Origin of the sequence: Mycobacterium sp. DL440, assembly GCF_011745145.1 — a bacterium.
GTDB lineage: Bacteria > Actinomycetota > Actinomycetes > Mycobacteriales > Mycobacteriaceae > Mycobacterium.
Genome location: NZ_CP050191.1, coordinates 5,701,232 through 5,814,268 on the forward strand (window position 1 = coordinate 5,701,232; position 113,037 = coordinate 5,814,268).

General features: G+C 64.5%; 108 protein-coding genes and 3 pseudogenes (2 of these 111 only partly in view). 55 read left to right on the top strand and 56 right to left on the bottom strand.

Annotated features, from left to right (window positions below):
• Nucleotides 1–107 carry the 5' portion of a mycofactocin-coupled SDR family oxidoreductase gene (locus tag HBE63_RS27740; protein ID WP_166908051.1) on the bottom strand. 724 nt of this gene lie to the left of the window's left edge, so 107 of the gene's 831 nt are visible here — the first part of the coding sequence; its start codon is at nucleotides 105–107; its stop codon lies off the left edge, out of view.
• A gap of 170 nt (nucleotides 108–277) precedes the next feature.
• Between HBE63_RS27740 and HBE63_RS27745 the strand changes: the two genes are divergently transcribed.
• On the top strand, nucleotides 278–1,105 hold the full coding sequence (locus HBE63_RS27745; RefSeq protein ID WP_166908053.1) for an enoyl-CoA hydratase/isomerase family protein: 828 nt from the start codon (nucleotides 278–280) through the stop codon (nucleotides 1,103–1,105).
• A gap of 54 nt (nucleotides 1,106–1,159) precedes the next feature.
• On the opposite strand, the gene HBE63_RS27750 is transcribed toward HBE63_RS27745, so the two are convergent.
• The 4 genes from HBE63_RS27750 to HBE63_RS27765 form a co-directional block, all read right to left on the bottom strand.
• Nucleotides 1,160–1,939: an SDR family oxidoreductase gene (locus HBE63_RS27750; RefSeq protein WP_166908055.1), complete on the bottom strand. Its 780-nt coding sequence runs from the start codon at nucleotides 1,937–1,939 to the stop codon at nucleotides 1,160–1,162.
• Between the two features lie 88 nt (nucleotides 1,940–2,027).
• On the bottom strand, nucleotides 2,028–3,101 hold the full coding sequence (locus HBE63_RS27755; protein ID WP_166908057.1) for an acyl-CoA dehydrogenase: 1,074 nt from the start codon (nucleotides 3,099–3,101) through the stop codon (nucleotides 2,028–2,030).
• Nucleotides 3,098–4,231, bottom strand: coding sequence for an acyl-CoA dehydrogenase family protein (locus HBE63_RS27760; protein ID WP_166908059.1), 1,134 nt, complete (start codon nucleotides 4,229–4,231; stop codon nucleotides 3,098–3,100). The genes HBE63_RS27755 and HBE63_RS27760 overlap by 4 nt, the downstream gene beginning before the upstream one ends.
• Nucleotides 4,228–5,079 (bottom strand): SDR family oxidoreductase, encoded by an 852-nt coding sequence (locus HBE63_RS27765; protein WP_243858340.1) that lies wholly within the window; start codon nucleotides 5,077–5,079, stop codon nucleotides 4,228–4,230. The genes HBE63_RS27760 and HBE63_RS27765 overlap by 4 nt, the downstream gene beginning before the upstream one ends.
• A gap of 105 nt (nucleotides 5,080–5,184) precedes the next feature.
• Here HBE63_RS27765 and HBE63_RS27770 point away from each other — a divergent pair, with 105 nt between their 5' ends.
• Genes HBE63_RS27770 through HBE63_RS27780 form a run of 3 tightly spaced genes read left to right on the top strand, consistent with a single transcriptional unit; the run spans nucleotide 5,185 to nucleotide 8,380 of the window.
• The gene (locus HBE63_RS27770; RefSeq protein ID WP_166908061.1) at nucleotides 5,185–6,402 is read left to right on the top strand and encodes an OB-fold domain-containing protein; all 1,218 of its coding nucleotides are present in this window, start codon (nucleotides 5,185–5,187) and stop codon (nucleotides 6,400–6,402) included.
• Nucleotides 6,399–7,559, top strand: a complete 1,161-nt coding sequence (locus HBE63_RS27775; RefSeq protein WP_166908063.1) for a beta-ketoacyl synthase N-terminal-like domain-containing protein — start codon at nucleotides 6,399–6,401, stop codon at nucleotides 7,557–7,559. The genes HBE63_RS27770 and HBE63_RS27775 overlap by 4 nt, the downstream gene beginning before the upstream one ends.
• A gap of 11 nt (nucleotides 7,560–7,570) precedes the next feature.
• Nucleotides 7,571–8,380: an enoyl-CoA hydratase/isomerase family protein gene (locus HBE63_RS27780; protein WP_166908065.1), complete on the top strand. Its 810-nt coding sequence runs from the start codon at nucleotides 7,571–7,573 to the stop codon at nucleotides 8,378–8,380.
• Nucleotides 8,381–8,389: 9 nt separating this feature from the next.
• Here HBE63_RS27780 and HBE63_RS27785 read toward each other — a convergent pair whose 3' ends face one another.
• The 5 genes from HBE63_RS27785 to HBE63_RS27805 all read right to left on the bottom strand — a co-directional run bounded on the left by HBE63_RS27785 (nucleotide 8,390) and on the right by HBE63_RS27805 (nucleotide 13,425).
• A complete protein-coding gene (locus HBE63_RS27785) occupies nucleotides 8,390–9,214 on the bottom strand; it encodes a PaaI family thioesterase (protein WP_166908067.1) in 825 nt (274 codons plus the stop codon).
• On the bottom strand, nucleotides 9,211–9,951 hold the full coding sequence (locus HBE63_RS27790) for a FadR/GntR family transcriptional regulator (protein ID WP_166908069.1): 741 nt from the start codon (nucleotides 9,949–9,951) through the stop codon (nucleotides 9,211–9,213). The genes HBE63_RS27785 and HBE63_RS27790 overlap by 4 nt, the downstream gene beginning before the upstream one ends.
• A gap of 119 nt (nucleotides 9,952–10,070) precedes the next feature.
• Nucleotides 10,071–11,213: an acyl-CoA dehydrogenase family protein gene (locus HBE63_RS27795; protein WP_166908071.1), complete on the bottom strand. Its 1,143-nt coding sequence runs from the start codon at nucleotides 11,211–11,213 to the stop codon at nucleotides 10,071–10,073.
• A 23-nt stretch (nucleotides 11,214–11,236) separates the two neighbouring features.
• Nucleotides 11,237–12,217 (bottom strand): acyl-CoA dehydrogenase family protein, encoded by a 981-nt coding sequence (locus tag HBE63_RS27800; protein WP_036446823.1) that lies wholly within the window; start codon nucleotides 12,215–12,217, stop codon nucleotides 11,237–11,239.
• Nucleotides 12,214–13,425: an acyl-CoA dehydrogenase family protein gene (locus HBE63_RS27805; RefSeq protein ID WP_166908073.1), complete on the bottom strand. Its 1,212-nt coding sequence runs from the start codon at nucleotides 13,423–13,425 to the stop codon at nucleotides 12,214–12,216. The genes HBE63_RS27800 and HBE63_RS27805 overlap by 4 nt, the downstream gene beginning before the upstream one ends.
• 113 nt (nucleotides 13,426–13,538) lie before the next feature.
• On the opposite strand from HBE63_RS27805, the gene HBE63_RS27810 reads away from it, so the two are divergent.
• The 7 genes and pseudogenes from HBE63_RS27810 to HBE63_RS27840 all read left to right on the top strand — a co-directional run bounded on the left by HBE63_RS27810 (nucleotide 13,539) and on the right by HBE63_RS27840 (nucleotide 20,793).
• On the top strand, nucleotides 13,539–15,035 hold the full coding sequence (locus tag HBE63_RS27810) for an aldehyde dehydrogenase family protein (protein WP_166908075.1): 1,497 nt from the start codon (nucleotides 13,539–13,541) through the stop codon (nucleotides 15,033–15,035).
• Nucleotides 15,036–15,234: 199 nt separating this feature from the next.
• A complete protein-coding gene (locus HBE63_RS27815; RefSeq protein WP_243858796.1) occupies nucleotides 15,235–15,969 on the top strand; it encodes an SDR family NAD(P)-dependent oxidoreductase in 735 nt (244 codons plus the stop codon).
• A gap of 2 nt (nucleotides 15,970–15,971) precedes the next feature.
• The gene (locus HBE63_RS27820; protein ID WP_166908079.1) at nucleotides 15,972–16,553 is read left to right on the top strand and encodes a nuclear transport factor 2 family protein; all 582 of its coding nucleotides are present in this window, start codon (nucleotides 15,972–15,974) and stop codon (nucleotides 16,551–16,553) included.
• 31 nt (nucleotides 16,554–16,584) lie between these two features.
• The gene (locus tag HBE63_RS27825; protein WP_166908081.1) at nucleotides 16,585–17,796 is read left to right on the top strand and encodes a CaiB/BaiF CoA-transferase family protein; all 1,212 of its coding nucleotides are present in this window, start codon (nucleotides 16,585–16,587) and stop codon (nucleotides 17,794–17,796) included.
• Nucleotides 17,796–18,740, top strand: a complete 945-nt coding sequence (locus HBE63_RS27830) for a VOC family protein (protein WP_166908083.1) — start codon at nucleotides 17,796–17,798, stop codon at nucleotides 18,738–18,740. Before HBE63_RS27825 ends, HBE63_RS27830 begins: the two co-directional genes overlap by 1 nt.
• Before the next feature lie 36 nt (nucleotides 18,741–18,776).
• Nucleotides 18,777–19,599: pseudogene (locus tag HBE63_RS27835) on the top strand (mycofactocin-coupled SDR family oxidoreductase).
• Between the two features lie 177 nt (nucleotides 19,600–19,776).
• Nucleotides 19,777–20,793 (top strand): NAD-dependent epimerase/dehydratase family protein, encoded by a 1,017-nt coding sequence (locus HBE63_RS27840; protein WP_166908085.1) that lies wholly within the window; start codon nucleotides 19,777–19,779, stop codon nucleotides 20,791–20,793.
• 14 nt (nucleotides 20,794–20,807) lie between these two features.
• Here the strand turns inward: HBE63_RS27840 and HBE63_RS27845 are convergent, their stop codons facing one another.
• Nucleotides 20,808–21,248, bottom strand: a complete 441-nt coding sequence (locus HBE63_RS27845) for a MarR family winged helix-turn-helix transcriptional regulator (protein ID WP_243858342.1) — start codon at nucleotides 21,246–21,248, stop codon at nucleotides 20,808–20,810.
• Between the two features lie 114 nt (nucleotides 21,249–21,362).
• Between HBE63_RS27845 and HBE63_RS27850 the strand changes: the two genes are divergently transcribed.
• Together HBE63_RS27850 and HBE63_RS27855 are read left to right on the top strand one after the other, a co-directional pair.
• Nucleotides 21,363–22,283 (top strand): spirocyclase AveC family protein, encoded by a 921-nt coding sequence (locus HBE63_RS27850; RefSeq protein WP_166908087.1) that lies wholly within the window; start codon nucleotides 21,363–21,365, stop codon nucleotides 22,281–22,283.
• Nucleotides 22,284–22,327: 44 nt separating this feature from the next.
• Nucleotides 22,328–22,480, top strand: a complete 153-nt coding sequence (locus tag HBE63_RS27855; RefSeq protein ID WP_166908088.1) for a hypothetical protein — start codon at nucleotides 22,328–22,330, stop codon at nucleotides 22,478–22,480.
• 9 nt (nucleotides 22,481–22,489) lie between these two features.
• On the opposite strand, the gene HBE63_RS27860 is transcribed toward HBE63_RS27855, so the two are convergent.
• The 10 genes from HBE63_RS27860 to HBE63_RS27905 form a co-directional block, all read right to left on the bottom strand.
• Entirely contained in the window at nucleotides 22,490–23,407 is a 918-nt protein-coding gene (locus HBE63_RS27860) for an SDR family NAD(P)-dependent oxidoreductase (RefSeq protein ID WP_208301230.1), read from the bottom strand.
• Nucleotides 23,408–23,413: 6 nt separating this feature from the next.
• Nucleotides 23,414–24,616 carry an acetyl-CoA hydrolase/transferase C-terminal domain-containing protein gene (locus HBE63_RS27865; RefSeq protein WP_371814830.1) on the bottom strand — a complete coding sequence of 401 codons (1,203 nt, stop codon included), beginning with the start codon at nucleotides 24,614–24,616 and terminating at the stop codon, nucleotides 23,414–23,416.
• Between the two features lie 28 nt (nucleotides 24,617–24,644).
• Complete coding sequence (locus HBE63_RS27870; RefSeq protein ID WP_166908091.1) at nucleotides 24,645–25,802, bottom strand: acyl-CoA dehydrogenase family protein; 1,158 nt, start codon at nucleotides 25,800–25,802, stop codon at nucleotides 24,645–24,647.
• 30 nt (nucleotides 25,803–25,832) lie between these two features.
• Nucleotides 25,833–26,075 carry a hypothetical protein gene (locus tag HBE63_RS27875; RefSeq protein ID WP_166908093.1) on the bottom strand — a complete coding sequence of 81 codons (243 nt, stop codon included), beginning with the start codon at nucleotides 26,073–26,075 and terminating at the stop codon, nucleotides 25,833–25,835.
• Nucleotides 26,072–27,223 (bottom strand): amidohydrolase family protein, encoded by a 1,152-nt coding sequence (locus HBE63_RS27880; RefSeq protein WP_208301231.1) that lies wholly within the window; start codon nucleotides 27,221–27,223, stop codon nucleotides 26,072–26,074. Before HBE63_RS27880 ends, HBE63_RS27875 begins: the two co-directional genes overlap by 4 nt.
• Before the next feature lie 125 nt (nucleotides 27,224–27,348).
• On the bottom strand, nucleotides 27,349–28,503 hold the full coding sequence (locus tag HBE63_RS27885) for an acyl-CoA dehydrogenase family protein (RefSeq protein WP_166908095.1): 1,155 nt from the start codon (nucleotides 28,501–28,503) through the stop codon (nucleotides 27,349–27,351).
• Complete coding sequence (locus HBE63_RS27890; protein ID WP_208301232.1) at nucleotides 28,500–30,014, bottom strand: class I adenylate-forming enzyme family protein; 1,515 nt, start codon at nucleotides 30,012–30,014, stop codon at nucleotides 28,500–28,502. The genes HBE63_RS27885 and HBE63_RS27890 overlap by 4 nt, the downstream gene beginning before the upstream one ends.
• 4 nt (nucleotides 30,015–30,018) lie before the next feature.
• Nucleotides 30,019–30,852, bottom strand: coding sequence for an alpha/beta fold hydrolase (locus tag HBE63_RS27895; protein WP_166908097.1), 834 nt, complete (start codon nucleotides 30,850–30,852; stop codon nucleotides 30,019–30,021).
• Between the two features lie 14 nt (nucleotides 30,853–30,866).
• The gene (locus tag HBE63_RS27900) at nucleotides 30,867–32,087 is read right to left on the bottom strand and encodes a cytochrome P450 (protein WP_166908099.1); all 1,221 of its coding nucleotides are present in this window, start codon (nucleotides 32,085–32,087) and stop codon (nucleotides 30,867–30,869) included.
• Nucleotides 32,088–32,111: 24 nt separating this feature from the next.
• A complete protein-coding gene (locus HBE63_RS27905) occupies nucleotides 32,112–33,266 on the bottom strand; it encodes a thiolase family protein (protein WP_166908100.1) in 1,155 nt (384 codons plus the stop codon).
• Between the two features lie 140 nt (nucleotides 33,267–33,406).
• On the opposite strand from HBE63_RS27905, the gene HBE63_RS27910 reads away from it, so the two are divergent.
• Entirely contained in the window at nucleotides 33,407–34,897 is a 1,491-nt protein-coding gene (locus tag HBE63_RS27910) for a class I adenylate-forming enzyme family protein (protein WP_166908102.1), read from the top strand.
• 34 nt (nucleotides 34,898–34,931) lie between these two features.
• On the top strand, nucleotides 34,932–35,234 hold the full coding sequence (locus HBE63_RS27915) for a hypothetical protein (protein ID WP_036446840.1): 303 nt from the start codon (nucleotides 34,932–34,934) through the stop codon (nucleotides 35,232–35,234).
• Between the two features lie 48 nt (nucleotides 35,235–35,282).
• Here HBE63_RS27915 and HBE63_RS27920 read toward each other — a convergent pair whose 3' ends face one another.
• A complete protein-coding gene (locus HBE63_RS27920) occupies nucleotides 35,283–36,524 on the bottom strand; it encodes an amidohydrolase family protein (RefSeq protein ID WP_166908104.1) in 1,242 nt (413 codons plus the stop codon).
• Between the two features lie 146 nt (nucleotides 36,525–36,670).
• On the opposite strand from HBE63_RS27920, the gene HBE63_RS27925 reads away from it, so the two are divergent.
• Nucleotides 36,671–37,270 carry a TetR/AcrR family transcriptional regulator gene (locus tag HBE63_RS27925; protein WP_166908106.1) on the top strand — a complete coding sequence of 200 codons (600 nt, stop codon included), beginning with the start codon at nucleotides 36,671–36,673 and terminating at the stop codon, nucleotides 37,268–37,270.
• Nucleotides 37,271–37,279: 9 nt separating this feature from the next.
• A complete protein-coding gene (locus HBE63_RS27930; RefSeq protein ID WP_166910306.1) occupies nucleotides 37,280–38,284 on the top strand; it encodes a Rieske 2Fe-2S domain-containing protein in 1,005 nt (334 codons plus the stop codon).
• Here the strand turns inward: HBE63_RS27930 and HBE63_RS27935 are convergent.
• Genes HBE63_RS27935 through HBE63_RS27945 form a run of 3 tightly spaced genes read right to left on the bottom strand, consistent with a single transcriptional unit; the run spans nucleotide 38,278 to nucleotide 40,929 of the window.
• Entirely contained in the window at nucleotides 38,278–39,291 is a 1,014-nt protein-coding gene (locus tag HBE63_RS27935; protein ID WP_208301233.1) for a DUF2889 domain-containing protein, read from the bottom strand. The genes HBE63_RS27930 and HBE63_RS27935 overlap by 7 nt on opposite strands.
• Nucleotides 39,292–39,302: 11 nt before the next feature.
• Entirely contained in the window at nucleotides 39,303–39,737 is a 435-nt protein-coding gene (locus HBE63_RS27940) for a Zn-ribbon domain-containing OB-fold protein (protein ID WP_166908108.1), read from the bottom strand.
• 1 nt (nucleotide 39,738) lies between these two features.
• Nucleotides 39,739–40,929 (bottom strand): thiolase family protein, encoded by a 1,191-nt coding sequence (locus tag HBE63_RS27945; RefSeq protein ID WP_166908110.1) that lies wholly within the window; start codon nucleotides 40,927–40,929, stop codon nucleotides 39,739–39,741.
• Nucleotides 40,930–41,036: 107 nt separating this feature from the next.
• Here HBE63_RS27945 and HBE63_RS27950 point away from each other — a divergent pair, with 107 nt between their 5' ends.
• The 3 genes from HBE63_RS27950 (at nucleotide 41,037) to HBE63_RS27960 (ending at nucleotide 44,315) form a co-directional block, all read left to right on the top strand.
• Nucleotides 41,037–41,495: a MaoC family dehydratase gene (locus tag HBE63_RS27950; protein WP_166908112.1), complete on the top strand. Its 459-nt coding sequence runs from the start codon at nucleotides 41,037–41,039 to the stop codon at nucleotides 41,493–41,495.
• 65 nt (nucleotides 41,496–41,560) lie between these two features.
• Complete coding sequence (locus HBE63_RS27955; protein WP_166908114.1) at nucleotides 41,561–42,751, top strand: thiolase family protein; 1,191 nt, start codon at nucleotides 41,561–41,563, stop codon at nucleotides 42,749–42,751.
• Between the two features lie 10 nt (nucleotides 42,752–42,761).
• Nucleotides 42,762–44,315: a class I adenylate-forming enzyme family protein gene (locus HBE63_RS27960; RefSeq protein ID WP_166908116.1), complete on the top strand. Its 1,554-nt coding sequence runs from the start codon at nucleotides 42,762–42,764 to the stop codon at nucleotides 44,313–44,315.
• Nucleotide 44,316: 1 nt separating this feature from the next.
• Here HBE63_RS27960 and HBE63_RS27965 read toward each other — a convergent pair whose 3' ends face one another.
• Entirely contained in the window at nucleotides 44,317–44,814 is a 498-nt protein-coding gene (locus tag HBE63_RS27965; RefSeq protein ID WP_371814832.1) for a CAP domain-containing protein, read from the bottom strand.
• 51 nt (nucleotides 44,815–44,865) lie between these two features.
• Here HBE63_RS27965 and HBE63_RS27970 point away from each other — a divergent pair, with 51 nt between their 5' ends.
• Nucleotides 44,866–45,216 (top strand): DUF732 domain-containing protein, encoded by a 351-nt coding sequence (locus HBE63_RS27970; RefSeq protein ID WP_166908118.1) that lies wholly within the window; start codon nucleotides 44,866–44,868, stop codon nucleotides 45,214–45,216.
• On the opposite strand, the gene HBE63_RS27975 is transcribed toward HBE63_RS27970, so the two are convergent.
• Together HBE63_RS27975 and HBE63_RS27980 are read right to left on the bottom strand one after the other, a co-directional pair.
• A complete protein-coding gene (locus HBE63_RS27975; RefSeq protein WP_166908120.1) occupies nucleotides 45,195–46,511 on the bottom strand; it encodes a TetR/AcrR family transcriptional regulator in 1,317 nt (438 codons plus the stop codon). The genes HBE63_RS27970 and HBE63_RS27975 overlap by 22 nt on opposite strands.
• A 53-nt stretch (nucleotides 46,512–46,564) precedes the next feature.
• Entirely contained in the window at nucleotides 46,565–46,873 is a 309-nt protein-coding gene (locus tag HBE63_RS27980) for an acyl-CoA synthetase (RefSeq protein WP_166908122.1), read from the bottom strand.
• 104 nt (nucleotides 46,874–46,977) lie between these two features.
• On the opposite strand from HBE63_RS27980, the gene HBE63_RS27985 reads away from it, so the two are divergent.
• Nucleotides 46,978–48,177: an amidohydrolase family protein gene (locus HBE63_RS27985; protein ID WP_166908124.1), complete on the top strand. Its 1,200-nt coding sequence runs from the start codon at nucleotides 46,978–46,980 to the stop codon at nucleotides 48,175–48,177.
• A gap of 6 nt (nucleotides 48,178–48,183) precedes the next feature.
• Here the strand turns inward: HBE63_RS27985 and HBE63_RS27990 are convergent, their stop codons facing one another.
• Both HBE63_RS27990 and HBE63_RS27995 read right to left on the bottom strand, forming a co-directional pair.
• On the bottom strand, nucleotides 48,184–49,788 hold the full coding sequence (locus HBE63_RS27990; RefSeq protein ID WP_166908126.1) for an FAD-dependent oxidoreductase: 1,605 nt from the start codon (nucleotides 49,786–49,788) through the stop codon (nucleotides 48,184–48,186).
• A 28-nt stretch (nucleotides 49,789–49,816) separates the two neighbouring features.
• Entirely contained in the window at nucleotides 49,817–50,971 is a 1,155-nt protein-coding gene (locus HBE63_RS27995) for an acyl-CoA dehydrogenase family protein (RefSeq protein ID WP_166908128.1), read from the bottom strand.
• Between the two features lie 324 nt (nucleotides 50,972–51,295).
• Between HBE63_RS27995 and HBE63_RS28000 the strand changes: the two genes are divergently transcribed.
• From HBE63_RS28000 to HBE63_RS28010, 3 genes are all read left to right on the top strand, one after another.
• Entirely contained in the window at nucleotides 51,296–51,490 is a 195-nt protein-coding gene (locus tag HBE63_RS28000; RefSeq protein WP_166908130.1) for a ferredoxin, read from the top strand.
• A gap of 76 nt (nucleotides 51,491–51,566) precedes the next feature.
• Nucleotides 51,567–53,870, top strand: a complete 2,304-nt coding sequence (locus tag HBE63_RS28005; RefSeq protein ID WP_166908132.1) for an acyl-CoA dehydrogenase family protein — start codon at nucleotides 51,567–51,569, stop codon at nucleotides 53,868–53,870.
• A gap of 37 nt (nucleotides 53,871–53,907) precedes the next feature.
• On the top strand, nucleotides 53,908–55,095 hold the full coding sequence (locus HBE63_RS28010) for an acyl-CoA dehydrogenase family protein (RefSeq protein WP_166908134.1): 1,188 nt from the start codon (nucleotides 53,908–53,910) through the stop codon (nucleotides 55,093–55,095).
• 4 nt (nucleotides 55,096–55,099) lie between these two features.
• Here the strand turns inward: HBE63_RS28010 and HBE63_RS28015 are convergent, their stop codons facing one another.
• Complete coding sequence (locus tag HBE63_RS28015) at nucleotides 55,100–56,092, bottom strand: acyl-CoA dehydrogenase family protein (RefSeq protein WP_055111268.1); 993 nt, start codon at nucleotides 56,090–56,092, stop codon at nucleotides 55,100–55,102.
• 94 nt (nucleotides 56,093–56,186) lie between these two features.
• Between HBE63_RS28015 and HBE63_RS28020 the strand changes: the two genes are divergently transcribed.
• The 9 genes and pseudogenes from HBE63_RS28020 (at nucleotide 56,187) to HBE63_RS28060 (ending at nucleotide 71,776) form a co-directional block, all read left to right on the top strand.
• Nucleotides 56,187–57,737, top strand: coding sequence for a class I adenylate-forming enzyme family protein (locus HBE63_RS28020; protein WP_166908136.1), 1,551 nt, complete (start codon nucleotides 56,187–56,189; stop codon nucleotides 57,735–57,737).
• Nucleotides 57,734–58,519 (top strand): crotonase/enoyl-CoA hydratase family protein, encoded by a 786-nt coding sequence (locus HBE63_RS28025; protein ID WP_055111263.1) that lies wholly within the window; start codon nucleotides 57,734–57,736, stop codon nucleotides 58,517–58,519. Before HBE63_RS28020 ends, HBE63_RS28025 begins: the two co-directional genes overlap by 4 nt.
• A gap of 1 nt (nucleotide 58,520) precedes the next feature.
• Nucleotides 58,521–59,030 (top strand): annotated as a pseudogene (locus tag HBE63_RS28030) (SDR family NAD(P)-dependent oxidoreductase); the annotation flags it as partial.
• A 76-nt stretch (nucleotides 59,031–59,106) separates the two neighbouring features.
• On the top strand, nucleotides 59,107–60,318 hold the full coding sequence (locus HBE63_RS28035) for an acetyl-CoA C-acetyltransferase (protein ID WP_166908138.1): 1,212 nt from the start codon (nucleotides 59,107–59,109) through the stop codon (nucleotides 60,316–60,318).
• Between the two features lie 15 nt (nucleotides 60,319–60,333).
• On the top strand, nucleotides 60,334–62,469 hold the full coding sequence (locus HBE63_RS28040; RefSeq protein ID WP_166908140.1) for a 3-hydroxyacyl-CoA dehydrogenase NAD-binding domain-containing protein: 2,136 nt from the start codon (nucleotides 60,334–60,336) through the stop codon (nucleotides 62,467–62,469).
• A gap of 2,492 nt (nucleotides 62,470–64,961) precedes the next feature.
• Complete coding sequence (locus HBE63_RS28045) at nucleotides 64,962–66,440, top strand: DUF3375 family protein (RefSeq protein WP_371815062.1); 1,479 nt, start codon at nucleotides 64,962–64,964, stop codon at nucleotides 66,438–66,440.
• Nucleotides 66,437–67,174, top strand: a complete 738-nt coding sequence (locus tag HBE63_RS28050) for a DUF4194 domain-containing protein (protein WP_166908142.1) — start codon at nucleotides 66,437–66,439, stop codon at nucleotides 67,172–67,174. Before HBE63_RS28045 ends, HBE63_RS28050 begins: the two co-directional genes overlap by 4 nt.
• Entirely contained in the window at nucleotides 67,161–70,529 is a 3,369-nt protein-coding gene (locus HBE63_RS28055) for an ATP-binding protein (RefSeq protein WP_166908144.1), read from the top strand. The genes HBE63_RS28050 and HBE63_RS28055 overlap by 14 nt, the downstream gene beginning before the upstream one ends.
• A gap of 5 nt (nucleotides 70,530–70,534) precedes the next feature.
• Entirely contained in the window at nucleotides 70,535–71,776 is a 1,242-nt protein-coding gene (locus HBE63_RS28060; RefSeq protein WP_166908146.1) for a Wadjet anti-phage system protein JetD domain-containing protein, read from the top strand.
• A gap of 18 nt (nucleotides 71,777–71,794) precedes the next feature.
• Here HBE63_RS28060 and HBE63_RS28065 read toward each other — a convergent pair whose 3' ends face one another.
• From HBE63_RS28065 to HBE63_RS28075, 3 genes are read right to left on the bottom strand one after another with little or no spacing between them, the layout of a single operon-like run.
• The gene (locus HBE63_RS28065) at nucleotides 71,795–72,412 is read right to left on the bottom strand and encodes a hypothetical protein (protein ID WP_166908148.1); all 618 of its coding nucleotides are present in this window, start codon (nucleotides 72,410–72,412) and stop codon (nucleotides 71,795–71,797) included.
• A complete protein-coding gene (locus HBE63_RS28070; protein ID WP_166908150.1) occupies nucleotides 72,399–73,508 on the bottom strand; it encodes a macro domain-containing protein in 1,110 nt (369 codons plus the stop codon). Before HBE63_RS28070 ends, HBE63_RS28065 begins: the two co-directional genes overlap by 14 nt.
• A gap of 19 nt (nucleotides 73,509–73,527) precedes the next feature.
• Nucleotides 73,528–74,118, bottom strand: a complete 591-nt coding sequence (locus HBE63_RS28075) for a DUF4433 domain-containing protein (protein ID WP_166908152.1) — start codon at nucleotides 74,116–74,118, stop codon at nucleotides 73,528–73,530.
• A 234-nt stretch (nucleotides 74,119–74,352) separates the two neighbouring features.
• Between HBE63_RS28075 and HBE63_RS28080 the strand changes: the two genes are divergently transcribed.
• Together HBE63_RS28080 and HBE63_RS28085 are read left to right on the top strand one after the other, a co-directional pair.
• Entirely contained in the window at nucleotides 74,353–75,003 is a 651-nt protein-coding gene (locus tag HBE63_RS28080; RefSeq protein ID WP_166908154.1) for a hypothetical protein, read from the top strand.
• 42 nt (nucleotides 75,004–75,045) lie between these two features.
• Nucleotides 75,046–75,327, top strand: coding sequence for a hypothetical protein (locus tag HBE63_RS28085; RefSeq protein WP_166908156.1), 282 nt, complete (start codon nucleotides 75,046–75,048; stop codon nucleotides 75,325–75,327).
• 150 nt (nucleotides 75,328–75,477) lie between these two features.
• Here HBE63_RS28085 and HBE63_RS28090 read toward each other — a convergent pair whose 3' ends face one another.
• Nucleotides 75,478–76,008, bottom strand: coding sequence for an orotate phosphoribosyltransferase (locus HBE63_RS28090; RefSeq protein WP_243858343.1), 531 nt, complete (start codon nucleotides 76,006–76,008; stop codon nucleotides 75,478–75,480).
• Between the two features lie 51 nt (nucleotides 76,009–76,059).
• Entirely contained in the window at nucleotides 76,060–77,595 is a 1,536-nt protein-coding gene (locus HBE63_RS28095) for an amidase (RefSeq protein ID WP_166908157.1), read from the bottom strand.
• A gap of 172 nt (nucleotides 77,596–77,767) precedes the next feature.
• Here HBE63_RS28095 and HBE63_RS28100 point away from each other — a divergent pair, with 172 nt between their 5' ends.
• Nucleotides 77,768–78,397 carry an HAD family hydrolase gene (locus HBE63_RS28100; RefSeq protein ID WP_243858344.1) on the top strand — a complete coding sequence of 210 codons (630 nt, stop codon included), beginning with the start codon at nucleotides 77,768–77,770 and terminating at the stop codon, nucleotides 78,395–78,397.
• 270 nt (nucleotides 78,398–78,667) lie between these two features.
• Here the strand turns inward: HBE63_RS28100 and HBE63_RS28105 are convergent, their stop codons facing one another.
• The 3 genes from HBE63_RS28105 to HBE63_RS28115 form a co-directional block, all read right to left on the bottom strand.
• Nucleotides 78,668–79,024 (bottom strand): DoxX family protein, encoded by a 357-nt coding sequence (locus HBE63_RS28105; protein ID WP_166908159.1) that lies wholly within the window; start codon nucleotides 79,022–79,024, stop codon nucleotides 78,668–78,670.
• The gene (locus tag HBE63_RS28110) at nucleotides 79,021–79,620 is read right to left on the bottom strand and encodes a TetR/AcrR family transcriptional regulator (protein ID WP_166908161.1); all 600 of its coding nucleotides are present in this window, start codon (nucleotides 79,618–79,620) and stop codon (nucleotides 79,021–79,023) included. The genes HBE63_RS28105 and HBE63_RS28110 overlap by 4 nt, the downstream gene beginning before the upstream one ends.
• A gap of 95 nt (nucleotides 79,621–79,715) precedes the next feature.
• Nucleotides 79,716–80,327 (bottom strand): TetR/AcrR family transcriptional regulator, encoded by a 612-nt coding sequence (locus HBE63_RS28115; protein WP_166908163.1) that lies wholly within the window; start codon nucleotides 80,325–80,327, stop codon nucleotides 79,716–79,718.
• Nucleotides 80,328–80,483: 156 nt separating this feature from the next.
• Here HBE63_RS28115 and HBE63_RS28120 point away from each other — a divergent pair, with 156 nt between their 5' ends.
• From HBE63_RS28120 to HBE63_RS28135, 4 genes are all read left to right on the top strand, one after another.
• On the top strand, nucleotides 80,484–81,821 hold the full coding sequence (locus HBE63_RS28120; protein ID WP_166908165.1) for a cytochrome P450: 1,338 nt from the start codon (nucleotides 80,484–80,486) through the stop codon (nucleotides 81,819–81,821).
• Nucleotides 81,818–82,006, top strand: coding sequence for a ferredoxin (locus HBE63_RS28125; RefSeq protein ID WP_166908166.1), 189 nt, complete (start codon nucleotides 81,818–81,820; stop codon nucleotides 82,004–82,006). The genes HBE63_RS28120 and HBE63_RS28125 overlap by 4 nt, the downstream gene beginning before the upstream one ends.
• Before the next feature lie 14 nt (nucleotides 82,007–82,020).
• Complete coding sequence (locus HBE63_RS28130; RefSeq protein ID WP_166908168.1) at nucleotides 82,021–82,875, top strand: SDR family NAD(P)-dependent oxidoreductase; 855 nt, start codon at nucleotides 82,021–82,023, stop codon at nucleotides 82,873–82,875.
• Nucleotides 82,876–82,961: 86 nt separating this feature from the next.
• On the top strand, nucleotides 82,962–85,616 hold the full coding sequence (locus HBE63_RS28135; protein ID WP_208301234.1) for an excinuclease ABC subunit UvrA: 2,655 nt from the start codon (nucleotides 82,962–82,964) through the stop codon (nucleotides 85,614–85,616).
• Between the two features lie 66 nt (nucleotides 85,617–85,682).
• Here HBE63_RS28135 and HBE63_RS28140 read toward each other — a convergent pair whose 3' ends face one another.
• From HBE63_RS28140 to HBE63_RS28150, 3 genes are all read right to left on the bottom strand, one after another.
• On the bottom strand, nucleotides 85,683–87,725 hold the full coding sequence (locus tag HBE63_RS28140) for an MFS transporter (protein WP_243858345.1): 2,043 nt from the start codon (nucleotides 87,723–87,725) through the stop codon (nucleotides 85,683–85,685).
• Nucleotides 87,726–87,910: 185 nt separating this feature from the next.
• Entirely contained in the window at nucleotides 87,911–89,011 is a 1,101-nt protein-coding gene (locus HBE63_RS28145) for a HAMP domain-containing sensor histidine kinase (protein ID WP_166908169.1), read from the bottom strand.
• The gene (locus HBE63_RS28150; RefSeq protein WP_166908171.1) at nucleotides 89,004–89,699 is read right to left on the bottom strand and encodes a response regulator transcription factor; all 696 of its coding nucleotides are present in this window, start codon (nucleotides 89,697–89,699) and stop codon (nucleotides 89,004–89,006) included. Before HBE63_RS28150 ends, HBE63_RS28145 begins: the two co-directional genes overlap by 8 nt.
• A 139-nt stretch (nucleotides 89,700–89,838) precedes the next feature.
• On the opposite strand from HBE63_RS28150, the gene HBE63_RS28155 reads away from it, so the two are divergent.
• Nucleotides 89,839–90,315, top strand: coding sequence for a hypothetical protein (locus tag HBE63_RS28155; RefSeq protein WP_166908173.1), 477 nt, complete (start codon nucleotides 89,839–89,841; stop codon nucleotides 90,313–90,315).
• 221 nt (nucleotides 90,316–90,536) lie between these two features.
• Here the strand turns inward: HBE63_RS28155 and HBE63_RS28165 are convergent, their stop codons facing one another.
• Nucleotides 90,537–91,112 carry a TetR/AcrR family transcriptional regulator gene (locus HBE63_RS28165; protein ID WP_243858346.1) on the bottom strand — a complete coding sequence of 192 codons (576 nt, stop codon included), beginning with the start codon at nucleotides 91,110–91,112 and terminating at the stop codon, nucleotides 90,537–90,539.
• A 69-nt stretch (nucleotides 91,113–91,181) separates the two neighbouring features.
• Here HBE63_RS28165 and HBE63_RS28170 point away from each other — a divergent pair, with 69 nt between their 5' ends.
• The 3 genes from HBE63_RS28170 (at nucleotide 91,182) to HBE63_RS28180 (ending at nucleotide 95,690) form a co-directional block, all read left to right on the top strand.
• Nucleotides 91,182–94,463, top strand: coding sequence for an arabinosyltransferase domain-containing protein (locus HBE63_RS28170; RefSeq protein WP_166908175.1), 3,282 nt, complete (start codon nucleotides 91,182–91,184; stop codon nucleotides 94,461–94,463).
• 180 nt (nucleotides 94,464–94,643) lie between these two features.
• Nucleotides 94,644–95,378 (top strand): GntR family transcriptional regulator, encoded by a 735-nt coding sequence (locus HBE63_RS28175; RefSeq protein ID WP_166908177.1) that lies wholly within the window; start codon nucleotides 94,644–94,646, stop codon nucleotides 95,376–95,378.
• 117 nt (nucleotides 95,379–95,495) lie between these two features.
• Entirely contained in the window at nucleotides 95,496–95,690 is a 195-nt protein-coding gene (locus HBE63_RS28180) for a sigma factor-like helix-turn-helix DNA-binding protein (RefSeq protein WP_166908179.1), read from the top strand.
• Nucleotides 95,691–95,758: 68 nt separating this feature from the next.
• Here the strand turns inward: HBE63_RS28180 and HBE63_RS28185 are convergent, their stop codons facing one another.
• From HBE63_RS28185 to HBE63_RS28215, 7 genes are all read right to left on the bottom strand, one after another.
• On the bottom strand, nucleotides 95,759–96,568 hold the full coding sequence (locus HBE63_RS28185) for a DUF1906 domain-containing protein (RefSeq protein ID WP_166908180.1): 810 nt from the start codon (nucleotides 96,566–96,568) through the stop codon (nucleotides 95,759–95,761).
• 96 nt (nucleotides 96,569–96,664) lie between these two features.
• Nucleotides 96,665–98,044 carry a glyceraldehyde-3-phosphate dehydrogenase gene (locus HBE63_RS28190; RefSeq protein WP_371815063.1) on the bottom strand — a complete coding sequence of 460 codons (1,380 nt, stop codon included), beginning with the start codon at nucleotides 98,042–98,044 and terminating at the stop codon, nucleotides 96,665–96,667.
• Between the two features lie 217 nt (nucleotides 98,045–98,261).
• The gene (locus HBE63_RS28195; protein WP_166908184.1) at nucleotides 98,262–98,534 is read right to left on the bottom strand and encodes an Ada metal-binding domain-containing protein; all 273 of its coding nucleotides are present in this window, start codon (nucleotides 98,532–98,534) and stop codon (nucleotides 98,262–98,264) included.
• Nucleotides 98,531–99,253 carry a 2OG-Fe(II) oxygenase gene (locus HBE63_RS28200; RefSeq protein WP_166908185.1) on the bottom strand — a complete coding sequence of 241 codons (723 nt, stop codon included), beginning with the start codon at nucleotides 99,251–99,253 and terminating at the stop codon, nucleotides 98,531–98,533. Before HBE63_RS28200 ends, HBE63_RS28195 begins: the two co-directional genes overlap by 4 nt.
• Nucleotides 99,250–99,822 carry a methylated-DNA--[protein]-cysteine S-methyltransferase gene (locus tag HBE63_RS28205; protein ID WP_371815064.1) on the bottom strand — a complete coding sequence of 191 codons (573 nt, stop codon included), beginning with the start codon at nucleotides 99,820–99,822 and terminating at the stop codon, nucleotides 99,250–99,252. The genes HBE63_RS28200 and HBE63_RS28205 overlap by 4 nt, the downstream gene beginning before the upstream one ends.
• A gap of 35 nt (nucleotides 99,823–99,857) precedes the next feature.
• Entirely contained in the window at nucleotides 99,858–100,367 is a 510-nt protein-coding gene (locus tag HBE63_RS28210) for an RNA polymerase sigma factor (RefSeq protein ID WP_166908189.1), read from the bottom strand.
• 70 nt (nucleotides 100,368–100,437) lie between these two features.
• A complete protein-coding gene (locus HBE63_RS28215; protein ID WP_243858348.1) occupies nucleotides 100,438–101,037 on the bottom strand; it encodes a TetR/AcrR family transcriptional regulator in 600 nt (199 codons plus the stop codon).
• Nucleotides 101,038–101,130: 93 nt separating this feature from the next.
• Between HBE63_RS28215 and HBE63_RS28220 the strand changes: the two genes are divergently transcribed.
• Nucleotides 101,131–102,735 carry an FAD-binding protein gene (locus HBE63_RS28220; protein WP_166908191.1) on the top strand — a complete coding sequence of 535 codons (1,605 nt, stop codon included), beginning with the start codon at nucleotides 101,131–101,133 and terminating at the stop codon, nucleotides 102,733–102,735.
• Here HBE63_RS28220 and HBE63_RS28225 read toward each other — a convergent pair.
• A pseudogene (locus HBE63_RS28225) lies at nucleotides 102,727–103,557 on the bottom strand (L,D-transpeptidase); the annotation flags it as partial. The gene HBE63_RS28220 and the pseudogene HBE63_RS28225 sit on opposite strands and share 9 nt — an antisense overlap.
• A gap of 190 nt (nucleotides 103,558–103,747) precedes the next feature.
• On the opposite strand from HBE63_RS28225, the gene HBE63_RS28230 reads away from it, so the two are divergent.
• The 4 genes from HBE63_RS28230 (at nucleotide 103,748) to HBE63_RS28245 (ending at nucleotide 106,731) form a co-directional block, all read left to right on the top strand.
• Nucleotides 103,748–104,488 carry a thioredoxin domain-containing protein gene (locus HBE63_RS28230; protein WP_166908195.1) on the top strand — a complete coding sequence of 247 codons (741 nt, stop codon included), beginning with the start codon at nucleotides 103,748–103,750 and terminating at the stop codon, nucleotides 104,486–104,488.
• Nucleotides 104,485–105,336: a cytochrome c biogenesis CcdA family protein gene (locus HBE63_RS28235; RefSeq protein ID WP_166908197.1), complete on the top strand. Its 852-nt coding sequence runs from the start codon at nucleotides 104,485–104,487 to the stop codon at nucleotides 105,334–105,336. Before HBE63_RS28230 ends, HBE63_RS28235 begins: the two co-directional genes overlap by 4 nt.
• Before the next feature lie 85 nt (nucleotides 105,337–105,421).
• Nucleotides 105,422–105,796, top strand: coding sequence for a BlaI/MecI/CopY family transcriptional regulator (locus HBE63_RS28240; RefSeq protein ID WP_064883381.1), 375 nt, complete (start codon nucleotides 105,422–105,424; stop codon nucleotides 105,794–105,796).
• Nucleotides 105,793–106,731 (top strand): M56 family metallopeptidase, encoded by a 939-nt coding sequence (locus tag HBE63_RS28245; RefSeq protein ID WP_166908199.1) that lies wholly within the window; start codon nucleotides 105,793–105,795, stop codon nucleotides 106,729–106,731. The genes HBE63_RS28240 and HBE63_RS28245 overlap by 4 nt, the downstream gene beginning before the upstream one ends.
• Before the next feature lie 7 nt (nucleotides 106,732–106,738).
• Here the strand turns inward: HBE63_RS28245 and HBE63_RS28250 are convergent, their stop codons facing one another.
• Entirely contained in the window at nucleotides 106,739–107,158 is a 420-nt protein-coding gene (locus HBE63_RS28250; RefSeq protein WP_166908201.1) for a DUF5313 domain-containing protein, read from the bottom strand.
• A gap of 67 nt (nucleotides 107,159–107,225) precedes the next feature.
• Here HBE63_RS28250 and HBE63_RS28255 point away from each other — a divergent pair, with 67 nt between their 5' ends.
• Complete coding sequence (locus HBE63_RS28255) at nucleotides 107,226–107,603, top strand: metalloregulator ArsR/SmtB family transcription factor (protein WP_166908203.1); 378 nt, start codon at nucleotides 107,226–107,228, stop codon at nucleotides 107,601–107,603.
• Between the two features lie 8 nt (nucleotides 107,604–107,611).
• On the opposite strand, the gene HBE63_RS28260 is transcribed toward HBE63_RS28255, so the two are convergent.
• The 3 genes from HBE63_RS28260 to HBE63_RS28270 are packed head-to-tail and all read right to left on the bottom strand — an operon-like array spanning nucleotide 107,612 to nucleotide 108,866.
• Complete coding sequence (locus HBE63_RS28260) at nucleotides 107,612–107,995, bottom strand: type II toxin-antitoxin system VapC family toxin (protein WP_166908204.1); 384 nt, start codon at nucleotides 107,993–107,995, stop codon at nucleotides 107,612–107,614.
• On the bottom strand, nucleotides 107,992–108,222 hold the full coding sequence (locus tag HBE63_RS28265) for a type II toxin-antitoxin system Phd/YefM family antitoxin (protein ID WP_166908206.1): 231 nt from the start codon (nucleotides 108,220–108,222) through the stop codon (nucleotides 107,992–107,994). The genes HBE63_RS28260 and HBE63_RS28265 overlap by 4 nt, the downstream gene beginning before the upstream one ends.
• Nucleotides 108,223–108,269: 47 nt before the next feature.
• Nucleotides 108,270–108,866 (bottom strand): thioredoxin domain-containing protein, encoded by a 597-nt coding sequence (locus HBE63_RS28270; protein WP_243858799.1) that lies wholly within the window; start codon nucleotides 108,864–108,866, stop codon nucleotides 108,270–108,272.
• Nucleotides 108,867–109,135: 269 nt separating this feature from the next.
• Between HBE63_RS28270 and HBE63_RS28275 the strand changes: the two genes are divergently transcribed.
• Together HBE63_RS28275 and HBE63_RS28280 are read left to right on the top strand one after the other, a co-directional pair.
• On the top strand, nucleotides 109,136–110,395 hold the full coding sequence (locus tag HBE63_RS28275; protein ID WP_243858800.1) for a lipase family protein: 1,260 nt from the start codon (nucleotides 109,136–109,138) through the stop codon (nucleotides 110,393–110,395).
• Between the two features lie 119 nt (nucleotides 110,396–110,514).
• Entirely contained in the window at nucleotides 110,515–111,078 is a 564-nt protein-coding gene (locus HBE63_RS28280) for a TetR/AcrR family transcriptional regulator (protein WP_166910324.1), read from the top strand.
• Here the strand turns inward: HBE63_RS28280 and HBE63_RS28285 are convergent.
• Nucleotides 111,018–111,680, bottom strand: coding sequence for a TetR/AcrR family transcriptional regulator (locus HBE63_RS28285; protein WP_166908212.1), 663 nt, complete (start codon nucleotides 111,678–111,680; stop codon nucleotides 111,018–111,020). The two genes, HBE63_RS28280 and HBE63_RS28285, sit on opposite strands and share 61 nt — an antisense overlap.
• 66 nt (nucleotides 111,681–111,746) lie before the next feature.
• On the opposite strand from HBE63_RS28285, the gene HBE63_RS28290 reads away from it, so the two are divergent.
• Nucleotides 111,747–112,856 carry a hypothetical protein gene (locus HBE63_RS28290; protein ID WP_243858349.1) on the top strand — a complete coding sequence of 370 codons (1,110 nt, stop codon included), beginning with the start codon at nucleotides 111,747–111,749 and terminating at the stop codon, nucleotides 112,854–112,856.
• Nucleotides 112,853–113,037, top strand: the 5' portion of a protein-coding gene (locus HBE63_RS28295; RefSeq protein ID WP_166908215.1) for a sulfotransferase. The gene runs 1,078 nt beyond the window's last position; the window shows 185 of its 1,263 coding nt (coding positions 1–185); it begins with the start codon at nucleotides 112,853–112,855; its stop codon lies off the right edge, out of view. Before HBE63_RS28290 ends, HBE63_RS28295 begins: the two co-directional genes overlap by 4 nt.

Consider the following 113,037-nt stretch of genomic DNA (forward strand, 5'->3'; position numbering starts at 1 on the left):
ACACCGACGATGTCGGCACCTTGCTCGGCACACATCACTGCGTGCGAACGCCCCTGTCCGCGAGCGGCGCCGGTGATGAAGACGACCCGTCCGTCCAGTGAACCCATTCTCATTTCCTCCGGTGTTAGATCGAGGGCCGCGCTCGGGTGGGCGGCGTCCTGACGTGACACATGTGAAGTGCGCCACGTCGTGAATGCTACGCGGAGAGTTTGGAATCATACAACTATTTGTCTAATTTGATGGATACTGGTCATCGATGCTCTAGAAGGGATCTCACATGTCCGACACTGCCAACGGCGGTCCGCGTCCACCCGACGGTGATTGGCTGGGGACGCCATTCCTCACCTTCAAGCGTGACGGCGCCTTCGCGATCTGCACGCTGGACCGGCCGCAGGCGCGTAATGCGATGACACCCGCGATGTACTTCGGGATCAGATACGCGATCAGTCGGGTCAACGCCGATCCTGATCTTGCGGGCCTGCTGATCACCGGCACCGGAGACGTCTTCGCGCCGGGCGGTGATCTTGGGCAGGCTGCCGAGGACAATTGGATGGACTTCGCGTCCACCATGGGAATGGACGTGACACCATTCGACATTCTGCGCCAGTCACCCAAACCGGTGGTCTCGGCGGTCAATGGGCTCTGCCAGGGCGGGGGTCTGCAGATCGCGATGTGCAGTGACCTGGCCGTGGTCAGTGATCGGGCCACCTTCCGGGTGCCCGAATTGTTCCGCGGGATCGCCGATACGTATTACAGCCAGGTGCTGGCCCGTCTGATCGGCCCGGTCCGGACCAAGGATCTGATGTTCACTGGCCGCACGCTGACCGCCGAGGAGGCGGTCGAGTGGGGCATGGTGGCCAGGGTGGTGCCCCACGATGAACTGCTCGATACCGCGAAAGAGCTTCTCGGGCAATGCTGCCGGACCGCACCCGGCGCGCGGGGTGTGATCAAGTCCAGCCTGGACAGCTACCTGGGCCTCTTCGACCGGATCGGCATGCAGACAAGTCTGTTCGGCCCTGAGGCACGGGAAGGTTTCCGCGCATTCAAGCAGAAGAACTCGCCGACCTGGGTGCACCCGCAGCTTCAGGTGGACGGACGGTTGTAATGCACGGTGCACGGTCTGGCTGGTGGGCCAGACCGTGCACCACTGCGCTCTGCGCTACTTCGGGGTGAAGCGCTGCGCTCCGTCGAGCCGCATCACTTCGCCGTTGACGTAGCCGTTGCTCAGCAGGAATGCCGCAGCGTCGGCGTACTCGTCCGGTGTGCCCAGCCGCTTCGGGAATGGAATGTTGGCGGCGAACTTGGCGATGGCCTCCTCGCCGACCGACTCCATGATCGGTGTCTTCATGGTTCCCGGTGCGATGGTGTTGACCCGAATGCCAACCGAACTCAGATCGCGGGCGGCCGCGATGGTCAACCCGATGACACCCGCTTTTGCTGCAGCATAAGCGGTCTGGCCGATCTGACCCTCATACCCTGCTACCGAGGCGGTCATCACGATGGCGCCCCGTTCGCCGTCGTCCCGCGGTTCTGCGGTGGCAGCTGATGCCGCCACCAGGCGGGTCAGGTTGTAGGTGCCCGTCAGGTAGAGGTCCAGGGTTTTGGTGAAGCCACCCAGATCGGCCGGGCTGCCGTCGCGCTGCACGATGCGTTGAGCGACACCGAATCCGCCGTGCGCGACCACCGCGTAGCGGAGCTGCCCCAGCTGGTTGGCCTGTTCGATGGCGCCGAGGATGCTGTCGTCGCTCGTCACGTCGGTGCTGACGAACAGTGCTCGGCTGCCCAACTCATCGGCCAGTGCCTTGCCCTTGTCGGCGGCGAGATCAGCTATCACCACCCCGAGGCCGTCGGCATGGAGCCGGCGTACCGTGGCTTCTCCCAGCCCACCTGCGCCACCGCTGACAATCGCGGATGCACCTTCGAACTTCTTTACCGTCATGAGTTCTCCTTTTCTACTGTTGATTTAGCGATTTGTGGAGTTTGAGCCGCGGCGACCGCGGCTCAAACTCCACAAGTCACGGTTGGCGTCATGTCGCCGTGACGAGGTCCCACGGATCTTCGGCGGCCAGTGCCATCCGACCCAGGCGCCGCGCGAAGTGTGCGGTGGTGCCGTAGTCCTGCGCCCAGCTCTGAGCGCGCAAGGTAAACAACCACAGCGGGTGTTCACGGGTGACGCCGATCGCGCCGTGCAACTGGTGCGCGACGGTGGTTACCGGGCCGACGGCCCGCCCGACTGTCACCTTGGCCACGGTGACGGCATAGTCGGTTTCGGGACAGTCGAAGCCATTCCCGGATGCTGTTGTCACAGCGAGTTCGGCAGCGACGCGTGCCCTTTCGATCTCACCCGCCATCCCAGCCAGAGACTGCTGTACGGACTGGAAGGCGCTCAGCGGGCGGCCGAACTGGACGCGCTCACGGGTGTATCTCACCGACAGATCGGCAGCGGCATCCAGCGCTCCGACAATCTGTACACAGCGCGACCAAGCGCCGCGTCGTGCAAGTTCGACGCCTAGCGCCGGGTCTACTGCTCGCAACTGATCGGCGGGCACATCGAATAGGAGCGAATCACGGGGTTCACCCGCCAGGTTGTGATCCCCGTGCAAGTTGCCGGTGTCAACCAGGCCGACCCGGAGACCATCGTCCACACGCACCGCCAAGAGCGTCGCCGCAGATGCCGCGGCCCATGGCACCGAGTGTGCCGTGCCGGTGATCCGGTCACCGCCTGTGTCGGCATCGGCGATGGCCACTGTCAGTGGACCATCCGGCAATTCGACGCCGGCCTGTCGGCCGAGCCAGCCTGCCAACGCGTCGGTTTCGGCCAATGGGACCGCGCCGGCGTGGCGTGCCAGGCCGTAGAGAGCGATCGCCAGTTCGTGAGGTCCCGCTCCGGCGTCAGGGGTGCAGGTCAGCCGCGCCAGCCCGGTGTCTTCGAGGTTGCGCCAAAGCTCGGCATCGAGCAGCTCGGGGACGCCGCGCCTACCGAGACCGGCATCGTAGGATCGCCGTCCCAGTTCATCGACGAGCCGGCGCAATTCAGCATCGTCGTCCTGGCGGTTCTCGGCGGCGAACACTCCGCCCGAGAGTGCGCTCGTCTGGCTCATCGCAACCCCATTCCACGTGCGATCACGCCACGCAACACCTCGTTGGTACCGCCGCGCAACGTGAACATGGGCTTGTGCAGCCAGGCCGTGCTCAGCATGGTCTTCAGCTCCGGATTCGCGGGTAACGTCTCGATCAGGTCGTCGATGAGTTCGACAGATTCGGCCTCGAAGCGGGTGCCGAGATCTTTCACCAGTGCGGCCTGGTTCGCCGCATCGTCGCCCGCGCTGAGCGTGCGGGCAACCGTCAACGACAGCTGCCGCAACGAGATCAACTGGGCCAGCAGGTCACCGACAGCGGCGGCAGTGCGGTCATCGGGTGCCGGTCCGGACCCAAGTGCGCGGATCGCGGCCAACAGCAACGGCCCGGTGGACAAGATGCGCTCGGGTCCGCTGCGTTCGAACGACAACTCCGAAGTGACCTGGTGCCAACCATTTCCGATCTCGCCGAGGACGTCGGCATCCGGGACGAAGACATCGTCGAGGATGACCTCGTTGAAGTGGTGTGCGCCCGACATCAGGATGATCGGTTCGATACGGACGCCCGCGGTTGCGCACTGCACCAGGAACTGGCTGAATCCGGCGTGGCGGTGCTTGGAGTCTGAGGGGCTGGTGCGGGCCAGCACCACGACCTGATGCGCATGGTGGGCTCCGCTGGTCCACACCTTGGTGCCGGACAATATCCAGCCCCCGTCAGTACGGGTCGCCTTGGTCGTCACCGCGGCAAGGTCCGACCCGGCGCCATGTTCGCTCATGCCGATCGACGAATACAGCTTTCCTGCAACTATCTTCGGTAGAAGCCGCTCGCGCTGTTGCTCGGTGCCGTAGGTCAACAGGCTCGGTGCGACCTGCCGATCGGCGCTCCAGTGCGCCGCGACCGGTGCGCCCGCGGCGACGAGTTCCTCAGTCACGACGTATCGGTGAAGGTGGCCGAGTTCGTGGCCGCCGTAGCGGCGCGGGATGGTCAGGCCGACGAACCCCGCGGCACCCAATCGTGCCGAGAATGCCTCGTCCCAGCCGGCCAGCCAGGCGTCGACGGCGGGCTGCCAGCCGAATTCGGCGCGGTCGGCTCGTAGGAAGTCGCGTACGGCGAAACGCAACTTGGCCAGTTCGGGGTCGTCGACCGCGTTCACCGGGTGGCCGCCAGATAGAAGTTGGGGGTCAGGTCCTGCTCATGCGTGGCCAGTCGATAATCCGACAGGTCGTCGTGACCTTCTTCGCGCAAGATGTCCTCGTCGGTGTAGAAGCGCCCGCTGCAGGTTGCAGCGGGGCGGATAACCAACGCGTGCACCGCATCAGCCATGATCTGCGGGCTCCGTGCCTGGGCGCGCGCCTCCGCCTGGCCCATCGCGACCATCATTCCGGTGCTGGCGATCGTGGTGGCCGGCCACACCGAGTTCACGGCGATCGGCACCGAGGCGAACTCGTTGGCCCAGCCGAGGGTGAGCAGGCTTTCGGCATACTTGCCGACGGTGTGCCCTACATGGGCGCCCACCCACCCTGGTTCCAGATTCAGCGGCGGAGAAACGTTGACGATGTGCGCATTATCCGATCGGCGCAGGTGGGGTAGGGCTGCCTGCACCACCGCGAAGGGGCCCTCGACGTTGATCTCCAGCAGCCTACGCAAGTTCTTCAGGGGCAGGGTCTGGGTGGGTCGCAGATCCAGCGCGCCCGCATTGTTTATCACGACATCGATCCCGCCGAACGCGTCGGCGACCGCGGCGACGGCCGATGCCACCGCGGCGGCATCACGGACATCACACGCCACCGGAAGTGCCTGTCCGCCGGCACGTTGCACGGACTCTGCGGTCTCGGCCAGTGTGCCCGCGATCTTCGGGTTGGGCGTCTGGGTCTTGGCCAGCAGTGCCACCGCCGCACCGTCCTGGGCCGCGCGCGCCGCAATGGCAGCGCCGATGCCGCGGCTGGCGCCGGTCACCACGACGACACGGTTCTTCAGAGTGCCAGGAGCGGGAATGCTCACAGTCCAGTTGTCCTTCCGCTGTCAGTTGACCGTAGACTTGAATGCTATAACTATATAGCGCATTAGTTGGCTGCTTGGCGCGGCCACCGACCAAAGTGAGGCGTTATGACTCAGGTCGCCGCGATCGGCACCTACCTGCCGCCATGGACCGTCCGCGAACGCAGGGTTAAAGGGCCCGACGAGGACGCGCTGACCATGGCGGTCGCCGCCGGTCGTGCCGCCGACCCGAATGCCATCGCCCGTCGCGTGGTGCTGGTGTCCCGCGATTTTCCGCTGCTGGAAGGGGGGAACGGCGGTGTCCTGCTGGCAGGGCTGTCGCTGGCCGCCGATGTGGCGGTCAGCGAAGTGCTCGGTGGTGCACCAGCAGTGCTCGATCAGATCCTCGGAGCGGCCGAGGGTACCCTGGTCATCGCCGCAGACGACGCATCGGTCGCCGGGGCGGCGGCAGTCCTGACCGGCGCCGAAGGCGCCACGCTCGCACCGGTCGCGCGGCAGATCCGCAGTCTGCCGACCACCACGCGGGGTGAGGACGGCACGCGTCACCAGTACGGCGACCCCCGGTTGCAGCGTGAGGTCGGGGTCAGGTCGACCGTCGCGCGATTGGGGCTCGACAACTCCCGGACGGTTGCGGCCGTTGTCGGAGTAAAGGCCAGAGAGCTCGGCGTCACGGTCGGCGTCACGGGGGCGATCGAATACCCGATCTCGTCGGCGTCCGGAGCTATCCGCGCACTGGCCGATCTCATCGAGAAGGGGCAGACGAGCGGTCTGCTGGTGGCGATCGAGCAGGCCAGCGTGACGGCGGCCGAAGTCAGCACGTCAGCCAAAGCCCCGACCATCGCCCGAGACGAGGCCCCGGCTCGGGCGATGCCCACGCTCCGCACGGCAGACGGCAACGGCATCCCGATCTCGTTGCCCGCCTACGCCCGCGCGTTCGAACCCAAGCTGCGCTGGGAGGCGGCAGTGTTCGAGGAGCGACCCGGCATCGGCACCACTCCGCAGTTCCCGCCTCGTGCGCGCGTCGACGACGACGGTGGCTTGGTCACCGACTACCGGCTGGAACCGTTGCCGCGCACCGGAACCATCTACACCCAGACCACTATCCGGATTCCCGTACCGGATTTGCCCGGCCCGTATTCGATCGCCGTGGTCCAGCTCGAAGGCAGTACCGTGCGGGTGCTGATGAAGATCACCGGCGTGCCCGCGGGCGACGCTGCCATCGGTCAGTCGGGCTCGGTGGTCCTGCGCAAGCTCGCCGACCGTGCCGGCGTGCCCGACTACGGCTACGCGTTCTGGCCCTCGACTGCGGAAGGAACCCACGCATGAGGAACGTCGCAATCGTCGGCGCCGGGATGACGCCGTTCGCCGAGCATTTCGATCTCGGCATCAAAGACCTGGTCCCGATGGCCTACTCCGAGGCGGTGGCCAACGTCGACAAGGGCATCAAAAAATCGGAGATCGAGGCCGCCTGGTTCGGCGAACTGTCCACCACCGACGGGTTCCCGTCCGGCATCCTGGCCGACACCCTCGATCTGACCGACATCCCGGTCACCCGTGTCGAAAATGCTTGCGCTACCGGCAATGACGCGATCCGCAACGGTACCTTGGCCATCGCATCGGGTCTCTACGATGTGGTGCTTGTGGTCGGTGCGGACAAAGTCCGGGAAACTTCGTCCACGACGACGTTCTGGGACTGGGCGGCCATGACCCGCGACAACGCCTGGGACTATCCGTTGGGACTGGTCGCGCCGGCGAACTTCGCGCTACACGTCGTCCGCTACCTGCACGAGTCGCCTGCGACCAAGGAACACATGGCGATGGTTGCGGTGAAGAACCACTTCCACGCCCTGAAGAACCCGAAAGCCCAACTGCGGTACGAGATCACCGTTGAGCAGGCATTGGCTGCTCCCATGGTGGTAGAGCCCTTCGGACTGTATGACTGCACGCCGCAGAGCGACGGTGCGGCAGCCGTCATCCTGGCCGCAGAGGAGGTCGTCGACCGCTACACCGATCGACCGGTCTGGGTACGCGGCGTAGGGCTGGGCATGGACCGGGTGATGCACCAGCACAAGGGCGATATGACGACATTCCCGCCGACGGTCAAGGCGGCGAAGGCTGCGATGTCCATGGCCGGTGTGACGCCGCGCGACATCGACGTCGCAGAGGTCCACGACTGCTTCACCGGCGTCGAGCTGATCAGCTACGAGGATCTCGGGTTCGCCGAGCGGTTCGAAGCCTACAAACTGGTCGAGGGCCGCGAACATTACGTGGGCGGTTCGATCCCGATCAACCCGAGCGGGGGATTGAAGGCCAAGGGGCATCCGCCGGGCGCGACCGGTGTCGCGCAATGCTACGAACTGTTCAACCAATTGCGTGGCGAGGCAGAGAATCAAGTCGACGGCGCGCGCGTCGCGCTGGCCCATAACATCGGCGGCCCTACCGCGGTCTCCGCGGTCACCATCCTTTCCGACGAGAAGAACTGACAGGACATCACATGACGACTTCCCAGGTCTCGACTTTGGCCGGCTACGAGCAGTTCGCACCGTGGTTACTGGTGGAGAAGCACGGCAACGTGCACGTGGTGAGCATCAACCGCCCCGAGGCGTTCAACGCCGTCACCGAGGAGGTACACCACGCGTTCGCCACCATCTGGAAGGTGCTCGACGCCGATGACGATGTCAACGCGGTCGTCACCACCGGGGTGGGTAAGGCCTTCTCGGCCGGCGGCGACATGGTGATGTTCGGTCGCCTGATCGAGGATGAGGTGGCGCGCTCGTACCAGATCCACGAAGCCCGAACGGTTTTCCTCGAGGTGATCAACTTCCCCAAGCCGCTGGTGTCCGCGGTCAACGGCCCCGCGGTGGGGCTCGGGTGCTCCATCGCCCTGCTCTCTGATCTGCTGGTGATGGGGGAGAACAGCTACCTGGCCGACCCGCACGTCGCGGTCGGGCTGACTGCCGGTGACGGTGGTGCGGCGATGCTGCCCCTGCTGATCGGCATGATGAAGGCCAAAGAGTATGTGCTGCTGGGAGATCGGATCACCGCGCCGATCGCCGAGAAGCTCAACCTGGTTACCAAGGTGGTCAGTGACGACTCGGTGCTCGACGAGGCGCTGGCACTCGGTGAACGCCTGGCCGCCCTGCCGCCGCAGGCCCTTCGCTCGTCGAAGGTGGCGCTGAACATGCACCTGTCCCGCGCCGCGCACGGTGTGCTGGAGTATGCGCTCGCCGAGGAGCTGACATCATTCTCGACACCGGAGTTCAAAGAACGGGTCGTGGCCTTCAGGTCGCGCTCCAAGAAGTAAAGCCTCAGGTCAACGGTAGGCGGTCACCCGCGCGGTGATCGCCACCTTGGCGTCGTCACCGATGGCCTGTGCGTCGCCGACGCCGGTGTTGCGGCCCACCCGCAGGGGGGTGCCCACATAGCGGGAATTGGCACCTGCGAAGAACGGCCGCAGGAAGTTCACCCGCAGCGAACCGGTCCGCAACCCGCCGTCGGTGTTGTTGATCGCTGCGGAGGCGACGAGTTCGAGGCCGGCTGCCGCCACGCCGCCGTGCACGATTCCGATGTCATTGTTCAGGTTGGGATCCTCAAGTTGGCCCAGTAGTGCCTGGCCGTCCGCGTCCGGGCGGACCTCCAGCGCCATCAGGTCGGACAGGGTGGTCGCGGCCGACCGCTGCAACGTTTCCGGTGGCCGCTTGATGAGGACACCCTCTGCCGGAATGAAAAACGACCGCACCGTGCCGCCGCCGATGACGGTTCCGCGATAGGTGAGGGTGCAGATCGACAGAGAGGTCGCTCCCGTCGGGCCCAGAGTGCGGGCACTGGCAATGACCGGTCCGTCGAGATCTCTGGTGTCATCGGGGTTGACCTCCACCGACAACTCCGAGGAGACGGTCCACTGACCATTGTGGCGTCGGTAGTGGTTGACCATCCCGCCCGCAGCGTCGATCAGGACGGCCAAGGGGCCGATTGTCGGCTCGCCGGTGACAGGGTTGCGGAATCGGTCCATCGGCATCGAGAACACGACCGTGGCTTCGTTCTCGTTGCTCGCCAGATACTCGATGCCGAACCGGACCTGGATCGAGTCCGGCGTCTCAAGGTCGTACCCGGTGATCCGATCGTCTACGCCTGTCATTCGAGAAGATCGACGACAGTGGACAATTCGGATCCGGATAGGACGAACTCCTCTGCCTTCTGCAGGTGCTTGCGCCACAACTCGCCGGCCTTCTCCGCATCGCCGGCCTTGATCATGTCGAGCACCATCCGGTGTGTCTTGGCTGACCGACGGACCGCTTGTTCGGCGCGGGCGCCCTTGGTGGGCTGCAACGAGCGGTTGGCCTTCTCGATGATGTGGTGCAGCATGTCGCTGACGATCTGCAGCGTGGCGTTGCCTGACAAGCGCGAAACCGCGGCATGGAAGTCGGTGAGCTGATCGACGGCGTCGCTGCCCGGTTCCAACTGCGATTCGCGTTCGACGATCTGCTCGAGCTCCGCGATCACCTTGGGGTTGCGGTCCTTGGCCAACTGCTCGACCATCGGCACTTCGAGGGTGACCCGCGCATCGTAGACATCTTTGACGGTGACGCCCTCGTATTCGAGGATCAGGCCCGCGTAACGGGCCAACGTCTCCCGCCGCGGCCGGGTTACCCTGGCACCGCCCCGTACCCCGCGCTGGACCTGGATGAGCGATTCGGATTCGAGCACCCGGAACGCTTCCCGCAGGGTGGGACGCGACACCCCGAAGCGCTCCATCAGTTCGGATTCCGGAGGCAGCATGGTGCCCTCGGTGATCTCGCCGCGGATGAACATCCGGCGCAGCACCGTGGCCACCCGATCGGCCATCTTCGGCTCCCGAAGACTGGTGACCTCCATTGCAACCTCCACCGCTCGTGCAAAGCTTCAATCCGTTAACTATTTGGCAGGTTAACCGAATCCTCGAACCGATCTGGGGATACGCGGCCGGCCAGTGACCAAGATCATCACCGCTATCGTCAATATCCCATGGCCCTGCCCATCAGATCCTTCATAATCTCGGTGGTGCCCGCGTAGAGACGCTGGACCCGGGAATCACGCCACAGCCTGGCCACCTCGTACTCGTTGATGTAGCCATATCCGCCGTACAGCTGGAGGCAGCGGTCGATGATCTCCCACTGGACCTCGGAGGTCCACCACTTCAGACCCGCGGCGTCCTGGTCGCTCAGGGTGCCGTCGTTGACCGAGAGCACGCACTGATCTAGGTAGGTCTGAGCGGCGTCCAGCTTGGTCTGCATCTCGGCCAGGAAATGCCGGTTGACCTGAAACTTGCCGATCGGCTGACCGAACGCGGTGCGCTCCAGGGCGTAGGCCTTGGTCAGGTCGAGGGCACGACGAGCGGCGGGCAGCGCATAACAGGCCACGCCGACCCGTTCGCTGGGCAGGTTGGAGACCAGATGGTAGAAACCGCGGTTCAGTTCGCCGACCAGATTCTCCTTGGGCACCTTGACGTCCTCGAAGAAGAGTTCGGCGGTATCGGCGGAGTACTGGCCAATCTTGTCGAGTTTGCGGCCGCGGGAGAACCCGTCCATGCCGTCTTCGATCATCAGCAGGCTGATGCCCTTGTGCCCCGCTGAGGGGTCGGTCTTGACGGCGGTCAGCACGAGCTTGGACAGCAGGCCGTTGCTGATGAACGTCTTCTGGCCGTTGACCACCCAGTGGTCACCCTCGTCGCGGGCCGTGGTTTTGATGCCGGCAAGATCCGATCCGGCTGCGGGTTCGGACATCGCGATGGAACCGATGTATTCGCCGGCGATGAACTTGGGCAACCACCGTTCTTTTTGTTCTTCGGTGGTGAGTTTCTGCAGGTACGGCATCAGAATGTCGTTCTGCACGCCCAGGCCGATCCCGACCGAACCGGTACCGAACATCTCTTCGGAGATGATCTGGTTGAACCGGAAGTCCTTGACTCCAAGGCCCCCATAGCACTCGTCGAACTCCCAGCCGATCAAACCGTGCTCGCCCGCGGCCAACCAGGCTTCCCGGCTGACCTTGCCGTCGCGTTCCCATTTCTCGACATTCGGTACGCATTCGCGCTCGAAGAACTCCCGCGCGGTTGCCCGGAAGTCATCGTGAACCTCTTCGAATATGTTGCGGCGCATGTAATTTCTCTCTGCTCGGCCGATCAGTTGGCCCAGGTGACGACCGCGGGTAGCGCGCGACCGGGGGCATAGGTCTCGAACAGCCGGTCACCGAGGAGTGACTCAAGCTGATCGTGCGAACCGCACAACGCGTCCGCCTGGAATCCGCGTGCGACGTAGCGGTGCAAATCGTGCTCAGCGGTCAGCCCGATCGCGCCGCATACCTGTAGGGCCACATCGCTGACCGTGCGATGTGCTCGCCCGGCGGCGGCCTTAGCGGTCACTGCCGAGAGTTGGCCGCCGTAGCGCCACGACTCACCGAGCAGTGCCCGAGCTCCGGCGAGCACCGCCGAGGCGTCGGCCAATGCGTGCCGGGGAGACTGGAACGATCCGATGGGACCGCCGAACTGTACGCGCACGCTGACGTGATCGACCGCGATGCTCAGCGCCTGCTCGGCAAGGGCCACCAGCTCGGTGGCCAGCGCCCGCTGTGCTGCCGCGAGCGCCTGGTTCCATTGCGCGGTGGCCTCGACCAGCGTGGTGGCGATCGGGCCGCTGACCCGCGTCCAGAACGTCGACGCATCAAAGGTGTCCAGCCGCTCACCGCGTAGCTTGGCGGCATCGAGCACACCGATCGACACCGAACCCGTCGGCCCCGGGACAGGGACCACCAGCCGGCCCTGCAACGGGCCCAGCACGATGCCCGAGACATGACTCTCGTCGGAGCCGGGGAGATATCCGGGCGTCAGACCGGGCAGCAGGACGTGGTCGACAGGTCCATCGAGCAGTCCCACCAGTTCGGCCACCATGACGCGGTCAAGACAGTCGGTGAGGGCCAGCGAGCGGCCCTGGGCGCGGAACAGTAGCTCGCAGGCCTCCACCGGATACTCGGCCTCGATATCCGACCAGCCCAGGTCGGCGAGCCGCGGGCCGATCGCCACGTGCTCGGGGGTGCGCTTGCCCGCCAGCTCGTCGAAGAGCCGGAATACCGCCTCCTCGATCATGGGCCAGGATTCGTCGGTCATTTGCCTCTCTCTTTCGGGAGACCCAACAAGTGATCGGCGATGATGCCGCGCTGCACCTCGGCGGTCCCGCCCATCACCGTGGCGGCCCGCGAATACCACCACTCGGCACGCGCGGTGTTCAGCGGGGCCCCGCCGCCGCCCCCGAACCCGCCTATCAGGTGATCCCTGGTCATCTCGAGGATGAGATCGTTGACCTCTTTTTCTGCGCGGCCGAACAACAACTTGTCGATACTGCTGTCTGCGCCGACCGCCTCACCCGCGGCGAGTCGACGCACGGTGGTGGCGGTGCGGGCTTGGGCGGCCGCCACGTCGACGTAAACCCGGGCGAAGCGCTGACGTTGCGCGGTGGTCGCGCCTGCGGTGACCATGTCCTCCCGCAGCCGGCTCAGTTCGGTGAGCACCTTGTTCAGCACGGCGTAGCCGTACATACCGCGTTCGTACTGCATGAGGTGCATCGCCACGGCCCAGCCGCCGTTGACTTCGCCCACCACCCGGTCACGGTCGACACGGACGTCGTCGAAGAACACCTCAGCCAGTTCGCGACGGCCGCTGGCGAGCGCGATCGGACGAATCGTGACTCCCGGAGCGTCAGCGTCGACCATGATCATGGTCAGTCCGCGGTGGCGGCTCTCGGGTGCGCCGGTGCGGACAAGCACCAACAACCGGGTTGCCGTCGGCCCCTGACTGGTCCAGATCTTCTGGCCGCTGATGACGAACCCGCCCGCGCCGTCGTCGACCGCACGGGTACGCAGGGTGGCGAGGTCGCTACCGGATTCCGGCTCCGAGAAACTCTGGCCCCACCATTCGGCACCACTGAGGTAACCGGGCAGGTATTGCGCGCCCAGGTGCGGCGCGAACTTCAGCAGGGCCGGGCCGAGAGTCTCCAGCGTCCAGTGCTGGGCCGGGATCGGCAGCATCGCGTAGCCGAGTTCCTCGTAGTACACGGCCCGGTGGATTTCGTTGCCACCAAGCCCTCCTGCGGTTTCCGGCCATCCGTACCGGTTCCAGCCGTCGGCGTACAACCGGCCCATCACTGTGGCATCGTGGGCCAGACTGTCCTCGGCGCTGGTGAACGCGGCCGAGCGCCATTGATCGGCCACGTCCAGCTCACGCAGGTAACGCCGGAATTCCTGGCGGTACACCGCGACTTGGGCGACATACTCGTCGTGACGGCTGCCGGTAAAGGCGCTGTCGGCAGGGGCGGTCAACCGGTACCCCCTTCATGGGCTTGGAGATCCAACCTTGAAGTTGAATCCGCTAAACAATTATCTATAAAGGGCTACACTAGCGCACGCCAACACTTCCTGGAGAGGGACTGCCAATGACGGCTTCACCGATCGCCGCCGCCACCGTCAACTTCAACCCCGAGACCCGGCTGTTCATCGACGGCCAATTGTGCGACGCGACTGCCGGTCGTACCGCCGAGAACATCAACCCCGCGACCGAGGAGGTACTCGGTCGCACCCCCGACGCGGGTTCCGTCGACATGGAGCAGGCGATCGCGGCGGCCCGGCGGGCGTTCGACACCACCGACTGGTCGACCAACCATGAGTTCCGCCAACGTTGTCTGATGCAGTTGCACGACGCGCTGCAGGAGGATAAAGAGGACATGCGCGCCGAGTTGGTCGCCGAGGCAGGCGCGCCGCTGGGAATGACCCACATTGCGCAGCTGGAGTGGCCGCTGGCCGACGCGATCCGGTGGCCGGCGCAGCACATCTCGGACTTTGCCTGGGAACGCCAGCTCGACGAGGCAGCCCTGATGGGCGCGCCGTACAACCGCGTTGTGGTCAAGGAGGCGATGGGCGTAGTCGCCGCCATCACGCCCTGGAACTTCCCGTTCGAGATCATCAGCAACAAAATCGGCCAGATCCTGGCCACCGGCAACACCATGGTGCTCAAACCGGCGATCGAAACCCCCTGGAACGCCCTGCGCTGGGGCCGCATCATCGCCGAGAAGACCGATATTCCAGCCGGAGTCGTCAACATCGTGCCTACCTCCGATAACGACGTTGCCCGCCCCCTGTTGACCGACCCTCGGGTGGACATGGTCTCGTTTACCGGTTCGACTGCGGTCGGGGAGCTGATTGCGCGGCTGAGTGCCGCGACCATGAAACGCAACTTGATGGAGCTCGGCGGCAAGTCGGCGTACCTGCTGCTCGATGACGCAGATCTGGCCTCGACCGTGCCCGGCTGCATCGGGGCGCTCATGCACTCAGGCCAAGGTTGCGCCCTGACCACCCGGATGTTGGTGCCGCGCAAGCACTACGAGGCCGCTGTGGAGATGGCTACCGCGACGTTCGCCTCGGTAACCGTCGGCGACCCCAGCGACCCGGCCAACTTCTGCGGCCCGCTGGTATCGGCCAAGCAGCGCGACCGGGTGCTGGGCTACATCCAGGTGGCCCAAGACCAGGGCGCTCGGGTGACCGTCGGTGGCGGCAAGCCCCAAGGCTTGGACCGCGGATACTTCATCGCACCAACGATTCTCGCCGATGTCAGCCCGGAGCACCGGGTGTTCCAGGAGGAGATCTTCGGCCCGGTCATCACCATCACGCCGTACGACGGTGGCGATGATGGTGCGGTCGAGATGGCCAACAACTCGATGTATGGACTGGCCGGGGCCGTGCTGGGCTCCAACGAGCGCGCAATGGCCGTGGCCCGCCGGATCCGCAGCGGATCGGTGAACGTCAACGGTGCCATCTTCTACGGCGCCGATGCGCCGTTCGGCGGCTACAAGATGAGCGGCGTCGGACGGCAGAACGGCGTCGAGGGGTTCGAACAGCATCTGCAGACGAAGGTCATCGCGTACACGCCTGCGTAGGCGGTCGCGGCTCGTGATGTCTGGCATTTGTGTCATGTACACATGAGGCAAAATCAACGCTTTATCTGGTGACTACTCTTCTCTTCCGGCATCGACTGAGCTACGCTTCTGACAGTTATGTTCACTAATTGAAAGGCGATCGCCGGTGGATCTGAATGTCCGCGACAAGGCATATGCCCTCGTCGGAGGTACGGCCGGGATGGGCTTGGCCGGTGCCAAGGTGTTGGCCGCAGACGGGGCCGCCGTGGCAGTGATCGGCCGCGACGAGACGAGGGCCAAAGCGGCCGTCGACGTTCTCATCGAAGCGGGCGCGTCGGCGGCGTACGCCGTCACCGCCGACGTGAGCAAGCCGGGTGCGGCCGTCGATGCGGTTACCGACGCGGTGAAACTGCTGGGACGTCTAGATGGCATCGCCATCACCATGGGTACCGCCGGAATGATGCCGATCGACTCCGGCGACGACGCGTGGGACGCGGCGTTCCGTGACGTGCTGCTCGCGACGACACGAAGTGTCCAGGCCGCAATCCCACATCTGGTCAAGACGAAGGGGGCGGTCGTCACCACGTCCGCCTACTCGTCGAGAGCACCGCATGAACCCCGCCTGCCGTATGCCAGCCTGAAGGCCGCAGTGGCGACATTCACCCGCGGTATTGCCCGCACGTACGGCAAGGACGGGATCCGGGCCAACTCCATTGCGCCCGGTGCGGTGGAAACCGATGCGCTGCACGCTATTCGCGGCTACATCGCGGAGAACAAGGGGTATCCCTACGAAGAGGCGTTGGAGCGGGCCCTTGTCGAGGACTTCGGATTCGACGCGGCACTGGCCCGGCCCGGCCAGCCTGATGAGATCGGGGCACTCATCGCGGTCCTGCTGTCGGATCGGTGCGGATTCGTGACAGGCCAGACCATCTATGCCGATGGAGGGGCGCCGTAGCCATGACAGACCGTGCAGAGGTCGAACACGAATTCCGGCATTACTACCTGACCGGTCCCGTAATGGAGGACTGGGTAGGTTGGGCGAACCTGTTCACCGACGACGCACCGTACTTCGATCACTTCTACGGAACGTTCGTCGGCCCCAAGGAGATTGCGCCGTACCTCGAAGGGACCATGGGGGCGTCCCCCATGGTGTACACAGTCCTGAAGTGGTACGTCATCGACGGTGACAGGGTGGTGTACGAGTGCCTCAACCGAGCCGATAACCCCGAGCCGGGAGCTCCGCCGATCGATTTCCCGTCTTATCAGATCGTCGACTACGCCGGTGACGGGAAGTGGAGTCGCGAAGAGGACATCTGGATTGTGGGCGAGATGAAGGATTTCGCCCGCCGCTACACCGACGCGGAGCGCGACTTCCCGCAGACCCTCGAGGACAAACTGAGTCGGGCCGACTGGGGGCCCTGGGTCGACTGGGCGCGTCCTCAGCCCGGCCACCAGGCCCGCCCGTCGTGGTACGGCAAGCCCGATTTCGTGCCGTTCCGGAGTATCCGTGACATCCAATTCGGCATCCGTTCCCACTGACCACCCGCCCCTGATCTGAAGCGAGGAATCAATGACCGACATTCTCAATGGGATCCGAGTTGTCGAGCTGGCGGCTTGGACGTTCGTACCGGCCGCAGGCGCCGTCCTCGCCGACTGGGGAGCCGATGTCATCAAGATCGAACACCCCGAGACCGGAGATCCGCAGCGGGGGCTGATCAGCTCTGGAATCGTCACCGGCGCAGGGGGAGTGAATCACTTCATCGAGCAGCCCAACCGCGGGAAGCGCAGCATCGGATTGGATACGTCCACACCTGAGGGCCTGGAACTGCTGATGAAGCTGATCGAGACTGCTGACGTGTTTGTCACGAACCTGCTGCCGGATTCGCGGCAGCGCATGGGAATTGACGTAGACCAGGTCCGGGCCCGGAACCCCAAGATCATCTACGCCCGGGGCCATGGCTACGGAACCAAGGGGGACCAGGCTTCACAGGGCGGGTTTGATCTCGCGGCCTACTGGGCACGCGGCGGCATCGGCGACGCGTACTCCGACGGCGCCGGTTCCTATCCGCCGATACAACGGCCGGCCTTTGGCGACTCATACGGCGGCCTGGCGATTGCCGGTGGTATCGCCGCGGCATTGGTCAAGCGGGAGCGCACCGGTGAACCTTCGGTCGTTGATGTGTCGCTGCTGAATGCCGCGATCTGGCAGCTCGGTCCGGACATCGTCGGTTCAGGTGTCACCGGCCAGGACATTCCGAAGTTCAACCTGGACGAGATGCCCAACCCGATCGCCAGCATCTACAAGACCCGTGACAATCGGTTCATCGCGTTCGTACTGCTGCAGGCGGATCGATTCTGGTCGGACTTCTGCGCCCGGCTCGGTCGGCCTGACCTGATCGACGATGACCGGTTCTCCAGTGCTGCAGTGAGATTCGGCAACCGCGTCGAATGCATCGCCGAGTTGCGGCGAAGCTTCGAATCCGAGGATCTGCCGCATTGGGAGAAGGCTTTTGCGGGATTCGATGGTGTGTGGGATGTGATGCGTACCGCTCGCGAGGTGCACGAGGACCCGCAGGTGATCGCGAACGGCTACCTACCCCGCGCAACGGACGTGAACGGCAACGAGTTCGCGTTGGCGGCCAGCCCGGTGCAGTTCGACGAGGCGGCATTGAACCTGACCTGTGCGCCAGGGCATGGCGAGCACACCGACGCTCTGCTCTCCGAGCTCGGTTTCAGCGAGGACGAGATCATCGACTTCAAGATCAACTCGGTGGTCCTTTAGTGGCAGCCGATGTTCTGGCCCGGCGTTTTCTGCACGTCAACCTGAACTGTGCTTCGTTGGACGCGACCGAGCGGATCTATTCCGAGGTCCTCGGCCTGAAGGCGCGGATGCGGACCGATCCGGCGGTACCCACGGACGGGACGATCCTCGGTCTGGACGGTGAAACCGTTTGTGCCACTTCGTTCCTCTATGATGCCCGCGGCGGCCGTGGGGGATGCGCATTGGAGGCCATCGAGTACTTCTCGCCGGCGTTGGGTCGGGATACAGGCACCGATCCGTTCCGGCCTGGGATTCGAGCCGCACAGTTAGGCGTGGCGAACGTCGACAATGTGGCCTCGCAGCTTCGTGATGCCGGGTTATCGGTGGGCGAGCGGGTCGACCGTCTGCTCGGTGGCGGCAAAACGGTGCTCGCGATCGATCTGGACGGAGTGGTGATCGAGTTGACCGAACTACCTGCCGGCGCCGATGCGTCGACCGGTGGGTTGTTCAACGGCGTCAGGATCGCGGCGATCGACGCGGCGGCCACCGGCGAGTTCCTCACCGCCATCGGGTTTGACGAAGTCGACGCGCCAAAGACAATACCGGTGACCGGTGCTCAACTGACTCCGGGGGGAACCGGTGAAACAGACTGTGTGGTCGCCCGTTACACGCTCGCCGAGGACGGGCATCAGTTCGCCCTCGTTGTGGTCCAGCATCCGGCGACCAGTCCGGCACCGGTACCGTGGGGCGGCAATCGTCAGGGGCTGTACCGCTGCGCGTTGCGGGTGGAGAACGTCCATGACGCGCTGGCCGCCGTGCCCGATTCGGTTGAGCGCATGGGTGATCCGGTGTGGTGTCCGCTGCCCGGAACGAAGATCGAGGGATTGCACATCGCGTTCCTGCGCTCACCAGACGGTGTGGTCTTCGAGTTCGTCGAGCGCCCGCTCGCCTACTTCAGCCGCTAGCCACGCCGTTGAAAGCGGTGTGAGGACGGGATCGATATGGAACAACTGGCAGGTAAGGTTGCGTTGGTTACCGGCGCGGCACGGGGGCCAAGGACGCAGCCACGCCGTGGCGCTGGCCGAAGAAGGCGCCGACATCATCGCGGTCGATATCGCGGCAGACGTCGACTCGATTCCGTACCCGCTCGGAACCAAAGAGGATCTCGACGAGACCGTCCGGCTCGTTCAGAATGCGGGCCGACGCGTCGCAACCTACGTCTGCGATGTTCGCCACCTCGCCGATCTACAGAACAGCGTGCAGTCGGGGATTGCCGAGCTTGGCGACATCGACATCGTGGTGGCCAATGCCGGTGTGGTCGCGACCGGACGAACCGACCCGTTCGACGAGCAGGTCTATCGGGATATCGTCGAAACCAACCTCTTTGGCGCCTGGAATACCATCGTCGCGACTGTGCCTTCGATCATCCGTAAGGGCCAAGGTGGTTCGATCATCTTGACGAGTTCGACGCAAGGCTTGGTCGGTCGCGGGGGCGACGGGTCGGCGGCCGCGTTCGGCTACGCCTCATCCAAACATGGTGTCGTGGGTCTGATGCGGTCGGCCGCACATGCATACGCCGAGCACAACATTCGGGTCAACACAATCCATCCCACCGGGGTGGCTACTCCCATGGTGCTCAACGAACACATGGGCCAGGTGTTCCAGGAGAATCCGTCGGTGCCAAAGCTCGCGACCAACCTGCTGCCGGTTCCGTTCATCGAGGCCCAGGATGTCACCAACGTCGTGGTGTGGCTGGCCAGCGACAAGGCTCGGTACATCACGGGAGCCACTCTTGCGGTGGACGCCGGCTTCACCGCCCTGTAGAGCGGTGAACGCACCGCGTGTTGCCGAACCCCTGCACCGCCATCGCCGGGCCTTTCTCGCCTGCCGAGGGGGACCTCCTGACACCGCCGCGTGATCGAACGGCCTGCTGTCCCCATTTTTGAGATGACGCAGACGTTTAAACCAACTATGACAGCGAACTGACAAAGGAGTGTAGCGGTGGCGGGTCGCATCAAGCTGGTCATCGGGGCCAGTGGGTTCCTGGGCTCGCACGTCGTACGCCAATTGGTCGAGAACGGAGAATCCGTACGGGTTCTACTTCGCCGCACCAGTTCCACCAGGGCAATCGACGATCTCGAGGTGGACCGCACGTACGGCGACATCTTCGACGACACTGCGGTGCGCGAGGCGATGGACGGCTGCGACGACGTCTATTACTGCGTCGTGGACGCCAGGGCCTGGCTTCGCGACCCAACCCCACTGTTCCACACCAACATTGATGGATTGCGCCGGGTACTCGATGTCGCGGCCGCCGCCGACTTACGTCGGTTCGTGTTCACCAGCACAATCGGCACCATCGCGCTATCCGAGAATGGCGGAGCTGCCACCGAGGACGAGCCGTTCAACTGGCTGGACAGGGGCGGGGCCTATATCCGCTCGCGCGTCGAAGCCGAGAACCTGGTGCTCGACTATGTGCGCGACCGCGGGCTGCCGGCGGTCGCACTGTGTGTGTCCAACACCTACGGTCCGGGCGACTGGCAACCGACCCCGCACGGGTCGCTGGTCGCCGCGGCGGCCGCGGGAAAAATGCCTGTCTACGTCAAAGAGATGGCGATGGAAGTGGTCGGTATCGAAGACGCCGCCCGGGCGTTGATTCTCGCCGCCGACAAAGGCCGCGTGGGGGAGCGTTACATCATTTCTGAACGGTTCATCACCGCTCGGGAACTGTATGAAACCGCGGCAGACGCCGCCGGAGCCAAGCGGCCGAGATTCGGGATCCCGCTCAAGGCGATGTACGCCTTGGGGTTTGGCGGAGATGTGGCCGCCGCCGTGCTTCGGCGCGACATGTTGCTCTCGACGTTGAGCGTGCGGCTGATGCACATCATGTCGCCGATGGATCACGGTAAAGCTGAACGGGAGCTGGGATGGCATCCCGAACCGATCCACCATTCAATTCGCAAAGCCGTGGAGTTCTATCGTGATCGAGCGGCCGCTGACCGTACCGCGACAGGGTGAAGGAGAGCGGCCGATTAGGCGGGTCCGAGCTTGAGGTTCTGGCAGAGGTCGGCCAGGGTTGACCGCAACTGCCCCAGGCGCCGTGGCCCGATGATGTCAGCGATCTCAGTATCGAGCCGCTCGCCGACCGCCGCGGCATCTGCCATCATGTCGACACCTTGCTGGGTGTATCGCACGATCTTCGCGCGTCGATCATCGGGATCCGCGACTCGCTCGACATAGCCGAGCGCCACCAATTCGTCGACGAGTTGCCCGATGGCGTTCTTCGAGACATCCTGGGCGCGGGCGATATCGGAGATGCGACTGCCCTCCCACCCGAGGAAAACCATCAACCGGGCATGCGCGGGCCGCAGGCTGGTGTGGCCGAGCGAGTGTGAGCGTTCCAGGCTGGCGCGCATCATCCACTCACCGAATTCGATGGCGTGCCGCTGCAGAGAACTCGTCTGAAATTGCACGAGCTCGCGGTCTGTTCGCGCTGGGGCGCGAATCGGTTCGCCATTCACGTGGTTGACATTACAGCCAAAAATGGTGAAGCTACCTTCACTAATAGTCGAACCGGGAGTGGCACCGTGTTTTTCGCTTCGGAAGAGTTGGTACCGCCGGCCACGCTGGATCCCAGCGGAGTGTGGGTCTTCAACTGGGTGATACCCATTGTGGGCAGCATCTTCATCGTGCTGGCCATCGCCGATGTCGCCCGCAGGCGACGGCTGACCTGGGGTTTTCTGTTCCTCTTCAACAGCATCGCCGTGTACTGGATGGAAACCATCGGGGACTGGGGGCAGCAGCTGTTCTACAGCCCGGCGTTCACCGAGCATCACCTTCTCGAGTGGTTGCCCCTCAAGACGCCCAATGACCCGCTGTTCATGCCGTTCGCGTATGCGGTCTATTGGGGTGTACACGCGCTGTTGGTGCTGTGGCTGAGTCAGTGGGTGGCCTCGAAGTTCGGCTGGAGCATGCTGAAATCCATGCTGGTGCTGGCGATTCCGGTCAACTACGTCTGGGATTTCGTGGTGGAGGGGACTGCCACGGCGATGGGATGGTGGACGTATGACCCCGGTATCGGCCCAGTCCTGGAGTGGGGCAACGGTGGCCGGATCACGCTGCTATGGACCATTGGCATCATGTGCACGTGGCCCAACCTGATCGCCTACTGGGCGGGTAAGCCCCCGATCCGGGGTCTCAACCACCTTGAGCGGTTCTGCCGATTGGATCGATTCACCAGACCCAAATCGGTGCCTGGTGCGCCGGCGACCGGCGGCACCACCTCTCAGGGTGATGTCGCAGTGGCGACGGTGCCGACCCGGCTGACCAAAGAACAGGAGTTCGACAACTTCCTGAACTACGAGGTCACGATCCCACGGTGGCGGTTCGAACTTATGCGCCTGGGAGCGTGGTTCGTCGGCTTCCAGGTGACCTTCTTCATGTTCCTGGTTCTGCCGTTGGTGATCATGCGGTGGGCAACCGGCTCCGTCAGCCCCTACATTCCGTGACTCGAGAGGATGACATGAACTCCCAACAGCGCAAACGTACGAGCATGAAGGACATGCCGGCCGAGTTCTTCCTCCCGCCGCAGAGCAACGCCGAATTGTGGGACGAGACCGTGAAGCTCGTCGCCGGCTGCGTAGCTTTTCTGGTGATCCTCGGTGTCATCGTGGCCCCTACCCAGGGCATCGTCATATCGGTGTGAGGTCGTCTGTCACCGATGCGTGGGCAACGGGCCCGCCAAGCCTCGCGGAGAGGCACCGTAGAGCCAGCTGGCCGCCTGGCCGATCTCGGAGAAGTCTAGCGAGACACCATCTTTGGAGTCATAGTGGCCGGGAGCTTCGGTAAACCCCTCGATCCGGCTGAGCTGGTGCCCGTTCACCCGCAGGATCTGGCCGGTCAGCCAGGATGATTCGGACGACTGCAGCCACGCCACGACCGCCGAACTGCGGGCCGGGTCGAGCGCGGGGTCGGCGGCCTGCTCACTGCCGAAGAAGTCTGCGCTGATCCGAGTGACCGCTAGCGGCGAAATTGCGTTCACCGCAACACCATAACGACGCGCTTCCATGGCGGTGACCACCGTGAGGTTGGCGATCGCCGCTTTGGCGGCGCCGTACGCGCTTTGGCCGACATTGCCCCATAATCCCGCACCCGAGACGGTGTTGACGATGTGCGCATCGAGCGGATTGCCGGCTTTCGACTGGGCGCGCCAGTATTCGCAGGCATGCCGGGTAACCGCGAACGTACCTTTCAGATGTACCGCGATCACCGCGTCCCAGTCCGACTCCGACACGGTCGCGACCATGCCATCGCGCACGATGCCCGCGTTGTTGACGACCCCGGTCAAGGTGCCGAAAGCGTTGACGGCCGTCGAGATCATGTCGGCGACATCATCCCAGCACGACACAGAACCGGTGTGCGCCACGGCCTTGCCGCCGGCCGCCTCGATCTCGGCGACGACGTCCGCCGCGGGCCCGTCCCCGTCGCCGCCAGAACCGTCGCGGCCCACGCCCGGGTCGTTGACGACGACCGCAGCGCCTTGCTTGGCGAGTTCGAGGCAGTGGCCGCGGCCGATGCCTCGTCCGCCACCGGTTACCAGGACGACTTTTCCGGTCAACGGACTTGTCGGCATCGTTCGTTATCTCCTTTTCTCTGAGAATAATTCGGTGATCAGACGTCGACGTTGCGACCAGTCCGCACCGCGTAGATCGGCGTATGCGGATTCGGTCACAATCATGTCCACATCGTGAGCAGGGGTGGATGCCGGCCGGCTCAGCTGTTCCACCAAGGGGGAACGCCCTCTCGTCGAGGAGGGGACGGCGATGATCGACAGTCCGCCGCAACTCATTCTGGCGGCGGCGCAGTAGTCAGGGTGGCCGCCGATCCCTCCGAACACCTTCTCGCCCACACCTTCGACGTTGACCTGCCCATATGGATCGATTTCGACGGCAGTGTTCACTGCGATCAGCGGTGCGCCGCGCGACAATCGGGTGAAGTCGTGGGTGTAGGCCAGTCCGCGCAAGATGGCGCGACCGTCGGCCCAGTCGTACAACTCCTCACCGCCGAACAGGTACGTCGCTGATGGCGTCCCTGCCAGAAGCCCCCGCCGGTCGAGATCCACGACGCCATCGGTGAGCATGCCAGTATCGATCTGCAACGGCACTTTGGCCCGACGAAGCAGGGCGACACCGAGCTGTCCCGGGCCGTACTGCAGGCGGGCGCCATCAGGCGTCAAGGCCAGTACCGCGTCGGCCAGTGCCTCGTGAACAGGCTCGGGGGCACGCTGCGGCGTGTGGAGGGGTCCGTTGCTGACGGTGCCGAGCACCTCGACCATTGACGGGTCCAGCGGCGGTTCAGCCGAAGCCGCTGGTGCGGTGGTGTCGACGACTGCCAAAGTCCTCGTCCCGCCCTCGATCACCGTGCGTTGCCAGGAAACCTCGGTGCCGAACTGTAGCTGTCCGTCGCGACGAACCAGACTGGTGAGCAACAGCTGCGGCTGCAGCAGGTCGGTGAGAAGCGCGGGGATGGCGGCGAGTCGGGTCGGCAGGAATCGTGCCTTCGGGTCGCCCAACAGATCACGCACACCCCAGCCGGGCATCAGCGCAATCGCTTCGGTGAACGCGTCTACGTCCAGGCCGTCCAACGGCTCGGGCAGCCAACCCAGTACCAGCCGCACGGATCCCACAGCACGTGCTGCGGTGCTGAGCACCGCCCCGATCGAGCTCCCATCGTCGAGGCGCTGCAGCTGACCCACGCCGTCGCCGAGGGCCACTGTCATGCCGGGCTGTAGCTCATCACGCAACGCCCTTGTCAGGACTGCTGCGGTCAAAGATTCTGTCACCGTATCGGTCTGCTCTTCGCGCAAGCGCTCATCGTGGCTCTTTGGGGAGCCCCAGCACACGCTCACCCAGGATATTGCGCTGAATTTCGCTGGTACCGCCCAAAATCGTCTGCGCTCGCCCGACGAGCATGTGATGCACCAGGTCCGCGGCATCACCGGAGCTCGTCGGATCGGTGCAGGCATCGGTGCCCAACACCTCGGTAGCCATGTCGCCCAGGTCGCGGTCGGTCTCCGAGGTCATCAGCTTGAGCACCGAGAATGCCGGCGATGTCAGGTCGCCCGAGTCGATAGCGCGCTGCCAGGTGAAACGCAGCAGCCACATCCGGGCCCACAGCCGCGTCATCGACCGCGACAGCACTGGGTCCAGCAGCCCGCGGTCACGGGCCGCGTCGACCATCTGCTCGTGCAGCTTGAACATGCCCACCGCCTGGGTACCCAGCGTCAGTCGTTCGCGTCCCAGCGTGACCATCGCCACCGCCCAGCCCTGCCCGACCTCACCGATCAGCGCCTCGTCGCCCAACTCGACGTTGTCGAGGAAGACCTCATTGAACTTGCTTTCGCCGTCCATCTGGGTCAGCGGGCGCACCGTGACTCCCGGAATATCCATCGGCACAATGAACATCGACAGTCCGTGGTGCTTGTCGGCGCCGGTGCGGGCGAGCAGCAGACCATAGTCCGCCGATGCTGCCGCCGAACTCCACACCTTCTGCCCGTCGACCTGCCAGCCGGTCTCGGTCCGCGCAGCCCGTGTACGCACGCCGGCCAGGTCCGATCCCGCGCCGGGTTCGGAGAACAGCTGGGTCCAGACGTCGTTGCCCAACCGGATGCCGTCCAGGTAGCGATCTTTCTGGTCCTGGCTACCGAACTTGATCAGCACCGGGCCGACGAGATCGGCGCCGGTGATATTCAGTTGGCGCGGCACGCCGGCGCGGGCACATTCCTCGGCGAACACCGCCTGGTACGCCACAGATGCTGCAGCGCCGCCGAATTCGAGCGGCCAGTGCAGGCACGTGTAGCCATGGTCGGCGAGATAGCGGTGCCACTGCCGGCCCGGCTCGACGTCGTCCGCAGTGGGGGTGGGCCCGTAGTTCCGTAGACCCGCCGGTTTGTCCGCGTTGTCAAGAAACTGACGGATGTGGGCGCGCACCGCGTCGATATCCTCGACGACGTCAGCGGAAGCCGACACTTCTACTCCTTGGCCTCGGCCGGGTCGCAGTCACTTCCCGTCCAGATAGTCGTTGTATTCGTTGTGGATCGATTCCATCGCGTGGAGCCGACGATCGAGCAGAGCGATCTCGGCTGGATCACCGGTACCCGTGGTGATTTCGTCGAGTCGGGCCCGAGTGCGAGCGATCTCCTCGACGAGGCGCTCGCGCGCTTCGTCCTTGGTGAGGAGATCCTGATCTGTCCAGTCCGACTGAGGAAGTTGGTCGATCCGTTCCACATCGTCTCCGGTCATGCCACTCGCGGGAAGTTGTAGAACTGGCGCGCATTCAGTTCGACGATGCGATGAACCTCGTCGTCGGGCACCTTCTGTAATGCCTGCGCTGCGCGTTCACGGCTTTGTGGCCAGAAGGAGTCTGAATGCGGGTAATCGCATTCCCAGGTGATCTGGTCGATGCCCACTGCATGGCGCATCTCCACGCCGAAGTCATCCTCGATGAAGCAACCGTGGAAGTGCTTCTTCCACAGGTATGTCGGCGGATGGTCCTGGTTGATGTTGTTGTAGAAGCGATGCTTGCGCCACACGCTGTCGGCGCGCTCCAGGATGTAGGGAATCCAGCCGATTCCGCCTTCGGACAGCCCGATCTTGAGGTCGGGGTGTCGGTAGAGGGTGTGGGAGAACAGCCAGTCGGTCAACGCGGTCATCGACATGGTGCCCATCAGGGTGATGAACACGGCGAACGGTGCGTCGGGAGCGATCGGTGGCGGGAACCCGCCCGACCCGAAGTGCTGGGCCAGCACCAGACCGGTTTCTTCCAGCGCTGACAGCAGCGGATCCCAGTGGTCGGAGTGCACCGACGGCAGTCCCAACTTGTCGGGCAGGTCGGGGAAAGTCACGCACTTGGCGCCTTTGGCCGCAACACGATGGATTTCCTTCACGCTGGCCTCGACATCCCAGAACGGCAGCATCGCAACAGGGATGAAGCGGTCCGGCGCAGTGGCTGCCCACTCGTCGAGGTGGAAGTCGTTCCACGCGGCCGAGCAGAGTTTGGCCAGTTCTTTGTCGTCACCCTCGGCGAAGACCGCGCCGGCGAAGCGAGGGAAGGACGGGAAGCAGGTCATCGCCTGCACCCCGTCGATGTCCATGTCGGCCACCCGCGCCTTCGGGTCATAGCAGCCCGGGATCATGTCGTCGTAGCGCACCGGCTCGATGCCGTACTCCTCGGGCTTCTTGCCCGCGACCGCGTTGAGCCCGATGTAGGGGTAGATCCGGCCCTCGTACTCCCAGACCTGGCATATCTGGCCGGTGTCCGGACGTTCCCACTCGATGATCTTCGGCCCGGCCTCCAGATATTTGGTGGGCAGTCGATCACTCCACACCTTCGGGTGTTCGATCAGGTGATCGTCGACGGAGATCATTTCCATCCAGGGCTGCAACGGCACAGGTGCCTCCTCGTGGCGACGCGGTCAAATGGGCTGCAAAAGAGAAAAACATTTAGTTATTTAACTGTGAGTCTAGTCACCCTGGCGGAGGCGGGCAAGCGAATCCAGCCGGGGATACTGCGAGGTCAGGCCAACTTGATCAGCGTGGCCAAGCGATCCCAGTGTTGGGCCGGCGAGCCGAACAACACCTCGTCGGTCCGCGCTCGCCGTAGGTAAAGATGTGCGGAGTCCTCCCAGGTGAAGCCGATACCACCGTGAATCTGGACGTTGGCATGCACGGCGTTACGCAGAGCCTCCGAGCACACCGCCTTGGCCATGCCGGCCCGCCAATCCGCTTCATCAGCCGCGCCGTCCGTGCCGTCGAGAGCCTGCAGGGCCGCCTGTGATGCCGACCGTGCCCACTCCAGATCGACCAGGATGTCCGCACACTTGTGTTTGACTGCCTGGAAGCTGCCGATGGGGCGGCCGAATTGTTCGCGGGTTCTCGCATAGTCGGTGGCGATTTCGAGTACCCGCTCGCACGCGCCGACCTGTTCGGCCGAGAGCACTGCAAGTGTCACGTTGACATGACGCTGGATGAGGTCGTCAATCGGTCCAGCGCCGGACAGCAGCACTGCGCGAGCCCCGCTGAGGGTGAGGGTGGCCATCGGTCGGGTGCCGTCGAGCACGCGTTCGGCCTCTTTGGCGACACCTTCGTCGGCAGAGTCGACGAGGAACACCGCGGGTTCGCCGTTCTCGGTGTTGGCGACCACAACGAGATCGTCGGCGACGCTGCCGCCCAGCACATGACGCGCTGTTCCGTCGACCCGCCATTGCTCGGTGCTTCGAGTAGCGGTCAACGTCACCGCATTTCGGTGCCACAGTCCGCCATCACCGGTTAGCGTCGTCGCCGCGATCCGACGGCCTTCGGCGAGTCCGACGAGCCGCTTGTCGGAGTCGGGATCGTGCTCGGCCAGCTCGAGCAACAGGCCGGTCGCCAACACGGCGGAACTGACGAACGGCACCGGCGCCACGGTGCGCCCCAATTCGTGGGCGACCACGCCCAGCGCCGACGCGCCGTATCCCGCACCTCCCAGGTGTTCGGGTAGTGCAATGGCGGCCACCCCGACCTGGTTGCACAATGCGTCCCAGAGGACCGTGTCAAAACCGGAACCGCCGTCGTCGTCGCTCACTTCGCCGTAGGCGACGCCACGCACCCGCTCCTCGGAGGCCATCCGCTCACAAGCAGCACGTACCGACTGCGCGAATTCCTGGCGCTCGTCATCGGCTAGCGCGGTCATCGGTCTCCTCCTGTGATCTGCTGGGCCAGTTCGGATTTGGCGACCTTTCCCAGCCCGTTCAGCGGGAACTCGTCTACGATGACGAGCCGTTCCGGCCACTTCTGCTTCATCAGCCCGCGCTCGTCGAGGAACGTGCACAGTTCATGGAGGGTGACGTCGCGGTGCTGGGGCGAGCGCCGCACCACCGCGCACACCAGCTCACCGCGCAGCTCGTCAGGCTGACCCAGCACTGCGATCTCGTCGACGAGCGGATGAGCCAGCAGCTCGTTCTCTATCTCGTCGGGCGCGATGTTCTCGCCCTTGCGGATGATCAGATCTTTGGTTCGACCGGTGACCACGATGCGACCGTCAGGACGCAGATACCCTCGGTCCCCGGTGTGGAACCAGCGGTCAGCCGTCAACGCCCGGTTCCACTGTTCGTCCTCCACGTAGCCCGGTGTCAGGTTGTCGCCGCGCAGCTCGATCTCGCCGGTCGGCCCGATCCGGACCCGCGCTCCGGGGATGGGCCGCCCCGCGCTGTTGGCCAGTTGTTCGTCGGTGTCGGTGCACTCGCTGACACATACCATCGGCGCTTCGGTCATGCCGTACGCGTGCACCACCGGAATGCGCAGATGCCGGCGTACCTGCCGATGCACTTCCGGTGGACACGCGGCGCCGCCGCCGATCAGCATGCGCAGTGACGGCATGAGAAGATCGGCTGTCGGAGAAGCGATTTGGGACGCAACGAGCATCTGGTAAAACGCGGTGCTGGCGCCGGTCACGGTAACGCGGTGCTCTGCAAGCAAGCCGGGCAGGGTATCGGCAGTGACCTTCGGGACCAACAGCACCGGAAAGTCGCCGAGCAATGCTGCCGCGAGATAGACCATTCCGCCCACGTGTGCGATGGGGAAGGCGATGGTGCCGACTTCCTGCGGATGACTACCGAGCCCGAGATAAGCCACATATCCGCGCGACGCGCTGAGCAGCGTGGCGTCCGTGTGCGCCACACCCTTGGGGCGACCGGTGGTACCCGACGTGAAATACACCCAGTGTGGGTCTGCCGCTGAGCGCGGTCCGTTGAGTTCGGGGCATGGTTCCTGGATGGCAGACAGGCGTGTCAGCAGGTCATCAGGCATGACGACCGTAGGGATATCGCACGGGGCATTGTCAGCTGTCGTGTTGTCCACCAACAGGATATCGGCGTTCGCGACGTCGAGGGCGGTGCTCACCTCGCGTTGGCGGTAGAGGTGTAGAACCGGGGCCTGGGTGACGGGCATGCGGGACAGGGCCAGCATCAGCACTACCGCCGGGACATGCGAGGGCAGTTGCCAGGCAACCGTCATGCCGGGCCCCACACCGGCGTCCCACAGCCACTGCGTGGCCGCCGCCGACATCGAGGCGACCTGGGACACCGTCAGTGTCTCGCCTGCGGTGTCACGCAACAATGGCCGGTTCGGCCGGGCGGCCGCGCACTCGTCGAGGAGACCGGCAACGCTACCTGCGATGACCTGCTGCCGCTCTTGGGTATTCATTGGCTCAGCTGTCCAGGAACTGGCGGATCGCCGAGGCAGCCTGTTCAGGGCGGTCCAGCATCACATACGTGGAAGCGCCGGCGATCGGCTGAAGTGCGGCGTTCGGGAAGGCGTCGGCGAGGCGCCGGGCGTGGGACAGCGGAAACATGTCGTCGGCGTCGCCCCAGGCAAGGAGGACCGGATTGGTCCATTCCTCGATCGCTCTGCTGGCGGCCAGGGTATGGCGGGGGTGCAGATCGGCCGTAAAGCGCACTGCCTGGCCACGGACGGCCGCGGATGACAGGAAGCCGCCGAAAATCGCGGGCCGCCGCTCGGGGTCGATCCCCTGCCGGGTCACCGCACCGATAAACACCCTCAGCCCAGGCGGTGTGGTCAGCAACCGCATCAGCACGGCGCCGACGAAGCGGTTGAGTCGGCACAAGCGCACTATCGGGGCAAAGCTGCCGGGCGGAAAGTGTTCGTAGCTATCGCAGTTCGTGAACACCAGTCGCGACACACGGCCCCAGTCGAGCCCTGGGTCACCCAGCGCTGCCAGGACGATGCCACCGCCGGTGTCGTTGGCCACCAGCGTTACGTCGGACAGGTCCAATGTGTCGAGTAGCCCCAGGATGCGTCGCCCGGAAGCGGCCACCGAGAGGTCCACCGGCTCGTCAAGGGGCTTGCGTTGTGCGCCGAGCGGCCAGGTGGGGACGATGCAGCGATGCGTATCGGAGAGTAAGTGGGCAACTTCGTCCCACACCGCGCCAGTGACATACGCGCCGTGAACGAACACCACCGGCGACCCAGCGCCGGTCTCGGTGTACTCGATCGCCGCTCCGACCACCTGCACGGTGGACATCGTCTCTTCCAACGTCAGCTCAACCTTCGGCCGGGCGTGAACGTGACCGGCAGCTCGCGCACCGCGTACACCTCGCCGGCGTCTTCGAACAGTGTTGCCTCACCGGATAATTGGAAGTCCGGTAGGCGTGACAGGATCTGGGTGAGCATCACATCGAACATCATCTTGGCGTAGTGCGAACCCAGGCACCGGTGCATGCCGATGCCGAATGCCATGTGCTTCTTGGCGTTCGGCCGGTCAAGATCGAGGGAGTCGGGGTCCTCGAACATGGCAGGGTCGCGGTTGGCGGCAGCCCACATCAGGATCGCCCGGTCGCCCTGGCACAGTGGTTGGCCGTGAAATTCGGCGTCGTGTGAGACGGTGCGGGCCAGTCCCAGGGTGGGAGAGTACAGCCGTAGCAGTTCGTCGGTGGAGTTCTTGATCAAGCTGGGATCGGCGATGAACTTCTCCCGCAGCTCGGTGTCCCGGCACAGGCGAAGCAGCACGTTGCCGGTAAATCCGCTGGTGGTGTCCATGCCGCCCAGCATCATCAACACCGTGTACATGGTGATCTGGCCGTCGTCGAGCGGTTGACCGTTCAGCGTGCCGCGCAGGATGTCGCTGAACAGGTCGTCGCCGAGACCCTCCGTGCGGCGTTCTGTCATGTGCTTGACGATCTCGCCGAACATCTCCATGCCAGCTGCCCCCGCCTTTTCTGGGTCGTGGGCGCGATCGTGCACCGTGGTGTGTACCCAGTGCACCCAATCCATGGCACGTGATTCGTCGAATTTCAGCAGACGCAGGATCAATCGGGCCGGCAGCGGCGTGGTCAGCTCGCCGACGAGATCACATTCGCCACGCTCGATGAAGGCGTCGATCGCCTCGTTGGTCATCTCGATCGCGCCTTCGCGAAACCGTTCGGCGGAGCCTGGCGAGAACCGCTTGAGGGTGACCTCGCGCAGCTCTTGGGTTTCCGGCGGATCGGACTCGATCGGCAGGATCGGCAATGGAAAGTCGCTGGCCGGCACACCCACCGACGGATAGGAGTTGAACAGGGCGTCGTCGCGGGCGGCTTCGAACACCGATGCGTAATCCGTCAGCGCCCAGAAGCCTTCGTAGTGATCGGAGTGTGCAACCGGACAACCGGATTCACGCATCTCTCGGAATCGTTGGTGGGGATCCTCGCGGAATTCTGGCGAGTGGTGATCGAGATCCACCTCGGCGCGCCGGCGCGGTGTTGTTTGGGTGTCGGTCATCCGCAGGACTCCTTTGTCGTTGGGCTACTTGGAGAGGATCGCGACCGCGGCTGTTCCCGGCGCGCCGTACAGCTGCGCCAGCCCCACCCGCGGGTCATTGGGCACCTGACGTTCGCCTGCAGTGCCGCGCAGTTGCTGTACCAGTTCGTAGATCTGGCGCAGGCCGGACGCACCGACCGGTTCGCCGTTGGCCAGCAGGCCACCGTCGGTGTTGATGGGCAGCCGGCCGCCGATCATGGTGGCGCCGTCGGCGAGCAGTGCCTCCTGCTCGCCGTCTTTGCACAGACCGGTCTCGGCCATATGGATGATCTCCGAGCCCGAGTCGGTGTCCTGCAGCTGGGCGACGTCGACGTCCTCGGGACCGATACCAGCCAATTCGTATGCAGCCGTGGCCGCTTCGGCTGTCGTGCCGGGCACGATGGGCAGTTCGATCGATGTCCGCAGCAGTTCGTAGGCGCCTTCGCGGCGGCTGCGCAAGGCGGTTGATCGCAGGTAGATGGGAGTGTCGGTGTACTGCTTGGCTTTGTCGGCACGGCACACCACCACGGCTGCCGCACCCTCGTTGGGGTTGCAGTACATGTACTGGCGCAGTGGGGCATTCACGACAGGGGAGCTCAGGATCGCCTCGATACTCATCGACTTGCGTCGCCAGGCGTGCGGTGCAAGCGCGCCGTTGTCGAAGTTCTTGGCCGCGACCCTGGCCAGGGTCTCTTCGCTGATGCCGTGATCGTGCATGTAACGCATGATCTTGGTGCCGAAGTAGTGGGTGGTGAGGAACATGCCCTGATCGCCGTACCACTGCGGTAATCCGGATACCGACGGATCGGCGCCGAACGCGCCGCGGGGATGTTTGTCCAGGCCGACGCCGACGGCGATGTCGGCCTCTCCGAGTTGGACGTCGCGGGCGGCGAGTGTCAGCAGGGAGTTTCCGGTGGCGCAGCCGCTCAGGGTTGCTCGTGCCGGCAGTCCGGTCATTCCCGCCAGACCGGTGACCGCCTCGGGATTGGCCACTTCGAGGCTGCCTGCGTAGAGACTGCCCACGTCCGGCCACTGCACCCCGGCATCACGCAGCGCCCTGCTGATGGCTACGGCGCCCATCTCCAGTGCAGACCGATCCTCGTACCGTCCGAATGGGTGAAGTCCGACGCCGATGATGGCGATGTCGGCCCTGCTGCTCATTGTGCTCCCGCGGGTGTGCTTTGACTCGAGTACGCTAACTCTATAACTATATAGCTGATTCTGGGCTGCCGGTCTAGAATCGCGTCACCGCCAGATGGCGGCGGACTGATTTGGCAAGCTGTGTGTGAAAGCTGAGGGCGTTGAGTATCTCGTTGCTTCTTGAGATGGCTGTTTCGGGCGATCCGGACCGGGTTGTCCTTGTGGATGGCGATATTCGGCTGACCACCGAGGGGCTCAGTCAACTCGCCGACGGGGGCGCAGGGGTGGTGTCCGCCTCCGGGGCGTCGCACGTCGTCTACGTCGGCACCGGGGGAGCGATGCTGCCGTTGCTGATGTTCTCCGCGGCACGCGCCAACGTTGCGTTCACCCCGCTGAATTACCGGCTGAGTGCCGAGGGCCTGGGGCAGCTCATCGACCGGTTGGCTGATCCGTTGATCGTGGTCGATGACGACTACCGCGACATGGTGTCCGGGGCGCGCGTAGTGAGCTCCGCCGAATTCATCGCCTCCGCACAATCGGCCGAGCCTGCGGCAGAGTTTGCCGATCCCGATGACGTCGCGGTCGTGTTGTTCACCTCCGGCACCACGTCGCGACCCAAAGCCGTTGAGCTGACGCACAACAATCTGACCAGCTACATCACCGGAACCGTGGAGTTCGGCTCCGCCGAACCCGCGGACGTCGCCCTGGTATGTGTGCCGCCCTATCACATCGCCGGGGTCATGGCCGCGTTGTCGAACCTCTATGCCGGTCGGACAGTCGTGTACTTACGGCGATTCGATCCACATGAATGGGTGCGTCTGGTAGCCGACGAGCACGTCACCACCGCGACCGTGGTGCCGACGATGTTGGACCGCATCGTGTCCGTGCTCGAGCAGGAGGCCACCGAGCTGCCGACGCTGCGCAGCCTGGCCTACGGCGGATCGAAGGTGGCACTGCCGCTGGTCCGCAAGGCACTCGACCTGTTCCCGCAGGTTGGTTTCGTGAACGCCTACGGACTGACCGAGACCAGCTCGACCATTGCAGTGCTGACCCCGGACGACCATCGCCAGGCGCACGCCGCTGACGACCATGCGGTGGCCCGGCGGTTGAGCTCGGTCGGTCGTCCGGTCCCCGATATCGAGGTGCAGATCCGCGGGGAGGACGGCACCGTGCTCGGCCCGGGCCACACCGGCGAGCTGTTCGTGCGTGGCCCGCAAGTCTCCGGCCGGTATGCCGAGATCGGGTCGGTGCTTGACGCCGAAGGGTGGTTCCCCACCAAGGACATCGCGACGCTCGATGACGAGGGCTACCTGTTCATCGGCGGTCGGTCCGACGACACCATCATCCGCGGTGGCGAGAACATCGCTCCCTCGGAGATCGAGGACGTGCTGGTCGAGCACCCCGACGTCCGCGAGGTCGCCGTCGTCGGTTTAGAGGACGCCGAATGGGGTCAGATCATCGTCGCGGTCATCGTGCGTGAGGTCGGCCGGGATCCAGAACCCGAGCAACTGCGGGAATTCGCCCGCACGAAACTGCGTGGTTCGCGGACGCCGGACCGTATCGAGTTCCGCGACGAGCTGCCGACCACGCCCACCGGCAAGGTGCTGCGCCGGGAGATCCTCGACGACCTCAAGCTCGCCTCCGCGGAGTGATCACCAGTAATACCGAAAGAACAAGGAGCACAGCATGATCAAGAATGGCACCCGGTTACAGAGCCAGGTGTGTGACACCCAGGTCATCGTCGTCAAGACGGCGGACAGTCTCGACGATCTGCGCTGCGGGGGGCAGTCAATGGTTCCCGTGGGTTCGGAACGATCGGCCGGCGTCTCGCCTGATCCCGCCTTCGCAGACGGCAACGCGATGGGCAAGCGCTACGTCGACGCGGGCGACGCTGAGGTCCTGGTCACCAAGGCCGGAGCCGGAACTCTGACCGTCGGCACGACCGCACTGGCGCTCAAGGAAGCAAAGCCGCTGCCCGCGAGCGACTAGACAACTCAAAAGGGCGCCAGGGCACAGGCCCCGGCGCCCTTTTTGGGATCAGGCGTTGGCCAACACGGGCGGCTTGACGGCCTCCGGGTCGGGGTTGGCGATCGGCAGGCCCATGAAGCGCCGGGCGTTGTCGCCCATGAAGTCGTAGGTCCGCCGCTTGTCCATGCCCTCGGCGTACTTGAAGTAGCCCTTCGGTGTTTCCAGGCCTTCGGGATGCGGCCAGTCGGAGCCGAACAACACCTTGTCCCACCCGACGGTTTTGACGACGTCGGCCACCGACCCTTCCCAGAATGGACTGACCCAGATGTTGCGGCGGAAAACCTCGTGCGGGTGTTCGGGGAAGTTCTGCGGCATTTTGCCGTAGGTCGACGCCAGATCGTCGAAAAGTGGCTTGATCCAGGAACTTCCGTTCTCGACGCTGGCGATCCGCAGCTTCGGGAATCGGGTCAGGGTGCCGTGGCAGATCATGCTGGTCAGCATGTCGGCGATCTCGCGGTGTCCCAATGCGGTCCATTTGAATGCCGACATCTCGAACGCGTTGCTGGTGTCAGCCGGTTCCCACTTCTCGATGTATTCCTGCAGCGGAGGTTGGCTGGCGTGGAACACGATCGGCAGTCCGGCATCCTCGACGTCGCGCCAGAACGGGTCGAACTCGGGCAGCGCGGGCGAGCGCCAGCCCTTGTAGCCCTTGACTGGCGCGGGCTTGATCAGAGCGACCTTGGCGCCGTTGTTGAGGATGTACTCGAGTTCGCGTCGTCCCTCGTCGACGAGGCCCAGGTTGATCACCGGCGTCGAGAATATGCGGTTGTCGTGGCTGAAACCCCAGTGCTCAAGCATCCATTGATTCAGAGCGTGGACGATCGCCGCGGTCAGCTCAGGGTCCTCGGCTGAAGAATGCTCGACCAGGTTGGCCAGCGTGGGGTAGTTCAGGCACGCCTCGACTCCTTGGCCGTTGAGTTCGGCGATCCGGTCCTCGGGATTGCGGGCACCCGGCGGGGTGTCGATGCCGCGCCCGGACATCTCGCGCATGGTCAAACCCTCGGGGTTCTGGCCCGAATAGAACTTCTCGTGTGCGCCAGGGGCGGCAACCCGGTCGAACGTCGGGTTCGGCATGTAGTCGGTGATCTTGTTGAGGATCGCGATCCGGGTGTGACGTCCGATCTGGACGAACTGCACTTTCGACTTGTACTTGTCCGGCAGGAACTTCAGCAGCGCGTCGGGTGTCTCGTACATGTGCTGGTCGGCGTCGAAGATCGGCGCATCCGTGAACTGGTCGGCGGGCGGTGTCATCGGTCTCTCCCTAGAAGTCGAACGGGACTTGGCTCGAGCATCACGCATACTTGACACTACTGTCAAGTAGTGGTGGACAATCCGTCAAAAATAAGGTTTACCAGTGGCTATTGAATGTGACACATGCGTCATATACGGTCGTCTGCATGACGGTGACCTCAGATGCTGCGGCCGGTGCGCAACTGGATGGCGGCCGGGGTGAACGCACCCGGTCGGCAATCCTGGAGGCCAGTCGCAGACTATTTCTGGAGCGCGGCTATGCCGGCACCCCGATCAACGCGATCACCGAGGCGTGCGGGATTTCGAGGGCCGGGTTCTACACATACTTCAAGGACAAGCGCGAGATCTTCAACGTCCTCGGCGAAAATGCCTACCACGCGGTCCTCGCCGTCATCGAGGAATGGGTCCAAGCCGATGAGCCTTTCGACGCCAACGACATTCGGACCTGGGTCGGCCATTACTTCGATTACATGGACCGCCATGGCGCGTTCGTGTTGGCCTCGGCGCAGTCAGCACCTGATGACGATGCGTTCCGAAACTCCCGTAACCGCATGGTGTCTCGTGCCTCATGGAAGCTGGGCCAGGCCATTGCCGGGGACGGTGCGCACTCACCCGACGCCATCGGTGTCGCGGTGATGGGCCTGCTGGACCGGGCCTGGCATACCGTGCACCGGCAGACCGTCGCTGTCGACCGCGACGAGATGATCGCGGTCGTCGCCGAGATGATCGTCCCGATGGGGAGGTAACGCTTGACCATGAAGGGCCTACCCAGCATGCTGCCGACCGGATGGTTCCAAGTCGGCTGGAGCGCCGATATCGGCGCGGGCGATGTCATCGGATTGCGGTATTTCGGTGTCGAACTCGTTGCCTTCCGCGATCTGGAGGGTGCGGTACACGTGCTCAACGCCCATTGCCAGCACCTCGGCGCCAACCTGTCCAAGGGCGGCTGCGTCGTCGAGGACGGTATTCAGTGCCCGTTCCACGGCTGGGTATGGAACGGGCAGGGCCGCAATGTGCGGATCCCATACGAGAGTCGTCCCAATCGCGGCCGCAAGGTGCGGTCCTGGCCGGTAGCCGAACTCAATGGGTCCATCTACATCTGGCACGACGTGGCCGGGCGTGCCCCGCTGTGGGAGGTGCCCGACGCGCTTGCGGTGCTAGGCGATCACATCCGCCATCGGGAGTATTACCCGGTTGGCCCGGAGGCTCGAATCAGATTCTCCGACATCCACGTTCACCCGCAGGTCATAGCCGAGAACGCCGTCGACCCGCACCATTTCCGCTTCGTCCACAAGACCCCGACAAGCCCGACCGTGTTGCGTGAGGGCTCCGATGACGTCACCTGGTCGGCGAAGGTCGGCTTCGGCCGACGCTGGAGTGCCGGCGTCGACGTTCCGGGGGAGACCACAAACACCCTGGAGATCTACTGGTCCGGACTTGGTATCGCGTTCAACGGCGAGCACACCCGCGAGGGCTACCGGGTCATCGCGATCTGTGCCACACCGGTCGATGACAAAACTTCAGATATCTTCTCCACCTACTGGATCGACGAAGCCAATGGCAGCTACGATCAGCGACTGGCAGCGGCCCAGGCGGCGCTGCCCGACGATATCGCCATCTGGGACAGCCAGGTCTACATGGACCCGCCGGGTCTGACCGCCTCCGAAGCCGCTGGATTCAAGCAGTTGCGTCGTTGGGCTCGCAACTTCTATCCCGAAACCGGCACGGCAATCGATCCCGTTATGTCGATGGTTCAGTAAGGTCCGCGGACCTGCTCGATCAGAGCCCCGGCGTCGGCGACACTGCGCAGCAGATCGTTGAGATGGGTGCAGGTACTTGTTCCATTCAACTGACGGACGCGGAAATGCAGTTCGGGCAAGGTCATTCCGGTGATGCGCGCGGCGCTGGCAACCGCACCCGGGCATTCCTGCCACGGCAGCACCCGCGGCGTGGCCTGCGAGTCGACGATCACGTCGGTGGCGTCCACGGTCGCCGTGAGCGTGTATTCGTGGATGATCGTTTCAACATCGTCACCGCGCACGTAGGTGTCGCGGAACATCGCGTCGATCCCGATCAGCTCGGATGCTTCTTCGAAGACGTCGATGCGGCGCCGGCGGCGCATCCCAAAGCGCGGCAACTGTGACACCTGATGCCAGGCATGGGGATCGTCAGTGTGATCGAGATCGGGAGCCTCCGGACCGGTGACGACTACCGGATCGCCCGCCTCGAACGAGGTCATCAGCAGCCCGCCGGTGGCGAAGCCCGCGCACTGATCGGCGACGGGCAGATAGCCCGACTTCCCGACATCCCCGAGCAGACCGGACGCAGACAAGGCATGGCCAGAGATCAGTGTTGCGACGGGAACGTCGTCGAGCAGCGCGTAGCGCAGGTCGCGGGTCCGACGCAATTCTGGGGCTTCCTTGTCGGCGGCGGCGCGAAATCCGCTCATCGCCGGTGCGCCGGCCAGCCGGGTCACCGCCGCGACCGGTGGCACCACCTCGACGTTGCGCACGACTCGGGCGACCAACTCGATGGTGGCCGATAAACCGGCCGAACCGATTTCGGTGACCGCGCCCGCGTCATCGGTCCAGACATCACGGGCCCGCCCGTTCAGGTACACCGGTTCCAGTGCGCCCTCGTCACGCGTCATATCGATCGACGTGGTGCGACGCGCGGACCGCGCCCGGCGCGGCGGATTGTCGGTCGTGGGCTGGTGTATCCCGTGCAGGGGATGAAGCCCGAACACCGGGGTGCCCAGATCCGTCACTTTCGCCGAACCTAGCCCTCCCCGGCTGGGCGGAACGCGAAGGTCACCAGCGATTGTCCGTCGGCCGTCTCCAGCGTGGTGGTGGTCGACACCAGGCGCTGCCCGATCCGTAAGTCGGCCGTCTCCGCCCCGATGATCAGCGTCTCCACCAGCACGCCTTCGGGCAGTTCGACGAAACCCACCACATAGGGCTTGAACACTCTCGGATCCCGGTTGCCCTTGTACGGCAAGGGCGGCGGAAACTGCTGTGTGGTGTAGGTGTAAAGGGTGCCCTCGGTGGACAACTCGATGGCTTCGATGTCGCCCTGGATCTCCGGCGCGCCGTCGAAGAGCTCGGGTCGCTCGGCGGGGAACTTCACCGTACCTGACGAGCGCCTGCGGGATGCATGCAGCACGGCGCGGTCTCCGTCGACCCGGAACAGTCCCTCGGTGATCAATGTCGTCATCTTAGTTCACCTCGATAACCATCGCCGCACCCATGCCGCCGCCGGCGCACATGGACAGTACGCCGAGACCGCCACCGCGCCTGCGCAATTCGTAGATCGCGGAGGTGACCATTCGGGCTCCGGTCGCCGCGATCGGGTGGCCCAGGCTGATGCCCGACCCGTACACGTTCACGATGTCCTCATCGAGGCCGAGTTCTCGGGAGCATGCGACGGCTTGGGCGGCGAACGCCTCATTGATCTCGAACAGCGCCACGTCCTGGAGCTTGCAGCCGGCCAGGTCCAGCGCCTTCGGGATCGCGGTGATCGGGCCGCTGCCGGTGCGGTTCGGTGCCACCCCCACCGCCGACCACGACAGCACGTGCGCCAGCACCTCGCCGGAGGTATCCGGCGCGGTCAGCGCCACCGCCGCGGCGGCGTCGTTGACGCCTGAGGAGTTGCCGGCGGTCACGGTGAAGTTGTCGATCTCCGGATGCAGCACCTTCAGACCCGCGAGGGTCTCGAGTGAGCTGTCGCGGCGGGGATGTTCGTCGGTGGCGAAAGTGATGGTGGTGCCGTCAGCCTGTGGCACCCGGATCGGCACGATTTCGTCAACGAAGGAGCCGGCGTCGATGGCTTTCACCGCGCGCTGGTGACTGCGCAGCGCCCACTCGTCCTGCGCTTCGCGGGTGATGCCGTACTGCACCGCGCAGTTGTGCGCCACGGTGATCGACATGTCCAGGGCGGGGGCATCCTCTGTGGGCGGGTGCGAGAACGGGAACCAGGGGTCCTCGTAGTCCTCGGCGGCCTTGCCGGTGGTGAACGGCTTGCGCTTACGCAGCAGCGGTGTGGTGGAGCAGGATTCCATGCCGCCGGCCAGAATGGCCCGGCTCATGCCCGCTGCGATTTGCCCTGCTCCCACCGCGATCGCCGACAGGCTGGAAGCGCACTGGCGGTTTACTGCGAGTCCTGGGACATTGGTCAGGCCGAGATCGACCGCGACATAACGCGCGCTGTCACCGCCGCCCTGCAGGCTCTCGGCGAGGACCAGGTCGTCGAAGTCTGCCGCGGACAATCCCGACCGTTCCAGGACCGCAGCGACCACCGGCTTGGCCAGTTCGATCGCCGGCACGTTGGCCAGCGTGCCCCTGCGTGCTGTTCCGATCGGTGTGCGGGCAGCGGCAACGATCGCCGCCCGGGACGTCCTCGAGCCCATGTGTCTCCCAAGATCCTCGAATGTCCGGGCCGCTTGCCCGGAGTGCGTGGCCAGTCTATACCGTTAAATGAATATCGGTATGGCGGGGCGGGTTGGAGGTAGCGGACGTGAAGGTAATAGGGTCTGTCGACGAGGCGGTCGCAGCGATCGGTGACGAGCTCGGAGTCAGCCGTTGGGTGGATATCGACCAGAGCCGGATCGACGCGTTCGCGGACGTGACGATGGATCACCAGTGGATCCACGTGGATGTTGAGAAGGCCGAGGCCGAAAGTCCGTACGGCGCCACGATTGCGCACGGCTTCCTGACGATTTCTCTGATCCCCGGCGTGAGCAAGGACAACTATCGCGTGCAGAACGCGAGAATGGGCATCAACTACGGCCTGAACAAGGTGCGCTTCCTGTCCCCGGTGAAGGCGGGTAGCCGGATCCGGGTCCGGTCGCAGCTTGTCGATGCCACCCCGTTCGGCGACGACACCGTGAACCTGACAGTGCGTCACACCGTCGAGATCGACGGCGTCGAGAAACCGGCGGCGGTGGTCGAACTGATCGCGCGGTTCGTGTTCTGATAGCTACGGTAACGAGGTGAAAGCGTTAAACAGTTGACGACAATCGCTACCGAGGGAGCAATCAGATGAGCGGCCCGTTTGACGGGAAAGCAGTCCTGACCGGGGCGGGCAAGTCGCAGGTCGGCCGCCGGTTGGGTCGGACTGGCCTGGACCTGACACTTGAGGCGGTATTGAGGGCGATCGAGGATGCTGGTCTCAGCGTCGATGACGTCGACGGCATTGCGAGCTATCCGGGACCGGGCGTGCCCGACGCCGGGTTCTCCGGCGCAACTGTCCAAGAGGTTCGCAACGCACTCGGTCTACGCTCGCGTTGGTACATGTCGGCGATGGAGACCGCGGGACAGATCGGCCCGGTGATCGAAGCTTGTATGGCGGTCAGCCTGGGGTTGGCCAACCATGTCGTGGTGTACCGGTCGGTATGGGAGTCCACCGCGGCCCAACAGGCCGGCGGCGGCCGGGCGTCGGTGCTGTTCGGTGGCGGCGAGTTGCCCCCGCATCTGGAGTGGATGGCTCCGTTCGGTGCACTGTCGGCGGCCAACTGGCTGGCGATGCCGGCTCAGCGTTATATGCACGACTTCGGCTTGACCCGTGAGCATCTCGGCCACATCGCGATCAACGCCCGCACCAATGCCGGTCTCAACCCCGACGCGGTGTACCGCGATCCGATGACGATGGAGGACTACCTCGGCGCCCGGATGATCTCCGAACCGCTGTGCCTCTACGACTGCGACGTGCCGTGCGACGGCGCCACAGCCGTGATCGTTTCGCGCCGCGACGCTGCGGCTGGTCTGCCGCGGCATCCGCTGACGGTGGAGTCGGTGGGACCGGGCATGTTCGAACGCGCCACCTGGGACCAACGGATGGATATCACCACGATGGCCGCCCACGATTCGGCCGCCACGCTGTGGGAGCACACCACGCTGACGCCCGCCGATGTGGACATGGCTCAGCTGTATGACGGCTTCTCCTTTCTCACCGTGATGTGGCTGGAAGCGTTGGGTTTCTGCGATCACGGCAAGGTGGGCGAGTTCTTGGGTGATGGCTCGTCCATCTCTCTGAACGGCCCGCTGCCGATCAATACCAGCGGCGGGCAGCTCTCCGGCGGGCGGTTGCACGGCATGGGCTTCCTGCACGAGGCGTGTGTGCAGATGTGGGGCGAAGGTGGCGAACGGCAGGCGCCGAAGGCTCCGGAGGTGGTGGCTGTCGGGGTCGGAGGCGGACCGGTCGCCGGGTCGATGCTGTTGAGCAGCCGGTAATTCCAGGCCGATGGGCACCGCCGAGGCCGAAGATATGACGCTCGGTGACATTGTCACCGACAATGCGGTGCGCTTTCCCGACGTCACCGCCTACCGGCACCGCAACCGCACCGTCAGCCACGCGCAGTTGCGTGACCGGGCGGTGCGGCTGGTGTCGGCGATGTCTGCGGCCGGTGTGGGGCGCCAGGATCGTATCGCGGTGCTCAGCCGCAACAGCATCGAGTTCGGTGAGCTGAATGCGGCCATTCAGCTCAGCGGAATCATCATGGCGACCATCAACTTCCGGCTTGCCCCGCCGGAAATCCACGAGGCATTGCGCCGGGTGGAACCGTCGATCATATTCGTCGCCGATGAGTGGCTCCCGGTGATCGCCGGCCAGGTGACAGATCTTCCGTCGCAGCCGCTTGTGGTGGCCATCGGCGGTGAACCGCCACCGGGAGCCGTTGGCTACGAAGCCTTCCTGGCCACTGCCCCCAGTGCCGCGCTCGAGCTCGTCGCCGAGCCCGACGATATCGCCTACCTGTTGTTCACCAGCGGCACCACCGGTGCCTCGAAGTGCTGCATCCTGGGGCAGCGGGAGATGCGTGCGGTCGCGTACACCATGAACAATGAGATGTGGTGTGGCAGTGCTGATCGCGGGCTGATCACCATGCCGATGTTCCACGTCGGGGCACTTGCGATCGTCGGCGGCCTGCATGCCCGCGGCGGAACCGTGGTGCTGCAGCAGCAGTTCGACGTCGTCGATGCGGTGCGGTTGATTGCCGCGGAGCGGATCACGGTGTTGCACCTGGCTCCGGTCATGCTCAGCGCGCTACTCGACGCCGTGGGGGCGTGCGCGGACGTGGAATCCGTACGCACAGTGGTGTATTCGGCTGCACCGATGACAGCGTCCGTTCTGCGACGGGCGATGTCGGCGCTGCCCGGCGCGGGGTTCCTCAACCTGTACGGGCAGACCGAAGTCATCGTGTCCGGGCTCCCGCGGGAACTGCATGCCCTCGATGGCCCGGACGTCGAGGAGCGTCTGCGCTCAGTGGGTTTCCCGTTTCCTGGCACGCGGGTTCGCATCGTCGACGAGGACGGAAGGGACGTGCCGGCCGGGCACGCGGGCGAAATCGTCGTGCGGTCGGCCTCGATGTTCCGCGGTTACTGGCAGGACCTGGCGGCAACCGCGGCGACGCTGGGCGACGGATGGTGTCACACCGGCGACGTGGGCCGCGTGGGCCAACGCGGGCTGCTGTACCTGGTCGACCGCAAGAAGGACGTCATCATCAGCGGTGGGGAGAACGTCTACTCGCCGGAGGTCGAGGATGCGCTCGGCGCGCTCGACGGGGTGGCCGCCTGTGCTGTGGTCGGCTTGCCCGATGACCGATGGGGCGAGACGGTCTGCGCGGTTGTCGTGCCGAGAGCCGGCGCGTCGCCAACCCTGGAGTCGCTGCAGGACGGCGTCCGGGGACGCCTGGCTCGCTACAAGGTTCCGCGTCGGCTGGTGCTCGTCGCCGAACTGCCGGTGTTGGCCAGCGGCAAGGTGGACAAGAAGCGACTCCGCGCCCAACTTGCGGTCTGAGCTACAGGGCGGGTTGCCCGTATACCGCGACCACCACAGAACGCGCGAGGCTGTTCTCCGACCACACGCCGATGGCGGTATTCGCACAGTCCTGCATGATCGCTCGTCTCGGTGGGTCGGCCCACCACTGGCCGAGGATCTCAATGCCGCTGATGGCGATGGCTGGGTTGATCGCGACGGTCTCGCTGACCTTGCCTGCGAAGCCCTGCCCATTGGCCCGGTCCTGCGCGGTTGAGCCGTCAGAACCGATGTCGCCATCGAGGTTCGAGTTGTTGAGCACGTCGAGGGTATGCAGCCGGGCTGCCTCCGCCAGGCGGCCGTCCAGTTTCGGTTCGGTGGGGCAGTCGTTCTGTTTCTGCGCGGTGTAGATGTTGACGAACACGCTCTCGTTCAGCCTTTTGTTGTCGGCCTGAGCGGACGGCGCCACAACAGCGGGCGCCACAGTGAACATCAACGCCAGCGTCAACGTGCAACACCGGCCGGCACGGGAAAGCGACATGGTTGGAGAGACTACCGGTAAACCGATATATGAATTACCATTTCGGTACCTATGAAGCGATTCTTCTCATCCGTCGGATTCGCCGCGTTGTTCTCTGTCGTCATGGTGGGCGCGCCGGTCGCACAGGCGGACGACATCGGATACCTCGTCAACGTGACGGTGCGGCCCGGATACAACTTCGCCAACCCCGACCAGGCGCTCGCCTACGGGCACGGGGTATGCGACAAGATCGCGTCGGGCCGAACCTATGGCCAACTGGTCGGTGACATCAAGGCCGATTTCAACACCTCCGACGAATTCCAGGCGTCGTATCTGATATCGCAATCGGCGCAGGAGCTGTGCTCGGCCCAGATCTGGCAGTTGCGCAATTCAGCGGCAGGCTACGTCGGCGCGCCGGACTGAGCCCAGGCCGAGCGAAGCAGGGAGCGCCGCAGCAGGTTCACGATGAGGTCGGCAGCGCGGTCGTCGCCGTCGGATTCGTCGCCTGCCGTCGGCTCGGTCATCCGACCGAGAACGGCAAGGAATACCGCACCGGCTGTCCCGCGGTCGATGGCGTCCGGCAGTTCGATCGTCTCCAGCAACGCGTCCACCGCCTGCCGGACCGCCCAGATGCCGTGGCCGACCGCAGCGTTGGAGAGCTGCTCTGCGACGGTGCCGTCGAACCAGGCTCGGATGACGCCGCGATAACCGCGGTGGAATCCGACATAGCCGTGGACCCATTTCGTGAACGCGTCGGTGTCGGCGATCTGAGACAGGGCGGCGGCGGACTCCTCGATCTCGGCCACGGCCTCGCGGGTGAGTTCGGCGAGGATCTTGTCCTTGGTGCTGAAATATCGATACAGGGTGGCGCGGCTGATGTCGGCGGCGGCGGCGATGTCCTCCATGCTGACCGCGTAGTAGCCATGCTCGGCGAACAACCGCGAGCTGGCCGACAGAACGTCTCGCGCTGTCGGCGACGGTTCGGTGGTCACCGTGACCGGCTCAGCCGCAGTGCCGTCGGCGACGTCAGTTGGTGTGCCTGCCGACTCGTCGAAGATGTGAGGCGCAGCCACAGCCTCGGCCGGGGTATCGGGGAACAGCATGAGCTGCAAGGCGACGGTCAATGACCATGACACCACTTCGCGGGCAGGTAACGGGAACATCGCGCGGTGCCGGTAGAGGTGGACCATGTGCGGGATGCGCATGAGTGCCGCCGCCGCATCGTCGGAGCCGAGTCCCTGCAGCTGAGCCGCGTGTAGCCGGGCTGCCACGCGTCTGCGGTACTCCTCGGCGACTGGGCCGACATCGATCACAGACAGCTCGGTCCCGATACCGGGGTACTCCGCGAATGCCGCGGCGTGCGTGTCATAGATGTGGGCCCATTCGGTGAGCCAGCGGTGTAACGCCTCCACCCCGTCGACGGTTGGGCCGAGATCGCCGAGCCGTTCGCCGTGGTCGAGGACGGCCTTGCCGGCCGCATCGCTCAGCTCACGAAAGATGTCCTCCTTGCCGGCAAAGTACTGATAGATCGTCGCGCGCGACGAGTTTGCAGCCTTGGCGATGGTGTCCAGGGAAGTGCTGTGAAAGCCGTCGGAAAGGAAGACATCGGCCGCGCGGGCCAGGATGCGCTGGCGTGTGTGCAGGCCGCGTCGTCCGACACCGACATTGTCCAACGGCGCATACCCGGGACGACGTGTCTTGTCGGGCGTCGGCGTCATAAGGGAAGTATCCCGGTTGGCCAACCCGGGCCGACGGTGCCCTACTGCAGTTGTCATGGTGCCGGCGGTGGCGCCGGCAGGTTGCGCTTGGCCTTTCCGGGGTAGCCGAAGAACTTCTCGAAGTTGGCGTCGTTGATGGGCTGGGCGCTGTTCCGCTTCACGGCAGCGCGCAGTGCGGCCAGCCGGGCGCCCGCTTTCTCCACGTCTGCCTGGGACCCGGACAGCCTGAGTCTGTCGAGATTGGCTGCGGCCGTCACGATCTCGATGCGCAACCGCTCACCTGCCTCCCCGAAGGTCAGCAGGTCATGGTCGTCCTCGTCGACCCTCGCGCGGGCGTCGGCGGCTGGATCGGGATCAGTCATGTCGTGGCTCTCAATCGGTAGACGAACGTGTCCTACGTCATATAGTCTGTGAGATGAACCGTCAGAAAACAAGACGGAATGTCAGAAAAGGTAGGGGGCGTGTTGTGCCGCTTCAAGATGAACACCAGATAGTGTCCGTCGACGACCATCTCGTCGAGCATCCGCGGGTATGGCAGGACCGCCTTCCGCAGCGGTTCCTCGAAGCCGGGCCGCGGATTCTCGAGGTCGACGGTAAGCACCTGTGGAGTTATGACGGCCAGATCTTCCCGACCATCGGCCTCAATGCAGTGGCGGGCAAGCCCCCAGAGGAGTGGGGGATGGATCCGGTGCGCTATGAGGACATGATTCCCGGCTGCTATGACCCGGTCGCGCGGATCGCCGACATGGATGTGGATGGAGTGCAGGCCGCGCTGTGTTTCCCGTCGTTTCCTGGGTTCGGCGGTGGTACGTTCTTCCGTGCTCAGGACAAGGAACTGGCGCTGTTGTGCGTGAAGGCGTGGAACGACTTCTACATCGATGAGTGGTGCGCCACCGCACCGGATCGTTATGTCCCGCTGGCGATCCTGCCGGTGTGGGACATCGACGCGACGGTCGCAGAGGCTGAGCGAGTGGCGGCCAAAGGGGCTCGGACGGTGTCGTTCCCGGACAGCCCGGTGCCACTGGGGTTGCCGTCGTTTCATTCCGATCACTGGGATCCGTTGTGGCAGGTCTGTTCCGGCGCGCAGATGCCCGTATCCCTGCACTTCGGTTCCGGATCGTATGTGCCAGGGTTCTCGTTCTCTTCGATGAAGCCGGTGCCCGGCGAGATGGCGATGCCTGACGCACCGTTCGCCGTAGCGATCACCCTGTTCTCCACCAACCTGATGTGGACGACGGTCGACCTGTTGTTCTCCGGCAAGCTGCAGAAATTCCCGGACCTGCAGATTTCGCTGGCCGAGGGTGGTATCGGTTGGGTTCCTTACATCTTGGAGCGCTCGGACTACGTGTGGGAGCGGCACCGTTACTACCAGAACATCGATTTCGACACTCGGCCCTCTGATCTGTTCAAGAAGCATTTCTGGGGTTGCTTCATCGATGATGAGCATGGGTTGAAGAACCGCCACGAGATCGGTATCGACCGGATCACCCTCGAAATCGACTTCCCGCACAGTGATTCCAACTGGCCCAATTCACGCAAGCGGGCCGCCGAAGTGCTCGCCAACGTGCCCGACGACGAGTGCTCCCTGATCGTCGAGCAGAACGCCCGCCGCATGCTCAACTTCCCGCGGGTGTCCACCGGCGAACGTCAATTGGCCGGCGTGTGAGCCGGTTCAGGCATTCGCCGCGGACACCATTTCGGTGATGTCGATGAACTTCACGCGGGGCCGGGACACCTCGGCCCCGCGTTGGCGTTCGGCGGCGTCGATCGCCCGCCAGCCCGCCCATCCGATCGGTGACGATCCACGCTCACTGAAAAGCCGGGCGATGCCCGCAGGGTCAGCCACATCGGTGGCCAACCTGCCGGCGACGAAGTCCTCCAGCAGGGCGGCAACTGTTTCGTCCGCGCAGTTTCGGTTGGTACCGATGACACCACGCGGCCCGCGTTTGATCCACCCGGTCACATAGACGCCACGCACGGGCTGACCATCTTCATCGACGACCCGTCCGCTGGCATTGGGCACCACGCCTCGTGCTGCGTCGAACGACAGCGGCTCGACTGCCGAGCCTTGATATCCGATGGCCCGCAGAATCAATGGCGCTGCGATCAATTCGCCTTCCGGAGAGCCGTTGGTCGTCACGCGTAGGCCTTCGGCCCGGCCGGACCCGACGACCTCCGCCGGGGATGCCGCAAACCGGAAGACGATCCGCTTGTTTCCGGCAGTCTCTGGCCGGTCCGCGTACTCGCGGGCGATCCGGAGCTTGAGTTCAGTCTCGGCGTCGTCGTCCGGACCGGCTGCCAAGTCAATGCTGTCGATGATGACGTCGATCCCGGGTAGGTGACCGAGAGCGAGGAACTCGCCGGCGGAGAACGCCGCGTCGCGAGGATCACGTCGCGCGACAATCACGACCTCGCGAACCTTGCTGTCGGACAAGACGGCCAACGCATGCGGGGCGATGTCGGTGGCCGCCAGATGGTCGGCGTCGAGCAACAGCATCCGTGCGACATCCAGCGCGACATTGCCGTTGCCAACGATCACGGCCCGCTCACCGGACAGGTCAAACGTATGGTGGGCGTGGTCCGGATGCCCGTTGTACCAACCCACGAAGTCGACCGCTGAATGATTTCCAGGCAGTTCGTTGCCGGGTATATCGAGTTCTCGGCCGCGAGAGGCCCCGACCGCGTAGATGACGGCATGGTGATGAGCGAGCAACTCGTCGTGAGTCAGGTCCGAGCCGATCTCAACATTCAGATAACACCCAAACCTCTTGTTGCTGAAGACATGTTCGAAGATCCGCACGACAGACTTGGTGTGCTGGTGGTCCGGCGCCACACCCGCCCTGATCAATCCGAACGGAGTGGGGAGGCGTTCGAAAAGATTCACCTCGACTCCGTCGACACCGATCAGGGCAGCGGATGCATAGCAGGCGGCGGGGCCGGCGCCGACGACGGCGACCCGCAGCGCACCTGATTTGACGGCGTGGCGGTCCACCAGCGGAGCCGGGGTGTGCGTCTGCGGTGGGTGACGTTCGAAGTAGCCGGCGTTGATCTCGCGGAACCGCTCCTGGTCGGCCGGCAGGTCTTCGTCGTAGTAGATCGCGTCGACCGGGCATTCCTCCAGGCAGGCGCCGCAGTCGATGCAGGCTTCGGGATCGATGTAAAGCATTTCGGTGCCGGTGAATTCACCTGCACCGCTCACCGGGTGGATACAGCTCACCGGGCAGACCGGAACGCAGCTGGCGTCCTTGCAGCAGTTCTGAGTGATCACGTAGGCCACGATCAATCCCTTGTTCGTTGTGTGAGGCTTACAGAGTGCCGCGGGAGACCAGTTGCGCGGCGATGACGTTGCGCTGGATCTCGTTGGTGCCTTCACCGACGATCATCAGCGGGGCATCCCGGAAATAGCGCTCGACGTCGTATTCGGTCGAGTACCCGTAACCTCCGTGGATGCGGACTGCATCCAGCGCGATCTGCATGGCGGTCTCGGAGGCGAACAGCTTGGCCATGCCGGCTTCCATGTCGCAGCGTTCACCGCTGTCGTAGCGTTCGGCGGCATACCGGGTGAGCTGTCGGGCGGCGGTGAGTTTGGTCGCCATATCGGCCAGATAATTACCGACCGACTGGTGTTTCCAGATCGGCCGGCCGAAGCTCTCGCGTTCCTGCGCGTATTTGAGGGCGTCCTCGAGCGCTGCGGTCGCCACGCCGAGCGCCCGTGACGCGACCTGAATACGTCCGGTCTCAAGACCTTTCATCATCTGCGCGAACCCCTTGCCGGGCTCGCCGCCGAGTATCGCGGATGCCGGGACTCGGCAGTCGTCAAACGAGAGCTCGCAGCTCTCCACGCCCTTGTACCCGAGCTTGGGCAGGTCGCGTGACACCGTCAACCCCGGCCCGTGTTCGACCAAGACCACTGAGATGCCGCGATGGCGTGGCGACGCTTGCGGGTCCGTCTTGCACAACAAGGCGATGAGACTGGATCGGCGGGCATTGCTGATCCAAGTCTTCGCGCCATTGATGACCAGCTGGTCACCGTCGGCACGTGCCGTAGTCGTCATCGCCTGGAGATCTGAACCGCCGCCGGGTTCGGTGAGGGCCATGGTCGCTCGAATCTCGCCACTTGCCATGCCGGGCAGATACTTTTGCCGCTGATCCTCGGTTCCGTACAACGAGATCAGCTTCGCGACGACGGTGTGCCCGCCCATCGCGCCGGCCAGGCTCATCCAGCCCCGGGCAAGTTCCTGTGTCACTTGCACATAGCAGGGCATCGACACGGGTGAACCGCCGTACTCCTCGGGCACCGCAAGGCCGAAGATCCCGATGCGCTTCATCTGTTCGATCCACGCGTGTGGGTACTCGTTGGCGTGTTCGACCTCGCGCACCGTGGGCTTCACGTCGCGGTCGATGAACATCCGCACTGTCTCGACCAGCATGGTCTCTTCATTGTTGAGTTCGGACGTCATTCGTAGACCTCTCTACAGGCGGGCGACGCCTCATTAGTAGCGGATATTACTGTCAGAAGCAAATGGATTATGGCAGCGGTTCGCTGTGCAATATTCCGCAAATATGCACTGTAGACGGTATATATACCGTGCAGGACGAGCATGACAGAGATGTCAGATGTGGCAAGGCATTCGTGGCGGGTCGAGGTCGGCGCCTTCGGGCCGGCAACATGCGCCGAATCCGGTCTCTATACGATCTCGTGAACGATAAATAGTTAATCCTTTAGTCTTATAGGGTCAGGTTTCCGAACCGTCTACCGAGGACGGTCGAGTGGAGGAGGTCGCATGAAAGTTCGTCTCGAACAGTCGAAGTGTGTGGGTCACGCGCAGTGCTACGCCGTCGATCCTGATCTGTTCCCGATCGATGACTCGGGCTACTCGATTCTTGAGCCCACCGAAGTCGGGGCCGAGGACGAGCAGCTCGTTCGCGATGGCGTCGCCGCATGCCCTGAATTGGCGCTGGTGCTCGAAGAGGGGTGACCAAGGGTTGCCAATCGGCCGTCGCCGCGTCACTATGCTTACATAGTTAACCAGGTGATCGTAGTAGTGAGGTGTGATGCAGACAGCTGATTGGCGTGCAGGACTGGAATCGTTGCTCGCCGAATTCCACGATCGCCAGGGTCAGACAGCCCGGTCTGGCGTCAAACCGGATCGGATCGAGGCCGCACGCGCGTGGCATGCCGAACTGGTCGACAACGGGTTGGCCGCGCCGGGATGGCCCCGTACGGTCGGCGGCCTGGAGTTGTCGCTGAACGATCAGCTGGACTACTACCGGATGACCACCGACGCCGGCGCCCCGCCGCATCCCTGCCCCCTGTCGTTCATCCTCGCTCCCACCCTCATCGCGCACGGCACCCAAGAACAGAAGGACCGCTTCCTGAAGCCGCTGCTGCGGGCGGATGAGTTCTGGTGCCAAGGGTTTTCCGAACCGGGCGCGGGCAGCGACCTGTCATCGCTGTCCACCCGGGCGGTCCGCGACAGCGACGTATACCGGGTCACCGGCCAGAAGGTGTGGACCACGATGGCCGATCGGGCGGACTGGATGTTCGCGTTGGTCCGTACCGGAACCGGGCTGAAACCGAGCGAAGGCATCACCTATCTGCTGATCCCGATGAACAGTGCCGGGATCACTGTGCGGCCACTGCGTGACATCAGCGGTGCCGCGCACTTCGCCGAGGTGTTCCTCGACGATGTGGCCGTACCCGTCGAGAACCGGGTGGGCGAGGAGGGCGCGGGCTGGTCGATCATGCGGACCTCATTGGGTCATGAGCGGGCGACCGCGTTCCTCGCCGACGAATTCAAGTACCGACGCACTGCCGACCGGGTGCTCGAGTTGGTGGCATCCCGTCACCTCGACAGCGATCCACTGGTCCGCCAGGATGTCGGCCGGCTGGAATCCGGGGTACGCACCATCGCCGCCAACAGCGCCCGCGCGCTGGCCGCGGTGCTGCGCGGCGAGGACCCCGGTGGGGTGGCCTCGGTGAATCGGCTGGTGAAATCGGAGTTCGAGCAGCACCTGCACGCACTGGCACTGCGCGCGGTCGGCCCGTATGCCGCACTGGGCAGCCGCGCGCCCGATGCCGTCGACAACGGTCGCTGGACATTCGGCTACCTGATGAGCCGTGCCACCACGATCGGCGCAGGCACCGCCGAGATCCAGCGCAACACCATCGCCGAAAGTGTGCTCGGCCTGCCGTCACACCGCGGCGAGGGGAAGCGGACCGCGGCCGTCACCCCGGGTGCACCGCTGGCTGTGCCCGAAGAGGACGAAGGCGAACTACGCGGCGTGCTGGCGAAGGCGCTTTCGGCCAAGGTGGACGTGACGACGCTGCTCGACCGGAAACGCCCGATCGATGCCACCGACCCCGCCGTGTGGTCGACCCTTGTCGAGTTCGGCCTGCCCGGCCTGGCCGTAGCGGAGTCGCTGGGCGGCGCCGGCGCGCGACCGAGGCTGCTCTATGCGGCCATCGAGGAGGCCGGCAAAGCGTTGGCGCCTACCCCGTTGGTCGCGACGGTGATCGCGCTGGACGTTGCAGTGCAGTGCGCGGCAAAGGATTTGGTGCAGCGGATCACCGCGGGCACACCCGCAGCCTTCGCAGTGCCGTTGAACGACGGCGGTTGGGTGACCGGTGGACCGGAGCTGCCCGAATGGGACGGTGTCGGCCTGCACGGAGTGGTGCCGATCGTGCCGGGCGCACCGAGTGCCGAGGTGTTGATCGCGCTGGCACGCACCGCCGAGGGGGAAATGCTTGTTGCCGTTGACGCGGCCGCCGACGGCGTTGAGGTGACAGCACATCAGCCGCTCGATCTGACCGGAACCATCGGGGCGGTCACCTTCGCGGGTGCGTCGGGTGAAGTGCTGGCTGACGGTGCCGAGGTGCGTCGGGTGCTGCGCATCGCCCGCCGCCAGGCCCTGTTGGCGGTGGCGGCCGATTCGGTCGGAGTGGCCGCACGGGCGCTGGCGATGGCCGTCGAGTGGGCGGGTGAGCGCCACCAGTTCGGCCGGGCCATCGGAAGTTTCCAGGCGATATCGCATCGCTGCGCCGACATCCTGGTTGCGCTGGAAGGTGCCCGCAGCCAGGTGCAGGCGGCCGCAGAGGCCGATTTCGAAGAATCGGAGTACCTCGTGGACCTCGCCGCCGCGGCCGCGCTCGACGCGGCCGTCACTGCCACGGAGGGCGCCCTGCAGATCCACGGCGGCATCGGTTTCACCTGGGAGCATCCGATCCACCTGATGCTGCGCCGAGCCAAGGCGAACGCCGTGTTGGTCGGCCGGGCGGATGCGCTGCGCGACCGCGCCGCGGGGGAGTTGCTGCGGCCGTTGCAAGAGAAGCGACTTGAACAAGCGTTGACCCGTTGACCGGCTGACCAAGCCGAATCGAACAGAAAGACAGAACGTGGAATACGGTATGGGGCCCGAGTTGGAGGCCTTCCGCGCGCAGGTGCGGACATTCGTCGCCGAACACGCGCCCGCAATCCCGCCTCGGGCCGGCGTGCGCAGCGCCGAGAACGAGGCCGAACTGAAGGCGCTGAAGGAATGGACCGCGCGGTTGTTCGAAGCGGGCTACGTCGGCGCGGACTGGCCTACCGAGTACGGCGGCCGCCACGACCGTTCGGCCGAGCACGAAATCGTCGTCGGTGAGGAGCTGGCCCGGGCGGCGGTGCCCGGAGCTCAGGGGGGCAGCATCCTCGCCTCCCACGCACTCATCCATTACGGCACCGACGAGCAGCGCCGAAGGCATCTGCCCGAGATTCGTGCCGGCCGCCAACTGTGGTGCCAGCTGTTCAGCGAGCCCGGAGCCGGCAGTGATCTGGCGTCACTGCGCACCCGGGCGGTGCCCGACGGCGATACCTACACCGTCAACGGGCAGAAGGTGTGGACCACCGACGGGCACTGGGCCGACTACGGGTATCTGCTGGCCCGTACCGACCCAGACGCTCCGAAGCACAAGGGCATCAGCGCGTTCATCGTCGATATGTCCAGCGCGGGTATCACGGTGCGGCCGCTCCGGGAATTGACCGGAACCTCCGATTTCAACGAGGTGTTCCTCGACAACGTCACGCTGCCTGCCGAGGCGATGATCGGCACGCCGGGGCAGGGCTGGGCGATCGCGAATGCCACGCTGGCGCACGAGCGTACCGGTGTCGGTGCGGCGGTGGTGAAGCTGAAGTTGGCCGTTCAGGCTCTCACCGACCTGGCCCGGCGGGTGCAATGCGGCGGTCGCCCCGCCATCGAGAGCGATCTCGTGAAGGATCGGATCGGCGAGTTCAGCGCCGAGGTCGAAGCGCTCGCGGCGCTGACCTATGCGAACGTGACGCGATGGTCACGTGGTACCGAACGGATGCACGACGCCGCCATGGCCAAGCTGATGTTCAGTGAGGTCAACCTCGAAATAGCCCGCTTTGCAGTAGAACTCGGCGGCGAGGACGGTGTGCTGGTAGAAGGCGACGCGAATGTCCTCGACGCCGGTCGGTGGCAGGACGAGTGGTTGTATGCTCGCGCGTACACCATTGCCGGCGGCAGCTCGGAGATCATGCGGAACCTGATTGCCGAGCGTGGACTGGGCCTGCCGCGTGGGCGCTAGGCCCTTACGCGGTGACGAGTGCGGCGCGGTGTTCGGCGACCGTGCCGTCGAATGCCTCGTCGACCTTGATTCGGCGTAGCAGCAGATGCAGGTCGTGCTCCCAGGTGAAGCCGATACCACCGTGCACTTGGAGGGCGTCGCCGGCGACGCGGGCGGCCGCGGCCTTGGCGTATGCGGCGGCCGCAGAGGCCGCCCGCGACCGGGCCGCGCCCACCGAGGTATCCAGCGCGAGCGCGGCGGCCCACAGCGAGGCTCTGGCGGACTCCACCGCAACGACCATGTCGGCGCAGTGATGTTTGACGGCCTGGAACGAGCCGATCGGCACGCCGAATTGCTCGCGCTGCCCGGCGTATTCGACAGTCATGTCGAGCAACCTGGTCGCGGCGCCAAGCGCGTCGAACGCACGGTGCACGGCAAGCGCATCCCGCACCGCGGTCAACGTTCCGGCGGGCAGTTCGGTTCCCTCGGGCAAGGCGGCGACGTCGGTACCGTCGAAGTTCACTCTCGCCCACGAACGGGTCAGGTCGAGGGTCGACATGGCAATCAGCGCGGGAGCAGAAACGACCGACAGGTACTCCTTTTCGCCGGCCTCGCCCACCACCGCGACGGAGGCCATATCGGCGGCCATCGGAACCGGGGTGCTGGGCCCACGCCGGCCGGAACCGAACGCCAATCCGGTCAGCGAGCCCTCGCCGGTGCTGATCCCTGCTCTGTCGAGCAGCCAGGCGGCAACTGTCAGATCAGCGATCGGCAACGCGCTGGCCGCGTAACCGTGGGCCTCGGTGAGAACCGCGAGATCTACGTGGGTGCCACCCATTTCGGGGGTGAGCAGCGACAGCAAACCGGATTCCGTCGCGTGCGCCACTGCTGCCGGGTCAATGGTGATAGGTGCTGAATCCAGTGTTGCGCGGACGCGCACCAGCGGGTCGTTGCGGACCAGCCAGGCACGCTCGGCTTCTGCGAGTTGGTCCTGCTCGGCGGTCAGTCCGAAGTCCATCGTTCAATTCCCTCCACTACGTTGACCTAGTAAACCATGTCGATTAAGTTAAACAGAATACTGATTAGGGAAACGGTCTATCTGGAAAGTGACAATGACGAGCATCGAAGAAGCGTTGGGAAGGCTGTGGGACGCCAACGATCACGCGCGCATGCTGCAATGTGACGAGCATTGGGAGTCCTGGGGTCGTGTCCGCACGCTGACCGAGCGGATCGACAAGGAGTTGACCGAGGCGGGGTGCGGTGAGGGCGGCCGGGTTGCGGTCGTGCTGCCGAATCGCATGGAGTCGGTCGCCGCCCTCATCGCGATCTTCCGGGGTGGACGCACTCTGGTGACCATCAGTCCGCTGCAACCACCGGAGCGGTTGAGTGCCGACCTGGCTGCCGCCGAAGTGGCCTACGTCCTGGCGCCGCAGGCGTTGTGGGCGGAAGCTGTGTTCGGCCGGACGGTCGGGGATCTCGGTGCCACCGGGTGGAGCCTCGAGGGCGATGATGTGATCGCGCAGGCTCGGGGACGCGCGCAGGCCGACCACGGCGATTCCGCCGTCGCGATCGAGATGCTGACGTCGGGTACGACAGGTCCTCCGAAACGTATTCCCTTGACCCGGGCCCAGTTGGAGGTCGCACTTGCGGCTGCGCTGCAACACAACGACCGGCCCGGGTCCCGCACCAAACCGCCGCTGTCGGGAACCGTCGGCCTGGTGACACTGCCCATCGTTCATATCGGCGGCCTCTGGTCGCTGCTGCAGTCCCTGGTCGCCGCCCGACCGATTGCGATGTTGGATCGGTTCACGGTTCAGGGCTGGCACTCGGTGGTCAAGGAGCACAGGCCCGCCCTCGCGGGTTTGCCGCCCGCAGCCATCAGATCGGTCCTCGATTCCGATGTTCCGGCCGAGGATCTGGCGAGTATCCGCACCATCAACGCGGGTACCAGCCCGGTGGATCCTGAACTGGTCGAGGCCTTCTTCGAGCGTTACGGCATTCCGATCCTCGTCGTCTACGGCGCGACAGAGTTCTCCGGCGCCGTGGCCGGGTGGACGGTGAAGGACTTCCATGCTCGGCGGGCGGAGAAGAAGGGCAGCGTGGGACGCGCGTTCCCCGGCGTCCGGCTGCAGATCGTAGATGAGGACGGCGCCGTGCTCGGTCCGGATGAGAGTGGCAGGCTGCAAGTGGCGACTCCGCAGACCGGGCGCGCGGACGAGTGGGTCACCACCAGCGATCTTGCGCACTTGGATGCCGACGGCTTCCTCTACATCGACGGTCGCGCCGACGACGTCATCGTCCGTGGCGGGTTCAAGGTGGCACCGGAGATCGTCGTGCGGGCCCTGCGTGGGCATCCGGCCGTAGCCGATGCGGCCGTGGCGCCCATCCCGGATCACCGTTTGGGCCAGATCCCGGTTGCCGCAGTCGAATTGCGGTCAGGAGCAGAAACCGATGGTGAGGCATTGCGTCAGCACTGCCGTACCCAGCTCACGCCGTATGAGGTGCCCACCCAGGTGTTCGTGGTCGATGCGCTACCCCGGGGTGCGGCACTGAAGGTGGACCGTAGGCGTCTGCTGGCCATGCTGGCGGAGCTCGGTGCCGGACAGATCGACGACAACTCCCACTCACAGAACGCCAACAATCCGCAGAAGGAGAATTCATGACTGATGCCGCCATTGTGGAGCGCAGAGGCAACGTCGCGCTCATCACGATCAACCGTCCGGAGGCCCGCAACGCGGTCAACGGCGCGGTGAGCATTGCCGTCGGCAATGCATTGGAGGCCGCACAGAACGACCCCGAGGTCTGGGTGGTCGTGCTCACCGGGGCCGGAGACAAATCCTTCTGTGCCGGCGCGGATCTGAAGGCGATCTCGCGCGGGGAGGACCTCTTCCACGACACAAACCCGGAGTGGGGCTTCGCCGGTTACGTAAATCACTTCATCGACAAGCCCACCATCGCCGCGGTCAATGGCACCGCTTTGGGCGGTGGCTCGGAGCTGGCGCTGGCCAGTGATCTGGTGGTCGCCGGCGAAACTGCCAGCTTCGGCCTACCTGAGGTCAAGCGTGGCTTGATCGCCGGTGCGGGCGGGGTATTCCGGATCATCGAACAGCTGCCTCGCAAGGTGGCGCTCGAACTCGTGTTCACCGGAGAGCCGATCGCCGCCGATGAGGCGCTGCGGTGGGGGTTGATCAACCAAGTGGTACCCGACGGCAACGTGGTGGAAGCTGCGCTCGCGCTCGCCGAGCGGATCACCGTGAACGCGCCGCTGTCGGTGCAGGCCAGCAAGCGGGTCGCCTACGCCGCCGACAACGGCGTGATCGCCCATGAGGAGCCCAAGTGGGCGCGTACTCAGCGCGAGTTCACCGCGCTACTGAAATCCGAAGACGCACAGGAAGGCCCGTTGGCCTTCGCGCAGAAACGTCAACCCGTATGGAAGGCACGCTGACATGGGTCGTGTAGAAGGAAAAGTCATTCTGGTCACCGGTGGCGCCCGCGGTCAGGGTCGTAGCCACGCGGTCAAACTGGCCGAGGAGGGTGCCGACATCATCCTCTTCGACATCTGCCACGACATCGAGACCAACGAGTACGCGCTGGCGACGTCCCGCGATCTCGAAGAAGCCGGCCTGGAGGTGGAGAAGACGGGTCGCAAGGCCTACACCGCCGAGGTTGATGTACGCGACCGCGCGGCCGTAAACCGCGAACTCGCCAATGCGGTAGCAGAATTCGGCAAGCTCGACGTGGTCGTCGCCAATGCCGGGATCTGTCCGCTGGGTGCGAATCTCCCGGTTGTGGCCTTCGCTGACGCCTTCGACGTGGACTTCGTCGGCGTGGTCAACACGGTGCATGCCGCACTGCCCTATCTGAAGCCCGGAGCGTCGATCATCACCACGGGTTCGGTCGCGGGTCTCATTGCCGCCAAGATGCCGCCCGGGGCGGCGGGGCCGCAGGGGCCGGGCGAGCAAGTAAGAGGCCGATCGGGAGGCTGTCGTTTCACGATCTGCAAGTACCAACGCCACATGGCAGGGAGTTGATATGTCTGAAGAAGCGTTCATTTACGAGGCGATCCGTACCCCGCGGGGGAAACAGCGCGGTGGTGCGCTGACCGAGATCCGACCAGTCGCGTTGGTGGTGGGGCTCATTGACGAGCTCCGGGCCCGGTTCCCCGGCCTGGATGAGACGTTGATCAGCGATATCTTGCTCGGTGTAGTGACACCGATCCGCGAGCAAGGCGGCGACATCGCCCGCACTGTCGCTATTGCGGCAGGCATGCCCGACACGACCGGCGGGGTTCAGCTGAACCGGTTTTGTGGGTCGGGTCTTGAGGCAGTCAACATGGCCGCGCAGAAGGTTCGTTCCGGCTGGGACGACCTGGTGCTGGCCGGCGGTGTCGAGTCGATGAGCCGCATCACAATGCTTTCCGACGGTGGCGCCATGTTCAACGACGTCGCTTTTACCTACGATCACCGTATCGCCCCGCAGGGCATCGGCGCCGACCTAATCGCCACCATCGAGGGCTTCTCCCGCGATGACGTCGACGCTTACGCGGCGCGGTCGCAGGAGCGTGCGGCGGCGGCCTGGTCCGGCGGCTACTTCGCCAAGTCGGTCGTCCCGGTCAAGGATCAGAACGGCCTCGTCGTGCTGGACCACGACGAGCACATGCGGCCCGGCACCACTGCGGCTGACCTGGGCAAGCTGAAGTCCGCGTTCGAGGGCCTGGGCGCCATGGGCGGCTTCGACGACGTGGCGCTGCAGCGCTACCACTACGTCGAGAAGATCAACCACGTCCACACCGGCGGCAACAGCTCGGGCATCGTCGACGGCGCCGCGCTGGTGTTGATTGGGTCCGAGAAAGCTGGTGTCTCTCAGGGGCTGACGCCGCGGGCTCGCATCGTGGCGACGGCTACCAGCGGCGCTGATGCGACGATCATGCTGACCGGCCCGCAGCCAGCCACCCGCAAAGTGTTGGATCGTGCCGGCCTGACCGTCGATGACATCGACCTGTTCGAGCTCAACGAGGCGTTCGCCTCGGTGGTGCTGAAGTTCCAGAAGGACCTCAACATCCCCGACGAGAAGCTCAACGTCAACGGTGGCGCCATCGCGATGGGCCACCCGCTGGGCGCCACCGGCGCCATGATCACCGGAACCATGGTCGACGAGCTCGAGCGTCGCGGTGCGCGGCGTGCCCTGATCACGCTGTGTATCGGCGGCGGCATGGGCGTGGCCACCATCATCGAGCGCGTCTGAGAGGTCTGAAAAACAATGGCTGAGAACACCATTCAGTGGGACAAGGATGCCGACGGCATCGTCACCCTGACGTTGGACGACCCGACCGGTTCGGCCAACGTGATGAACGACGATTTTCAGAATTCGATCCATCGCGCAGTGCAGCGCCTTGTTGCTGAGCAGGATTCGATCACCGGTGTGGTGATCACCAGTGCGAAGAAGACCTTCTTCGCGGGTGGTGACCTCAAATGGATGATGAGCCTCGATCAGAGCGACGCCGCTGAGGCGTTTGACACCGTGGAACGTGTCAAGGCTGATCTGCGCAAGCTGGAGACCCTGCCCAAGCCCGTCGTGGCCGCGATCAACGGCGCCGCGCTCGGCGGTGGCCTGGAGATCGCGCTGGCGACCAACCACCGCATCGCCGCCGACGTCAAGGGCAGCCAGATCGGTCTGCCCGAGGTGACCCTGGGCCTGCTGCCCGGTGGTGGCGGCGTGGCCCGCAGCGTGCGCATGTTCGGTATCCAGAAGGCCTTCATGGAGGTCCTCTCGCAGGGCACCCGCTTCAACCCGGCCAAGGCCAAGGAGACCGGTCTGGTCGACGAGCTGGTCGGTTCGGTCGATGAGCTGATCCCGGCCGCAAAGGCGTGGATCAAGGCCAACCCCGAGGCCGACACCCAGCCGTGGGACGTCAAGGGCTACAAGATCCCTGGCGCAGAGGAGCTAGCAGCGGTCTTGCCGTCGATGGGGTCGAACCTGCGCAGCCAGCTCAAAGGTGCCCCGGTGCCCGCCCTTCGGGCGATCCTTGCCGCCGCTGTCGAGGGTGCCCAGGTCGACTTCGACACCGCCAGCCGCATCGAGAGCCGCTACTTTTCCGAGGTGGCTACCAGCCAGACCGCCAAGAACATGATTCAGGCGTTCTTCCTGGACCTGCAGGCCATCAACGGCGGCGCCTCGCGTCCCGAGGGCATCGCCAAGCAGGAGATCCGCAAGATCGGTGTGCTGGGTGCGGGCATGATGGGCGCCGGTGTCGCCTACGTGTCGGCCAAGGCCGGCTACGACGTGGTGCTCAAGGACGTCAGCATCGAGGCCGCCGAACGCGGGAAGGACTATTCGAGGAAGCTGGAAGCCAAGGCGATCGGCCGCGGCGTCAGCACAGAGGAACAAGCAGCTGCGTTGCTCGGTCGGATCATTCCGACCGCTGATCCGCAGGATCTCAAGGGCGTCGACTTCGTGATCGAGGCCGTGTTCGAGAACTCCGAACTCAAGCACAAGGTGTTCCAGGAGATCGAGGACATCGTCGAGCCCAACGCGCTGCTCGGCTCGAACACCTCCACGCTGCCGATCACCGGTCTGGCGACCGGCGTGAAGCGCCAGGAGGACTTCATCGGTATCCACTTTTTCTCACCCGTCGACAAGATGCCGCTGGTGGAGATCATCAAGGGCGAGAAGACCTCTGACGAGGCCCTGGCCCGCGTGTTCGACTACACCCTGGCCATCCGCAAGACCCCGATCGTGGTCAACGACAGCCGCGGCTTCTTCACCAGCCGCGTCATCATGACCTTCGTGCGGGAAGCCATGGCCATGCTGGCCGAGGGCGTCGCACCGACGAGCATCGAGCAAGCGGGTGGCCAGGCCGGCTACCCGGCGCCGCCGCTGCAACTGCTCGACGAACTCAACCTCGAACTGCTCCAGAAAGTTTCGATCGAGACCCGCAAGGCGGTCGAGGCCGACGGCAACACCTATACGCCGCACCCCGGTGAGGCCGTGGTGGAGAAGATGATCGAGCTCGGCCGCCCCTCGCGCCTGAAGGGTGCCGGCTTCTACTCCTACGTCGACGGCAAGCGGACCCAGCTGTGGCCCGGCCTGCGCGAGACGTTCAACTCCGGATCCTCGCAGATCCCGCTGCAGGACATGATCGACCGCATGCTGTTCGCCGAGGCGCTGGAGACCCAGAAGTGCCTCGACGAGGGCGTGCTCACCTCGACCGCTGACGCGAACATCGGCTCGATCATGGGTATCGGCTACCCCGCCTACACCGGTGGCTCGGCCCAGTTCATCGTCGGCTACCAGGGTGAGCTCGGCGTCGGCAAGGCAGCCTTCGTCGCCCGCGCCAAGGAACTGGCCGCCCGCTACGGCGACCGCTTCCTGCCTCCGATCTCGTTAACCGAATAGCTAGCTGCAAGGGTCCAGAGTCCACCGGACCCTGCGCTATCGGCAAACACAGCCCGGTCTCTGAGCTGACAGTGTCGTGCTGTGCCACGTGTGTCTGGCGGCGCCTGTCCATTCATGCTGGGTCGACTGACGACAGAACGTGAGTGCCGCTGGGAGAGCGCCATTACCGATGCGTTCGGGACGGCGCTGGCTATCCAGTCCCGATGGGGGAAGCAACTCCTCCTGGTGGTAGGCGCAAAGATGCTGGCTTTCGCGCACCCTAAATCTGAGCACGTCCACCCCCGCAGAGGGGGCGCGTCACCTTCGGATTCAAGGAGGCTCAGATGTGGGTAGTTGAGCGAAGCGATAGCGGTCATCGTTCGGCGTGGGCCACCGGCCGCGACGCCAAGCACTACATCCAATGCTTGGGGATGGTGAGTCCGATCGCGCCGTACACATTTGATGTTTGCCTCTCATCGGGTGAGCACATTGTCGCCTTGATGGTCAGGAATTGAAGGTGGCCGGTTGCAGTGACGGCACTGGACGGCCAGCCGCATCGCCGTCCGATTGCGACGACCCGGCGAGAGCACGAATGCAGCACGGGATGGGAGCGATCAGAAGGAGAACGTCATGAGCCGCGGTATTGGCGCTGTCGGTCGGTCAGCGCCCCCTTGCCGGCCACCGTCGACACGCGATTCGTCAGCCGACAGTCGCCCTGCGGCGCTTCATACGAAGCGGACTTTCTCGTGAACCGGTCGCAGGAGCTTTCGCTGGCATGGGATTTGGTGGACTCAGCGACACAATATGTTCGCCCCGATACACGCGCGTGGTTGTGCGCACACATCGGTGCCGGGGAGCTGGACACTGCCATTCGAACGGTTCTGCCGCGCCTTGCGGCTCACAAGGCCGAGCTGCCGGAGGGAGTTGTCGTCGGTCTGCAGGAATGGCTGCGAGGGTACGAGGGCAGCGCGAGTGAGGATGCACTGCGCGTGCTCGTCGCTCAGCTCAGGGTGTCGGCACCCACCACCGAATGCCAGTGCGTGAATCGCCCCTCCCTATCACGGATGACTGTGGTACGAGCACTCACACGTCCGACCCGTCGGACGTAGTGCGGGCATTCCTGAGTGACGCACAGATACCTAGCCATGAGCTGCGCTTTGGTGGGCGCATATCACGACAAACTCTTATGTCAGAGTGTCACCGGTTACAGCGCCGAGCGCCGTTTCAACGATTGCCGGCTCGGCCAACTGGAAGCTCGTCTGCATGCATTCCCCTGGGCCCCTGACCACTTCGCCGCTGTACTCCCGTGAACCTGTAGAAGCTCGATACCAGCCGCTGGCTGTTGTCTAGTGCATCGAAAGGTTGTGGAGCCGGTGGCTCACTCCGCGGTTTATCCCGGTAGACCTTGCTCCTCCGGGGGCAGCGGAGCCGGTCCTTTGATGCCAGGAACAGCCATGGGAATCTCGGGTTCCGGCGGTGGAGTGGTGGCCGTCATCGTTGCTCCGGTCTGCATCGGAGACGACGGCCCGGAGCCGAGGAGCGAGGCACGGTGATCTTGTTGAGGACTCGCGGTCCCAAGCACACTCACAGCAATAGCAGCAATTCCACCGATCGCTGCAGAGACTTTGACGCCGATTCTGGACATGTCGCACCAGTCCTTGCAATATATAGTATGTCTATATATATCGTGAAACGTTCCGGTGCAGGCGTCTATTCCCAATGGGGACCCAGATCGTTGATCGATCGCTGCTGTCGCTGAGTGTGGAAACGGTCGCGGTGACACTTGCCGAGGTCGTGTTGTGCAGCGATCTCGGTGCGCGTGATTCGACTAACTACATCGCGAATTGAGGATGTCCTCGAGCGCAAGTCGGACTATGGCGGAACTGCGGCCATGCTGTGGTCCCGCACCAGGGACACACGTCCTGCGCTGCCAAAATAGCAACCACCTTGCGCCTTGCGTGCTCTCCGCGGAGGCCTTGCAGGCCGACATGCCTAGCGGCCGAAGTTAACTCGGCGAATCGACTGCACCAGTCGATTCTGAGAAGGGTCTATTGCCTGACTCTGGGGCGTGGGTACGCACCTCCTGCACGTCGCAGTCCGACGAAGGCGTGATTATCGGCGCGATATATTCGGGAGTTATCGGCGTTCATGTTCACCAGCAAAGGACGCAACTTGAGCTGGCACGGGACCGGCTACCTGCGGTCGGGCAAGCTACGGCCCGATTCATCGAGTGACGAAATCGACCTCGGCACTTTTCACAGCTTTGTCCTCTCGCCCAGGCCCAGCCGTCAGCGATTTGGCGGCCGGATGGATCGGGGTCTACTTGATCCCGATGATTCCGTTCGAGAACGACACCGGTACCGACTGATCTAGCGAGGCCCCCGAGTCTGCGGAGCAACCGGGTCGATGACAGCGACCTTCCCCGTTGCCAGGCGCAATCTGCGAAGAATTGACCGTCGAACAGGGGCGCGATTTGTTTCGATCTGGCATTTGTGTCAGACCTCGCCGCCATGATGTTGGGAAGCAGATGGCTGAGGAGGGGCCCGCTGGTGAATGCGACGTTAGACGAACTGTTTACTCAGAACGAGGAGCTCCAGCGGTCGCGTGCTGTGCGGCTGCTAGCGGCGAAGAACTTGGCTCCGTACGTCACGTTGATGGAGCGTCACCTCGACCACAGCATCAAGGTTGCTGAATCGGAGCTGGTTGCCCGCCTGGGGCAGGACATGGCTGGTGTCGGGCTCGGCGAGATGCCGCCGCTCAATTTGATCAAGAGTTGGGCGAGCGACGGGTGGCTCAACCGGGTGTCTGACGGAGCTGGCGCCGGCGCGCAAAACGTGTGCTCACTGACCGAGGACGCACGCAGCGCACTGGCATTCCTGCGGCGGCTGCGGCGAGAGGACACCGTGGCCACCGGCGGGTCGATCATGGCGATCGAAGCGGGACTCAAACGTGTAGCGGGACAACTCGATGACGACCCACAGCGGGTCAAAGACGAGATTGAGGCACAGATTGTGCACCTGTATGAGCAGCTTGACGAGCTGGCTGACGGAAGCCGCCCAGAACCGGACCTGGTTAACCTTGAGGATGAGGCAAGGTTGATCGCCTTCCAGATGGAGCAGGTGATCACCGATATCGTCCGCTATGGCAGTCGGCAGAATGAGATCACTACGGGGCTAATTGATACCGACGACTCGGATTCGGGGTTCCGAGAGCAGAGTCATCAGCTGTTTTCCGAGTACGGGGAACTGTTTGGGTCACGGGAGAAGGCGTCGTATGCCGAGTTCACCCGGTTGGTCCAGGACCCCGACAAGCGGGCGCGGCTACGCGGCGATATCGCGCTGGTGGTAGAGCATCTGCCGCAGCTTGATATCGGTCTGCGCGAGGTCATGACGAATTTCTTCCGGTTGGTGTCGGCGCAGATCGCCGAAGTGTCGCGCATCGAACAGCGGTGTGCGCTGCGGATCAAGCGATTCTTCGCGGCAGGTACTGCCGAGCAGGCGCGCGGCGTTGCTCGCCAGCTCAACGAGGCGATCCTCAGTGGACACGCATTGCTGCGCAAGTCGGTGGTGGATTCGCCGATTGATGTGCAGTTGCCGGTGGGCCGCTCTGCCGTATCGTCAATTGGCGCATCGACGTTCGACATCAAAGATCTGCGTCCGCCGAAGGCCGCGGTAGAGGCCCCCTCAGTGGTCGACGTCAGTCAGTTCGCTGCCTTGGCGACCAGGGTGGATATGGCCGAGCTCGCCCGCCTGGTGAACACCGCGGTAGCTGTGGGACCGGTATCCCTTCCGGAGATGATTGGGATGGTCGATGCTCCGTACTTAGGTGATGTCGTAGTGCTCTGGGCGATGGCCCGAAAGCAGGACCGTACCGAAGAGGTATTCGGAGTCCGAGTCCGGTTCAAGTCGATCGATGGCCGCGACCGTGCGGTGTCGGTTCCGCCGCTGGTCTTCACCGAACCTGTTGCGGTGGCTGAGGGGATCGAGCCATGACCCTTATGGACGGCTTTGGCTTCGACGATCTCCCCGAGGTTGATCTGATGGCACCGGCTGCGCTGCCGGGCATGCGGGCGCCGCGGTTCGAGGACGACAGCAGTGAGCTGCCCGACAAAGCATGCTGGGCTCTGCAGAATCTGCTGACGCGCCGCTACCTGACCAAGGAGGCCAATCGCGAACCGTGGGCATGGATGATGGAGCACCGCAAAGTCATTGCCTCACGGGTCTCCGAATTGGACCTGCGGTTGAGGATCGCGGAGGACCTGGAGGTCGCCTACCTGGAACCAGCGGTGATGGAGAATCCCGCCACATACAGCCGCAAGGTGCTTCGCCGCGAGCCGTTGGGCACCTACGCCTCCATCATCGCCCTGCACCTGGCCAAAATCTCCCGGACCTCACACGACGAGCACGTCTTGATCAGCCGTGACGATATCCACGAACTGTTTGCCAACGTCAGCCACGGCGTCGACCGCGATGAAGCTATGATGGGCGGTCGCATCGACGAGGCCATCAAACGTCTAGCTAAAGCAGAGATGCTCATGCCGAGCCGCAACGACGAATACAGCTACACGATCAGCCCCATAGTCCTGGCCATCATGTCCGCCCAAATGATCGAAGCGCTCCAGCGTTCCTACGACCAACTCCTGCGCGGCGACGGTGACGACGGCAGCGGTGATGTGACCTCGCTTGAGGTCGTTGAGGAGCAAGAGGACCTCGATGACAACGAATAATGCTGTGGGCAAGCAGTTTTGGCTGTCACGACTACAAATCATCAACTGGGGTGTCTTCGACGACTACCACACCATGGCGTTCACGAGGTACGGGACGTTGATCACCGGTCAATCAGGAACTGGCAAGTCATCGCTACTGGATGCGATCTCATTGGCGTTTTTGTCCTCAGCTCGGCGAAACTTCAATGCCTCCAGCGACACCACCGCCGCAGGATCTGGCCTGGGAAAGCGCACCGTCGACAAATACGTGCGAGGGCTGTGGGGAGAGCTGAAAAACCCCGGCGAAAGAGCTAAACAGATGTACCTGCGCGGGACGGGCGCCGCCTGGTCGGCGATCGCGATCACCTACAGCGGCACAGACGGGTCCACCGTGACCGGCCTGGTCCTCAAATGGCTTGCAGCAGGAACGGACACCGATTCATCGAGCCGCTGGTTCCTCATTCACGACGCTCCCGACATCCGCACCTTGTGCAATACTTGGGCCACCCGCAACTACTCGTCAGCGGTCTTCGAGGGCGCCGGATGGAAACCGTTCAAACACGAACGCCCATACCTCGATCAGCTGTATGCCATCATCGGTATCCAAGGATCAGCCGCCGCCCAGCAGCTACTCGGCAAAGCGAAATCACTCAAAAGCGTAGGTGGACTGGAACAATTCGTCCGCGAGTATATGCTCGACGAACCCGAATCCTTGACCGGTGTCGCTGACGCCCTCGGTCAGATCACGCCGCTCGTCGAAGCCCGCAACGCCCTGGCGGTCGTGACCCGGCAACGCAATACTCTTGGGGACATCGAACAGATTCAACTTACGTATGCCGGCGATGCCGCCCAATTAGCCGCTGTCGACGTTGTCGACCCGCAGATGGTGCGCGCATGGATCGACCACCAGCGCCTGGCGCAGGCCCGCCCGGAAATCGATAGCCTCACCGACGAGATCAACCGTCTCGGCGCAGAGCGCGACACTCTGATAACAGAGCAGGATGAGCTCACCGGCAAGCGCGACGAACTCATGGCGCGAATTAACCAGGTAAACAGGGACTTAGCGCCTCTCAAAATTGAGATCGCCCGAGCCAAAAAGGATTCCGAACAAGTCGACGCCTTGCGCGCACGCTACGACACACTGTTGGACGAACTGGGCTATTCCGAGCTTCAGGTGGAGAACGCTGCGGACTTTGAGACCATGCGGGCCGATAGCCAGACCGAGACAATCAGGATCAACAATGAACTGACGGTGGGACGGGACCCATATCTCCGGGCTGCAGGCTTGTTATCGCTTGCGCGCGAACGGCTCTCGGCGGTGTCGGACGAACTTGTGGCCGCTGAGCGGGCCACCACATCAGTGCCCCACGACGAAGATCGCATGCGGGCGATGATCACCGCCGACTTGGGAGTCTCGGCCAAGCATCTGCCATATGTGTGTGAATTACTCGACCTGCGGCCCGGCCAGGAACGTTGGCGTAAAGCAGTGGAGAAAGTGTTGCGGCCCACCGGACTGTGTCTCTTGGTCCCCGACCGCTTTCACCACCGGGTTCTGCAGTTCGTCAACGCTCACCACATGGGTGGACTGCTGCAGATCGAGCGTGTCAGCGCCGACACACTCGCACGGACGCCCGATCCTGGATCGCTGGCCGAATGCCTCAAACTCGCCGACACCCGGAACGAATGTTCCACCACCGCAAACAATCTCATAACGCGAGTCGGCGATTACATTCGTGTGGACAGGACCGAGGATTTCAGTCGGCATCGCCGGGCCGTCACCGACCAAGGACTGCGCCAAGAAAACGAACGCCGCGCAGTCAAAGACGACCGCCGCGAACTGCGACTGTCCGAATACATCTTCCGCGGCGACCCCGAAGAAAAGCGGGCCGCCCTGCGGGCTGAACGCCAACAAGCACTTACGGACCTGGATGATGCCACCGATGCAATGACCACGATGGACACCGACCGCGAGCGACTGAACGCCGAGGCGCGCCGCTGGAGCACGCTCTACGACGACTTCCAGCATTGGAGCCTGATCGACACCGATGCCGCCGACGCGGAAGTCCAACGGCTCGAAGTGCAACTCACCACGCTGATGCAGCAGAATCCGGACCTGCAAGCACTACAGGACCAGTCAGAGGAATACCGCAAGCAGGTCAATGCACGCAACGGTTGCATCGGTGTTCTGGACAACCGAATCGAAGCTCATGACGAGCGCCGCACCGCATTGTTGCGCGTGCTCGAACATGTCAAACCCGCTGAGCTGGGCGCGCATTCGCGTGCTTGCATCGAATCGTACGTGCAGCAGGTTCCGCTGACCCTTGATGTGCTGACACCAGAGCCTTACCGCCACGAACTGTGGCGGCAGATCGAAAAAGAGCAGGCGCTGCTGCGGGAAAGCGTCGCGCGCTCGCGCAGGGATCTGAGCAGAATCCTGACCACCTTCGACCGGGACTTTCCCGAGGCCATACCGAACAACGGTGACAACTTCGACGAGAGGGTGCACGACTACGTCGAGTTGTGCCGGCGGATCGACAGTCGGGACCTGCCCAGCGCACACGAACGGATGCTGCGCCTGATCACCGAGCAGGCTCCCACCGCGGTGCTACGGCTCTACCAGATGGCCGAGGAGGAGGCGCACCGCATCGAAGACCAGATCGCCCGCGTCAATATCGGTTTGGGTGCAGTCGACTTCAACCGCGGGACGCGGTTGACGCTGCGCGCTGACCCCAAACCGCTTCAAGCGGTCGCCGAACTCAAAGAACGGGCCCGCGGCATCTCGTCGCGGATCTCTGACGTCGCGGCGCAGGACCGCAAGGCCGTTCATGACCAGTATCAGGACATTCTTGACCTGCGAAACCTGTTGGCCTCCGAGACCGCTGAAACCCGGCAATGGACCCGCGATGCCCTCGATGTGCGCAACCGGTTCGTGCTGTATTGCGAGGAAAGCGACGCAATCACGGGGACGCCGATCCGCACCTACAGCAACGCGGGTGCCAATTCGGGTGGGGAACAAGAGAAACTGATGGCGTTCTGCTTGGCGGGGGCGTTGAGCTACAACCTGGCCGACGCCGAAGTCGGCGACAATCGACCAGTGTTCTCGCAGTTGATGCTCGATGAAGCGTTTTCCAAGTCCGACCCGCAGTTCGCCCAGCAGGCCCTCTCGGCCCTCCGCAAGTTCGGTTTTCAATTGGTTATTGTGGCGACCGTACAGAACAGCACCACCATCCAGCCCTACATCGACAGCGTGATCATGGTGGCCAAAGACGACCGCCCTGGCGCGCGGCCAGTGGCGTCGACCAAGGTGCTCACCATCGAAGACTTCGCAAACATCGAACCGACCGCCGCCGCCGTGCCCGCGCGGGCGACCTCGTAAGACCCATGCTCACCGTCGAGGACGCCATCGCCGAGGTCATCGAGATATGCCGCGGCAAGATGTTGGCATGGGCACGAGGATTGGGCCTGGGGCCCTTATGCATCGCTCTCCGTCCGCCAAAAAAGCTGCATACCAACGAAGAGACCGTCACCGCGCAACAGGTGTGGGCGACATGGCGGTTAGCCATAGAGGCCGGAATGCCTGGTGAGGTCACCCCGGTGCGCCGCGCAACCCCGCACAAGCTCAACACGGTAGAACTTGCCAGCAAGTGGGAGCTGCCAATCGACGCGGCGTGGAACTACTGCCCCGAGTTGCATAACGAATACCTCTCTGCCGGCGCGCGATTCAGACAAGCCGCCGATCATCCGGCCATAATCTGGGGATCAGCCTCTGAAATTCCGGATGGCGCTGCCACAAAGATTGCTGCGCTCGCGGAGGAGGATTGGGCGCATGCCTTGGAAGTGATCAACCGGCTTGCTGCCGGGCCAGGGCAAGCGATGATGGTGCGCCAACTGGCCGTGCCGGGAGTGCACAGCAAGTGGATCGAACAAAACGCCTCCCTGCTGTGCACATTGATCGGCCTGACCAAGGCGGGCCCAGACGACGGAACGCCACTGGAACGGCTACTGCGGCAAGTCGGTATCCAGGCTAAAGAGGCACCGATACATATCGCGCTGCGCTGCCCCAAACTACGTGCGACCGCCGCACAGCTAGCGGCGTTCCACGCCTCAATTCGGGCGCTCAACAATTCGACGATCGACCCGCCGGTACTGCTCATTATCGAGAATGACGAACTCGGCTACACAATCACCGCAGATATCGACGGTCTCGTCATCATCCACGGCCTCGGCGCCGCCGCGCCGCTACTAGCGGGCCTCAACTGGTGTCACACTGCGCGAGTCTTGTACTGGGGTGACATCGACCGAGCGGGACTGTCCATCCTGGCGACCCTGCGCCGTGCCGGTATCAAGGCAACCTCAGTGCTCATGGATCCCGACACCTTGGACAGATTCGATGACCAAGCCCACAACACCCGAAGCCAAAAAGGCAGCCTGGACGTGCCCGTCGAACTCACCGAGACCGAACGCATGCTTTACCAACAACTTAACGAGCATTACCAGGCAGACGGGGTTGACTGGCAACTCGAGCAGGAGGCGCTTGATCCGCAATACGCTCTCGACGTAATCGCCGCCGCTGCGGAGCATGCACTTGGCGAGAACAAAGCCTCGGGCGAGCAGAACTGCTGACGACGGAAACATCGTCGCTCAGGGCGACGGCACTAGCATGAGGCTCTTTGCGATCTGCCATGCCGCAGCGAGATTTTCGGCACGGTTGCGCCCGGTGACTTCGCCGAGATGTCGGCTGAACCGGCGATCGTTTGGACTGCCATCGTAGTGCTGCATAGATCTGGTTGTATCTGAGCTGCAGGACCACTCGTCCAAGTGCAGGTTGATCGGCGATAACCACTCGTCGATGTCGGCCGCTGGCGGCGGTGTCGGCGCGCTGAAAGTACTGGATTGCTGTTGTCCGGTCCCGAACAACTCACAGCGCTCCTGGTCGGTCAGCAGCGGGATAGCTTCCAGGTCGCTGTCGGTAAACCCGGCCTCAGGGAGTTGCTCAAGAACATGGGCAACCAGTCGAGGCTCCTCTAGTGCTACACCGGACCGGTCGCCATAGACGCGGCCGGTCTCGTTGAGGATTCGGAACATCGTGCGGTAGTGGTAATCCGACAAGTGGCCGCGATCGCACCAGGGGCAGCCCTGATGCGCTGCAGCAGAGTCGAGTTCGTCGGACAAGGCGCCAGACGGGTTGTGAGCTGCTCGATCTTCGTTGCTGTTGACGCCGTCAGCTGCCGTATCCGGATGAATGTCAGCTGTCGACAAGCTCGTCGACCATTTCGGCGGCTTCGTCGTCGAGTTCGACGTCGAGCCAGCCTCGTAGGCCCAGGACCGCGAGTGCGTCGACGATGTCGCTGCGTTCGACTTTTGGGGTTCGGCGGATCTTCCATTGCTCGACTGAGGTGATTACTTCGCTGGCTGTTGGTCGGCGGCCGTATTCGTCGGCCAGGGCGGCGGCGGTGAAGTGGACGGTGGCGGCGACTTCGGCGGTTTTGGTGTTCATGCGTGCCATCAGGTCGACAGTGCGATCGACGGCGGCGCGCCATTGCTCCATGCGGTCGCGGTAGCTGGTGACGGCGTCGCGGTAGGTGGGGCCGACGCGGACGATGAACATGTTGCCGGCTTGCTGTTCGATGGCGAGTCCGTTGTTTTGCAGCCTGGCGAGGTGGCGTTTGAGGGTCGGCGCGAAGGGGCCGTAGCTGTCTTTTTGGAAGTCCAGGCCGGTTGGGATGCCGGTTTGGGAGGCGAAGTAGACGAGCTTTTGGAACATGATGCGCCCGACTGGCCAGTGGTGTTCTTGGCGCTGGAGGCGGTCGAGGATCGCGACGACGGCGACCCATTCGGGGGGCACGTAGCGGTCAGGTACGTCTGGGTCGGCGGGGTCGGCGGCGGGGTGGTCGAGGTCGAGGGCGAGCTGCTCGACGTCGGGTGATTCGCCGTGGGGGACGTAGAGATCGACGGGGATGTCGAGCTGCTGCAGATAGCGCATCAGCGTGGGGCCGACGACTTTCCATTCGAGCTGGCCGTTGCCGCATCCGAGTGGCGGGACCGCGAGGGAGGTGACGCCCCATTCTTTGTAGTGGGCCTGCAGGTATTGGAGGCCTTCGACGATGTCTTGCAGGCGGCTCACGGCGCGCCAGTGGCCTTTGGTCGGGAAGTTGATGATGAGGTGGTCGTCGGCTTTGTATGGGTAGGGGCGGCCGAGTTGCACTTCTTTGCGGTCGCAGCGGGCGACGTAGTCCTTGAACATGTCGGGGTAGCGCTTTTTGAATGCGAGGGCGACGCCTTTGCCCATCACTCCGACGCAGTTGACGGTGTTGACGATGGTTTGTGCGGGTGAGTCCAGGACGTTGCCGGTCACCAGGCGGACGTTGGAACGGTCATCCGAAGAAGACATATCCGTTCACCTCCACTGCTAATTCTGCGCTGACCTTATTGCATCGGCCGATACCGTCGGCGGTGTGCACGTAGCAGCCGGTGATGTGTTCGGGGCCGACCCTGTGCGGCACGAGTACTTCGGCGCTGCGTTGGCGTTTGCGCTCACGTTTGATCCAGGGGTCTGGGTGGTCCCAGGAGTGTGCGTAGACACGTTCGGGATCGAGGCTGGCCAGTCCTGCCGGCGATGCTCCGAACTTCGTGCCTGACGATGCGGCGTTGCCGTCGGCGATCACAACCCCCGGGGTTTCGAGCACGCTATGCGCCACTCGCAACACAACCATGGTCTCTCGCATTCCTCGGCGGTCGTACATCATCGCGTTGCGGGCATCGAAGTAGAGGTTGACGTAGTCGTGGAGTTGCATGCCGCCGGGCACCTGTTTGTCGGCTCGTCGGTCCTGGACACTTTCGTTGGCGATCGACAGGTGTGAGAGGGCTGCGGCGCGGTTGTGGCTGACGATGCCGTGTTGCAGGATCGACGCCAGGTTGGCCAGCGGCGTGATGTAGTGCAGCTCCTGTACCCGGTTGCGGTCCACTCACAGATTGTGCCGTGCGCTCATTCCTTTCCCTCGTTTCCCCTAGCTGGACTGTAGGGGCTTGGTGTGACACGACGAGGGATGTGTGGCTGTTCGGTGGGGTCGGATCGTCGTGCGTGATGCGGAGGGTTGTGTGAGCCGGCGGCTGTGTCGCAACTATTGCAGCGGACTTTAGTTGCGCGTTGTTCATCTTTTTCAGCGCTTTTGGTTGCGATAGCTGGTAGGGTCGCCGTTATGCCCACCGCACTCCCCTCCAGCTCCGGCACTGCCGCTGCTGGACTACTCGCGGCCCACGAGTTGCGCGTACGCATGGCCGAGGACCGCGCGCAGTCTTCGGACCCCGCGTGCTGGCTCCCCGAGCAATCTCAGTGCGATCTGCTCGCCAGGCAGGTGCAGGCGGTGATTGATCGGGCGATCGACGCCGCCACCGAGGTCGTCGAGCGCGAGCTTTACCGGGGCATTCGGGCCGGTGTTGCTGCGCTCCTGGCTCAAAGCTCCGAACCGGCTGCTACCGATGCGCTTGCTCGTATGACCGTCCGGTGGACCGTCGTGGACGGTGAACTCTGCCGGGTCGACGAGCTTGAGGAGGATGTGGATCCGGGCGCGGATGACATGGGCAGTACCTTCGCGCAGCTGCTCGCAATCGGGTTGGCCAACCGGGCCGGCCTTGGTGTGCGCTGGCTCGTGCAGCGGGCCCGCGAGGTCGATGATGAGATCGATCCCGGCAGGGGGGCCGCGCGGTGGGCTGACATCGGCGCGGTCCTGCGAATCACTCCCCAGGCTGCGGCCAAGCGTTTCGGCGGTGACGGATCTATATCGGCCTGCGGTCCGATCTGTGAGGCACTTGAACCTGTGTTGGAATCCGCTGTGCGAAAGCGCATCTAACCTGCACTTTGGGGCCGACGTCGTTAGCGCAACCGCGTTGCTGTGAACCTGCACAACCGTGTGGTTTCGGCTTTGCCGGTCTCGATTGGAAAAATTCGCTGCCAGAATCAAATGGAACTCGCATTACCCGCAGGTCAGGGGAGTGTCATTGCCGACGCAGTTCTGGAAACGACACTCCTCATGTCGGTCGCCATTCTCGATGGCGCATTGTCATTTGAAATGGCGCAACTTGGCGCGTGTGCCATCTGGATGACAACAGGAACAGTGTGTCAGCGTATCCGCCGCTGCCGACGGATTGTGGACGCTGACAACCGGGTTCGGTGATCCGGTCTCCTTCGCGGTCGCCTGACAACAGCGTCGTCTCGTTGCAGCAGGGGGCTGGCTCACCCACCTTGTGGGTCCGACGGTAGTTCAGGAGCAAGGAAGCAAGTTCGACGCTGTGGTGATGATGTGGAGTTAGTCGATTGCCGTCGGTCAGGCGGTGTCGAGGACGGCTTTCGTAAAGACAGCTCGAACGGTCAGTGCAACGTCGTGCAGGACGGTGTCAGGATCGGCACTCCTGTTGATCGCGCAGATGACCGTCGAGACGGTGCCATGTTCGCTGCGGAGGACACTGGCCGCGTCCCGGACCGCGCCGCCGGTGGTGATGACGTCCTCGATGAGGGTGATGGTTTTTCCGGTGACGTCGGCGCCTTCGGCGAGCCTGCAGGTGCCATAGGTCTTGGCGGCCTTCCGGACGAATAGCGTTGGTATGCCGGTCAGTTGGCTCATGACGGTGGCCAGTGGAATACCGCCGAGCTCCAGGCCGCCGAGCAGGTCAGTGTCGGCGGGAATGAGCGGAACCATGGCCTCGCACACGCGTCGTAGCAATTGAGGGTCTGACTCGAACAGGTACTTGTCGAAGTACTCATGAGACGGTTGGCCTGACCGAAGCCGAAACTGCCCCTGAAGGCGGCAGGCGTGGTTCACATCGGCGGCGAGCGATTTGCGGTCCATGTTGTTCATCGTGGCACCAGTAACCGCGCAGAATCTGCAAGGACAGGTTGACGCAGCGTCTCAGCCAGTTGGGTGACGCTGGTGCCAGTCGGTGGCGTGTTGATGGGCGTTGCCTGCACGCACCAGGCTCGCTTCGTCCAGGTGGCGGGCGACGAGCTGGAACGTCAGTGGCAGACCATCGTGGGTGAATCCGCCGGGCAACGTGATCGTGGGATTGCCCGACATGTTGAACGGTTCGGTGAATCGCCACATCAATGCGGTGCCTTGCGGTGTGGCCCACAGCTCGTTGATTCGCTCGACGGTGAGATTGTCGGGCGGTTGCGACGGGGTCAGTAGCACATCGATGTCATTGAACAATGTGGCGAGACCGCCGCTGAATGCGAGTCGTGCTTGCTGGGCCTTCATGGCATCCATGCCGGTCGTGGCGCGGCCGACGTCCAAGAGCCCTGCCAGGGGCCCGTACTCGCTGCGTCGGGACGGATAGGTCGCCGCATGGGCGATAGCCGCTTCGGCGGCACATGATGCTAGCCCGCTGGTGATCAGCAGGTCTGGGTTCGGTACATGGACTTCCTTGACGTTTGCACCAAGGCTTTCGAACGCCCTGCGGGCGGCTCGGACCATCTCGATGGTTTGTGGGTCGGATCCTGTGTCGTTGTAGGCCGGATCAACCCCTACTCGCAGATTGTCCAGCCGCGGATCGAGATTCGCCAAGTAATCCGGCACGGGTGCGGTCAGCGTAGTGGGATCGTTGGGGTCGTGTCCGGCGATCACGGCCAGGACGGCACCTGCGTCGGCGGCTGATCGCGTGATGGGGCCTACGTGGTCGAGGCTTTCAGCCAATGGGAACACGCCGTAGCGGCTGACTCGGCCCCAGGTGGGTTTGAGACCGGTCACGCCGTTGGCTGCAGCTGGGTATCGGATTGATCCGGTGGTGTCGGTGCCCAGGGAGCCAAAACACAGTCCCGCGGAGGTGGCCACCGCCGAACCACTCGACGATGATCCGGCCCAATGCGCGGGGTTCCACGGGTTGACCGGTGGTGTCACGGTGGGGTGATAGTCGCCCGAGGCGCCTTCGGTCAACGCTAATTTGCCCAGCAGAATCGCACCGGCATCGTGGAGGCGCCGTACCACGGTGGCGTCGTAGTCGGGGCGGTACTGTGCATAGATCGACATTCCCGCGGTCGTCGGAATCCCTTTGGTGCGGCACAGATCTTTGACCGCGATCGGGACGCCGTGCAGCGGGCCCCGGTAGTTCCCGTTGGTAATCTCGCGCTCGGCTTGCTTGGCCTGCTCGACGGCGAGTTGCTCGGTCACGGTGGCATAGGCATGCAGACTTGGCTGTAGGTGGTTGATCCTGTCCAGCAGTGCGTGGGTCAGTTCGACCGGGGAGATTTGACCAGACTTGAGCGCTGCTGCGGTGTCGAGAAGTGAAGCGTAATGCGGCTCGACTGGTCCGGTGAGCACTGCGGCAGGGGGAGCAGTGTCGGTTGCAGGCGTTGCGCACGCCGCGCCTGCCGTGGCGGCGGCGGACGCGACCAGCGCCGCGGTCAAAAACTTGCGCCGGTCAATTCCTACGTCCAGTTGTGAATCCCCCATGCAAACCAGTCAAACCCGATGCTCCACCTACCTCGGGGACCAACACGCATTCATAGCAGCGCTGTGGTGCGCGATCCGAGGGCGCCATGGTGCGATTGATTGAGCATCTGGCGGCGTTTGTCCGACTTGATTCGGGACCGCTGTGGACGCCCGGGTGTGTAACTCTGGGTCCGTGGGCTCGGGGGTGTTGGCGCAGATCCGGTGTGTGGTGTTCGACGTGGGCGAGACGTTGGTCGATGAAACTCGGATGTGGACTGCGCTGGCGCAGCGGTTGGGTTTGACGCCGTTCACTTTGTGCGGTGTGGTGGGGGCCATGATCGCTACTGGCAGGGATCATCACGATCTGTGGGACGTGATTGGTGTCGATCGGCCTGCGGCGGGTATCGATCCCGGGGGGTGCGATCTGTATCCCGACGCTCTGGATTGTGTCGCAGCTGTGCGTCGCCGTGGGTTGGCTGTCGGTGTCGCGGGAAACCAGCCTGCGGTGATCGGGCAGGTGCTGTCTGCGGCCGGCCTGGAGGCTGACTTCGTGGCGTCGTCGGCGGCGTGGGGAGTGGCCAAGCCAAACCCCGTGTTTTTCGCCCGGTTGATCTCGGAAGCGTGCGTTCCCGCCGAGAGCATCTTGTATGTTGGCGATCGCCTCGACAATGACGTGGTGCCCGCCCGTGCGGCCGGGATGCGCACGGTGTTCGTTCGGCGCGGCCCGTGGGGCTATCTCCATGCTCTCAAAGCCGAAGCGTCACTTGCAGATCTGCGAGTGGACTCGTTGCAGGAACTGACCGCGCTACTGACCGTCAACTGAAATTGAGGGTGCCGACACTGTTGCCGGATCGGGCGGGACTTTGCGTGGCTTGGTTGAGGATGCACGGAGGGACACCCGTGTCGTGTCTCGGTTTCAGAGGAACTGAACGCGATCAGGTGCTGTTTCCGCAGCGATGGCGGAATCGGCCTACCGTGTGGCAGCGCGATCGTCCCAAACTCGCGGCCTCGTCAGGAGTGCTTTGCCGCTCTGGAGACTTGACCAACTGTACCGTTCTAGGATCCGCCAACTGGACTGCTGAGCCGCAGTGTCCTACGCGTAGGACACCGCGAGGACGACTCCCGAGAACACCAACATGCCAAGGCAGTTCACCCAGAAGGTGGAATTGAGGAATCTGGCGCGCAGGTGGGCGACCATGGCACACACGAAGTACATGACCACGCCGACGTTCGCGGCAATCCCCACACCTGGATAGTGCAGCCCCGCGAGTAGCCCCGCGGTCGCCCCCAGCTTGATGACGATCAGCGCCCACCACCAATCGCGCGGGAAACGCACGCCGTCCAGGCAGTCGCGGATGAACTTGGGTGGGCGGATCGACATCAGGGCGTCGCCCAGCAGCACGACTGCAAGCGCGATGGTCAGCAGGGGCAGGTGCGGGGTGTCGATCATTGTGGAACTCCCATTCCGAGGATTAGATCGACCGCTTCGGCGAAGCGGTCTGGTGCGTCGGACTCGTCGAAGGCGCCTCCGGATGCCGCGCGGAGTACGCCGATGTAGGCGAGGTAGAGCGTGCGCGCGGCGGCCGCGGAATCGGTATGGCCGGCCGCCCGAAAGATGCTTTCGAAATCTGCAATCAGCTCGTCGGCCAGCTCAGTGAACGTGCGCGACTTGTGCCGGCCGCGGGCGACCACCGCCGCGTACTCGCGTGCGAGGTCGCGATCCGACTGGAAGTACGCCACGAAGGGTTCGACAGTGGCGATGAGTCTCTCGGCTGCTTCGGACTTCGTGAGCGGACGTACGTGCTGGTTCCGATCCCGTGCCGCGTGCACCGCCGCGATCCACTGGTCAACGATTGCGATCAGCAGGCTGTCTTTGTCGCCGACACCCATGACGGTGCCGACGCTCACGTGCGCCTCGGCGGCGATTCGGCGCACCGTGGTCGCGGCAAAGCCGTGCTCACGAAACAGTCGATCGGCGGCCGCGAGAACTCGCTGAGAGGTGTTGATCTTTGCGTCAGCCCTCGATTGAACATGTTCATTGAACACGTTCAATAAGTTAGCGGGCTCTTGCCCGGTTGTGCAAGTGCCCTACCGAACACTGCAGTCCGACGCGGCTGACGATGTTCGGCGCCGCGTCCACCTCAGTGGGACGACGGCCTCGGTGTCGTCTCGTTCGGTGTCCCAGGCCGTGGTGGTCGGAGGTTGAGTGTGCGCCGGCCGGCCGTGACCAATTGGTCGTAGAGCTCGCGGTCATCGACGCCGTCGAATTCCACGCCGACGGCCGCCGAGATGCCGGCCATGACGATGGCTGCGCGCACCTGGCCGCCCACACCGGGTTCGGCGCCGGCGAGCAGATCCGCTTGGCGTTTCACGATCGCACGCCATTGCGGTTGTTGGCGTAGGAGTTCGGCAACGCCGGGGTCGCCGGTGAGGATGGGAAACAAGTCGCGGTGCGATACCGCGAGGGCCACATAGCCGGCGAGCATCGATTCGGCTTGTGCGCGACTTCCGCGCTGGGCTTCGGCAGTCTCCACGAGTTCGACGAGCTCGTGGATGACGGGCTCCATGATGGTGCTCAACAGCTCGTCGCGAGTGCGAAAATGGTGGTAGATCGCCGATTTCGTCAGGCCAAGCTCATCGGAGATCATCTGCAGGGAAGTCCCTGCCACGCTGTGCCGCCGGAACAGCTCGATGGCCGCGTCGATCAACTTCTGGCGGGTCGTGCCGCCGGCGCCCGGCGCGGAGCCGCTCACCGCGACGGCCTAAATGTAGCTTTCCTAACAATTTCGCGCTGGCTGACCATTCGTAAAGTATAAGCCTGTACGATTGGTCAGTAATCAGCTGTACGTTTGGTCAGTAATTCTGGGCCAAGTGGGTCAGCTTTCCTCCGCCCTGTCGAGGAGCACGCCATGCCGTTGAACACCGCACCGCAGCAGACTTCGCACGAGAAGTCCCCGCTTGAGGGCATCGATTTCTTTCACAACCCGGCGCTGGTCGCCGATCCGTACCCGGTCCTTGAGCGCATGCGGACGGCCAGTCCGGTGCTCCGCGAACCGTCACACAACGTGCTGGTCGTCACGGGGTACGACGAGGCGTTGGCCGTGGTCAGCGACCATGAATCGTTCTCGTCGTGCAACACGGTCACCGGTCCGACCCCAGGTTTTCCGGTGCCACTGGAAGGGCTCGACGAATCTGAGGTGCGGGCACTCATCGAGGCGCACCGCACCGAGTTGCCGTTCAGCGACCAGCTTCCGTCGTTCGATCCGCCGACGCACACCGCGCACCGGTCGCTGCTCAGCCGACTGATCACGCCCAAACGCTTGAAGGAGAACGAGGCGTTCATGTGGCGCCTCGCCGATCAGGTGCTGGAGCCGTATGTGGCCGGTGGTGACGGCGAGTTCCTCACCGCCGTCGCCAACCCCTTCGCGCTGCTGGTCATTGCGGATCTCCTGGGCGTGCCCGAGGCGGACCGTCCCGAGCTCACCGAAAGGCTGGCCGGGGACAACTCGCTGGGCAGTACGGATGACGCAGTGATGCAGCATGCTCCGCTCGAATTCCTCTACACGCGGTTCAGCGACTACATCTCGGACCGACGCCGTCATCCCCGTGGCGATGTCATGACCGAGATGGCACAGGCCAGCTTCCCGGACGGATCGACCCCGGAGGTCATCGATGTGGTGCGGGTGGCGGCCAATCTCTTCTCGGCGGGTCAGGAAACCACGGTCCGGCTGCTGTCCTCGGCATTGAAAATCCTGGCCGAGAATCCCGAGCTCCAGGAGCGGCTGCGCCGTAACCCCGACCAGGTCACGAATTTCGTCGAGGAGGCGCTGCGCTTCGAGAGTCCGATCAGAGGTGATTTCCGGCTGGCCCGCGCCACCACGACGGTGGGAGGCGTCGAAATCCCGGCGGGTGCCGTGGTGATGGTGCACTACGGCGCGGCGAACCGAGATCCGCGCCAGTTCGACAATCCCGACGTCTTCGAGTTGGACCGGCACAATGCCAGGCGCCACATCGCCTTCGGGCGCGGTGTCCACAGCTGCATCGGCGCGCCGCTGGCCCGAGCCGAGGCGAAAGTGATCATTCAGCGGCTACTGGCGAGCACCAGTGCGATCGAGATAGACGAGGCACGGCACGGAACCGTCAACGCGCGACGTTACGACTATGTGCCGACGTACATCCTGCGAGGTCTCACCGATCTGCACCTCAACGTGACCCCCGCCGCAGACACGGGAAAAGCATCCCGATGAGGGTTGTCGTCGACGACGATCTGTGCCGCGGACACGGAATATGCGCGGCGCTGTGCCCGCAGGTGTTCAGCCTGACCGACGGCGGCTACGCCGAGGCCATCGACACCGACATCCCTCCCGAGCTCGAAGGAGCCGTCGTCGAAGCGGTCGACGGCTGCCCAGAGCGGGCCATCCGCATTCACTGAAGGAAAGAGCAATCATGTCAATAGATTTCGAGCGTCGCGACCGAACCGCATTCGACCTGTCAGGCAAGGTTGTGGTCGTCGTGGGCGGCGGGCAGATGCCCGGCCCCAAGATCGGCAACGGCCGGGCCACATCCGTCGTGGCGGCACGCCACGGCGCTGAGGTGGTCGTGGTGGACCGCAACCTCGCCGCCGCACAGGAGACAGTGGAGCTGATCACCGCGGAGAAGGGCAAGGCGTATGCGCTTCACGCCGATGTGGCCGAAAAGGATGACTGTCAACGCATCTTCGACACCGTGATGCAGAACAGTGGTCGCGTTGACGGGATGGTCTACAGCGTGGCGATCAACCCGCCGTTCGACCGGGTGAACAACTCGATGAGCGCCGATGATTTCAACCATGGGATCAACGTGAACATGCTGGGTTGTTACTACTGCAATCTCTTTGCTGCACAGTGCATGGAGAAAAACGACGGCGGTTCCACCGGCAGCATCATCAACATTTCGTCCATTGCGAGCATCAAAAACGAAGTCGGACTCAACATCGGGATCATGCCCTACGCCCTCGGCAAATGCGGGCTGAACTACATCACGGAACTGACCGGCGCGCAGTTCGCCGGCGCCGGCATCCGCGCCAACACCCTGATGCTCGGCCCGATCGACTCGACGTTGGGCAACACAGATTCCCAGTCGCTGTTCGGTTTCGAGCCTGATGAGGTCGATGAGGCCTACGCCGAAGTGGTGAAGCTGAAGATGGGCCGGGCCAGTGCATGGGAGACCGGCTACGCGGCGCTGTATCTCCTGGCCGACGAGTCACGGTTCATGACAGGACAGCAAATTCGGTTGGACGGCGGCGCCACCCTCGTACGCTGAGGCACCTCGGCTCAGCCGATGATCTCGTCTTCTCCCTGCAGGTGAGCGGACTGCGATTGTGCCCGTGCGGGTAATCGGTTGTGGTGATGAGGTCATCTGAACAGCTGCGCGATGAGCGGCCGGTGGACATCCCGGCCGATGTCCAGGTGCGCGGTGCCCGGGAACACAATCTCAAGAACATCGATGTCAACGTTCCGCGGGATGCGCTGGTGGTGTTCACCGGTGTGTCGGGGTCAGGCAAGTCGTCTCTGGCCTTTGGCACGTTGTTCGCTGAGTCTCAGCGCCGGTATCTGGAGTCGGTGGCCCCGTATGCGCGCCGGCTGATCGACCAGGTCGGTGTTCCCGATGTTGACTCGATTGAGGGGATGCCGCCGGCGGTGGCCTTGCAGCAGCAGCGTGGCGTGGGCAGCGCGCGGTCATCGGTCGGGAGTGTGACGACATTGTCGAGCCTGGTGCGGATGCTGTATTCGCGTGCCGGGAACTATCCGGTTGACCAGCCCATGCTGTTCGCGGAGGACTTCTCACCCAACACCGTGCAGGGGGCGTGCCCGACGTGCCACGGCATCGGCCGGGTCTATGAGGTGCCCGAGGTGCTCATGGTCCCGGATCCGTCGCTGACCATCCGGGACCGGGCCATCGCGTCGTGGCCGCCGGCGTGGTACGGGCAGAACCTGCGCGACATCCTGGTGTCGTTGGGCTACGACGTCGACAAGCCGTGGAAAGGCCTTCCGAAGAAGGACCGCGACTGGATCTTGTACACCGAGGAGCACCCGACGGTGCCGGTGTATGCCGGGTTCACGCCGGCCGAGACTCGTCGCGCGGTGAAGCAAGGTATGGAGCCCAGCTACCAAGGCACTTTCACCGGTGCGCGTCGTTACGTCCTGGACACGTTCGCCAACACCAAGAGCGCATCGGTGAAGAAGCGGGTGTCCCAGTTCGTCAGCAGCGCAGTCTGTCCCGCGTGTGATGGCAAGCTGCTCAAGCCCGAGGCGCTGTCGGTCACTTTCGAGGGATTCGACATCGCCGCACTGTCCGGGCTCTCTCTGGCTGCGCTCGCGCAGGAGTTGCAGCCCGTGGTCGGCGAGAGCTGGACGCCGACCGAGGTCGGTCCCGGCGACGTCCTCGACGCGCCAACGCGGCGCGCGGCGGTCCAAGAGCGGGTGGCTGCCGGTGGCTCGGCGCACAAGGCGGCTCCAGACATTCGGCACACCCCCAACATGTCTGTGGAAAAACTGGCTGCCGCTGGCCGTTTGGCGGAAGAACTGCTCGAGCGGCTGAAACCGATCATGGATCTGGGCCTGGGTTACCTTTCGTTGGATCGCAGCACCCCCACGTTGTCTTCGGGAGAGCTGCAGCGGCTGCGGCTGGCGACCCAGCTGTCGTCGCAGCTGTTCGGGGTGGTGTACGTGCTCGATGAGCCGTCGGCCGGGCTGCATCCACGCGATCGGGACGCGTTACTGGGCATTCTGGACGGTTTGAAGCGACGCGGTAACAGTGTCTTCGTGGTCGAGCACTCGCTCGACATCATCGGCGCAGCCGATTGGTTGGTCGACATCGGCCCCGGAGCCGGTGAGAGCGGCGGCGAGATTCTCTACAGCGGTCCGCCGAAAGGTCTTGCCGAGGTGGCCGAATCAGTCACGCGCCGTTACCTGTTCGGCCTGGTGTCGCCGGCGGCCCGAACGCCCCGCGAGCCCGCCGACTGGCTGCGGTTGGAACACGTGAGTCGCAACAACCTGCACGACGTGTCGGTGGCGTTCCCCCTGAAATGTCTGACCGCGGTCACCGGAGTCTCGGGCTCGGGAAAATCGAGTCTGGTCAGTCAGGCGCTGCCCACGTTGGTCGGCGAGCACCTGGGCGCGCCGGTGACAGACTCGACGGGCGACGTGTCGGACGACGACCTCCTGCTGGCCGGGGCGTCGGCGCCGGTGGACGGCCGGATCGTCGGTGGCATCGGGGGTCTGCGTCGTGTGGTCTGTATTGACCAGAAGCCCATCGGCCGCACGCCCCGGTCGAACGTTGCCACCTACACCGGCATGTTCGATCACATCCGCCGCCGTTTCGCCGAGACACCGGAGGCGCGACGCCGCGGCTACAAGGCCGGGCGGTTCTCGTTCAACGTCGCGTCGGGGCGTTGCCCGACCTGCGAAGGGGAAGGGTGGGTGATGGTGGAGCTGCTGTTTTTGCCGAGTGTCTATGCCCCGTGCCCGGACTGTCACGGAACACGCTACAAGACAAGCACATTGGAGATCACTTGGCGGGACCGCAACATCGCCGAGATCCTGCAGATGAGTGTCGATCAGGCGTGGGAGTTCTTCGACGGCGATGCCGACGTATTGCGCTCGTTGACGGTGCTGCGCGACGTCGGGCTGGGTTACTTGCGGTTGGGCCAGCCGGCGACCGAACTGTCCGGCGGTGAGGCCCAGCGCGTCAAGCTGGCCACCGAGCTGCAGCGGGCGCACCGCGGCGACGCGCTCTATCTGCTCGACGAACCGTCGGCGGGATTGCACCCCGCCGACGCCGACCGTCTGCTGCTGCATCTGCAGAAGCTGGTGGACGCGGGTAACACGGTCGTGGTCGTCGAACTCGACATGCGTGTCGTCGCCCAGGCGGACTACGTCATCGACCTCGGTCCCGGCGCCGGCGGAGACGGGGGCCGCGTCGTGGCCACCGGCACACCGGCTGTGGCGTCGATCCACCCTGACAGCGTGTCCGGCCCTTACCTCGCTGGCGCCCTCCACTAGAACCGGCTCGCGAATCCTCGTCCCCACGTTCTTGGGTAGGACTCTGGTCGGGGCCAACTCCGGTTGCTACCGCTGCGCGGGAGCGCTCCAACGCACTCGTAATGATTGCGGCTCCGCAGGCTCCGTCGGCTGCGGTGGGTGGCGCGGCTTAGGTGGCCGCGGCGTCGGCAGCGGTGCAGTGGGAGCGTTCGGTGAAGGCGGTGTGGTTGCTGCCGCATTCTGTCGTTGTACTTCGTCGTCGATCCCGTCGGACAAGCGCCCGAGGTAGCCGATGAGTGCTGCGACGTCGCCGTCGTCCCAGCGCGACAAGATGGACTCCAACCTGGAGATGTTGAGCCCTCGTTGACGTTCAAAGGTGTTGCGGCCCTGCGGGGTGAGCATGAACCGTGGTGGTGCGGCTTGGTCGGTAGTCGGCGATCGACCGACCATTCCGTCGCGGATCAGTGTCGACACCCGCTCTTCGACGGTGTCATCCGCACTGTCGACCGAACGTGCCAACTCTTTCAAGGTGAGTGGCGGTCCGGCCCCGAGGTACGAGGCGATGACGTAGTCTCCGCGGTCCAGCCGGTACGGAGTCGACGGAATCTGCAAGGCGACGGCCGCCTGACGGCCCATCGCTGTCAGGACGTTTTCGAGCCGTTGGGCCCGGCGTCGCACCGGGACGGGCATGACAACCGGTTCGACGTCGGACACCGGCGGCGTCGGGACAGAGGTGGGGATCATCACGGCGAGCAACGCTGAGACGATGGCCGCGCCGCCGGCGATCAACATGGCAGTCTGGAACGCTGCCAGCGTCGGGAATGCGTGACCGGCGACGGAGATGGTCATCTGGGCCAACACCGCGCCCGTGACCGCGCTGGAGGTCGACGTGCCCAGTGAGCGGGCCAGCGAGTTGATCCCGTTGGCGGCAGCGGTTTCCGACACCGGAACGGCCGAGTTGATGAGAGTGGGCAGGGCCGCGAATGCGAAGCCGACACCGGTGCTGCACACCACGCCGAACAGCAGAACGCCCGCCGGTGAACCGAGCAGCTGTGTTCCGCCCAGGTAACCCGCCGCGATGATGACGGCACCGAGGATGAGCGAGAATCGCGCTCCGCGCGCGGCGATCACCTTGCCGGCGATCGGCGACGTGGCCATCATCGCCAGGCCGCCCGGCGCCATCCACAGGCCCGCCATCACCATGGACTGACCCAGACCATGCCCGATCGTCGTGGGCATCTGCAGTATTTGGGGACCGATGAGACTGGTGCCGAACATTCCGAACCCAATCGCCACCGACGACAGGTTGGTGAGCAGTACGGGCTTTTTGAGTGTCGTGCGCATATCGACCAGCGGCGTTGGCGCCCGGTATTGCCACCAGCCGAATACCCCGAATGCCGCGATCGAGCCGATCAGCAGGCCGAGCGTGAGGGGACTCGTCCATCCCCACGTCGAGCCCTTGGAGATCGGTAGCAGCAACAGCAGCAGGGCAGTGGCCAGACCGGCCGCTCCCGGTGCGTCGAACTTGCCCATGGACGACGAGGGCACGATATCGGGGACCATCGTCGCGAACAAGACGCCTGAGGCTAGGCCGAGACCTGCAGCGCACCAGAACAATACGTGCCAGCTCGAATGCTCGGCGATCACCGCGGACAGCGGCAGGCCCAATGCACCGCCTACTCCGAGCGAGGCACTCACCATGGCCATCGCTCCTCCGACGCGGTCGGCCGGTAGTGCGGCACGCAGCACGCTGATTCCCAGCGGGATAACCGGAGCGCCGAAGCCCTGCAGTGCGCGTCCCACCACGAGAAGCGGCAGCGAGCTGGTGAGGGCCGCAATCACCGACCCTGCCGTGAGGAGTACCGCACACGCGATGAGAATCCGCCTGGGGCCGAACATATCTCCGAGCCGACCAAACATCGGCGTCGCCACGGCACCGGTCAGAAGCGTGGCGGTAACCGCCCAGGATGCGTTGGCTGCGGTGGTGTTCAGCAACTCGGGCAATTGCGGAATCAGAGGCACCACGAGTGTCTGCATCATCGAGACGCTGACCCCCGCAGCCGCGAGCACCGCAATCAACAGACCACCACCCGTCGGGGTGGTCGGACGTTCGATCATCTGCTGAGACATGACAGCGATCTCCTTCGATGACGGGTACGTGTGTCGGCATGGCCATTGGCCTACGCCGAAGAGGGTCGGTACCTTACCCGATATATAGGTTGACTAACAAATTGGAACCCCTGTCGAGGTGGGGCTGTGTCAACGCCCGAAACCGGAGCCCTGGCCAAAGGCGCGGCGCGAGCATCGGGACGCGCTCACCTGAGTGGTAGTTGCACCGTGATGCAGAGCCCACCGTCGGGTCGGGCTGTGAGGGTAAGGGCCCCATCGTGTGCTTTGACGATGCTGTTGACGATTGCCAGGCCGAGGCCGACGCCCGCATCGTGGGTGCGGATGCGTTCAGTGCCGCGCTGAAACGGCTCGACAAGGGTCGAGACCAATTGCGGGCTGAGTTTTTCGCCGGTGTTCTCGACAGTGAGCGTCACACTTCTGGCGCCGACGCTGGTCGTGGTCCATGCGACGCCGTGTTCGGGCAGGTTGTGGACGATCGCGTTGTGCAGCAGGTTCGTGGTCATCTGCCGCAGGAGCGCGCCGGAGCCGATCGTCGGCGTCACCTCGCCGGACGACTCCAGGGTGACGCCGTGTCTTTCTGCCAGGGGTAGGAGCGTTTCGCTGGCGTCTTCGACGAGGAGGGACAGGTCGACGGGTTCTTGGGTGACGGATCGTTGATCCGCGCGACTGAGGAGCAGCAGTGCTTCGGTGAGATCGATCGCTCGGGTGTTGACTGCGTGGAGGCGTTCAATCAGTTCGCGGGTGTCGGTGTTGTGATCCTGGCGGGCTACGTCGAGCAGAGTCTGCGTGATCGCCAGCGGGGTGCGCAGTTCGTGGGAGGCATTGGCGGCGAATCTCTGCTGTTCGGTGACGTGCGCTTCGAGCCGTTCGAGCATGGTGTCGAAGGCGTCGGCGAGTTCGCGCAGTTCGTCTCTGCGGCCTGGCAGCTGGATTCGTTGCGACAGTGATCCTTTCGAGGCCATGCGGGTGGCAGCCGTGATGCGCGTCAAGGGCGCGAGCATCCGGCCGGCCAGCAGCCATCCGCCCACCAGACCGAACACGAGCAGGAAGGTCATCACCGCGGCGGCTCTCGGAGCGAAAACGTGCAGGAGCCTGGACCGGATGGGAAAGACTTCATTGGGGAATGAGATGTCAGTGCTGCCCGGGATGATCATCATCCGATCTGGCACATACCGCAGTAGGAAAACCCACACGGCAGCGAGCAGCAGGCCGCCGGCGAGCATCAGGAACCCGGCGTAGCTCAGGGTGAGCTTGAGGCGAAGGCTCAGTCCCGGTGCCCTATTCATGATTTCGTTCCTCATCTCGGCAGGCATCCGCCGTGTCTATGCGGTAGCCGACGCCGGGCACAGTGGTGATGATCCAGGGCTCGCCGAGGCGTTTGCGTAGTGCGGACACCGTGATGCGCACGGCGTTGGTAAACGGATCGGCGTTCTCATCCCACGCCCGCTCCAGAAGCTCCTCGGCACTGACGACACCCCCTTCGGCTGCGACCAGGACTTCGAGCACCGCGAACTGTTTTCTGGTGAGAGCGACGTAGCGGCCGTCACGGTAGACCTCACGGCGGAACGGATCCAACCGGAGTCCCGAGATTTCACGGACCGGCGGCCTGCTCTGGGTGCGCCGGCGGTCGAGTGCTCGCAGGCGCAGCACCAGCTCTCGCAGTTCGAACGGCTTGGTCAGATAGTCGTCAGCACCGAGTTCGAACCCCGAGGCCTTGTCGTCGAGCCGGTCGGCAGCGGTCAACATCAGGATCGGCATGCCGCTGCCCGAGGCGACGATGCGTTCGGCAATCACGTCACCAGAGGGCCCGGGAATATCGCGGTCGAGCACGGCGATGTCGTAGGCGTTGATGCTCAACAATTCAAGCGCGGTGTCGCCGTCGCCCGCGATGTCGGCGGCGATCGCCTCCAGTCGCAGGCCGTCGCGGATAGCCGTCGCCATGTAGGGCTCGTCCTCGACGACCAACACACGCATGCTCCCCACGCTACGAGCCGCCGTATATCGTGGGCATATCGAAAATCGCATACGTGCTGACAACACCGCGCAGCCTTGACTAGCGGCCATGACAAACAACAACTCAGCACACAGCCGACGACCACTTCTCACTCTCACCATGGCCGCCTTGATCGGCTCGGCTGGCCTGGCGATGGCGGCTCAGGCCGGCGCCGACCCGGTCGGTCAAGCGCAGGCGACGAAGTACTCCGAGTGCATGCGGGCCAATGGTGTCGCGGACTTCCCAAATCCGGACGCAGGCGGCCAGTTTCCCTACGGAGGCATCTCGGTGTCGAAGGCGACGTGGCAGAACGCGGTCGGTGCGTGTGCGAATCTGCAGCCGTCGGGTTGGTCGGCTGACGCCGGGCGTACTGCCGAGCAGCAGGACGCTGCGCTCAGATTCGCCCAGTGCGTGCGCGACCACGGAGTGCCGGACTTCCCGGACCCGTCCAGCGCCCGCGACCCGCTCATCGACACCTCGAAGATGCGCGGCGACGTCAGCGCCGGCAGCATTCCCGAGCTGAAGCCCGCGGTGGAGGCATGCCACAACTTGTTCACCGCCGCGCTACCGGCACCGGGGACTGGCCGGCCGGGCTGACAACCGCCGGCGTGCATCAAACGCCGTTGAGAACACGATCGAGTGCCGCCCGGCCTTCAGGTCCCCAGTGGGGCTTGCAGGCCGGGAGGCACCGATCTCCGTTCTCCCCGACCTCGCGGCGGTCACGCCTGCAAGGTCTGGATCCTGCTCCTCCAGCAGTGCGCGGACCAGCTCTGCGGTGACTGGCGGTGAGGTCGGTTGGTGATCGTTGCCGGGGGAAATCATCGGGTGTTCTTTGAGGCCGGCGGGTCCGCGGGACTGAAAGGCGCGAGTAAGAATTCGTCGACGAACCTGGCGAACGTGTCGTCGACGAAGGTCGGGTCCGGTGCGGTGAAGTACTCGATGATGAATCCCTGGAACGCGGCCAACGCGATACGCGAACGGGTTTCGGCGACGTGGACGGGCATTCCCAGCGCGAGAAGGCGAGCCTTGGAGTTGCGTGTCAACAGCGACAGGGTGTCCCAGGTGTATTCCCGGTAGGGACTGTCGACCCCGCAGGCGGCGCCGAAGATTTGCAGTACGACGCGCAGACTGTCATGGCGCTCTCCGCGCGTACATTCATGCCAGTCTTCAAAACACCATTTCCGGTGTGCCGCAATCGTTTCCGGCAGGTCCAGATCCCCGGTCTCCGGTATTGCCGCGCGCTGCTCACGGTTCAAGACGTCAAGCATGAGTTGCTCTTTGGTGCCGAAGTAGTACACCAACATTCGCGCGCTGGTCCCCAGCTGTGACGCGAGTTCGCGCAGCGAGGTGTCGACCACCCCGGTGCGCGCCAAAATAGCGCCCGCGGCGGCCAACAATTCTTCGCGTTTGGCGTGGTCGAACGGTCGCGGCACACTTGACTGTAACAGTTGCTTCAGATACTGATGGTGCGTGCGGGTGAACACGACGAGGGAGGGCGCTCGGTGAGCCTGGTCGAGGATGTCGACTCCACGACCAGCGGCCGCTCCGAGGTGTCCGCGGCGCCAACCAGCAGGCCGTTGCCGGTAACCCGATGGGTCGCGATCATCGCGGGGTTGGTGGGGTTCGTGGCCAGTGCGCTGATCCCGGTGTTGCCGGTGGTGCAGACCACCGCGTCGCTGCAGTGGCCCCAGGATGGGCGGCTGGGCAGTGTGACCGCGCCGCTGATCACGCTCGCCCCAGCGTCGCTGGAAACGTCGGTGCCGTGCAGCGTGTTTCGCGATCTGCCCGCCTCGGGCGGGGTGGTGTTGAGCACGGCGCCGACGGCCGGAAAGCAGGCGATGCTCAACGGGCTCTTCGTCACGGCGACCGCGCAACGGGTCGATGTGATCGCCCGCAACGTGGTGGTCCTCAGCGTGCCGCGCAGCCGAATGAGCGACCCGCAGTGTCAGCGGCTAGAGCTGGCCTCCTCGACAGCAGGCACGTTCGCCAGAGCCGTGGGACTGATCGATCCCGACACCGGCTCGTCAGTGCGCGGTGGGTTCGGCGATCCGAATTTGCGACCCCAGATCGTCGGGGTGTTCACCGACCTGACGGGTCCGGCGCCGCCCGGATTGTCGTTCTCAGCCGCCATCGACACTCGATACACCAGCTCCCCGTCTCCGCTGAAGACCGCGGCGATGTTGGCCGGCATCCTTGGCACGATTGTCGGGCTGTTGGCGTTGTGGCGACTTGACCGCCTCGACGGGCGCCGTGCGCGGCGTCTCATTCCGGCCCGTTGGCGCACCTTCACCACGGTGGACGCCACCGTCATCGTGCTCTCGGTGTTCTGGTTCGTCGCCGGCGCGGGATCCTCCGACGACGGCTACCAATTCGGCATGGCCAACACCGCCAGCCATGCCGGCTACATGGCCAACTACTTCCGCTGGTACGGCAGCCCCGAAGACCCCTTCGGCTGGTATTACGAGCTGATTGCGGCGATGACCCACGTCAGCAACGCCAGCCTGTGGCTACGCCTACCGGACTTGGTCTGCGCGCTGGTCTGTTGGCTGCTGCTCTCCCGTGAGGTCCTACCGCGCCTCGGAGGCGCGGTCGTGAGAAGCCGCGCGGCCGTGTGGGCAGCGGCGCTGGTGTTCCTCGCGGCGTGGATGCCGTTCAACAACGGGCTGCGCCCGGAAGGCCAGATCGCCACCGGCGCGCTGATCACCTACGTCCTGGTCGAACGGGCCATTACCACCCGGCGTGCCACGCCGGTCGGTCTGGCGATCGTGGTGGCCGCGTTCACCCTGGGCATCCAGCCCACCGGGATCATCGCCGTCGCCGTTCTGTTGGCCGGCGGGCGCCCGATCGTGCGGATCATCATCACCCGCGCCAAATCGGTGGGGATCTGGCCGGTGTTGCTGCCCCTGGCCGCAGCCGGATTCGTGGTCCTCACAGTGATCTTCGCCGACCAAACCCTGGCTGCGGTACGCGAAGCCACCAATGTGCGCACCGCGATCGGACCCGCGCAGCCCTGGTACACCGAGAACCTGCGCTACTTCTACCTGTTCCTGCCGACCACCGACGCCGCCCTATCCCGACGCTTCGGAATCTTGATCACTGTGGCGTGCCTGTTCGCGTCGATGCTCTTGTTGTTGCGGCGCAAGCGAATACCCGGCATCGCGATCGGCCCGGTATGGCGGCTGATGGGCGTCATCTTCGCCACGCTGTTCCTGCTCACGTTCGCCCCGACGAAGTGGATCCACCATTTCGGACTGTTCGCCGCCGCCGGTGCGGCGATGGCCGCGGTGGCCACCGTGCTCTTCGGGCCGACGGTACTGCGCTCACGACGCAACCAAATGGCGTTTCTCGCGATCGTGCTATTGGTTCTCGGGTTGTGTTTCGCCTCCACCAATGGCTTTTGGTACGTCTCCAGCTACGGGGTGCCCTTCAACGACAGCAGCCCGCACTGGGGGCCGGTCACCGCGAGCGCCGTCTTCCTTTGGTTGTCCCTGGCGGCCGCGGGCTACGCGGGCTGGCTGCACCTGTCCCCACCGAGCCGACCGCCATCGCGACTGACCCGGACGCTGACCGCAGCACCGGTGCCTGTGGCTGCGGGGCTCATGGTGGTGGTGTGTTCTGGGTCGATGTTGACCGGAGCGATCAAGGAATACCTCAGCTATTCCAACGGCTGGGCCAACCTGCGCGAGCTGGTCGGTGGATGCGGGCTGGCCGACGACGTCCTCGTCGAACCCGACATCAACACCGGATTCCTCGCCCCGCTTCCCGGACGCTACGGACCTCTGGGCCCATTGGGTGGCACCGATCCGATCGGCTTCAACCCGAATGGCGTACCTGAACACACACTGGCAGAGTCCGTTTGGCAGAGCCAGGCCAAATCCGGAACGGATTATGACTGGGATGCCCGCACTGCCCTGGACCAGCCCGGGATAAACGGTTCCAGTGTCGTGTTGCCTTACGGTCTTGATCCCGCCCGGGTTCCGATTGCGGGGAGCTTCAGTGCCGGCCCCCAACAAGTCAGCGCCCTCACCTCTGCGTGGTATCGACTTCCGGATGCCGACGCCGCCCACCCGCTCGTGGTGATCAGCGCCGCCGGCACCATCACCGGTAACAGCGTCCTGTCCGGGCACACCACAGCCCAAACCGTCGTCCTGGAATACGGCACAACCGGACCCGACGGAACACCCGTCGCCGGTGGGCGACTCACCCCGTACGACATCGGCCCGCAACCAGCCTGGCGCAACCTGCGTTTCCCTCGCACCGACATTCCCGACACCGCCTCTTACGTCCGGATTGTCGCCGACGACCGCTCACTCGACCCTGGCGACTGGGTCGCCATCACCCCGCCGCGGATACCTGAGGTTCGATCGGTGCAGGAATACCTGGGTTCGACGCAGCCAGTGCTGATGGATTGGGCTGTGGGACTGGTCTTTCCCTGCCAGCAGCCCATGCTCCACGCCAACGGCGTCACCCAGATCCCCAACTATCGAATCTCGCCGGACTACCCCGCCAAGGTCGAAATGCCAGACACCTGGCAGTCCGGCGACAACGGCGGTCCATTGGGCATCACCGACCTATTGCTCCGGGCCCACGTCATGCCCACCTACCTATCGCGGGACTGGGGCCGCGACTGGGGCTCGCTGCGCCGCTTCACACCCGTCGTCGACGCTCCCGAAGCCCACCTCGATCTCGCCACCGCCACCAGAACCGGGCTGTGGAATCCCGGGCCAATCCGCATCGGCCCGTGAGGAATCCGCGATCTGGTGCGACTTCTATAGCGCACGAGCGGTACCGAGATGTCAGCGTGCAGGTCGCGCAGCCGTGCCGACACGGCTGGCAATTCCTTGATGTGGACGGTCGCACACGTACAGCCCGTACCCAGGGTTGCGGCGTATATGTGAAATCTGTTCTGTATACAAGGAGGGCAGATGGCATACCAGAATGGCGCCGGACGGGTGGCTTCACGACTGCGGACGGAGATCCTGCAGGGCGACATCGGCCCGGGCACGAGACTTTCCCAGCAGAGCGTCGCCGAACAGTTCGGGCTGAGTCGCATTCCGGTGCGCGATGCGCTCCAAATCCTCGCCGGCGAGGGGCTCGTGCAACCGGCGTCGAACGCGAGTGCGGTGGTGACCGGAATGTCGGTGGCAGAACTGCAGGAAATCTACGAGTTGCGGGAGGCGATCGAGCCGCTGGCCACTCATCTCGCCGTCTCGAATGTCGGTCGTGCCGAGCTGCTCACGATGCACAAGCAGCTCGAAATCATGGAAGAGCACACGGATACGCGGACGTGGCTGGCAGCCAACACCGAGTTTCACGCCGCGGTCTATCGACGTGCGGGCCGTCCTCGGATGATCGAGCTTGTCGAGCAATTGAGACGTCTCGGTGATCGCTATATGTATGTCCACCTTGAGGTCCTGGGCCAGACCCAACACCTGACATCCGAGCACCTCGCAATCCTTGCCGCAGTCGAGCAGGGTGAGGCTGCCTTGGCCGCCCGGCTCACCCGGGAGCATCTGGCGACATCGCACGACTTCATCCTCAGCTATCTGCTGGAGACGCAGGCCACCTCCGGTGGTGTGGACGTGTTGACCGGCCTGCATACCCGTCGTCATTCGAATACCGGACCCGAGCTCGCGACGCCGCTCGGCGAAACACGGTGATGAAGGCCGTGGGCCGTCATGACGACCGGTGCTGAGGCTGGACGACCGAGGCGCAACGACGCGTCCCGACCCGACCGGATGGGAACGGCGTTTGATCGCGCAGTGGTTGGCGCAGCCATGAAGCAGATGTCCCCGTCGCATCGTGCGGTGATTCGCGAGGCGTACTTCAGGGGACGGACGACCGGGCAGATCGCCACCGAGTGGAATGTCAGCGACGCCGTTGTGAAGGACGAGCTGCACACAGCCTTGTCGGCACTGCATCTGACGCTGTCGGCGCTGACTGAGCGGCGCAGTGCCCCGCCGCACGAGTAGTGGTGATCTGCCTACTCATCGAACTGTAATTCGTTGACTGGCAACGCAACCCAGAAGACGTTGCCACCTCACGGATGCAGGTTCCACTGACCGACGTCTTGGGCCAGGGCATCGTTGACGTCGACTTCGAGGCCGCCGACTATTGGGCCAGGATTCGACGCGGTGCTCACAATGCGCTGGTAGAGCACTGCGGCAGGGTGGATCTGACCGCCAGACCAGGACCGGGTCTGCCACGCCCACGCGCGGCCGGGCGTGCTCGACCTCCCGACAACGCCGTCGGCAATGGCCCACTGGCACGGTCTGATGCCTCCGTAGATGCCGGTGCGCTGCACCCCGATCACCGAGTTGATGCCGCGAAACCACGGCAGCGCGACGTTGTTCCAGGTGTTGTGGTCGATATCGTCGTCGACGCTGAAGAAGATCGGAGCACTCTGGCCGCCACCTGCGGCGCTATGCAGCTGCCAGGCAGTGCGCGCGTCGGCGACGCCGCCGGCCAACCCGCGCGTGTAGTCCGACGGTGCTGTCCCGCCCGGCTTGCCGTACTGGTAGTTGCTGACGATGACCAACCCAGCGGCGGTCAGCGACTTGGCGTAGGGCAGGGTGATCGGTTTGGCGCCCATGGACGAGCCCGGACGTGACGTCGAGACGTAGTTGATCACCCCGGAGTGGCCGGCCGCTCGGATGTGCTGCGCTGGAATCTGCCGCATGGCGAAGTCGATCAGCGTGGGTGCGGCGGCTGCCGCCGTGGGCAGGCCGACACCAGCCGAAACGGCGCTCAGCCCAGCCAGCGCGGATGCGGCCGTGGCAAAGCGCAGCACGTCACGCCGGGTAACCGGGCCTGATCGCCGAAGGCTGTCGTTCCCCGGCCAGTCCTGCATTGCGCGATGTTACCAATGTGACTGTTGTTAACGATGTAGCCTCGCCGGTGCGTCCGATGTTGCTGGCACGGACGCACCCGCGATCCGGGTGTCAGCTCACATCTGCGGATACGTCGGGTACTCGATCCCCGACAGGTACTGCACCGTGCGCACGACCTGGGACGAGTAGCCGAATTCGTTGTCATACCAGACATAGAGGATCACGTTGTCTTCGTCGACGATCGTCGCGTTCGCATCGATGATGCTCGCCGCACGTGAGCCGATGAAGTCGCTCGACACGGCGTCGGTCGCCGCGGTGTAGTCGAGGTTGCGGCTCAACGGACCCGACAGGGACGCCTGGCGCAGGTATTCCAGCGCTTCTTCCTTTGTCGTCGTGCGGTGCAGCTGCAGGTTCAGGATGGCCACCGAAACATCGGGGGTGGGAACGCGGATCGAGCTCCCGCTGATCTTGGCCTTCAGGTCCGGCATCGCCTTGGCGACGGCGGAGGCCGCACCGGTTTCGGTGAGGACCAGGTTGAACGGCGCGGACCGGCCGCGGCGGTCGGCGTTGTGATAGTTGTCCAGCAGGTTCTGGTCGTTGGTGAACGAGTGCACTGTCTCCACGTGGCAGCGCGAGATGCCGTATTCGTCGTCCATCGCCTTGAGCGGCGGAACGATCGCGTTGGTGGTGCATGACGCGCACGAGAAGATCTGCTGTTCGAGATCGAGGGTGCGGTGGTTGACCCCGTGCACGATGTTCGGCACGTCGCCCTTGCCCGGCGCAGTCAGCAGGACCTTCGCGATACCGGGGCGCAGGTGCTTGGACAGGCCTTCGCGGTCGCGCCATCTGCCGGTGTTGTCGATCAGGATCGCGTTGTCGATGCCGTACTCGGTGTAATCGACGGTCGCCGGGTCGTCGCTGTGGATGAACTTGATGACGTTGCCGTTGGCGATGAGGCTGTTGGTTTCGGTGTCGATCTTGATCGTGCCGTTGAACTGGCCGTGCACCGAGTCGCGGCGCAGTAGCGACGCCCGCTTGGCCAGGTCTCCATCGCCATTGCTGCGGATCACCACCGCGCGCAGGTTCAGGCCGTTTCCGGAGCCGGCCTTCTCGATGAGCAGGCGCGCGACGAGCCGGCCGATCCGGCCGAACCCGTAGAGCACCACATCCCGCGGACCCTGCGGTTCGCTCTTGTTTTCGCCGGTCACGTCGCTGAGCACCTGCGCGGTGAACTCCGGGACGGACAGCCCCGCATCGCTGGCGCGGTACGCCATGATCAACAGGCCGAGGTCGATCTTCGACGGGCCCAGGTCCAGGTCGGCCAACGCCTGCAGGAACGGGAACGTCTCTTCGACCGACAGCTCATCGCCGCCCACCTGTCGGGCGAACCGGTGGGTCCGCAGGATCTTGATGACGGACCTGTTCACCAGCGACCGGCTGTGCAGCAGGACCGTCACGCCCTTCGCCCGGTACAGGGTGCCGATGATCGGGATCATCGCCTCCGCGAGTGCTTCTTGGGCATTCCAGTGGGCGAGTTCTGGCGAGTTCAAATCAAGCGTCCTGTGGGTCGTATGGGCTGGCCCCTCGGATGAGTAGCGCCTCGATCGTAGCCATTGCCAGATCTCACAATGCGGCATGGTTCGGCGGTGAGACTTGCAGTGGCCCAGGTCACAGGTGTAATTGGCCGGCTGCAGGGGTCCGCATCACGGTTGGTTACGCGCGTTCCGTTCGTTTCCACACCCGGTAGTCGTGGGGCAGGCAGACCGCGCAGGGGCGGTAGCCGGCCGCCACGGCGGTTGCCTCGTCGGCGAAGAAGACCCTGTTGCGTACGTAGCCACCGGCGGCGAGGGTCCGCAGCGCGGACGGGCAGTCCAGGCGGCCGTAGAGCTTGCTGCCGCGGTGCCCGCCCAGGGTTCCCGGTGCGGCGCAGCGGTAGGGGCGACCGTCCGCGCCGATCAACGTGTACCGCTTGTCTTTTGACGTCATGCAGCATCGTGGAAAACCAGGCCCAGGGTGAACCTGGTGCCGGTGCGGACCATGGAAACCCCATGCCGCACCGGTGCTGCCGACCATCCGCGCGCCGACGGCACTGGTCGGTCCCGGGTGGTGAACACCAGGCCGTGACCCTGTGGGATGACGGTGGCGGTGCCGCGTGATTGGGCGCGCGGCCGCTGTTCGTAGAGCAGGAACTCGCCTCCGGTGTGGTCGACGCCGGGGCTGGTGAGATTGATGACCACCTGCAGCGGAAAGATGAGTTCCCCGTACAGGTCTCGGTGTAGGGCGTTCCAGTCCCCGGCCTTGTACCTGAGCAGGATCGCGGTGGTCTTGGTCTGCCCGGCTGCGTGGCACATGCCCAGCCAGTCGTCCAGATCGTCAGGCCACGGCGCGTCCCGGCGAAGTTTGGCCCACCAGTCCCGCGCGATCGGCAGCAGCCGGGGATAGAGCGCGTGCTTGAGCGCCACGATGGGGTCGGGATAGGGGTTGGCGAAGTAGCGGTACTCGCCTTCCCCGAAGCGGTATCGGCTCATGCCGATCGTGGAGCGGAACCGTCGCTGGTTCGGGTAGAACGCGGCGATCCGGTCGGCCTCGGCCGCGGTGAGCAGCGGGCCGGTGAGGGCACAGCCAACTGCGTCGAGGTCCGAACGGATTGCGTCCCAGTCGGCTGCGGCGACCCGGCCCGCCCACCGGCCACTTGAGGTGCTCATGCGGCGGCCTCCAGGTCCAGCAGAATTCGTTTGGCTTCCACGCCTCCGAGGTAGCCGCCCATCGCACCGTCGCTGCGCACGACGCGGTGGCAGGGCACGACGACCGGCAGGGGGTTGGTGGCGCAGGCGGTGCCGACGGCTCGTACGGCTTTGGGGTTGCCGGCGAGTTGGGCGACGGCGGCGTAGCTGGCGGTATGCCCGTAGCCGATGTCGGGGAGGTGGTGCAGCACCGTGCTGCGGAACCCCGCGGACAGCCGCCAGTCCAAGACGATGTCGAAGGTGCGGCGATGGCCGGCGAAGTATTCGTCGAGTTCCCGGGCCACGGCGTCCAGGCGTGTTGGCGTGCGCAGGATGCGTGGACTGACCTTGTCGGCGAGCTGTTGCAGGACGACATCGTGGTCTTCGCGGGCATAGGCGACGCGCACCAGGCCCTGCTCGGTGGCGGCAACCAGCAGCGGGCCCACGGGGCTGTCGATGGTTCGGTAGGCGACATCCAGAATGTCGTCGCGGTCGGCGGCGACGGCCAGCCGGGCCCGCAGGGTGGTCATCGTGTCGGTGCCGTCGGTCATCCGCGCCAGGTCGCGGATGAGGTCGTCATGAGTGTTCATCGGGTTTCTCCTCTCCGGGAGGTACTGAGGACGGCGGAGCCGCGGCGATAGGTACGTCGCAGCGTCGCGATGCCGTCGGCGGCGGCGCGCCTGGCGGCATCGGTGCTGCCGCCGAGGATGGCGGCGACGTCGGCATAGGGCAGGCCGGCCAGGTAGTGGTAGGCCACGGCCTGCTTCTGCTTGGTCGGCAGGCGCTCGAGCGCGTCGGCCAGGTCGTCGTCACGGTCGCGCTGCGGCGCGGTGGGTGTCTCCGGCACGGTGTCGGTGGGGATCGCGTGCCGCGACCGGGCCCGGGTGATGTCGATCGCCTTGCGGTGGGCGACGGTCACCAGCCAGGCTTCGATGTTCGCCTCCGCCGGAAGGTCCGGATAGGCCTTCATCGCGGCCAGAAATGTCTCCGACCACGCGTCGTCGGCGTCAACCGGTCCGACGATGGCCCTACAGACCCGCAGGACCGTGGGGCCGTGGCCCTCGACCACTGCCTCGAAGGGCTGTTTGGCTTTCACGACAGGTAGACGCTCCGACCGCAGTTTTCGTGAGATCCCGATCGAAATCGACGATAAACGGCCCTGACGTTCAGCTCGACGATGCGAGTCCGTTGAGGAGGAAGTCCATGACCTCGTCGGCGACTTCATGTTGGGTCTTCGCCGAGTGAATGACGTTGTGCAGCATGGCCGTCATCATGATGGCTCCGAAGACGCTGATCGCGGAGCCTTCGGGGTCGGCAAGGTTTCTCAGTGAGCCGTCGGAGGCGCCGGCGCGCAGCGCCCGGGTGATGGGCTCGTAGAACGCCTCTTGGACGGACGACGTCAGTTCGGGTAGTCGGATGGCGCGTCCGAGGTCGCCGACCAGGGCCCGGCTGGTGCCGGGGCTCTTCATGGTGTGGGCGACCTGGACCCCAACCACGGCGGCGAGCCGATCCCGGCCGGGCCCGGGCGCATCGGCAGCCGCGGCGACGTCGCGGGCGAGCGCGTCGAGGGCATCCCGGAAGAGGAAGGCCAGGATGTCGTCTTTGCCCTTGAAGTAGTAGTACAGCGTTGCCTTCGGGACGCCCGACGCGCTGGCGATGTCCTCGATCTTGGTCTTGTCCAGCCCGTGGGCGGCGATGAGGTCCGTCGCGGCGTACAGCTTTCCGGCAACCGCCGGGGGCACGGTCCGTCCGTTCTGTGCAGCCACGAGCGCAGTCTACGAGGACCTGTTGCGCAGAGTTTGTACTTTGAGTACAAACTAGAAGTCTAGTTCGGTGGTCGACGATTTTCGGGGAGAGCTATGCCAGAGGCGCACACAGCCGACGTCGTCGTGGTCGGATACGGAGCCGCGGGCGTTTGCGCAGCTCTGGAGGCCCGCGCCAGGGGAGCTGATGTCCTGGCCATCGACCGATTCAACGGCGGCGGCGCGACGCAGGTGTCCGGCGGGATCATCTACGCCGGTGGTGGCACCTGGGTTCAGCGCCAGGCCGGAGTCGACGACGATGCCGACGCGATGTACGCCTACCTGCAGGCCGAGATCGGCGACGCTGTGCGTCCCGAGACGCTGCGACGCTTCGTCGACGACAGTCCCGCGATGATCGACTGGCTCACCGAACACGGTGTGCCGTTCGAGGCCTCGGTGTGCCCGTACAAGACGTCCTATCCGAACAACAAGTACTACCTGTACTACTCGGGCAGCGAGAACTCCGGGCGCTTCCGCGAGATCACTCCGCCGGCGCAGCGCGGTCACCGGGCCAAAGGGCCCGGCGCGTCGGGCAAGAAGATCTATCAGCCCCTCGCCGAATCCGCAGCGCGCCTCGGCGTGCGTACGCAGTTCCACACCCGTGCCGTCGCGCTGTTGTCCGACCCCAGCGGCCGGGTGGTCGGCGTGCGGACGAGCACACTTGCTGATGCGCCGGCATGGGTTCGGCGCCGCTATCGCGCGTACGCCGAGCTGGCGGTCAAACCGGGCATCTACTACCCGCCGCTACGCGCCGCGATGGAAAAGCGGTTGAACCGCTTGGAAAGTCGGTATGCCCGCACTGTCGACATCCATGCGCGCAAGGCGGTCATTCTCAGCGCGGGCGGATACATCGCCAACCGAGAGCTCATCGCCGAGCACGCACCGGCGTACCGCGAAGGGCTTCAGCTGGGCACTACCGGAGACGACGGCAGCGGGATCGCTCTGGCGGCCGACGTCGGCGCCGCGGTCGATCGCCTCGACAACGTATCGGCGTGGCGCTTCATCACCCCACCCAGCGCGTTCCTGGGCGCACTGGTCGTCGATGAACACGGACAACGATTCATCGACGAGACCCGCTACGGCGCCGCGGTCGGCCACGCCATGGTTCAGGACCACGGTGGCCGCGGCTGGATCCTGGCGGATCATCGGCTGCTCAAACAGGCCCGAGCTCAACTTCCCGAGCAGGCCATCTGGTTCCAACGCCTGCAGATGGAAGCCATGTTGCGCACCGACCGGGTGGTGGCCGACACGCTGGAAGAGGTCGCAGCCAAGGCCGGCGTCGATCCGGCGGGGTTGCTGGCCACCGTTGCATCGCACAACGCCGCAGCCTCGGCCGGGCTGCCGGATCCGATGGGCAAGCCTGCCGAATTCGTCAAACCTGTTGAGCAGGGACCCTTCTCACTGATCTCGATATCGATCAGACCCAGCCTGCTCAACCCGTGCCCGATGTTCACCCTCGGCGGCCTGATCGTCGATGAACTCACCGGTGCGGTGACAACGCCTGCCGGACACTCGATTCCAGGCCTCTATGCGGCGGGACGCACGGCCATCGGACTGTGTGTCAACTCCTACGTCAGCGGATTGTCGATCGCCGATTGTGTCTTCTCGGGCCGTCGCGCCGCAGAGCACGCCGTCGAGTTGGAACCCACGCCGTCAGCGTAGTGCGCTGCCAGCGAGCCACTTGTCCCACGGCACACCCCAGTCGCCGTTCTGCCAGATGGGCAGTGGCTCGCCGCCGGTGTTGCGTACCTCGAACACATCTCCCGGTTGGGAGAATTCGTAGAACCACCGCCCGTTGTCGGCGTTGACATTCAGGCATCCGTGCGACGTGTTGGTCTTGCCTTGCGCCCAGATCGTGCTGTCGAGCTGATGGACGTAGATCCCGCTGTTGGTCAGCCGCACCGCATTGTTGACGGTCACTTTGTAGCCCAGCCGTGAATCGACGGGCAGCCCGTAGGTGGAGGAATCCATGACCACGGTGTTGGACTTGTCCATCACCGTGTAGACGCCGGGCTGGGTCCAGAACGAAATATTCTTGCCGGCAACGGTTTCCGATCCACCCATGCCCATGGATGTCGGGATCGTGCGGACCAGCTCGTCATTGCGGTACACGCGGATCTGCTTGGTGGCGTCGTCGGCGATGGATACGTGCGACTCTCCGATCCGGAAGGATGTCTGGTTGGCTCCTCGGTCGTGGGCGGCCGCGACGACCTCTGTGCCGGGGCGGTAGTAGCTTTGCGGCCGCCAGTGGGCGTGCCGGCCGTCCATCCAGTACCAGGAACCATCAACGGACGGAACGGTTTTGACGGACAGTCGTCGCTCCGCGGCCGCACGGTCGGCGACCGGTTCGTCGAAGTTGGCCACGATGACGGTGCCGACGCCGTAGGTCCCACCGTCGGCCAACCCTGCACCCGACGTCGCGGTGAAGCTGACCTGCATCTGTTCGCCGGCGGTGAGTGTAGTGAACATCGTCGTCGGCTCGGCCAACCAGTCGGCCGCGCAGATGGCGACGATGAAGACCAGCGACAAGATTGGCATTGGCCGCCTCCGCGATGTACCCACCGACATCCGGCGCCTCCCAACTTGTCGGCCGCGTCCCGGCGGCACGGTGTGCTAGAACAGAATACGTAGCTACGGCGTAGCTACGTAGGAAAGGCTAGCATGGAGGTGCGCAGTGAGCGGACGGCGACAGAGTGCCAAGTTGGACCTCATCTTCATCGGAGTCGTGGTTGTCATTGGCGCCGCGCTGATCGCCTACCTGCTGATATGTCCCGACACTGACGCCGTCTCCGCCGCGCCTGCCGCGGGGCCGTCGGTGACGTCGCAGGGAACCGACGCAGCGGCCGGTGGCGCCGACGGGAGTCATCCCTCGATTGAGCGTCGCCAGGCGGGTGACCCGCTGGCGTTGGGGGATCCCGACGCGCCCGTGGCGTTGGTGGTGTTCTCCGACTATCGATGCCCGTTCTGCGCCAAATTCAGCCGCGACACCGAGCCGGAACTCGTCAAGCGCTACGTCGATGCCGGCCGGCTTCGCATCGAGTGGCGCGACTATCCGATCTTCGGCACGCAGTCGATGTCAGCAGCACGGGCCGGACGGGCGGCGGCCGAGCAGGGCAAGTTCTGGGAATTCAACCGGGCCGTCTATGCGGCCGCGCCCGAGCGGTCGAAGGCGGACCTGACGGATGAGGAACTGATCGCCTTCGCCAGGCAGGCCGGCGTCCCCGATATCGACAGATTCACTGCCGGGATGCGCGGAAACACCTTCGACGCCGCCATCAACGCAGATCTGGCACAGGGCGCCGGCATCGGCGTCCCCAGCACTCCGGCATTCCTGATCAACGACGTGCCCATGCTCGGCGCGCAGCCCACGGAAGACTTCGTGCGCGCCATCGATGGAACGTTGGCCAAGCAGTGAGTGGCATCGGTCTGCTCGGCGCCTTTCTCGGAGGGTTGGCCTCGTTGCTCAGCCCCTGCTCGGCGCTGCTCCTGCCGTCGTTCTTCGCCTATGCCTTCGATCGGTCGGGCCTGCTGATCCGGCGCACTCTTGCGTTCTGGCTGGGTCTCTGTGTGGTGCTGGTGCCGTTGGGCGCCGGCGTCGGGGCGCTGGGCAGCGTCATCACGCGCTATCGCGGTGAAGTCACCATGGTCGGTGGTCTGGTGCTGATCAGCTTCGGTCTGATGACGTTGTCGGGCAATGGGTTCGGCCTGTCGGGCATGCAACGGATGATGGCCCGGATCAACATCTCCGGCACCGCCTCGGTGCTCGCATTGGGAGCTGTGTACGGACTGGCGGGCTTCTGCGCGGGTCCGCTGCTGGGCGCGGTCCTGACCATGTCGGCGATGGGGGCCGACCCGGTCTACGGGGCGCTGCTGATGGCGGTGTACGCCCTCGGGATGGCGGCGCCGTTGTTCCTGCTTGCCTGGTTGTGGGACCGCTTCAAACTGTCCTCCCGGACTTGGCTGCGGGGGCGGGCGGTGCGTCTGGGTCCGCTGGAGACCCACACCACCTCACTGCTCACCGGGGTGATCTTCATCGTTCTCGGCGGGGTGTTCCTGTTCACCGACGGCACGGCGAATCTCGGCGGCATGCTTTCCGTCGACGCACAGTTCGACCTGCAGGTCTGGCTGGGCCGATTGTCGTCGGGGGTCAGCGATCTTCGGCTGATCCTGGCCGCGGTGGTGGCACTCATCCTGTGGAGGTCAATCCGGTTGTGGCGGCGGCGTACCCCGTCCAGCACCGCGAGCGAGAGCACGGCACGATGAGCGGACAAGCTACTATCGCGCTAAGTAGGTTTGGCATGCAAGACCACGAAATGGTGACGGCGCACCCACGCAGGCGGTAATGAATATGGGAATCAAAGGATTTGGCGATCTCGAAGCTGTGGTGATGGAAGTGCTCTGGTCACGTGCGGAGCCCTCGACGGTACGCAGCGTGCACGACGAGCTCGTCACCAAGCGACAGATCGCCTACACCACGGTCATGTCGACCATGGACAACCTCTTCCGAAAAGGCTGGTTGGAGCGGGAGAAGGTCGGTCTGGCGTACAGCTACCGGCCGGTGATGACCCGCGAGGAGCACTCCGCGCAGCTGATGCGCACGGTGTTCGAATCCGGCGGCGACAGTGAGCTGATCCTCAACTTCTTCCTCGAGCAGATTGTCGACGACGACTCGAAGAAACTCCGGCAGGCGCTCAAGCGGTTCACCGAGGAGCAGTCACGATGAACGCGGTCACGTTTCTCCTTGGCTACGCGATGGCGCTGAGCTGGCTGGCGCCGGTGTTGTTCACCGGCCCAATCTCGGCCAACGTGCATCCCAGACTGTCGGTGGCAGGCTGGCTGGTGGTCGTCGCAACCGCGTCATTCGCCTGGGTGGCGGCGTTGGTGATCCTGGTCGCCGGTTCCGCCCACAGCCTGATCACTCACACCGCACCGACGTTCTGCGTCGAGGCACTGGGGATCGCCGGCGCGGTGACGTTACCGCCCACCGTGGCGACGGTGTTGGTCGTCGCCCTGCTTGCAGTCACTGCCGCAGTGGCGACCAACACCACGCGTCGTGTGATCGTCACGTTGTACCGAACGCGGCGCGCCAATCGTCAACACGCAGAAGCGGTCCGGATCATCGGCCGGCCCACTGGACACGAAGGCGTCGTCGCCATCACGGCTGACCAACCTGCGGCCTACTGCGTGTCCGGCGGACGGCAGAGTGCCATCGTTGTCACGACGGCCGCATTGGAACTGCTGAGGGCGCCCGCGCTCGCCGCGGTCCTGGCCCACGAGCGGGCACATCTGCGGGGTCGCCATCATCACGTCATCGCGACGCTCAACACTCTCGCCGCGGCGCTGCCGCGGCTGCCCCTGATGCGGGCGGCGGCCCGGTCGGTACCGGCATTGCTGGAGATGTGCGCCGACGACGCGGCCACTCGCAGATACGGTCGTGAGCCGCTGTTGGCCAGCCTCGTTGCGTTGAGTACCCGGCATCGGCTCCCCGATGGCGTGCTGGCGGCGGCGGGGACGGCGGTGGCCGACCGGGTCACCCGGCTCCTGCAACCTCAGCGAGCGATCTGGTGGCGCCCACAGTCGGTGGCGATGGTGCTCATCGTCATCGCGACCGCTGCGGCACCGGCCTTTGCACTCACGTTGTGCACCCTGCAGCCGTAACCGTCGGTCAGATGTGGCCGCTGCTGCTCGGCCCTGTGCGGGGTCCGTAGCGTTCGGCGTAGGCCTGGTGGATGTGCGCGTTCTTCTTGCGCGAGAGCTCATCGATGAGGGCCGGGTTCAGACCGTGCTTGACGAGCATGTGACGCCGCCACACCTTGTTCAGGGCGTGGGAGAAGTAGACGAACGGGATGAAGATCGGCACTGTCATGCTGGCGTGCAGATAGAGCGACATCGGGATGAACCAGATCGGCGCCAAAACCAGGATTGCCGGGATCGCGACGCGGACCATCATCCGGATGGTGGCGCCGGGGCCCGCCAGGTCGTTGGCCACCCACTCGCGCATCGAGTCGGGTAGCCGCTTGCCGTAGCAGTACGCGATGTACTGCAGCGGGCCCGGTTTTGTGCGGGGGGCTTGGCCGGTGGGCATTGCAGCAGAGTAGCGCTCGGTATCATGGATTGCGAATTCCATCAATCCATCAATCATTGGGGCAGCGGTGACGGACAGCGTCCGAGAAGATCCCGAGCGGCCGTTGTACGAGATCAAGGCCAACCTGTTCAAGGCGCTGGCGCATCCGGCGCGGATCCGGGTGCTGGAGATCCTGTCTACGAGTGAAGGCCCGACGCCGGTCAGCGAGATCCTGGCTGCCAGCGAAATCGAGCCGACTCTGCTGTCGCAGCATCTCGCGGTTCTCAAGCGTCATCGGGTGGTCAGCGGGCACCGGGTCGGCAACGCGGTGTACTACACCCTGGCGCACCCGAAGATCGCTGAACTGCTGCTCATCGCCCGCACGTTCCTCGCCGACACTCTCGCCGCCCAGCGCGATCAGATCGACGCCATCGGCTCGCTGCCGCCGATCGGGACGTCGCGATAGCGAAACTCTCACTTCCTGGCGTCGACGGCGTCGGGTATTGCCGCGAGTAGTTTCGCGTCGGCGGTCAGCAGCGTCAGCCCCTCGACGGTCGCCTGGGCGAGCAGGATCGCGTCGAATGGATCCTTGTGCGGCAATGCGGTGATGTCCGGGGCGAGGGTGTGGCGTCGCGAGATCGGAAGGTCCTGCAGGCCGGATCGGCCGATTGCCTCGTCAACGGCGTCGGGCAGGGCGAGTTTGCCGATCGCCGCCTTGATGCTCAGCTCCCAGGTGCTGGCCGCGGAGACGAACACCGCCGGGCTTTGTGTGATGAGATCCCGTGCCTCGGTTCCCAGCCTCGGGTTGTCTTCGAGCAGCCAGAGCAGGACGTGGGTGTCCAACAACAGATCCTTCATTCGAGGCCGAACAACGTGTTGAGGTCGGTGTCGACATCATCGAAATATTCAGTGTCGTAATCGAATTGGCCGGCCAGTCCGCCGAAGGCGATGTCGGCGCGGGCATGTGGGACCAGGTCCGCCACCGGTTTGCCGGCCCGCGCGATCGTGATCTTCTCGCCGTTCTCGACGCGGGTGAGCAGTTGCGACAGGTGTGTCTTGGCATCGTGGATATTGACCGTCGACATGGAGTCTAGCCTACTGGACTTAGTCTAGTTGGACTAGATCTAGATGATCAGCGGGCAAGCCGGTCCAGCCAATCGGAGTTCCCGTCGACCGATTCGCCGTCGATGACCACCATCGGCACCCCAGAGTCGGGGAGTTGTCGCAGCAGCGGAAGGTTGTTCGTCCCGATGGTGTGGCCGTCGTAGGGGATCGGGAGTCCCAGCTTGATCATGTCCTGCGCTGACGGCGGCGCGCCGACGCGATCGGCCAGGCCGGCGAGCTGATCGTTGCTCAGATCGGTTGGGCCCTTCTCCTTCGGCTGCTGATCGGCGGCAAAGATCTGCTCGATGAACTGCCAGGTGATGTCGCTCGATTGCGAGTGGTCGGCCACAATATGGGCGGCATAGATCGCGCGACTGTCATAAGTGCCGCTGGCCGAGTACTTTTCGAGAAAATTGACGAACCGCAGATTGATGTGGAGCTTGCCGTCCTCGATGCGCCGGCCGATCTCGGCACCCTGGTCCCGCACCATCTTCCCGCTGTAGGGGCACAGCGGATCCAGATAGAGGTCGATCTGACCCGGCGCCGCGGGGTCGCCGATGGAGAGAACGTCCCCGGCCGACGATGCCGGAGCCGCCTGCGCGCGCCCGGCGGCGGGACCCCACATCAGTGCCACCGTGAGCAGGCCGGCCAGCAGCACGAAGTGAATCGTTCGGTACGCCGACCGGTTCGCAGTGCCGGCTCCATTCGGGTTCACGTTCATGGCTTCCATCCTCTCTGACGGAGACGCGAGCGACACCGGTCAGGGGTGGGCACTGGCCTTAGCCTGCGGGTTCGCCACTTTTCTCTAGTTACTTAGAGGAAAAGTGGCATGGCCGGACATTTTCTTGTTACTGTCCGGTAATGCGCAATGCCGGGGGGATTGTCGTTGTCCTCATGCTGATCATCGGGTCGCTCGTCGGATCTACCACGTTGGCCTTCGCCGACACCGGCGATGAGCCGCAGTACGCAGATTTCTATCTCCCGCCGGACCCGCTGCCGGCCGGCGCGCCCGGCGACGTGATCCGCACCGAACCGAGCCGGCTGGTACTCGAGCCGTCCGGTCAACTGGGCGCCATCATGGCGACCGGAACGCGGATCATGTACCGCAGCACCGATTCTCGTGGGAATCCGATCGCCGTCACCGGCACTTACTTCGAGCCCTACAACGACTGGCCCGGAAAGGGACCGCGTCCGCTGATCGTCTATGCGCCGGGCACCCAGGGGCAGGGCAACCAGTGCGCGCCGTCGCGAATGTTCAACCAGGGCATCCACTACTCGGGCGGCTGGGACATCATGGTCAACTACGAGGAAGCGTTCATCGCGACCTTGGTGGCCCGCGGCTTTGCGATCGTGATGACCGATTATCAAGGCCTCGGCACCGACTCGATGCACACCTACGTCAACCGTCTGGCCGAAGGGCAGGCCGTCCTCGACGCCGGCCGGGCCGCCATGAAATTGCCTGACACCTCACTGGATCCCCATGGCCCCGTGGCATTTTGGGGATACTCGCAGGGCGGTGGCGCAACAGCGTCGGCAGCGGAGCTGGCGTCGGCCTACGCGCCCGAACTGAACATCGTCGGCACCTACGCCGGTGCGCCGCCGGCCGACCTCAAGGAACTGTTTCCCTACGCAGACGGAAGTGCGCTCGTGGGAGTTGTTGGCTATGCACTCAACGGCGTCATCGCCGCCTACCCGGAAGCCGCCGATGCAATCCGGTCGAAGCTCACCCAGCGCGGCAAGGACATGCTCGAGTCGGTGTCGCGCCAATGCGTGGGTCAGACGATCGTCGACTTCGCCTTCCGTCACCTGCAGCCCTACTTCAACGAGGACATCAACAAGCTCGTCCACGAAGAACCGTTCAGCAGCCTGTTCGACCTGCAGAAGCTGGGCCGGTACAAGCCGAATGCGCCGGTGTTGATCAACAGCAACCGCTACGACCCGCTGGTGCCATGGACGGCAGCCAACCAGCTGGGCCGGGACTGGTGCGCGCAGGGTGCCGACGTCGAATTCCGCACCAACGAGGAACCGCCGTTCCTGAACAAGCTGGTGATCAACCACGCCCTCCCCATGCTCGTCGACGGGGAGCCGGCCATGCAGTGGATCGCCGCGCGCTTCAACGGTGAACCCACCACGCCCAATTGCGGCCAGTTCTGACGGTCGGGGCGATATCCCGGGGCCTGGAACAGCCGCTCGATACACTGCGGGGCATCGCTGAACGCAGGAAGTACAACGCCGCCCAGCGTCGCCGCGAATTGGCCGACGCTGCCATCGAACTGCTCGGCAAGGACGGTTCGCGCGGTGTCAGTCACCCGAAGGTCGACAAGAAGGCCGAGGTTCCCGACGGCACCACGTCGTTCTATTTCCGGACCCGAAATGCGCTGATGCACGCGATTGCTGCGCGCCTCAACGAACTTGACCTCGGCGACCTCTCGCTGCTCACTGAACTGACCGATGCCGATCCGACAGAGTTCGCCGGCACGCGCGGGTTTGCCACCCTCGTCATGTATTCGGCCACCGAGCCCTGGCTCACTCGGGCCAAGGCCCGCTACGAGTTGGCGCTACAGGCCGGCCGCGACGATGACCTGGCCGCAACGCTCAGCGCGTCCGTCGAGGCGTTCTACGGACTCGCGCGCGCCGTCGTGACGGAATGGCATGCCACGGAAGAGAATCCGATGGCGCACGACGTCGTCGACGAGCAGGCCAAAACCCTGTTCTCGTTCGTCAACGGGGTGATGATGACCTTTGTCATCGGACAACCGCTGGTGGACAACGCAGATCAGCTCGACCGGCTGATTAGAGGAGTCCTGGCGGGCTGGCCGGTTGATGGGGTTACCTGAACGGCATTGTCGAACAACAATGACGACAACAACATCGTGGTCACGTGGTCGACGAACTCGTCGTGGTCGGAGCCGAGGTTGCCTTCCGTCCATTCGATGAACAACGAGATGAGGGCGCCGAAAACGGTGGCGTACTGCATCTTGACCCGTGCCGTCGCGGCGGCGTCGGGTGCGTCGGTCGGGGCGTTGAATCCACTCATCGCACCGACGGCGTCGCGTACGAAACGGCGAAGCCTCAGGTCGGCGATCGGCTCCACCAACAGGATTCGGCAGATCCGCGGATCGTCTTTGACCAGTTGCGCTGCTGCTCTCACTCCTGCGCGAGTGCGTGCGGGCAGATCGGCGTGCGGGTCGGCGGCGGTATAGATGACCTGGCGCGAGTGCTCGAATGTGCTGCGGTAGACCGCGCGGAGCAGATCGTCGGTGTCGGTGAAGCTCTCGTAGAAGAACTTCTGACTGAGCCCTGCTTCGCGGCAGACGGCGCGCATCGTCATGGCGGCCACCCCTTGCGTGCCGACCAGATCGACGCCGGCCTGGACCAGTCGGGCGCGGCGGTCCGCCGACCGTGCTTCGGCGGCCTGGCCGCGGTACGGCCTTGACATTCCGTGAGCATAGCGAGCACGATCCGATTCTGGAAGCACCCGCTTCCGGATTGTGAGGGGATGCCAGTGACCGCGCCCAGTGAAGGTGACGCAGACCGGGCTCGCCCCGAAGTCGCGGCGTGGACGGCGTTCGTCGACGGATTGCGCACGGCCGGTGAGCAACTCGCGGCAGACACCGCCGACCTGCCGGAATCCGAACGCACCGACGGGTTCCGCGCCCTGTTGCGGGCGGTGTCAAATCAATTGGGCCGTTTGGAAGTTGATCGAGAAAAGCCTGAGTTCGTCGCGTTCAACGGCTGGCGCCAGAAGTTCCTGATGGACAACCCCGACTTCCAGTACTGGGTCGCCGATGTCCGCCCCGGCGGCCGGTACCTGATCCGCGGCAACCGCGGCGACGCCGCGTATGTGTCGATCACTGCCTATTCCGGTTCGGGCGGGGCAGCTGCCCGGGCGAGCTCCCGGATCGACAGTGATGCAATCACATTCGAAGCCAACGGCGACTACCAGGTGACAGTCGGCGGTGACCGTCAGGCGAACGATTGGCTGGACCTGCCCGATCGTGCGACCGTGATCTGGGTACGTCACTTCCACGATGACGCACAGAAGGATCGCATTGGGTGGTGTGCCATCGAGCCGGTCGAGCCGCCCCCGGTCCCGGCGTCGATCGACCCGCTGCGGTTCGGCAAGCACCTGTCGAAGGCGTCGGCAGCGATAGCGCACCTGCCCCGCATTTGGAACGCCGCCGGAGCCGCCGATCGCGAGTCACCGAACCACCTACACCACTGGACCGAGATGACCGGGGGAGCGGTGTTCACCGAGCCGGCCATCCACTATCTGCGCGGCGGTTGGCAGTTGGATCCCGATGAAGCGCTGCTCATCGAAGGCGATCTGGTGTCGTGCCGGTACTGGAACATCTTGGCTTACAGCAGATTTCTCAACTCACTGGACTACCGGCATCGGCGGGTCTCCTACACCGGTGCCACCGCGAACCTCGATGGCGGACGCTACCGATTCGTGGTCTCGGCCACCGATCCGGGTCCGGGCGCCGGGGACTGGATCGACAGCGAGGGCCGCGCCTTCGGCGTCATCGTCATGCGGTTCCTGCAACCCGAACAGCCGCCCGCACTGCCTACGACGCGTGTCGTGCGGCTGGCTGACCTGGAGGAGCGCACATGACGGGCTGGTCCGCGCCCATCCGCACACCGGAGGCGTTGAAGGCCTACGCGGCGGCAGAGCAGGATCGGGCCGCGCGCCCGGACCGCTACCAGCTCGGTGCCGACGCCATCGACATCGTCGTCGACCGCGGCACCCGCGGTGCCGGCGTCGGCATTCTCGGCGGGCCCGACGAGTGGCGTCC

Bases quoted from the DNA above. Each gene is read 5' to 3' on its own strand.
- HBE63_RS28190 (WP_371815063.1), bottom strand. From the start codon at position 98,044: ATGATCCCGATCATCGGCACCCTGTACCGGGCGAAGGGCGTGACGGTC.
- HBE63_RS28180 (WP_166908179.1), top strand. From the start codon at position 95,496: ATGAAGCAGATGTCCCCGTCGCATCGTGCGGTGATTCGCGAGGCGTAC.
- HBE63_RS28140 (WP_243858345.1), bottom strand. From the start codon at position 87,725: ATGTCTCAGCAGATGATCGAACGTCCGACCACCCCGACGGGTGGTGGT.
- HBE63_RS27855 (WP_166908088.1), top strand. From the start codon at position 22,328: ATGAAGGACATGCCGGCCGAGTTCTTCCTCCCGCCGCAGAGCAACGCC.
- HBE63_RS27965 (WP_371814832.1), bottom strand. From the start codon at position 44,814: ATGTCGCTTTCCCGTGCCGGCCGGTGTTGCACGTTGACGCTGGCGTTG.
- HBE63_RS28275 (WP_243858800.1), top strand. From the start codon at position 109,136: ATGCTGATCATCGGGTCGCTCGTCGGATCTACCACGTTGGCCTTCGCC.
- HBE63_RS27925 (WP_166908106.1), top strand. From the start codon at position 36,671: ATGACGGTGACCTCAGATGCTGCGGCCGGTGCGCAACTGGATGGCGGC.
- HBE63_RS27795 (WP_166908071.1), bottom strand. From the start codon at position 11,213: ATGCGCCGCAACATATTCGAAGAGGTTCACGATGACTTCCGGGCAACC.
- HBE63_RS28095 (WP_166908157.1), bottom strand. From the start codon at position 77,595: ATGGGGGATTCACAACTGGACGTAGGAATTGACCGGCGCAAGTTTTTG.
- HBE63_RS28270 (WP_243858799.1), bottom strand. From the start codon at position 108,866: ATGTGGGGTCCCGCCGCCGGGCGCGCGCAGGCGGCTCCGGCATCGTCG.
- HBE63_RS27780 (WP_166908065.1), top strand. From the start codon at position 7,571: ATGACGACTTCCCAGGTCTCGACTTTGGCCGGCTACGAGCAGTTCGCA.
- HBE63_RS27960 (WP_166908116.1), top strand. From the start codon at position 42,762: ATGGGCACCGCCGAGGCCGAAGATATGACGCTCGGTGACATTGTCACC.
- HBE63_RS28265 (WP_166908206.1), bottom strand. From the start codon at position 108,222: ATGTCGACGGTCAATATCCACGATGCCAAGACACACCTGTCGCAACTG.
- HBE63_RS27920 (WP_166908104.1), bottom strand. From the start codon at position 36,524: ATGACACCGCCCGCCGACCAGTTCACGGATGCGCCGATCTTCGACGCC.
- HBE63_RS28015 (WP_055111268.1), bottom strand. From the start codon at position 56,092: ATGGACTTCGGACTGACCGCCGAGCAGGACCAACTCGCAGAAGCCGAG.
- HBE63_RS27970 (WP_166908118.1), top strand. From the start codon at position 44,866: ATGAAGCGATTCTTCTCATCCGTCGGATTCGCCGCGTTGTTCTCTGTC.
- HBE63_RS27905 (WP_166908100.1), bottom strand. From the start codon at position 33,266: ATGAGCAGCAGGGCCGACATCGCCATCATCGGCGTCGGACTTCACCCA.
- HBE63_RS28025 (WP_055111263.1), top strand. From the start codon at position 57,734: ATGACTGATGCCGCCATTGTGGAGCGCAGAGGCAACGTCGCGCTCATC.
- HBE63_RS28050 (WP_166908142.1), top strand. From the start codon at position 66,437: ATGACCCTTATGGACGGCTTTGGCTTCGACGATCTCCCCGAGGTTGAT.
- HBE63_RS27790 (WP_166908069.1), bottom strand. From the start codon at position 9,951: ATGGAGGTCACCAGTCTTCGGGAGCCGAAGATGGCCGATCGGGTGGCC.
- HBE63_RS27745 (WP_166908053.1), top strand. From the start codon at position 278: ATGTCCGACACTGCCAACGGCGGTCCGCGTCCACCCGACGGTGATTGG.
- HBE63_RS27785 (WP_166908067.1), bottom strand. From the start codon at position 9,214: ATGACAGGCGTAGACGATCGGATCACCGGGTACGACCTTGAGACGCCG.
- HBE63_RS27755 (WP_166908057.1), bottom strand. From the start codon at position 3,101: ATGAGCCAGACGAGCGCACTCTCGGGCGGAGTGTTCGCCGCCGAGAAC.
- HBE63_RS28170 (WP_166908175.1), top strand. From the start codon at position 91,182: ATGGTGCGTGCGGGTGAACACGACGAGGGAGGGCGCTCGGTGAGCCTG.
- HBE63_RS27945 (WP_166908110.1), bottom strand. From the start codon at position 40,929: ATGGGCTCGAGGACGTCCCGGGCGGCGATCGTTGCCGCTGCCCGCACA.
- HBE63_RS28250 (WP_166908201.1), bottom strand. From the start codon at position 107,158: ATGCCCACCGGCCAAGCCCCCCGCACAAAACCGGGCCCGCTGCAGTAC.
- HBE63_RS27915 (WP_036446840.1), top strand. From the start codon at position 34,932: ATGATCAAGAATGGCACCCGGTTACAGAGCCAGGTGTGTGACACCCAG.
- HBE63_RS28120 (WP_166908165.1), top strand. From the start codon at position 80,484: ATGCCGTTGAACACCGCACCGCAGCAGACTTCGCACGAGAAGTCCCCG.
- HBE63_RS27815 (WP_243858796.1), top strand. From the start codon at position 15,235: ATGGGCTTGGCCGGTGCCAAGGTGTTGGCCGCAGACGGGGCCGCCGTG.
- HBE63_RS28285 (WP_166908212.1), bottom strand. From the start codon at position 111,680: ATGTCAAGGCCGTACCGCGGCCAGGCCGCCGAAGCACGGTCGGCGGAC.
- HBE63_RS27770 (WP_166908061.1), top strand. From the start codon at position 5,185: ATGACTCAGGTCGCCGCGATCGGCACCTACCTGCCGCCATGGACCGTC.
- HBE63_RS27820 (WP_166908079.1), top strand. From the start codon at position 15,972: ATGACAGACCGTGCAGAGGTCGAACACGAATTCCGGCATTACTACCTG.
- HBE63_RS28240 (WP_064883381.1), top strand. From the start codon at position 105,422: ATGGGAATCAAAGGATTTGGCGATCTCGAAGCTGTGGTGATGGAAGTG.
- HBE63_RS28195 (WP_166908184.1), bottom strand. From the start codon at position 98,534: ATGACGTCAAAAGACAAGCGGTACACGTTGATCGGCGCGGACGGTCGC.
- HBE63_RS27995 (WP_166908128.1), bottom strand. From the start codon at position 50,971: ATGACGTCCGAACTCAACAATGAAGAGACCATGCTGGTCGAGACAGTG.
- HBE63_RS27895 (WP_166908097.1), bottom strand. From the start codon at position 30,852: ATGTCCACCGTGCAGGTGGTCGGAGCGGCGATCGAGTACACCGAGACC.
- HBE63_RS28035 (WP_166908138.1), top strand. From the start codon at position 59,107: ATGTCTGAAGAAGCGTTCATTTACGAGGCGATCCGTACCCCGCGGGGG.
- HBE63_RS28135 (WP_208301234.1), top strand. From the start codon at position 82,962: ATGAGGTCATCTGAACAGCTGCGCGATGAGCGGCCGGTGGACATCCCG.
- HBE63_RS28260 (WP_166908204.1), bottom strand. From the start codon at position 107,995: ATGAAGGATCTGTTGTTGGACACCCACGTCCTGCTCTGGCTGCTCGAA.
- HBE63_RS27900 (WP_166908099.1), bottom strand. From the start codon at position 32,087: ATGACCGACACCCAAACAACACCGCGCCGGCGCGCCGAGGTGGATCTC.
- HBE63_RS28155 (WP_166908173.1), top strand. From the start codon at position 89,839: ATGGCCGCCTTGATCGGCTCGGCTGGCCTGGCGATGGCGGCTCAGGCC.
- HBE63_RS28045 (WP_371815062.1), top strand. From the start codon at position 64,962: ATGTTGGGAAGCAGATGGCTGAGGAGGGGCCCGCTGGTGAATGCGACG.
- HBE63_RS28245 (WP_166908199.1), top strand. From the start codon at position 105,793: ATGAACGCGGTCACGTTTCTCCTTGGCTACGCGATGGCGCTGAGCTGG.
- HBE63_RS28000 (WP_166908130.1), top strand. From the start codon at position 51,296: ATGAAAGTTCGTCTCGAACAGTCGAAGTGTGTGGGTCACGCGCAGTGC.
- HBE63_RS27750 (WP_166908055.1), bottom strand. From the start codon at position 1,939: ATGACGGTAAAGAAGTTCGAAGGTGCATCCGCGATTGTCAGCGGTGGC.
- HBE63_RS27860 (WP_208301230.1), bottom strand. From the start codon at position 23,407: ATGCCGACAAGTCCGTTGACCGGAAAAGTCGTCCTGGTAACCGGTGGC.
- HBE63_RS27825 (WP_166908081.1), top strand. From the start codon at position 16,585: ATGACCGACATTCTCAATGGGATCCGAGTTGTCGAGCTGGCGGCTTGG.
- HBE63_RS27800 (WP_036446823.1), bottom strand. From the start codon at position 12,217: ATGACCGACGAATCCTGGCCCATGATCGAGGAGGCGGTATTCCGGCTC.
- HBE63_RS28200 (WP_166908185.1), bottom strand. From the start codon at position 99,253: ATGAGCACCTCAAGTGGCCGGTGGGCGGGCCGGGTCGCCGCAGCCGAC.
- HBE63_RS27975 (WP_166908120.1), bottom strand. From the start codon at position 46,511: ATGACGCCGACGCCCGACAAGACACGTCGTCCCGGGTATGCGCCGTTG.
- HBE63_RS27890 (WP_208301232.1), bottom strand. From the start codon at position 30,014: ATGAATACCCAAGAGCGGCAGCAGGTCATCGCAGGTAGCGTTGCCGGT.
- HBE63_RS28055 (WP_166908144.1), top strand. From the start codon at position 67,161: ATGACAACGAATAATGCTGTGGGCAAGCAGTTTTGGCTGTCACGACTA.
- HBE63_RS27885 (WP_166908095.1), bottom strand. From the start codon at position 28,503: ATGACCGCGCTAGCCGATGACGAGCGCCAGGAATTCGCGCAGTCGGTA.
- HBE63_RS27930 (WP_166910306.1), top strand. From the start codon at position 37,280: ATGAAGGGCCTACCCAGCATGCTGCCGACCGGATGGTTCCAAGTCGGC.
- HBE63_RS27875 (WP_166908093.1), bottom strand. From the start codon at position 26,075: ATGACCGGAGACGATGTGGAACGGATCGACCAACTTCCTCAGTCGGAC.
- HBE63_RS28020 (WP_166908136.1), top strand. From the start codon at position 56,187: ATGACGAGCATCGAAGAAGCGTTGGGAAGGCTGTGGGACGCCAACGAT.
- HBE63_RS28005 (WP_166908132.1), top strand. From the start codon at position 51,567: ATGCAGACAGCTGATTGGCGTGCAGGACTGGAATCGTTGCTCGCCGAA.
- HBE63_RS28125 (WP_166908166.1), top strand. From the start codon at position 81,818: ATGAGGGTTGTCGTCGACGACGATCTGTGCCGCGGACACGGAATATGC.
- HBE63_RS27955 (WP_166908114.1), top strand. From the start codon at position 41,561: ATGAGCGGCCCGTTTGACGGGAAAGCAGTCCTGACCGGGGCGGGCAAG.
- HBE63_RS28090 (WP_243858343.1), bottom strand. From the start codon at position 76,008: ATGAACAACATGGACCGCAAATCGCTCGCCGCCGATGTGAACCACGCC.
- HBE63_RS28185 (WP_166908180.1), bottom strand. From the start codon at position 96,568: ATGCAGGACTGGCCGGGGAACGACAGCCTTCGGCGATCAGGCCCGGTT.
- HBE63_RS28040 (WP_166908140.1), top strand. From the start codon at position 60,334: ATGGCTGAGAACACCATTCAGTGGGACAAGGATGCCGACGGCATCGTC.
- HBE63_RS28220 (WP_166908191.1), top strand. From the start codon at position 101,131: ATGCCAGAGGCGCACACAGCCGACGTCGTCGTGGTCGGATACGGAGCC.
- HBE63_RS27810 (WP_166908075.1), top strand. From the start codon at position 13,539: ATGACGGCTTCACCGATCGCCGCCGCCACCGTCAACTTCAACCCCGAG.
- HBE63_RS27775 (WP_166908063.1), top strand. From the start codon at position 6,399: ATGAGGAACGTCGCAATCGTCGGCGCCGGGATGACGCCGTTCGCCGAG.
- HBE63_RS27940 (WP_166908108.1), bottom strand. From the start codon at position 39,737: ATGACGACATTGATCACCGAGGGACTGTTCCGGGTCGACGGAGACCGC.
- HBE63_RS28205 (WP_371815064.1), bottom strand. From the start codon at position 99,822: ATGACCGACGGCACCGACACGATGACCACCCTGCGGGCCCGGCTGGCC.
- HBE63_RS28080 (WP_166908154.1), top strand. From the start codon at position 74,353: ATGCCCACCGCACTCCCCTCCAGCTCCGGCACTGCCGCTGCTGGACTA.
- HBE63_RS28130 (WP_166908168.1), top strand. From the start codon at position 82,021: ATGTCAATAGATTTCGAGCGTCGCGACCGAACCGCATTCGACCTGTCA.
- HBE63_RS28150 (WP_166908171.1), bottom strand. From the start codon at position 89,699: ATGCGTGTGTTGGTCGTCGAGGACGAGCCCTACATGGCGACGGCTATC.
- HBE63_RS28105 (WP_166908159.1), bottom strand. From the start codon at position 79,024: ATGATCGACACCCCGCACCTGCCCCTGCTGACCATCGCGCTTGCAGTC.
- HBE63_RS27980 (WP_166908122.1), bottom strand. From the start codon at position 46,873: ATGACTGATCCCGATCCAGCCGCCGACGCCCGCGCGAGGGTCGACGAG.
- HBE63_RS28145 (WP_166908169.1), bottom strand. From the start codon at position 89,011: ATGAATAGGGCACCGGGACTGAGCCTTCGCCTCAAGCTCACCCTGAGC.
- HBE63_RS28175 (WP_166908177.1), top strand. From the start codon at position 94,644: ATGGCATACCAGAATGGCGCCGGACGGGTGGCTTCACGACTGCGGACG.
- HBE63_RS28060 (WP_166908146.1), top strand. From the start codon at position 70,535: ATGCTCACCGTCGAGGACGCCATCGCCGAGGTCATCGAGATATGCCGC.